The sequence below is a fragment of the Desulfosporosinus nitroreducens genome (assembly GCF_023897015.1).
Taxonomy (GTDB): Bacteria; Bacillota; Desulfitobacteriia; order Desulfitobacteriales; family Desulfitobacteriaceae; genus Desulfosporosinus; species Desulfosporosinus nitroreducens.
This window is the reverse complement of record NZ_JAMHFY010000020.1, coordinates 1-97,748: the sequence shown is the minus strand read 5'-3', so window position 1 is coordinate 97,748 and position 97,748 is coordinate 1. Positions and strand designations below refer to the sequence as shown.

77 protein-coding genes, 2 pseudogenes and 1 riboswitch are annotated in these 97,748 nt (G+C 40.7%); of the genes and pseudogenes, 21 read left to right on the top strand and 58 right to left on the bottom strand.

The window, feature by feature from the left end; all coding sequences use genetic code 11:
* Positions 1–115 precede the first annotated feature (115 nt).
* The 6 genes from M8E35_RS19035 to nifJ all read right to left on the bottom strand — a co-directional run bounded on the left by M8E35_RS19035 (position 116) and on the right by nifJ (position 9,836).
* Complete coding sequence (locus M8E35_RS19035; RefSeq protein WP_252471288.1) at positions 116–262, bottom strand: hypothetical protein; 147 nt, start codon at positions 260–262, stop codon at positions 116–118.
* A gap of 340 nt (positions 263–602) precedes the next feature.
* Positions 603–1,031 carry an acyl-CoA thioesterase gene (locus M8E35_RS19030; RefSeq protein ID WP_252471286.1) on the bottom strand — a complete coding sequence of 143 codons (429 nt, stop codon included), beginning with the start codon at positions 1,029–1,031 and terminating at the stop codon, positions 603–605.
* A gap of 56 nt (positions 1,032–1,087) precedes the next feature.
* A complete protein-coding gene (locus M8E35_RS19025; protein ID WP_252471284.1) occupies positions 1,088–2,782 on the bottom strand; it encodes a helicase-associated domain-containing protein in 1,695 nt (564 codons plus the stop codon).
* 14 nt (positions 2,783–2,796) lie between these two features.
* A complete protein-coding gene (locus M8E35_RS19020) occupies positions 2,797–4,494 on the bottom strand; it encodes a DNA repair helicase XPB (protein WP_252471282.1) in 1,698 nt (565 codons plus the stop codon).
* Positions 4,495–4,904: 410 nt separating this feature from the next.
* Entirely contained in the window at positions 4,905–5,837 is a 933-nt protein-coding gene (locus M8E35_RS19015; RefSeq protein WP_252471280.1) for a (Fe-S)-binding protein, read from the bottom strand.
* A 471-nt stretch (positions 5,838–6,308) separates the two neighbouring features.
* Complete coding sequence (gene nifJ, locus M8E35_RS19010; protein WP_252471277.1) at positions 6,309–9,836, bottom strand: pyruvate:ferredoxin (flavodoxin) oxidoreductase; 3,528 nt, start codon at positions 9,834–9,836, stop codon at positions 6,309–6,311.
* A gap of 185 nt (positions 9,837–10,021) precedes the next feature.
* Here nifJ and M8E35_RS19005 point away from each other — a divergent pair, with 185 nt between their 5' ends.
* From M8E35_RS19005 to M8E35_RS18990, 4 genes are all read left to right on the top strand, one after another.
* The gene (locus M8E35_RS19005; protein WP_252471275.1) at positions 10,022–11,254 is read left to right on the top strand and encodes a M48 family metallopeptidase; all 1,233 of its coding nucleotides are present in this window, start codon (positions 10,022–10,024) and stop codon (positions 11,252–11,254) included.
* Between the two features lie 295 nt (positions 11,255–11,549).
* The gene (locus tag M8E35_RS19000; RefSeq protein ID WP_252471273.1) at positions 11,550–12,290 is read left to right on the top strand and encodes a polyphosphate polymerase domain-containing protein; all 741 of its coding nucleotides are present in this window, start codon (positions 11,550–11,552) and stop codon (positions 12,288–12,290) included.
* A gap of 24 nt (positions 12,291–12,314) precedes the next feature.
* Positions 12,315–13,004: a DUF4956 domain-containing protein gene (locus M8E35_RS18995; protein ID WP_252471271.1), complete on the top strand. Its 690-nt coding sequence runs from the start codon at positions 12,315–12,317 to the stop codon at positions 13,002–13,004.
* 13 nt (positions 13,005–13,017) lie between these two features.
* Entirely contained in the window at positions 13,018–14,802 is a 1,785-nt protein-coding gene (locus tag M8E35_RS18990; protein WP_252471269.1) for a carbohydrate-binding domain-containing protein, read from the top strand.
* Positions 14,803–14,986: 184 nt separating this feature from the next.
* On the opposite strand, the gene M8E35_RS18985 is transcribed toward M8E35_RS18990, so the two are convergent.
* The 5 genes from M8E35_RS18985 to M8E35_RS18965 all read right to left on the bottom strand — a co-directional run bounded on the left by M8E35_RS18985 (position 14,987) and on the right by M8E35_RS18965 (position 23,816).
* On the bottom strand, positions 14,987–16,903 hold the full coding sequence (locus tag M8E35_RS18985) for a cell wall-binding repeat-containing protein (RefSeq protein ID WP_252471266.1): 1,917 nt from the start codon (positions 16,901–16,903) through the stop codon (positions 14,987–14,989).
* Between the two features lie 288 nt (positions 16,904–17,191).
* Positions 17,192–19,609 carry a cyclic nucleotide-binding domain-containing protein gene (locus tag M8E35_RS18980; protein WP_252471263.1) on the bottom strand — a complete coding sequence of 806 codons (2,418 nt, stop codon included), beginning with the start codon at positions 19,607–19,609 and terminating at the stop codon, positions 17,192–17,194.
* 500 nt (positions 19,610–20,109) lie between these two features.
* Complete coding sequence (gene hcrA / locus M8E35_RS18975; RefSeq protein ID WP_252471261.1) at positions 20,110–22,413, bottom strand: 4-hydroxybenzoyl-CoA reductase subunit alpha; 2,304 nt, start codon at positions 22,411–22,413, stop codon at positions 20,110–20,112.
* Positions 22,406–22,930, bottom strand: a complete 525-nt coding sequence (locus M8E35_RS18970) for a (2Fe-2S)-binding protein (RefSeq protein ID WP_252471259.1) — start codon at positions 22,928–22,930, stop codon at positions 22,406–22,408. Before M8E35_RS18970 ends, hcrA begins: the two co-directional genes overlap by 8 nt.
* 16 nt (positions 22,931–22,946) lie before the next feature.
* Positions 22,947–23,816 (bottom strand): FAD binding domain-containing protein, encoded by an 870-nt coding sequence (locus tag M8E35_RS18965; protein WP_252471257.1) that lies wholly within the window; start codon positions 23,814–23,816, stop codon positions 22,947–22,949.
* A gap of 464 nt (positions 23,817–24,280) precedes the next feature.
* Between M8E35_RS18965 and M8E35_RS18960 the strand changes: the two genes are divergently transcribed.
* Positions 24,281–25,051 carry an IclR family transcriptional regulator gene (locus M8E35_RS18960; protein WP_252471255.1) on the top strand — a complete coding sequence of 257 codons (771 nt, stop codon included), beginning with the start codon at positions 24,281–24,283 and terminating at the stop codon, positions 25,049–25,051.
* 597 nt (positions 25,052–25,648) lie between these two features.
* Complete coding sequence (locus tag M8E35_RS18955; RefSeq protein WP_252471294.1) at positions 25,649–26,491, top strand: patatin-like phospholipase family protein; 843 nt, start codon at positions 25,649–25,651, stop codon at positions 26,489–26,491.
* A gap of 187 nt (positions 26,492–26,678) precedes the next feature.
* On the opposite strand, the gene M8E35_RS18950 is transcribed toward M8E35_RS18955, so the two are convergent.
* The 4 genes from M8E35_RS18950 to M8E35_RS18935 all read right to left on the bottom strand — a co-directional run bounded on the left by M8E35_RS18950 (position 26,679) and on the right by M8E35_RS18935 (position 28,942).
* A complete protein-coding gene (locus M8E35_RS18950; RefSeq protein ID WP_373887464.1) occupies positions 26,679–27,209 on the bottom strand; it encodes an efflux RND transporter permease subunit in 531 nt (176 codons plus the stop codon).
* Complete coding sequence (locus M8E35_RS18945; RefSeq protein WP_252471254.1) at positions 27,209–27,784, bottom strand: efflux RND transporter periplasmic adaptor subunit; 576 nt, start codon at positions 27,782–27,784, stop codon at positions 27,209–27,211. Before M8E35_RS18945 ends, M8E35_RS18950 begins: the two co-directional genes overlap by 1 nt.
* Positions 27,777–27,995: a TetR/AcrR family transcriptional regulator gene (locus M8E35_RS18940; protein ID WP_252471252.1), complete on the bottom strand. Its 219-nt coding sequence runs from the start codon at positions 27,993–27,995 to the stop codon at positions 27,777–27,779. The genes M8E35_RS18945 and M8E35_RS18940 overlap by 8 nt, the downstream gene beginning before the upstream one ends.
* 374 nt (positions 27,996–28,369) lie before the next feature.
* On the bottom strand, positions 28,370–28,942 hold the full coding sequence (locus M8E35_RS18935; RefSeq protein WP_252471250.1) for a class I SAM-dependent methyltransferase: 573 nt from the start codon (positions 28,940–28,942) through the stop codon (positions 28,370–28,372).
* A gap of 224 nt (positions 28,943–29,166) precedes the next feature.
* On the opposite strand from M8E35_RS18935, the gene M8E35_RS18930 reads away from it, so the two are divergent.
* Complete coding sequence (locus tag M8E35_RS18930; protein WP_252471248.1) at positions 29,167–29,418, top strand: hypothetical protein; 252 nt, start codon at positions 29,167–29,169, stop codon at positions 29,416–29,418.
* 25 nt (positions 29,419–29,443) lie between these two features.
* Here M8E35_RS18930 and M8E35_RS18925 read toward each other — a convergent pair whose 3' ends face one another.
* Positions 29,444–29,812 (bottom strand): VOC family protein, encoded by a 369-nt coding sequence (locus M8E35_RS18925; protein WP_252471246.1) that lies wholly within the window; start codon positions 29,810–29,812, stop codon positions 29,444–29,446.
* Positions 29,813–29,938: 126 nt separating this feature from the next.
* On the opposite strand from M8E35_RS18925, the gene M8E35_RS18920 reads away from it, so the two are divergent.
* On the top strand, positions 29,939–30,634 hold the full coding sequence (locus M8E35_RS18920) for an MBL fold metallo-hydrolase (protein WP_252471292.1): 696 nt from the start codon (positions 29,939–29,941) through the stop codon (positions 30,632–30,634).
* Positions 30,635–30,783: 149 nt separating this feature from the next.
* Here the strand turns inward: M8E35_RS18920 and M8E35_RS18915 are convergent, their stop codons facing one another.
* From M8E35_RS18915 to M8E35_RS18900, 4 genes and pseudogenes are all read right to left on the bottom strand, one after another.
* On the bottom strand, positions 30,784–31,635 hold the full coding sequence (locus M8E35_RS18915; RefSeq protein WP_252471244.1) for a DMT family transporter: 852 nt from the start codon (positions 31,633–31,635) through the stop codon (positions 30,784–30,786).
* A gap of 484 nt (positions 31,636–32,119) precedes the next feature.
* Positions 32,120–32,254, bottom strand: a complete 135-nt coding sequence (locus tag M8E35_RS18910) for a sporulation protein (RefSeq protein ID WP_252471242.1) — start codon at positions 32,252–32,254, stop codon at positions 32,120–32,122.
* A 217-nt stretch (positions 32,255–32,471) separates the two neighbouring features.
* Positions 32,472–33,329 (bottom strand): damage-control phosphatase ARMT1 family protein, encoded by an 858-nt coding sequence (locus tag M8E35_RS18905; RefSeq protein ID WP_252471240.1) that lies wholly within the window; start codon positions 33,327–33,329, stop codon positions 32,472–32,474.
* 179 nt (positions 33,330–33,508) lie between these two features.
* Positions 33,509–33,835, bottom strand: a pseudogene (locus M8E35_RS18900) (4Fe-4S ferredoxin); the annotation flags it as partial.
* A 299-nt stretch (positions 33,836–34,134) separates the two neighbouring features.
* Here M8E35_RS18900 and M8E35_RS18895 point away from each other — a divergent pair.
* Complete coding sequence (locus M8E35_RS18895) at positions 34,135–34,659, top strand: hypothetical protein (protein ID WP_252471236.1); 525 nt, start codon at positions 34,135–34,137, stop codon at positions 34,657–34,659.
* 56 nt (positions 34,660–34,715) lie between these two features.
* A complete protein-coding gene (locus M8E35_RS18890; RefSeq protein ID WP_252471234.1) occupies positions 34,716–35,888 on the top strand; it encodes an iron-containing alcohol dehydrogenase in 1,173 nt (390 codons plus the stop codon).
* A 143-nt stretch (positions 35,889–36,031) separates the two neighbouring features.
* Here the strand turns inward: M8E35_RS18890 and M8E35_RS18885 are convergent, their stop codons facing one another.
* The 8 genes from M8E35_RS18885 to M8E35_RS18850 all read right to left on the bottom strand — a co-directional run bounded on the left by M8E35_RS18885 (position 36,032) and on the right by M8E35_RS18850 (position 46,707).
* The gene (locus M8E35_RS18885; RefSeq protein WP_252471232.1) at positions 36,032–38,545 is read right to left on the bottom strand and encodes a coiled-coil domain-containing protein; all 2,514 of its coding nucleotides are present in this window, start codon (positions 38,543–38,545) and stop codon (positions 36,032–36,034) included.
* A gap of 304 nt (positions 38,546–38,849) precedes the next feature.
* The gene (locus M8E35_RS18880) at positions 38,850–39,218 is read right to left on the bottom strand and encodes a hypothetical protein (protein WP_252471230.1); all 369 of its coding nucleotides are present in this window, start codon (positions 39,216–39,218) and stop codon (positions 38,850–38,852) included.
* Between the two features lie 104 nt (positions 39,219–39,322).
* Positions 39,323–40,675 (bottom strand): YeiH family protein, encoded by a 1,353-nt coding sequence (locus M8E35_RS18875; RefSeq protein WP_252471228.1) that lies wholly within the window; start codon positions 40,673–40,675, stop codon positions 39,323–39,325.
* Positions 40,675–42,066, bottom strand: a complete 1,392-nt coding sequence (locus tag M8E35_RS18870) for a sigma-54-dependent transcriptional regulator (RefSeq protein ID WP_252471225.1) — start codon at positions 42,064–42,066, stop codon at positions 40,675–40,677. The genes M8E35_RS18875 and M8E35_RS18870 overlap by 1 nt, the downstream gene beginning before the upstream one ends.
* Positions 42,067–44,205, bottom strand: a complete 2,139-nt coding sequence (locus M8E35_RS18865; protein ID WP_252471223.1) for a PAS domain-containing sensor histidine kinase — start codon at positions 44,203–44,205, stop codon at positions 42,067–42,069.
* Positions 44,206–44,495: 290 nt separating this feature from the next.
* A complete protein-coding gene (locus M8E35_RS18860; protein ID WP_252471221.1) occupies positions 44,496–44,780 on the bottom strand; it encodes a YbaN family protein in 285 nt (94 codons plus the stop codon).
* A gap of 275 nt (positions 44,781–45,055) precedes the next feature.
* Positions 45,056–45,868 (bottom strand): RMD1 family protein, encoded by an 813-nt coding sequence (locus M8E35_RS18855; protein WP_252471219.1) that lies wholly within the window; start codon positions 45,866–45,868, stop codon positions 45,056–45,058.
* Between the two features lie 14 nt (positions 45,869–45,882).
* Positions 45,883–46,707 carry an RMD1 family protein gene (locus tag M8E35_RS18850; protein ID WP_252471217.1) on the bottom strand — a complete coding sequence of 275 codons (825 nt, stop codon included), beginning with the start codon at positions 46,705–46,707 and terminating at the stop codon, positions 45,883–45,885.
* Between the two features lie 374 nt (positions 46,708–47,081).
* Here M8E35_RS18850 and M8E35_RS18845 point away from each other — a divergent pair, with 374 nt between their 5' ends.
* Both M8E35_RS18845 and M8E35_RS18840 read left to right on the top strand, forming a co-directional pair.
* Entirely contained in the window at positions 47,082–48,404 is a 1,323-nt protein-coding gene (locus M8E35_RS18845) for an ABC transporter substrate-binding protein (RefSeq protein ID WP_252471215.1), read from the top strand.
* A gap of 52 nt (positions 48,405–48,456) precedes the next feature.
* Entirely contained in the window at positions 48,457–49,410 is a 954-nt protein-coding gene (locus M8E35_RS18840; protein ID WP_252471213.1) for an alpha/beta hydrolase, read from the top strand.
* 29 nt (positions 49,411–49,439) lie between these two features.
* Here M8E35_RS18840 and M8E35_RS18835 read toward each other — a convergent pair whose 3' ends face one another.
* Positions 49,440–50,438 carry an ABC transporter ATP-binding protein gene (locus tag M8E35_RS18835; protein WP_252471211.1) on the bottom strand — a complete coding sequence of 333 codons (999 nt, stop codon included), beginning with the start codon at positions 50,436–50,438 and terminating at the stop codon, positions 49,440–49,442.
* Positions 50,439–51,249: 811 nt separating this feature from the next.
* On the opposite strand from M8E35_RS18835, the pseudogene M8E35_RS18830 reads away from it, so the two are divergent.
* Positions 51,250–51,750: pseudogene (locus M8E35_RS18830) on the top strand (zinc-binding metallopeptidase family protein); the annotation flags it as partial.
* 135 nt (positions 51,751–51,885) lie between these two features.
* On the opposite strand, the gene M8E35_RS18825 reads toward M8E35_RS18830, so the two are convergent.
* The 3 genes from M8E35_RS18825 to M8E35_RS18815 all read right to left on the bottom strand — a co-directional run bounded on the left by M8E35_RS18825 (position 51,886) and on the right by M8E35_RS18815 (position 54,240).
* Positions 51,886–52,476: a class I SAM-dependent methyltransferase gene (locus M8E35_RS18825; protein ID WP_252471209.1), complete on the bottom strand. Its 591-nt coding sequence runs from the start codon at positions 52,474–52,476 to the stop codon at positions 51,886–51,888.
* A complete protein-coding gene (locus M8E35_RS18820) occupies positions 52,473–53,396 on the bottom strand; it encodes an EamA family transporter (RefSeq protein WP_252471207.1) in 924 nt (307 codons plus the stop codon). Before M8E35_RS18820 ends, M8E35_RS18825 begins: the two co-directional genes overlap by 4 nt.
* A 316-nt stretch (positions 53,397–53,712) precedes the next feature.
* Positions 53,713–54,240 carry a YehS family protein gene (locus M8E35_RS18815; RefSeq protein ID WP_252471205.1) on the bottom strand — a complete coding sequence of 176 codons (528 nt, stop codon included), beginning with the start codon at positions 54,238–54,240 and terminating at the stop codon, positions 53,713–53,715.
* Positions 54,241–54,629: 389 nt separating this feature from the next.
* On the opposite strand from M8E35_RS18815, the gene M8E35_RS18810 reads away from it, so the two are divergent.
* Entirely contained in the window at positions 54,630–54,902 is a 273-nt protein-coding gene (locus tag M8E35_RS18810; RefSeq protein WP_252471203.1) for a hypothetical protein, read from the top strand.
* A gap of 265 nt (positions 54,903–55,167) precedes the next feature.
* A complete protein-coding gene (locus tag M8E35_RS18805; protein ID WP_252471201.1) occupies positions 55,168–56,529 on the top strand; it encodes a radical SAM/SPASM domain-containing protein in 1,362 nt (453 codons plus the stop codon).
* Between the two features lie 155 nt (positions 56,530–56,684).
* On the opposite strand, the gene M8E35_RS18800 is transcribed toward M8E35_RS18805, so the two are convergent.
* From M8E35_RS18800 to M8E35_RS18785, 4 genes are all read right to left on the bottom strand, one after another.
* Entirely contained in the window at positions 56,685–57,473 is a 789-nt protein-coding gene (locus M8E35_RS18800) for an ATP-binding protein (protein ID WP_252471199.1), read from the bottom strand.
* Between the two features lie 133 nt (positions 57,474–57,606).
* On the bottom strand, positions 57,607–59,571 hold the full coding sequence (gene cooS, locus M8E35_RS18795) for an anaerobic carbon-monoxide dehydrogenase catalytic subunit (RefSeq protein ID WP_252471197.1): 1,965 nt from the start codon (positions 59,569–59,571) through the stop codon (positions 57,607–57,609).
* A gap of 192 nt (positions 59,572–59,763) precedes the next feature.
* A complete protein-coding gene (locus tag M8E35_RS18790; protein ID WP_252471195.1) occupies positions 59,764–60,429 on the bottom strand; it encodes a Crp/Fnr family transcriptional regulator in 666 nt (221 codons plus the stop codon).
* Positions 60,430–60,655: 226 nt separating this feature from the next.
* Positions 60,656–60,979 (bottom strand): GNAT family N-acetyltransferase, encoded by a 324-nt coding sequence (locus M8E35_RS18785; protein WP_252471193.1) that lies wholly within the window; start codon positions 60,977–60,979, stop codon positions 60,656–60,658.
* A gap of 283 nt (positions 60,980–61,262) precedes the next feature.
* On the opposite strand from M8E35_RS18785, the gene M8E35_RS18780 reads away from it, so the two are divergent.
* Both M8E35_RS18780 and M8E35_RS18775 read left to right on the top strand, forming a co-directional pair.
* Positions 61,263–61,586 (top strand): MGMT family protein, encoded by a 324-nt coding sequence (locus M8E35_RS18780; RefSeq protein ID WP_252471191.1) that lies wholly within the window; start codon positions 61,263–61,265, stop codon positions 61,584–61,586.
* 390 nt (positions 61,587–61,976) lie between these two features.
* On the top strand, positions 61,977–62,531 hold the full coding sequence (locus M8E35_RS18775; protein WP_252471189.1) for a DoxX family protein: 555 nt from the start codon (positions 61,977–61,979) through the stop codon (positions 62,529–62,531).
* 342 nt (positions 62,532–62,873) lie between these two features.
* Here the strand turns inward: M8E35_RS18775 and rsgA are convergent, their stop codons facing one another.
* From rsgA to M8E35_RS18735, 8 genes are all read right to left on the bottom strand, one after another.
* The gene (rsgA, locus tag M8E35_RS18770; RefSeq protein ID WP_252471187.1) at positions 62,874–63,938 is read right to left on the bottom strand and encodes a ribosome small subunit-dependent GTPase A; all 1,065 of its coding nucleotides are present in this window, start codon (positions 63,936–63,938) and stop codon (positions 62,874–62,876) included.
* A complete protein-coding gene (locus M8E35_RS18765) occupies positions 63,931–65,880 on the bottom strand; it encodes an endonuclease MutS2 (RefSeq protein WP_252471185.1) in 1,950 nt (649 codons plus the stop codon). The genes rsgA and M8E35_RS18765 overlap by 8 nt, the downstream gene beginning before the upstream one ends.
* A 614-nt stretch (positions 65,881–66,494) precedes the next feature.
* Positions 66,495–67,028: a hypothetical protein gene (locus M8E35_RS18760; RefSeq protein ID WP_252471183.1), complete on the bottom strand. Its 534-nt coding sequence runs from the start codon at positions 67,026–67,028 to the stop codon at positions 66,495–66,497.
* A gap of 27 nt (positions 67,029–67,055) precedes the next feature.
* The gene (locus M8E35_RS18755; protein ID WP_252471180.1) at positions 67,056–67,793 is read right to left on the bottom strand and encodes an energy-coupling factor transporter transmembrane component T family protein; all 738 of its coding nucleotides are present in this window, start codon (positions 67,791–67,793) and stop codon (positions 67,056–67,058) included.
* Positions 67,774–69,324 carry an ABC transporter ATP-binding protein gene (locus M8E35_RS18750; protein ID WP_252471177.1) on the bottom strand — a complete coding sequence of 517 codons (1,551 nt, stop codon included), beginning with the start codon at positions 69,322–69,324 and terminating at the stop codon, positions 67,774–67,776. The genes M8E35_RS18755 and M8E35_RS18750 overlap by 20 nt, the downstream gene beginning before the upstream one ends.
* A gap of 67 nt (positions 69,325–69,391) precedes the next feature.
* A riboswitch (cobalamin riboswitch) is annotated at positions 69,392–69,564 on the bottom strand.
* Positions 69,565–70,145: 581 nt separating this feature from the next.
* Positions 70,146–73,226 carry a cell wall-binding repeat-containing protein gene (locus M8E35_RS18745; protein WP_252471175.1) on the bottom strand — a complete coding sequence of 1,027 codons (3,081 nt, stop codon included), beginning with the start codon at positions 73,224–73,226 and terminating at the stop codon, positions 70,146–70,148.
* A 136-nt stretch (positions 73,227–73,362) separates the two neighbouring features.
* A complete protein-coding gene (locus M8E35_RS18740) occupies positions 73,363–76,035 on the bottom strand; it encodes a PEP/pyruvate-binding domain-containing protein (protein ID WP_252471172.1) in 2,673 nt (890 codons plus the stop codon).
* Between the two features lie 38 nt (positions 76,036–76,073).
* Entirely contained in the window at positions 76,074–76,697 is a 624-nt protein-coding gene (locus M8E35_RS18735; RefSeq protein ID WP_252471170.1) for a TetR/AcrR family transcriptional regulator, read from the bottom strand.
* Between the two features lie 657 nt (positions 76,698–77,354).
* Between M8E35_RS18735 and M8E35_RS18730 the strand changes: the two genes are divergently transcribed.
* Both M8E35_RS18730 and M8E35_RS18725 read left to right on the top strand, forming a co-directional pair.
* Positions 77,355–77,870: a UBA domain-containing protein gene (locus M8E35_RS18730; protein WP_252471168.1), complete on the top strand. Its 516-nt coding sequence runs from the start codon at positions 77,355–77,357 to the stop codon at positions 77,868–77,870.
* A gap of 283 nt (positions 77,871–78,153) precedes the next feature.
* On the top strand, positions 78,154–80,730 hold the full coding sequence (locus M8E35_RS18725; RefSeq protein WP_252471166.1) for an HD domain-containing phosphohydrolase: 2,577 nt from the start codon (positions 78,154–78,156) through the stop codon (positions 80,728–80,730).
* Between the two features lie 210 nt (positions 80,731–80,940).
* Here the strand turns inward: M8E35_RS18725 and M8E35_RS18720 are convergent, their stop codons facing one another.
* Together M8E35_RS18720 and M8E35_RS18715 are read right to left on the bottom strand one after the other, a co-directional pair.
* Positions 80,941–82,314 (bottom strand): DUF6179 domain-containing protein, encoded by a 1,374-nt coding sequence (locus M8E35_RS18720; RefSeq protein WP_252471165.1) that lies wholly within the window; start codon positions 82,312–82,314, stop codon positions 80,941–80,943.
* A complete protein-coding gene (locus tag M8E35_RS18715) occupies positions 82,295–82,792 on the bottom strand; it encodes a DUF6323 family protein (protein WP_252471162.1) in 498 nt (165 codons plus the stop codon). The genes M8E35_RS18720 and M8E35_RS18715 overlap by 20 nt, the downstream gene beginning before the upstream one ends.
* Before the next feature lie 286 nt (positions 82,793–83,078).
* Here M8E35_RS18715 and M8E35_RS18710 point away from each other — a divergent pair, with 286 nt between their 5' ends.
* Entirely contained in the window at positions 83,079–83,264 is a 186-nt protein-coding gene (locus M8E35_RS18710; protein WP_252471160.1) for a hypothetical protein, read from the top strand.
* 76 nt (positions 83,265–83,340) lie between these two features.
* Here the strand turns inward: M8E35_RS18710 and M8E35_RS18705 are convergent, their stop codons facing one another.
* From M8E35_RS18705 to M8E35_RS18685, 5 genes are all read right to left on the bottom strand, one after another.
* Positions 83,341–84,399, bottom strand: coding sequence for a sulfite oxidase (locus tag M8E35_RS18705; protein WP_252471290.1), 1,059 nt, complete (start codon positions 84,397–84,399; stop codon positions 83,341–83,343).
* Positions 84,400–84,802: 403 nt separating this feature from the next.
* On the bottom strand, positions 84,803–85,108 hold the full coding sequence (locus tag M8E35_RS18700) for a YmaF family protein (protein ID WP_252471159.1): 306 nt from the start codon (positions 85,106–85,108) through the stop codon (positions 84,803–84,805).
* Between the two features lie 205 nt (positions 85,109–85,313).
* Positions 85,314–87,149 carry a sensor domain-containing diguanylate cyclase gene (locus M8E35_RS18695; protein WP_252471157.1) on the bottom strand — a complete coding sequence of 612 codons (1,836 nt, stop codon included), beginning with the start codon at positions 87,147–87,149 and terminating at the stop codon, positions 85,314–85,316.
* A gap of 10 nt (positions 87,150–87,159) precedes the next feature.
* Positions 87,160–87,795, bottom strand: coding sequence for a hypothetical protein (locus M8E35_RS18690; protein WP_252471156.1), 636 nt, complete (start codon positions 87,793–87,795; stop codon positions 87,160–87,162).
* 347 nt (positions 87,796–88,142) lie between these two features.
* Positions 88,143–89,099 (bottom strand): alpha/beta hydrolase, encoded by a 957-nt coding sequence (locus tag M8E35_RS18685; RefSeq protein WP_252471154.1) that lies wholly within the window; start codon positions 89,097–89,099, stop codon positions 88,143–88,145.
* A gap of 128 nt (positions 89,100–89,227) precedes the next feature.
* Here M8E35_RS18685 and M8E35_RS18680 point away from each other — a divergent pair, with 128 nt between their 5' ends.
* On the top strand, positions 89,228–89,647 hold the full coding sequence (locus M8E35_RS18680) for an Rrf2 family transcriptional regulator (protein WP_252471152.1): 420 nt from the start codon (positions 89,228–89,230) through the stop codon (positions 89,645–89,647).
* A 304-nt stretch (positions 89,648–89,951) separates the two neighbouring features.
* Here M8E35_RS18680 and M8E35_RS18675 read toward each other — a convergent pair whose 3' ends face one another.
* From M8E35_RS18675 to M8E35_RS18645, 7 genes are all read right to left on the bottom strand, one after another.
* Complete coding sequence (locus tag M8E35_RS18675) at positions 89,952–90,149, bottom strand: DUF1858 domain-containing protein (protein ID WP_252471150.1); 198 nt, start codon at positions 90,147–90,149, stop codon at positions 89,952–89,954.
* A 32-nt stretch (positions 90,150–90,181) separates the two neighbouring features.
* Positions 90,182–92,530: an endopeptidase La gene (lon, locus tag M8E35_RS18670; RefSeq protein ID WP_252471148.1), complete on the bottom strand. Its 2,349-nt coding sequence runs from the start codon at positions 92,528–92,530 to the stop codon at positions 90,182–90,184.
* A 131-nt stretch (positions 92,531–92,661) separates the two neighbouring features.
* Positions 92,662–93,231 (bottom strand): TetR/AcrR family transcriptional regulator, encoded by a 570-nt coding sequence (locus tag M8E35_RS18665; protein ID WP_252471145.1) that lies wholly within the window; start codon positions 93,229–93,231, stop codon positions 92,662–92,664.
* Between the two features lie 386 nt (positions 93,232–93,617).
* Positions 93,618–94,097, bottom strand: coding sequence for a GNAT family N-acetyltransferase (locus M8E35_RS18660; protein ID WP_252471142.1), 480 nt, complete (start codon positions 94,095–94,097; stop codon positions 93,618–93,620).
* 83 nt (positions 94,098–94,180) lie between these two features.
* Positions 94,181–94,588, bottom strand: a complete 408-nt coding sequence (locus M8E35_RS18655; RefSeq protein WP_252471139.1) for a molybdenum cofactor biosynthesis protein MoaE — start codon at positions 94,586–94,588, stop codon at positions 94,181–94,183.
* A gap of 66 nt (positions 94,589–94,654) precedes the next feature.
* Positions 94,655–94,921, bottom strand: a complete 267-nt coding sequence (locus M8E35_RS18650; RefSeq protein ID WP_289710915.1) for an ATP-binding domain-containing protein — start codon at positions 94,919–94,921, stop codon at positions 94,655–94,657.
* A gap of 83 nt (positions 94,922–95,004) precedes the next feature.
* Positions 95,005–97,455, bottom strand: a complete 2,451-nt coding sequence (locus M8E35_RS18645; RefSeq protein ID WP_252471135.1) for a DsrE/DsrF/DrsH-like family protein — start codon at positions 97,453–97,455, stop codon at positions 95,005–95,007.
* Positions 97,456–97,748: the final 293 nt, after the last annotated feature.

Here is a 97,748-nt window from a genome sequence, read left to right as displayed (position 1 = left end):
ATCAGGAGTGTATATGAAATATCTTGATTTTATAATGCCCCTTTTTCAAAATGTCCTTGACATGGGGACCAGTTTATAGTTTAAGCACCCTCTTTTATTTCGTATTAACCAGTTTCTAACTCTTTCGTTGTTCCTTTTTAGTTTGCCCTAATCGTTCTATTTTTGGTTCATAAGATTGTTTCTTTAATTCTTGAAAATGCTGATCCATCTCAGGAAATTTTTCTGCTAAAACTTCTCTTCCAGATTCATCTTTATTGCTCATTAATTTAAAACCTCCTTAAAATTCAACTTGCAACCTTAACAGTATTTCCTTAATTGAAGGAAAGATGTTTGGGATTTTTTATAAATTAAGTAAATCCTCTTTTAGACTTAACACGTAGATTTAACACAAAAACTTCCGTAATCCCTTGTGATTTCTGTTTAAGAAAAGATTCATCTTCTGCATCTCTTTGAATATAGTTTAAACTATCAAGCTAACGCTCTTACCAAATTACACCTTTTATAACAAGAAGCTCTCCTCTAGTTTTAAAGCCTATTTCGGGAACAGATATTAAAGGATCTAAAGGCAGTTATCCATAAGATGATAACTGCCTTTAGATCCTTTATAGATCCGGATTATCCTCGATTCTTTTTATTGCCTCCCGAATTACTAAGGGTATTAGTTCTGTTTCAGATTTCTTATTATTGTACATGACGAGAACGCCTTCCCCAAAAGCCACTTCTCCGAGTTTTTCACTCACTATTAGATACTCCATGACAAAGCTTGATTGACTCATCGATTTTACTCTTGCGCCAACGACTATCTGATCCGGATATCTCAACGATTTTAGATATTTACAAGTAGTCTCAGCCAATACAGTCCCTGTACCCGTTATATTTCTCATTTGCATTAGCCCAATTTCTTGGAAATACTGAATTCGTGCATTTTCAAAGTATCTAAAGTAGTTAATGTTATTTATATGACCTTGGGCGTCCATTTCACCCCATGCAATGGACATTTTTAAATGAACGGGAAAATCATGCAAATCCATCTTACCAAAGAGGCCACCTTTCTTCTGAAAACTGCTTCTGCGTTTGAAACAAACTCTCAAACTTCGTCAGAAGACCTTAAACGTTCAGCAACACCTTTTCCATCCAGAACACCTGGCAGAGGAAAGATGCCCTGTTTCTCCAAGAGCTTGCGCAGTTTTTCTGTTTCACGAACAATCACGACAGTAGGACTGTATAATCCGAGCACATACTCCCGGTATTTACGAGCCGAAGCGATAGATGCCGCTTGTTCCGGTGTGGTGCATTCCAGGAGGCTAAGTTGAACGAAGGTGACTTGACCAAAGGACTCAACCCATTGTTGGAGAGTGAGGACAAGGTTTTCGGGCAAAGGATATGCGCTTAGTTTTGCAAGCAAGGTCAGCACTTTAGAGGCAGGCACTCCTCGTTTCAGAGCGTTCATGAGATAATTCTTGTCTAAGCGGTATTTAAGCATCTGGTCCTGCTGTACTAGCAGGGCGAATTGACTTAGTTGCCAACGAATCGACCAAGATACAGAGTGGGGAAGTAATATTTCAAAGTTCGGTTGGACATATGCCGTATCAGGACCACTCGTTGGATAGACCTGATCAATGAGACACTTGATCTCAGAAACATAGTCTTCTACCTTTTGCCTTTTTAATAATTTAGGGATAATAAACTGTCCCAATGGAGTAAGCCTCACTAAAATATCTTCCTGATATTCGCCCCAATCCAGTAAACCAAGGAAACGCATTGGGTCCAACAAGCTAATTACTCTATCCCTTGGAAACAAGGCACGTGAAAAGTTGGCTGGAATCAACTTACTCGCCTTTTGAGTCCAGCTTGTCCATTCAGTACAGTTCACCAATAACGGCAACATCAGAAAAAATCCTTTATTAGGAATAGTATTCAAGTGGGACGGAAAGATCTGGCAAAGCAAATCTTCCACTGTAATGTGCTCTGTTAATTCTCTTCCCAATGCAGTCAGCGCTAACCGATCTCCTTTTGGCGAAATCAATTTAAAAAAATTCACTACTCCTAAAAGCCAGAAGAAATAACTCTCCATAGTAAAAAGTTTATCAGGCCGGGCAGGCTCAGTCAAAGCAGTCAGCACACGCTTTAAAGAGTTTTTGTTGACCTCACGAGCACGTGTGATCGAAACTTCGCCTTGCTCAACCATCACTAGGAAATTAAAAATGTTATCTAAAGTACCTGACAGGTCGGCAGTATAGGATCGCACCGGCACGAGCTTAGATAACTCCGGGTAAACTTGATCATCGATAAACTGCCAAAATGCTTCAGTTACCCCTTTTTCAAGAGAAAGCAAATTCGAATAACGTCCTTCAACCATGAGACCGACTTTCTTCCATTTGCTGATTATCCTAATCGCTTCAGGATAATCAGGACCCAAAAGATCCCTGTCTAAATAACGAAAGCTATCATAGTTATAACTATAGAACTGGTCAATACTCACGTCCTTAGGTTGTCTATAGACCGTGAAGGCAAGTAGAATTCGCTCCAGCGGGTCCATCTTGGCAAGATAGTCGGGCCAAGACTCTGGCTTAAGCTTCTTTTGAGGAACTGCATTAGGTTTAGGCACTGATTTGATGCTTGTTTTAGGGTTCTGTTTATTGCTCGGCTCCAAGGGCCTGCTCGAAACCGCGTTCTTAGAAGAATTGTTTACTGAAGGCTGACCCGCTTCATGAGTAGGCGGCTTAAAACCAGGAGGCAATTTTTCCCCAAAAACTGGCCGCCATTTGGGAGTTTTAGACATGGTTCAAATCCTCCTCATTCAAGATCTTCTTCAATCATGATCTTGTATGCATACCCTTGTTCGGTGAGAAAAAGCTGACGGTGCATAGCAAATTCCTGTTCTTTGGTATCCTTTGAAACCAAGCTGTAGAAATAAGCTTTGCTCTCTCCTTGCTTAGGCCGCAATATTCGGCCTAACCTTTGCGCCTCTTCCTGCCGGGATCCAAAGGTACCAGAGACCTGAATGGCTACATTGGCATCCGGTAAATCGATGGCAAAATTGGCCACTTTAGATACCACTAAATGACGCAAGCGGCCGCTTCGAAATTCTTCATAGAGACGGTCACGTTCTCGTTGCGGAGTTTTACCCGTAATTAAGGGTGCATCCAGCTCACGGGCCAGCATTTCCAACTGCCGGACATACTGTCCAATCACCAACACTAAATCATCACGATGTCGCTCTATCAACTCAGACACCTTGTCCGACTTGAGAGGATTCTCCGCCGCCAACCGGAATTTCTCTTTTTCCTCTGCTAAAGCATAGTCCATCCGGCGAGCTTTACTCATTGGGATTCTCCACTCCATGCACTCAGCCGTTGCAATCCACCCTTGTGATTCCAAGATCTTCCAGGGGACATCCATTTTCTTCGGACCTATCAAAGTAAAAACTTCATCCTCCTTGCCATCTTCCCGCACTAAGGTTGCTGTCAAACCTAGGCGTCGCTTGGCCTGCAGATCGGCTGTGGCACGAAAGACTGGTGCAGGTAACAGATGCACCTCATCATAGATAATCAGTCCCCAGTTCTTTTTATTAAATACATGAAAGTGACGAAAGTTCCCGTCAACACGAGAGCGATGGGTAAGAATTTGGTATGTAGCTACAGTGACCGGGCAGATCTCTTTTTTCCCACCTGTATATTCCCCTATTTGCGAAATATCCAGGGTGGTTTTATCCGTCAATTCGCGCAGCCATTGCTTGACTGCACTCGTATTTGTCGTCAAGATTAGAGTCTCACACTGCAATTCCATCATCACACCCATGCCGATCACAGTCTTACCCGCACCGCATGGCAACACTAAAACTCCACTTCCACCATGAACCGAACCTTGCTGATGAAAGGTTGCGACGGCTTCTTGCTGGTATGACCGCAGGGCAAACGGTTCACTCTCAGAATTGTCGGTACGCCAGGCGATCGGCAAAGGGGTACCTGCCATATAACCCGCTAAGTCTTCGACTGGATAAAACAGCTTCATCAGGAGTTGTTTCAATTGCCCACGTGCTTCTGGGTTGATCTCTGCACGGGTAGAGGAACTTAGGGAATCGTCATTCCTGTCATCGTCCCCAAGCAAGGGCTTGACCTCTTTATGACGGACGATTTCCAAGATGATCAAAGGGTCCTCCGCAGTCAGAAATAGCTTATTATCCTCTCGAACAAGTTTTACTAAGCCGTAGCGACCCATAAGCTGCTGAATTTCTGTACGTACCGAGTCAGGCAGAGGGAATTTACTGTAGCGCTCCAGACCATTTAATACATCAGCAACAGAAACCCCGCTAGAGGCTGCGTTCCATAACGATAACGGAGTAATCCGGTAAGTATGGATATATTCCGGGCTTTTTTCCAATTCTGCAAAGATGGCTAATGTATCGCGAGCTTCCTCATATAGAGGATTATGTACTTCCAACAGAACCGATCGATCGCTTTGGATGATCACAGGGTTGGTTGCAGATGGCATCAGGGTCTCCTTCTTCCGATTAAATTCGTCATAATTATAGCATAAAAAAGAGCACTTCGAAGAGTGTTCTTTTACAAATGCCAGTTCATCACAGTCCTTCTTTTACTGCGCACTATCATCCTAGGCAGTGCCTCCTTATCTTGAAGTCTAAACGTGTCTAAAAATACTCTCTGACTCGTTGGCATCGCTCATATACACATCGACACTTGTAATGTTTCTCACGCCCAGTGTTTTTATCGCCGAGGTGTAGGGCATGATGACCATATTGTTGGTTGAACCCAAGATCTAACCGCTTGTTTCATTTAAAACTCTATCCAGGGTAACCGTGTTACGTTACCATTGATCAATAGTTGTTGACCAACAAGCTCAGCACCGAACAACAATAAGAACCTCCTCAATAGATTAGTATTTTATTTACCTCCAATCAAGTAAGCCTGACTTAGCAGCTCAATCGGGTGCATTACTTTTTGCGTCAGTTGATTTTTGCGAACTCCATGCCCAATCTGCATCTCACAGGCCGGACAAGCAGTCGCCACCACTTCAGCCCCCGTATCTCTGATATTATTAAGTTTCTTATCAAGGATCTGCATAGAGAGCTGATAATAAGATAAATTGAAGGAACCTGCAGAACCACAACATTGGGTCGTTCCGTTCATTTCTTTAAGTGAAAGACCCGGGATCTTTTTAAGAAGTTCACGCGGTTCTTTTTGGATCTTTAGTCCCCTAATGGCATGGCAGGGATCATGATAAGTTACTGTAACCGGGACATTATTTTTGGGGATTTTGAGTTCAATATCTTGTATGAGGAATTGAGTAATATCTTTAACTTTAGAACTAAATGCTTTGGCTTCTTCAGTCCCTAATTTTTCCCCATACTCTTGGAGCGCCACCCCGCAACTTGGACAATCCCGTAATAATCGAGTCAACCTGTAATTTTGTGAATTTTTAACATTTTCTGCAGCCAGATGCAACATTGTCTCTTCATCCCCACTGGCCTCCGCGGGCACCCCACAACACACCTGCTCCGGAATAAAGACTTCCACTTTGTTTTCTTTAAGCACGTTGAGTACAGATCTTCCTGTGTTTTGAAAAACGTAATTTGTCATACACCCTGTAAAATAAGCAACACGTCTTTGCGGATTCTCCACGGGAATTCTCTGGGAAACCTCTTGACGAAAAGGGCGTCCTCCTTGAATATCCGGCAGAAGCTTCTCTTTAGCTTCTAAGTTGGATGGGAAAGGTTTTAAGATACGGGACTTTCGCACCAGCCACCGCAGTCCTGTACGCTGGTAGATCGCTAAAAACCGGGCGACTAGGTTCAAGCGGCCATTGGACTTGAGCAAATGATGAAATACTGTCTATTTAATGAGAGGTAATCCATTCTTACCAACAAGCTCTTTGCGAGCGGCCAAAACGAGTTGATCTGTGGCTACACCATTCACTTTTGAAGAGCATTAACAGATAGAATGATGGCACTGTTATAATTAGAAACTTATTAGATAAGCTTACTTATTTAGCAAAGAATGTTTTCATAACACAGGACAACTAATCAAAATCCTTACATATTGTTTGAATAGTTTTAATTTTATAATAAGATGACTAGTAAGTAAAACAAAAAACCGTTTTAACCACGCACGACTTACCCCAAGGAGGCGGCATGCAAATTTTTCAATAGTTTTAGTCCCATATACACTAAAAAGGCACTCCCGCATAGCCGGAGTGCGCGTTTGAAGGTATAAAGGTATGAAAGCATGCCAACTTTAGATTGACATGCCTTCATACATGCTATCAGGTAAACTCCTAAGAGCGGTTTATCAATATTGCATTTCCGCAAAACGCTTTAAGGTCTGATATTTTTCTCGAGCGTGCCCTTCAGCCGCATCGAACATCTCTTGAGCGACATCTGGGAATACGTTCATGAGAGAAGAGTAACGGATTTCGCCTTTTAAGAAATCTTGGAAAGAAGCAGTGGGTTCTTTCGAGTCAAGAACAAAAGGATTCTTGCCTTGATCTTTAAGACGAGGGTCATGTCTCCAAAGATGCCAGTATCCTGCTTCAACTGCCTTTTTCTGTTCAAAGATACTCGTGCCCATACCGGATTTGACCCCATGGTTGACACAAGTAGCATAGGCAATTATGATAGACGGTCCGCGATAACTTTCTGCTTCTGCAATCGCTTTAATCGTTTGATTCATATTGGCTCCCATAGCAATTTGAGCAACATAGACATACCCATAGGTCGTAGCCATTAGTCCAAGATCCTTTTTACGAACCTTTTTCCCTGAAGCTGCAAATTTTGCGATGGCTGCCGTCTGAGTTGCCTTTGAGGCTTGTCCCCCCGTGTTGGAGTAAACCTCAGTATCCATTATTAGGATATTAACATCATCCCCGCTCGCTATGACATGGTCTATTCCATTGTAACCAATATCATAAGCAAAGCCATCCCCGCCAAAAATCCAAACAGAAGGTTTGATGAGATAATCCTTCTTCTCCTTGATTTCGCGAAGAAGAGGATTGCCAGCGACATCTTCGTTTTTCATCGCTTCAAGTACTCGGCTCGATGCTCTCTTTGAACCTTCTCCATCCTCCATATTTTCCAGCCATTCTCGGAAGGTTTCTTTAATGTTTTCGTTAAGAGGACTCTCTAAGCCTTGTTGCATCAGCTGAGCTATTTTTGCTCGAATTTGCTTCGAGCCAAGATATATTCCATAGCCGAACTCGGCATTATCCTCAAAGAGCGGACTCATCCAAGCGGGTCCTTTCCCTTCAGCATTAACCGTATACGGAATAGAGGGTGCGCTTCCGCCCCAGATGGAGGAACAACCCGTGGCGTTGGCAATTACCATACGGTCACCATACAACTGAGTAATAAGCCGGGCATAAGGTGTCTCACCACACCCTGGACAAGCACCATTGAACTCAAGCAACGGCTGGGCAAATTGACTTCCTTTTAAGGTCTTAACATCCATGAGATGGCGTTTTTCAGTGACGTTTTTAATCGCATATTCCCAGTTTTCTGATTCCATTTCAATCTCATGATCAGCAGGTTTCATAATAATCGCTTTCCCTGGTGCAGGACAAACGTCGGCACAGTTTGAACACCCTGTACAATCAAGGGGTGTGACCTGAATTCGATAGTGGTAACCTTCCAGCCCTTTGCCAATTGGCTTCTTTGTTTTGAAGGTATCAGGTGCTTTTTCAAGCTCCCTGTCATCCAAGAGGAAGGGCCGAATGGTGGCATGGGGACAGACATAGGAACACTGATTACACTGAATACATTTATCGATTTGCCATTCGGGTATATAAACTGCGATCCCCCGTTTTTCATATCGAGTTGTGCTTAGCGGGAAAGTACCATCTTCAACACCAACAAAAGCACTGGTCGGCAGGTCTTCTCCCTCATGACGGGCCATAGGCCGTTGAATGTTTTTAATAAAGTCTGGCTCTACCTTAATTGGCATATCCTCATCAGGAACCTCAGCCCATGAAGCTGGGACCTCTACTTTATGTAAGGCATTAATTCCACGGTCGACAGCCTTATGATTCATCTCTACAATATTTGACCCCTTTTTGCCGTAGACTTTCTGAATAGAGTCTTTAAGGTATCGAATTGCATCCTCGACAGGAATCACCTTCGCTAACTTAAAAAAAGCAGCCTGCATGACCATGTTGATGCGTCCACCGAGTCCGATTTCTCCTGCAATGGAAATGGCATCAATGATATAGAAACTGATATTATTTTTTGCAATATGACGTTTTAGTGAAGCTGGCAGATGATCTTCCAGTTCATCAGCTCGCCAAGGACAGTTTAGAACAAAGGTTCCGCCTTTTTTTAGGCCTCTCAGAAGGTCATAGTGATAAATAAATGACTTATTATGGCAAGCAATATAATCCGCATCAAAGACTAGATAAGAGGATTTGATGGGTTGCCTGCCAAAACGCAGGTGTGATATTGTAGTCCCGCCGGATTTCTTACTGTCATATTCAAAGTAACCTTGAACATTAAGGTCGGTATTATCTCCGATAATTTTTATCGCGCTTTTATTCGCACCAACCGTACCATCAGAGCCAAGTCCCCAGAACTTACATCGAATTGTCCCTTCTGGCGAAGCATCAATGGTCTCCTCTATTGGTAAGGAAGTGTGGCTTACGTCATCAACAATGCCGACAGTAAAGTGATCTTTGGGCTGAGCCTTCTTCAGATTTTGGTAAGTGGCCAGAATTTGGGAGGGAGTAGTATCTCTAGAACCTAAGCCATACCGTCCCCCTACGATGATTGGCCTTGTAGTCTCATGGTTAAACATTTGTAAAACATCGAGATATAAAGGTTCACCTGTCGAGCCTGGTTCCTTCGTTCGGTCAAGGACCGAGATCTTCTTAACAGATTTAGGCAGGACATCAAAGAAGTATTTTTTAGAAAAAGGCCGATATAGATGAACTTTAATCAGGCCAACCTTTTCTCCCCTTTGCGCCATGAAGTCAATCGTTTCTTCGATAGTATTACAAACAGAGCCCATAGCTACAATGATGTTTTCGGCCTCAGGGTCACCATAGTACTGGAAGGGATGATACTCGCGTCCAGTAATTTTCTTAATCTCTTTGAAGTAGTCTTCGACGATATCTGGTACAGCGTCAAAGAAGGGATTTGAAACTTCTCGCCCTTGAAAATAAATGTCTGGATTTTGGGCAGTACCTCTGAGTACTGGATGGTTTGGATTTAAAGCCCTGTCCCTAAATTCCTGAATTTTTTCATAGTCCACCAGCTTAGCAATTTCATCATAACTTGTCGTCTCGATTTTTTGTACTTCATGTGAGGTTCTGAACCCATCAAAAAAGTGTAAAACTGGAACCCGTGACTTAATAGCAGAAAGGTGCGAAACAAAACCTAAGTCCATCGCTTCTTGAACATTATTGGCGCAAATCATTGTAAAACCAGTTTGCCGAGCAGCATTGATATCTTGATGATCCCCAAAAATTGACAAGGCATGTGTTGATAAAGCTCTGGCTGTGACATGGAATACTGCCGGCACTAAATTTCCAACTAATTTATACATTTCAGGAATCATAAGCAGTAAGCCTTGGGAAGCCGTATAGGTTGTGGTTAAGGCTCCAGCTTGGAGTGAGCCGTGCAGTGCGGCTGAAGCTCCAGACTCGGATTGCATCTCTACAACTCTTACCGGTTGGTCAAATAAATTCATTTTACCATGTGCTGCCCATTCGTCGACTCCCTCAGCCATCGGAGAAGAAGGCGTAATCGGGAAGATGGTTGCAACCTCAGTCAGAGCATAAGATGCTTCTGCTGCGGCCTGGTTCCCATCCATTGTTTTCATTTTCTTGGCCACACTAAGAACCTCCTCAAATAAACTTTAAATCGTAAGCTTGAATTAGTATTCGTAACTGGATGACTCTCATACATTTTTTTCAATAAAAAAAAGATTTTAGTAATAAACATGCTGATTACCGCATGCACTAAAAAGGATTATAATAAGAAAAAGAAGTTTTACATTCAAAGGTGGAGAATTCTAGAATGATTGATCTTAAGAGCAGCGCACGACAAGCCAAAATCGGCTGGTTTCTCCTTATAGGATTGGCAGCGACTTTTGCCTCTTTATATCTTTGGTCAGCCATCTTTCCAGGACCTATAGATCCTTCTGTGAGTGAGTTTTTTTCACTAGAAATAGCTAAAAAGGCTAGAATATACAATTCAACACCGCGTATCCTCTATATAATAAAGTTCTTCTTCCAGACCATCCTTTTATTTTATCTGCTCTTTAGTTCAGTGGGACAGACTTTCTTTGAGCGCCTTCGGAAGATTAGCAGGAATTATTTGTTAGTCTCTGGATTATCCATCCTGAGTATTTGGACTCTGTTCAAAATTTCATCCCTGCCTTTTTCATATTATGCCGGGTACCACTGGCAAAAAGTCTGGGGTTTCAGTACTCAAAATCAGAGTGCTTGGTGGATTGACTATTTTAAAAATGCCGGAATCGAGCTCCTTATTTCTCTTGCGGGAGGGCTCATATTTTTCTGGTTGGTCAACAGGTTAACACGCTATTGGTGGCTGGTCTGTGCTTTTCTATTTAGTCTCTGGCTCGTTATAGCGCATCTTTGTTGGCCAATAGTTATATCTCCGCTCTTCAACCATTTTGAACCCTTACCCGATTCCGCTGTCGTTACCATGGTAGATGATCTAGCCCAACAGGCCGGACTGGACATTAGTGAAGTTCTGGTGATGGACGCCAGCAAGCAGACAACCTTAGCTAATGCTTATTTTGCCGGAGTGGGAACTACTAAACGAATTGTCATATACGATACCCTCTTAGATAATTATTCTTTACCTGAGGTCAAAGCCGTTATTGCTCACGAGATGGGACATTGGCGACATAACGATATCATCTCTGGGCTTTTCTACGGTATCATTGGCGGTTTCATTGTCTTCGGTTTATTGGCTGTCCTGTTAAAACCATGGTTGCCTAAAACCAGCAAAAAACCGCCTCAACTCTGGGCAGCGTTACAACTGGCTCTTCTCCTTCTTCTCTTTGTAAGCAATCCTCTCCAAAATGCAATATCCAGAGAAATTGAAGAAAGTGCGGATCGTTTTTCTCTCGAACTCACCGGAGACCTCAATGCAGAAATCCAGTTGCAACAAAACCTGGCCCGCACGAGTTTATCCGACTTATCTCCTCCCCGCTTTATCGTCTGGTTCAGCTACAGCCATCCACCAGCGCTAGCCAGAATAAACACCTTAGAAGAGGAATAAGGATTAACACTGCCTAACAACCATGACGATGGGGAGATCCAAAAGAAATGGGAGTGTCGCTGACTACTTTTAAAAATGTAGTCAGCGACACTCCCTGCTTCTTTCCCTGCAGAAATCAATTAACCGCTTGACGGGTTGCTTCTTGGATTATTGCCCTTTTCCTAATAAAAAATATTAAGCATTTATTCAGTTAGCCTTCAGCCATATTTCAGCAAGGCTTTATATACTTACTACAGATCAAAAAATTGTTTCCTTGGAAACGCCAAGAGATTCAAAAAAGGAGAACGTGAGCAAAATGGCGATAACCGCTTTTAAACGCTACGAAATGAAATTTATGCTTACACAAGCACAGTTAGATACTCTGATTCCCAAACTGTTAGAGTACATGAACCCTGATGATCATTGCCAAAACGGAAAGGAGTACAGCATTTACAATCTTTATTACGATACTAGTGACCACAATTTAATTCGGCACTCTCTTTCTAAACCCTATTACAAAGAAAAACTTCGTTTGAGAAGCTACTTCGTCCCAACATCATCCAATGACAAGGTGTTCTTAGAACTAAAAAAGAAAATCGGTGGCATCGTCAATAAGAGACGTGCTGTCCTAACGTTAAAAGAAGCCGATGATTTTATAAACTTCGGGAAACGTCCTGTTACGATGAACACTATGACCCAACAGGTCGTCAATGAAATAGAGTATTTTTTAAGTCACAACGACGTTGCTCCAGCGGTTTACATTAGCTATAAACGACTGGCGTTTTTCGGAAAAGCGGATAAGGATTTTCGAGTAACCTTTGATTACGACATTACGACCCGCAGAACTGAGTTGAGTTTGGAAAAAGCTAGTTATGGGGAACAGCTCTTAGACAAAGGGAAGTATTTAATGGAAGTTAAAATCTCCAATGCTGTACCAATGTGGTTATCTAAAATTTTATCGGATCTATTCATCTACCGCACCGGCTTTTCAAAATATGGCCAAGAATACCAAAACGCCTGCCCCCACCTTTATCCAAGCCAATGTGTCAATTATTAAATGTGTTTGAAAGGAGCCAACCTAATGTTAGAAACAATACTAGCCTCCACCAGTGGAGATTCCCTTACGTTAATGAGTTCTCTGGCAGTTTTATGTTCAGCCTTAGCAATAGGTCTGTTCATCAGCCTCGTTTATCTCCAGACCCATAAAAAAGAGGGTTATTCTGCAGGTTTCACTATCACCTTGATCATGTTACCGGCCATCATTTCCGTCATCATTTTGTTGATTGGGGATAACGTGGCCAGAGCCTTTAGTCTGGCCGGTGCCTTTAGCCTGATTCGTTTCAGAAGTGCTCCCGGTGAACCGAAGGATATTGCCTATGTCTTCTTCACTTTGGCAGTAGGGTTAGCGTGCGGAATGGGTTATATCCTCTATGCAGCCCTGTTTGCCGTAATCTTATGTTCAGTCATGGTCCTGCTTTATTACACAAACTTTCCCAACCCAAGGTCGAATGCTATGAACTTGAAAATTACCGTTCCAGAAAATCTAAACTTTCAAGGACTATTTGATGATATCCTCAACACCTATGCTAATTCTTGGAATGTAAAACGTGTTAAAACCAGTAATTTCGGGACCCTTTTTGAAGTGGTCTTTAACCTTAATTTAAAGCAGTCGATCAATCAAAAAGAATTCCTGGACGAACTAAGATGTCGCAACGGCAATCTCAACATTGCCTTAACCTCAAAAGAATATGAAGATAAAATTTACGCTTAAAAGGAGAAATATCATGAAAAAAACACTTGGGATTATTTTATCCCTTACTCTTTTAATAACAGGCACAATAGGGTGTGCAGCCGCGAAAGAAAGCTCCAATGTGGAAAGCACAAGCACTGCCGCCTCTATCAATGCGGTTTCAGTAAACTATGACAGTGACGATTATTATTTTGATTGGAGAAACGGCAGTTATAAGACTATCGGGTTAAACGGAAGCTCAGCCTCCGTAAAAGGTGACGGCTTAGCCGTGCAAGACTCGGTTGTGACGATCTCCGCATCAGGTGTATATGAAATTATCGGCACTTTAACAGACGGGAGTATTATTGTCGATGTGAATAAGGACACCGATAACGGAACGGTATTTCTTGTGTTAAATGGAGCAACTATTGAAAGTCAAACAAGTGCGCCTATCAATATTAAAGGCGCTAAAAAGTCGGTAATACTCCTTGAAAATGGCACTAAAAATTCAGTTGCTGACGGGAGTGACTACATTGTAAATGCCGATGGTGAGCCATCCGCTGCTATTTTCAGCAAGGCCGACCTTACAATAACCGGTGGCGGTACATTAGCGGTTACAGCAGATTATAATGACGGAATTACAAGCAAGGATGACTTAAAAATAACGGACGGTACGTTGATTGTAAACGCAAAGGCTGACGGAATGGTTGGCAAGGACAGTCTAAATGTTAAAAACGGAAACATTGCCATAACCGCCGGTAAAGACGGTATGCGCTCTACTAATGAAACAGATGAGGGCAAGGGAAATGTAGTTGTACAAAATGGACAGTTTACTATTACTGCTGCAAACGATGCTATACAAGCATCGAAACTAGTACAAATTGACGATGGAAACTTTAATCTTAACTCCGGCGGAGGTTATCCCGGCAAAAGTATCAGTAGCGGGAACAATGATTTTGGTGGTCGCCCCGATCAAAATGCCACCTCCACTACAGAGAGTACTGATGAAGAAGAGAGCAAAAAAGGCTTAAAGGCGGGGCAAGGTATTCTTATAAATGGCGGTAATATCAATGTTTCATCCTATGAGGATTCAATACACAGCAACAATGATGTTGCCATAAAGGGTGGAATTCTGACCTTGCAAAGCGGGGATGATGGGTTGCACGCCGACAATAATATATTCATAGACAATGGAGAAATTACCATAAAGAACTCGTATGAGAGTTTAGAGGGTACAAATATAACTGTAAACGGTGGGAAAATTAGCGCCTCCTCTACCGATGACGGAATTAATGTTAATAACAACCAAGGCGTATTGAATATAACCGGTGGCGAAGTTACTTTGAACGCAAATGGTGACGGGCTGGACTCCAATGGGAGCATAAACATGACAGGCGGTACTGTCTATGTTGATGGTCCAGCATCTAACAATAATGCTTCTCTTGATTATGACGGCAGCTTTACCATAAGCGGGGGAACACTAGCAGCATCTGGCAGCTCTGGAATGGCTCAAGCTCCAAGCACCAATACCCAACCGTCAATCCTTATGTATTACAGCTCTGCGCAAGCGGCAGGAAGTACAATAGCGCTTAAAGATCAAGATGGAACAAGTATTGTAACCTATACGCCATCAAAACAATATAACTCGGTTGCAATTTCTTCTCCCAAATTATCAGTAGGCTCTACCTATACGCTTTATAGCGGAAATACCAAGCTAGTTGATGTTACACTTTCGGAGTCTCTAACCTATCTTTCTGAATCGGGTGTCACCACTAAACCGCAAAACGCCGGACCCGGTGTTGGCGGAGGCAAAGGCCCTGGTGGCAACCGCCCACAATAATCAAGATTACCGTTCCTGAAGGAACACCTGGATGGAAAACTTACTAAGAGAAACATTTTGCTCATACTTTGGTCAAAAAAGGCCTCCGTGTCTCGGAGGCCTTTTTCCACTTCCTTTTACTTCAGAACTTGCAATTTACTAATTAACTCCACCTTCGGAAGGCGCAGTTAGGGCGGCTTTTCTGCTATTGCTTAGCTAACGCACTCTGATAGCCAGTATTAGCTCTGTCTTTGATCTCGGGATCTAAGTTCGGCCCTTGCAGAACGGTCCAGTAGTATTTTGCCGCAATCGCATATGAAGTATCTTTATCCTCAAGGACCAAAGCATCTGCTTCATCTAATAGTTTGTCATAGGAACTAAGGATTTTCTGCGAAACGATCGCCTTATCTGCAACCGTCACCAACGGATTATTATAAGCGGTAATATAAAATCCTAAGCCTTGTACGTAAAAATCACCTCTAGGTTGTTGATCGATCTCATATTCATACCAGTAATCACCGTTAAAAATCAAAGATTCCAGATCAAACGCCAGATCTCCAACATGCACGGGAACAGGAGTACTCCAGCAACTAGAGAGGCTGGGAGGATTTTCAGAAGGCAAAAGGGATTTCGCAAAGTTTGTTGCACCCGGGGCAAACGTAATTGTGCTGTTGTATTTCCTCCCCATAAGGCCAAACACTTTATCCTGATAGGCATCCTCGCCAGTATAATAATTGGGGTTATTCTCTTTGGTCCAAGCATTGTACCCCCAAACCGCAAAATACCAATTTTCTAAAACGTTGCGGTTCCCATCTCCGATCTTGGGGTAAGCTCGCCATTTATTATTGAGGATACGGCAACCCACTTCAAGGTTATAATCAAGATCACTTTTCAGTTTCTCTACGTCATATTCGGGGTAATTGGCTGGAGAGATTTGCATAATTCCTATGCCACCATCTTTGGATATAAACGGTTTATCTGTTAAAGGCAAACCAGTCGTTGGATCCAGTTCATATTGTTTCCACCCGCTCTCCAAATGAGCAATGGCTTTGAGTAATACGGGAGGAATATCAAATCTATTGGCCATATCCTCGATTTTTTTACCAACAATTGCGGTTTGTACACTTGCATCAACTGCACCAACGCCCAAATTACGTTGGCTCTCAGAAACTACCGCTTCACCGCCAAGTGCTGTTACAACACTGGCTGCCGACATGTTGCCTTTCACGAAGGCGCCTGCAACAGGAGACGTAACACCGTCTGTGAGAACAATCGCAGACTTAGTTTGTGCTGCAAGCGGTGCACCGGAGAGCGCATCGATACCCGTTACGCCATTAGCCAAGTAGACTTGGTTAAATTCGAGGGAAGCAGCGAAGTCTTTAATAACTTTATCATTCGTATCATAAGCTGTAATTCCAAAATGGCGAGTTGGGGTTGGAAGTTGAGCTAATACTGCATCGTATATGACCCCTGTACCACCAATAACATCCGAAGCTTTGATACCAGGATTTGCTTGCAAAAATGATTGCGCACTTGAAGAAAGTCCTGTGCTGTCGGTTAAGAGAATCGGTTCACTCGCCTGGGAAGCAATGGAGGCAATAGAGAGAGCATCTTGGATCAGCCAGCCATAGGCAACTGCGACTTTGCTGACTGACACTCCAAGCGTAACCATTTGTTTGGCAATATTAACCGATGTTTCAAAGCGATCAACTCCACCAAGGGATACAACAGTTATCTTCATAGCGGCTAATTCATCGAGAACTCCTTGACTAATAACCGCAGTTCCGCTGGTGACATAAACCTTAGCAACTGCTAGTTTAACAAGTTCCTCTTTGGTGTCAGGGTCAAGGACTTTTCCCGGACCGGTCAGAAGGATGGGAGCTCTCAGATAGGAAGCGAGCGGACCGGATGTCAGTGCATCAACCATACCATATGAAGCTGAGGAAGCAAGAATTGCGGTTCCGGTCCAGCCTGTTTGATCGGCAATTTTTATTGCGGTTTGTTCAGCGGTTATACCTGCTAAACGAGTTGGGACAGTCCCTGCAGCAAATACATTTAAGGGGACCATAGTCAATGCCATCCCAGCTATAGTTAATGAAGCAAATAATTTTTTGGTTCTCATGTTCAGTATTTTCCCCTCTCTTGGCTCTCTTCTGGATCATTGTTATTCATTGTCTATCTAGACTAATCGATAGACCTTCTTGCGAGTTGTATTGGGCGTCCTATATAAAATTCGTTAGCATTATTCATTTTCCTTTTATTTTTTACGAAAAAGCCCTCACCTGAGAAGACATGAAGTCTGGTGAGGGCTTTTCGTATCATGCTGATAGACTTACTAATTTTCATCCTCATACTTTTGCCAAAATGAACGCTATTATCTGTTTCAGTTTCAGCGTAATTACCTATCAGGTTAGTTTTTTGAACGAGCAGTACGTTTTTCTTTAGTACGCAATAAGACAAGAGCGATCGTTATCCCTGTTAACACTAAACCAAACGTGAGCGCAATACCATTAGCTATAGCTGTGGCGGAAATATAAAAGGATTGCAGGCCCGAATGCGCATTATAGCCTATCCCCAAAAAAAGCGAACGAATGCCAGGGATATAAGCCGCTTGATACATAATATGCCCTGCCAGGACTAAGGGGGTAAATGCAAAAATCAGTTTGACACGCAGGGAAGCTGCTTTAGTTTTAAAGGGTTTGACGATCATCCAAGCGAGCATCCCCCCTGTTAAACCTGCGCCCCAATAGAACAGACTAAACCAGACTTTCCATGAGGTGGAAACCTCTATTCTCTGGAACGATGCAAGGTAGTAAAGAGGAACTAAAATACCCAACATTACCCCAATAAACACAGCAAATCCCTGGTTAACTCGAACCAAATGCCACACTTCTCGGCCTGCAAGTCTTAAATTAACCTGTACAGAACCATTCGGACAATTTCTTACACAGTTGAAGCACAGTTTACAATCCAAATTATTATCCAAGAAAGGGAGATGTTGTGACATTGGACAGCCTGGAACGTTTTCCGTTCCGACATAGCATTCAAACGTAGTGCACTTATTCAGGCAAAGTGAGGGATCGGCGCGAACCTCAAGCATCGAACCTACGGAAGCAGTTCCAATAAATCCTCCCAAAGGGCAAAAGTGCCGACACCAGGTATGGCGTGGATAGAGGACCGCGATAATAATCGCACAAACTTGGATAGATATTAACAGGACAGCCGTGTAACTTGGGTTAAAGCGCATGTCAGTAATCACTTCGACCCAGAAGATTGTCAGAAATAGAAAACTGACAAGAATGTAATCATATTTTATGACAAACTCGGGAATTGCCCGGTTCATATGGACTCTTTTTTGCACAAAGTCCATGATTGTTGAAAACGGACAGACCGTACACCATAGTCTGCCTAAGAAAGGAGAAATCAGAGCCAGTAACGGCCACCATAACCCCCAAACTAATGCGAAAATCTTGGTGGAAACTGCAACTTGAGGATTAAAAAGCAACAATAAGACCAAACCAATAAACAGAGCTGCAGCTGCTCGCCTTATCCAGCCAATCAACACTCCCTTCTTCAGCAACCCTTTCAACGTTGGTGACGCCAAAAGGTTAATCGTATGCCCGTTTTGTTCCGCCGTAGGACCAAAAAAGATCTGTTCTAAGCCAATAACATCCTGTTCCGCAATATAAAAGGCTCTTTCGATGACTTGGATTAATTCCGAGACATTTCCCTGTTGGTAATGATGGGAGAGCAACAATTGAGTCGCTTCCTGATTTAGAACAGGGACATTTCGCTGGTTCTTTTGGGCCAGTTTCTCCAGAAAACCTTGAGCCAATATAGGAATATCTCGTTTACGCTCGCGTAAAGGAGTTATTTCATACGTATGAGCAAAACATTTCCGCAGTTCTGGAATAATAATTCTTTCTAAATCATCCGGTTCCGAGTCCAAACTCCCAATAATAAAACATTTGTTCCTTTGGTAATTTATGGAGCGAGCAAGTTTAAGCTGAGTATGGGGAGAGATTAGGTTTATCTCTCGTATGAACAAGGTTCCGCCCTCAGCAATATCGAAAAGATTGGAATTATAAACGACTGAGGACTCCTCTTGACTGGCAGGCTCCATGATTAGGTCCTTCCATTGTTGATCGAAACGTCGTCCATCCACAACCACAAAAGGGGCTTCTGTACCGGATTGGCGTTGATGAACATACCACGCCATCATCTGACGACCAGTACCTCGTTCCCCGGTTAAAAGCAAGTGCCCTTTGGGTTGAGCAAGTTCTTCCAGTTTGCGTTCGACCTCAGCAGTCGTTCGGTGACCTCCCCAAAGCCCATAAAATTTATCCTTATATTGGTTAAGTTGCAAAGCAGAACGTAGAATCTCCTTATAATTTGCTTCGGATAAGGTGAGGTTTGCTTCATTCAGATTTTGAGTTAAGCGGCCGATAAACATTTGGTAAAGCTTCGGCCATCGCAAAAGCATGCGTGCAAAGCCTTCTGAATCCAGCGTTAGAACCTGGCATTCTTCTAAGCAAAGAATTGTCGATGCGGAGGCCTTGCCGTTAAGCAACGAGAATTCACCAAAGGTATCTCCTGGACTCAATGATCTGACACGCCTCATGCGATGTCCTTCTTTTCTGATCATAATATCCGCTTTTCCCTTGATCAGTATATAAAAGGCATGTTCTTCTTGACCCTGTTTAATAATCTCAGTGCCCAAAGCATAGTTCTCCCATTGAAACTCGCTAGCCAGCTCTGCTAATTCGGCGGATGATAAATCTGAAAGCAACTCAACATTTGATAGACTATAAGCTTTATCGTCAATCATACGTCCTCCATCATGTTTAAATTGAGTGACCTTAAATAGTTTTAGTCCATAAACTATAACTTATCTGAATCTTTCTGACAATACAAAATTCTTTCCATCTTCAGAAATTAAAACGTTTGTGTGCAAAGGTTAGATCGTTAAATCCTTTAATTCACCACACTTCATTAACTTCAGTGAAGCTACTTTTGGTTCAGCTCAGAGAACCCTAACTTATAGCAAGTTAGGGCCTTGAAAGTTGACATTTATTATTTAAATGCACCTGCTATTCTATCAAGATCCAATTCATCTTAAGTTGAACGAGTTCACTTCTGCGAAAAATGATGGCCCGTCCATTCAAGAAAAAGCTATACCAAAATAACATTCACTGCATAACATAGTTATCTTTCCATTTTTTTAAGAAAAATCGCCTAAGCAAATGATTCTAGGGAATATCCAGAAAATAGCAAAGACCTCTGCTGCGATTTCAACAGAGGTCTTATTTTTTCTGGGTGAGTTCTAGCTTAGACTTCCTTTTTTCCCTCACGTTTTTCTTTCATTGCACGCCAAACTTTTTCATACGTGAGTGGTAAACTATCGATCCTTACCCCCATAGCGTCATAAATCGCGTTGTTGAAGCACCCCATCGTCGGATTGGTTGCTCCCTCACCGACCTCTTTTACTCCCCATGGACCAGCTGGTTCATAGCTTTCAACTAGCTCAGAGTGAACTATCGGCATGTCGAGGGCGGTCGGTAACATGTATCCACCTAGATTTGGATTTTGGATCTTTCCTTGATCATCAAACAGAACTTCTTCCCAAATGGCTTCTCCCACACCCATATACAGAGCTCCGTGTACTTGACCGTGAAGCTGCATGGGGTTAATCACCTGCCCGCAATCGTGGACATCCCAAACTTCGCAAACATCGACTTCACCTGTTTCCTCGTCGATTTGAACCTCGCTAATCTGAGCACAGAAGCTATAAGCCGGCGAAGTAGCAACAGCTGCTCCTTTAAAAGTTCCACCTAGGCGGGGAACATGGTAAACTCCACGTCCCAAAAGCGGGCCACGCAGGACAAAGAAACGACGGGCCGCTTCCTCAAAGGTAATCGTTTTGGCTGTAGGACGGGATTTAGAGAAAATAATTCCCAAACGGCAATCTAAATCATCAGGGGGCAAGCTCATAATAGTGGAAGCGATATCAAGAATCTGTTTTTTGATTTCCTCACCAGCCTGCTTACATGCTGAACCAGACATTAAGGTCTGACGACTGGAATACGCACCAAAATCATGGGGAGTTGTTTCAGTGTCGGCAGCGATTATTTTCATGTTTTCATATCGGTAACCCATAGCTTCTGCCGCCATTTGACAAAGAGCAGTATCTGAGCCTTGTCCGATATCAACTGCACCTGTATAAAGAGTAGCAGCCGTCCCATCCTCATGCACTTTAATCATAGCAGCGGATTGAGGCAGGTCATTTCGATAAATGGGGTAGCCTGCCCCCGAGACAAAACTTCCAGTGGCAATTCCAATACCCCTACCTTTAGGGAGATTACCTTTTTTCTCACGCCAACCTGATATATCGGCCGCTTTTTCCAAACACGCTGTTAACTCACAAGAATTTATGCCAAAATCGTTAATAGTAACTGTATTAGGCTGACGGGCGTTACGAAGTCGTATCTCCAAAGGATCTATTCCCAGATCTTTGGCAATGTTATCTAAATGACTTTCAAAGGCGTACTTGGGTTGGGGAGCTCCATGACCGCGCTGGGCTCCGCAGGCTGGTAAGTTAGTATAAACTCTAATCATATCAAACTTATAATTTTCAAATTCATAAGTCAGGGTAAGGAGTCCACCGGCATAGTAAGAGGTAGCTACCCCTAAGCTGGTGTAAGCCCCGCCGTCTGAAACGAAGTTGGCATGAACGCCAAGAATTTTACCTTCTTTGTCAACCCCAGTAGTCAGTTCCATGTACACCTTATGGCGGCCACGATTATGGGCAAACATTTCATGCCTGTCATAGAAGGTTCTGACTGGACGACCAGTTAGTTTAGCGAGCACAGACCCCGCAAATTCCAGTCCAGTAGGTTCTAGCTTACCTCCAAAACCGCCGCCTACGAAAGGTTTAATAATCCGGACGTCACCCATTTTCAGCCCAAACTCCCGAGCAATGTAATATTGGAAATAATGGGGAGACTGGGTGCTCGAATAAATTGTCAGCTTATTATCTTTCCAGATAGAAACAGCTGAATGAGGTTCAATGGGCGACTGGTAAGTGCGCTGTCCCACAAAGTAATCCTTTCGGATATAGTGTGCCTCAGCCATAGCTTTATCCAAATCACCGAAGTTTTGATGAATCTCAGTGTTAATATTGCGAGGATATTCATCGTGAACTTGAGGAGCCCCTTCGTCCATGGCATGAAGTGCATCAAGCACCGCAGGAAGAACCTCGTACTCGACTTTAATCAATTTTAAGGCCTTATAACAAGTTTCTTCATCGATACATGCTACGGCAGCCACTTTGTCGCCGACAAAACGAACCTTATCAATGCAAAAGATATTTTCATCCCATCGGGCTGGACTAATGCCATATTTAAGAGCAGGTACGTCCTTATGGGTAATTACGGCTTTTACACCAGGAAGCTTTTCCGCCTCCGACGTGTCGATACTCAAGATCTTAGCATGAGCATGGGGACTAGTTAAAATTTTACCAAAAAGCATATTGGGAAATTTTAAGTCACCCGCATATTTTGCAGCACCTGTTGCTTTTTCTCGACCATCAATTTTCGGGACATTTTTGCCAATTACTGCATAATCTTTACTCATTGCTTATCACCTCTTTATCGTTAGTCTCTTCTGACACTTTGAGGACGGCCTTGACTATGTTCACAAATCCAGTACACCTACATAGATTACCGGCAATGGCTTCACGAACCTCCTTCTCATTAGGATGGGGATTTCTGGTTAACAAAGCCTTGGCTGAAATAATCATCCCTGGTGTACAATATCCGCATTGTATAGCACCATTATTAATAAACGCTTCCTGGACTTTATCCAACTCAGAACTCTCGGCAATTCCTTCAATGGTCGTAATTTCTTTTCCATCAGCTTCAATGGCTAAAATCATGCATGAATCTACCGGTTTATTCTCTAACAAAATAGTACATGAGCCGCAATCACCAAGTTCGCACCCTTTTTTTGTCCCAGTAAGATCTAACTCATCTCGTAAAACATTAACAAGCAAAGTGTTCGCTTTAACGACCCGTGTATAATCATCCCCATTGACGTTAATTGTAATCATATAGTGTTGAATACCATGTTTATCGGTTATTACCTGTGACATTTTTCTCCCCCCTTCCTTATACATGCCCCTCGTTAATAGCCTTGTACAATGCCCGCCTGGTAAGCACTCGAATCAAGTCACGTCGATATTCGGCTGAACCCCTGATATCGGAAATAGGTTTGCTTTCGCCGGAAGCAATCACCCCTGCCTCGGCCAACAGATCATCACTAATAGTTTTTCCCTGCAAGAATTTTTCTGCTTCACGGGCCCGAATGGGTGTTGGAGCTGCAGCGCCAATTGCAATCTTAGCTTCCGTAATTGTTCCTCCGTTTACGGTTACTGCCACTGCAATGCCAACTACCGCCAGTGCTCCCGACCGACGCAGTCCGAACTTGATGTAGTTACTCCCAGTTGACGATTGATCAGGTATAACGATTTCTGTTAAAATTTCATTTTCGGCTATTACAGTCTTCATAGGACCAGTAAACAAATCCTCTAATAACATCACTCTTTCGCCTTTGGTTCCAACGAGCTTAATTGTAGCTCCCAAAGCTATAAGAATCGGGGGAAGATCTGCTGAAGGAACTGCATTGCAAAGATTACCTCCTACAGTCCCTATATTTCGAATCTGGTTAGAGGCCATATTATGTGCAGCTTCGGAAACAGACAGATATCTATCATTTAATATTTTAGAATTAACTAAATCATTGTGCGTTGATAGAGCTCCGATAACAACACCTTTCTTACTAACGTAGTCGATCTTTTTAAGATCCTCTAATTTCTTTAGGGAAATTAGAACTTCAGGGCTTAGAAGTCCACTTTTCATTTTTATAATTATGTCGGTACCCCCGGATAGGACCTTGGCTTTGGCACCAAAACGTTCAAGCGCTTCACATGTCTCCGCTAAACTATCTGGCGCATAATAGTCAAAATCAGGTAGATACATATTAATCCCCTCCTCAAATAAAGATTAGTATTAGGCCTTTGATGACTAAAAAATCATTTTGTTTCCTATAGGAAACACCATTTCCTATAGTAGTTTAATTTTATCATGCAGTATGATTTTAAAAAAGCAGACCGCGCCGAACGGTAGAAATTTATCGGTGATCAGCTTAAAGTTACCTTCCAAAATGAAAATATCATACTTTTCTGACAATACGTCTTATTTGAATACCGTTCAATTCACTTCAATCTACCCTGACTCCGCTAAAAATTTTGCTATAGCCTGTTTATATGAAATAGTTAAGCCAAATTGGATTAATTTATATGTAATCCTATTTTTTGTTATTAGTCATTGCTTAATTGTAATTTATGTGATTATAATATATATCTATTGTATAGAATTTCAACTGACTGCCAGAGTATCGAATATTCGAAAATATTTTAACGAAAGGTCAACCGGTGATAAATATGGCTCCAAAAGAGAGTAACAATTACAGCGCACCCATGGTATATAAATCATTTGCTATTTTAAAGGAAATTGCTAAAGCCCAGGGAACATTGGGTGTAAGCGATATTTCACGGCAATTAAATTTTAATAAAAGTACCGTATATGGAGTTACTCAAGCATTTCTTGATTTAGGTGTTTTACGCCAAGATGAATCAAACAAAAAATTCAGGCTGGGGCCTGCTTTGATCCAACTAAGTAATCAATCGTTAGCTTCAGTTAGTTTAAGGAGCATAGCGCGTCCGTATATGATCCAATTGGCGCACGATTTTGCTGAGACGGTCTTCTTAGGCCGTTTTGATGAGGACGGTCTAACAATCATCGAAAAGGCTGAAAGCTCCTCAGAATTAAAAATATCTGCTCCTATTGGGACTAGACTCCCTTTCTTTGCCGGATCATCTGCCAAGACCTTTTTAGCAAATTTAGAGGACGATGCCCAAAAAAGGATAATTATGGAGAGAGGCTTGCCTAAATTTACAGAAAAAACCATTACTAATGTTGATGAATATTTGATTGAGCTTCAAAAGGTGCGCAAACAAGGGTATGCCACTGATTTTCAGGAATATCTCCATGGGGTTAACGCTGTGAGTGTAGCTCTGCTTGACAAAAGCGGTCTATTTTTAGCATCAATATATATTGTAGGATTTAGTAATTCTTTCACTGGTGATAAGATGCAACTTGCCGCAGAGGTTGCCAAAAATTTCTCTAAGGAAATAACCGAATTTGTGGGTTAGTCAAAATATGAAAACTGGTTGAACGGCTCCATTTGTTATGCCTATCATAATTTCTATATTTCAGCCAACAAACCATTCAATATTCACATTTTTCCAAATTTTCGTTCCAAGTTTTAGAACTTCCTAAGTGTTCACATTGGTAAATTGTTAACCCTCAAACTCCCCCCTATACCCGTAATGCAACGGGAGTTTATGTTCTAGATGGCCTCAACCGCTGTTTGATTAGGTAATTGGTATAAGTTCATGGGGTTTTTGTATTTTTTCTGTTAAAGAGAAACCAATAACCTAAAAAGCAAGAAGCACGTTTTAGTAGACACAACGTGCTCCTTGCTTTTTTAGGTTAAGTCACTTATTTTCAAATGGCGTTTAGTATTGCTTTTTGTCTCCTACAGACCTTTAGTTGAATGTTAAAAGTTGCCATGCTATAGTTATTCTAGGTTTCGGGGCCTAAATATTTTTGGTCGAAGCTTCTGCTTAGCTTGAGGCAATAGCACAATTTAATGTTATCTTTCAAAGAGGATGACTGTAATATGTGTTATATTTCACTGCCCTGCTCCTTTGGCTTAAGGAGAGGATAAAATGATGGGGTGTTTCAATATGGAAAATGTAGGACTTGTACTTGAAGGCGGAGGTATGCGTGGACTATATACCTGTGGTGTCTTGGAGTATTTTATGGAAAACGATTTATATTTCAATTATGTAATAGGAGTCTCAGCTGGAGCATGCAATGCTGTTTCCTATATTTCCAGGCAACAGAGAAGAAATGAAAAGGTTATTATTGGGTTCGTTAAGGATTGGAGATACATGAGTCTAAGAAATCTAATCTTAAGCAAATCATACTTCGGTATGGATTTTATTTTTGATGAGATTCCCAATAAACATGTTTTGTTTGATTTTGAGACCTTTTATAAGTCTCCTGGTGTTTTTTTGGTCGGAGCAACCGACTGCCGATCTGGTCAACCGATGTATCTGAATAAGAACGATTTAGGTGAGCAATTCCAGGCTTTAAGGGCGTCCGCTTCCCTGCCAATGTTATCCCCTATTGTAAGTTATAAGGGTTATGAACTATTAGATGGCGGTATTTCCGATTCCATACCCATTAAAAAATCGATTAAAGATGGTAACACCAAGAATATAATTGTTTTAACCAGAAACAAAGGCTATAAAAAGCGTCCTGGCAAATTCAACACTCTGCTAAAACTGAAATATCGAAATTACCCCCAATTAATTGAAACCATGCTAAACCGTTATAAGAACTATAATGAAACTCTGGATTATATTGACCACCTTGAAAAGGAAGGCAAGGCAGTTGTCATAAGACCTTCAAAGGAATTAGAGGTCGGTCGATTGGAAAAAGATCCCCAAAAGCTCCACAGACTGCTTCAGCAAGGATATGAGGATACTAAACGTTCCTATGAAAGAATTAGGGAATTTGTCTAACATTTTTGATTCTTTAAGTCAGGTACTCTAGAAACCAAAAGGGCACTTACCTCCAGAAGAGCAACTGCCAACAAAAACTTTACTCAATTAACATTTTCAGAATCTTTCTCTAATATTATTAGTTAAAGACAAAAGAGACCTTTATGACGTTTAAAATTCATAAGGTCTCTTTTGTCGTGATTTCTCGCTAAACTGTCAAATTATTTTTCTCAGTCGTAAGTGTTCCATCTGAAAACCAAAGACTATAGATTACCGGAATAATCACTAAAGTCAGTAATGTTGAGACTGTTAACCCGCACATAATCGCCACAGACAACGGTTCGAACAGGTCACTGCCTGAGAGAGCTAAGGGAACCAGGCCGATAACCGTGGTCATGGCGCTTAGAAAAATTGGCCTGTAGCGTTTGCCGACAGCATCGAAGCAGGCATCCGTGACCGTCATGCCCTCTTGGCGGGCGCTGTTGATAAATTCAATGAGAAGGATCGCATTTTTAATCACTACTCCCATTAGGCTGACAACCCCTACCATAGCAGTAAAGGATAGGGGCTGGCCGAAAGCAAGCAGACCGATAATGATTGCAAACGGCGCATTCACATTTGGGCTTTCCTGTTTGGGTATAACATAGTAACTGTAAAGTCCGAGCAAGATTGCGATGAAAGTGAAGAAAAGGGTAAAACGGCGATTATGGATGACTTGATAAATTAGACCCTTTTTCATCATTGTCCTCCTGCTGTCGGAGCGATAGTCACTTTCATGCCCTCACTTAATTCTTTCATACCGGAGGTTACCATGATGTCTCCCGAATTAAGCCCTTCGACCCGGACATTAAAGCCCTGAGTGTTTTTAAGGCTAATATTCTTTTTGACAGCTCGGTCGGTTTGGACAAGGAAAACATAATCTTCTCCATCATTCATCACAGCAGAGATAGGGATCCAGATGCCTTTCTCTGCGCCGGAAGCCAGGGAAACACTCGCAGTGGCACCAATAAAATAGGCTTCAAGCGGAATTTCTTTCGTCAATTTAATCTCAGTATTATAAGTGCGGGTTTCAGTATCCGGTACTTGATCGATGCGGGTTACTTCTCCCTCTCCGGTAAAGTTACCGACTTTGACCACAGCTTTTGTCCCTGGCTTAACTTTCGCGGCATCGGTCTGACCGAGTCCGACATCAATCACCTGTTCTTGGTTACGGACAACAATGACGGGATATCCGGCGGCTAAGTTTTCCCCTTCCTTATAGAGGATATCTGTCACATAACCGGCCATATCAGAATAAAGTTCGGTATCAGCCAAAGCATTTTGTATGGCTTCTAGATCCACTTGAGCTTTCGATTTCAGCTGCCCTTTGTACGATTTCTGAGATCAGTTCGTTTTTGGAGGCAAAATACTTATAGAGAGTTTTTTTACTCATGCTCAGTTCACCGGTGATGTCATCCAAGGTGAACCCTCTTAATCCATATTGTTTAATAAACTCAGTAGCAACCTCAATAATTCTCTCGCGCATGGTGAACCTCCTGAATTTCCCATATTTATACTTTGATTCTTCGTAAATGTCAAAATTTGAAAACCTTTTACATTCTTCTCATTTAGTCCCCTCTGGGGACTTCTTAGACAGTTGGAATAACACCTGTAGGTCTGGGATAGTTAACGGCTTCACAGGAAACTATATCAGTATCCAGAGTTTACTACTGATTGTTTCTGAGATCAAGAGGCTGGGCCAAGTTTATTTAAATGGCACTACTTTATAATTCACATGCATGATACATCAATAAAAGGCACCGGACTAATATCCGGTACCTTTTATTGATGTATCTTCATAGTACTAAGGGCTTAGAATGAATGCTAACTATCAATTGCCCCCGTAAAAAGTCCAGTCCCTCAACGTTCTTTGCAATACTCAATCCCAATGAAATTTTCCGACCACTCCCAAGACTTTACTTTTATAAAACCTGTTTCAAGTGCCCAATCATCCAACTGTTGAATGGACAATCGGTGGTCAAGGGGTGGCCCCATTTTCGTAGAAGCTTTGGCCCACTCGATCACCACCAATCTACCTCCCATTTGAAGAATTCTATTTAATTCACGAAAAAAATCAATGGGTTGATCCACTTCGTGTAAAACAAGCGAAGTTAAAACTCCGTCTATCAAATGATTGGGTAAGGGAAAGCGGCTTTCTTCGGATTGAAGGACCTCTACATTATGAATTTCGAGTTGATTAAGACTTTCACTGAGATCACTAAGCATTTCAGAACGAATATCGAGTGCGTACACTTGCTTCACCTCATTAGCAAACGGTATCGTGAAAAAACCTGTGCCACAACCAATGTCTGCCCATGCATCGTGAGATCCAAGTCCAATCTCCTTTAAAACCTGAATAGGCGGCAATATAGCCTGACGTTGCTTGCTATTAAGCTTTTTACGATTTTCAGGATCAAATTTGTGTACTGTCACAGTGCCCTCCTCAAAAACTATATACTTTGATCAATAATTGATATAAGTACCTTTTCAATATCACAATGCTTTAAAGCCCACTTCCTTTATATTTGTACCATAACTTTTATTACTTCCCTATAACTTAAAGTATAGAACTTTATTCCAGTAGTAGGTATAGTAGTAGTAGTAACTTGTTAACCTTACTAAGAAAAAGCTTTTTCTAATGAATGGGAGATGAAAGCATGAAACCCTATTGGGATTTAGATGAATTAACCATAAAACGTATTTTGGGGATCATTGAAAAATGTGAAGAATTGGAGTTGGAAAACGCCTGTTTTATATATAATCCCAAACTTAAAAACGAAGTAAAATTCTATATGGTTAAGTATGATCATCATTGGAATTTAACTGTTATCCAGAACTTGGAGAAAAAAAGTGACATTTATAAATTTAAAGATAGATCATTAACCTTTGAGTATTCGCAACACAATTAATCAAGAAAGGTCAACCAAGTTTTTGCTACCTGCCAGGGATAATTTCTACCCAATAACTATCTGGATCATTGATGAAATATATGCCCATTTCCTTATTTTCGTAACAGATACAACCCATTTTCTTGTGATGTTGGTATGCTGCCTCAAAATCGTCGACCATAAAAGCAACGTGAAATTCATTTTCTCCTAAGTTATAGGTTTCAGTTCTGTCTCTTAACCAAGTCAGCTCCAGGCTATGTTGAGTATCACCGTCTCCAAGATAAACAAGAATAAATTCCCCATCCGCCTGCACATGCCTTTTAACCTCGATTAACCCTAAAGCTTCCTTGTAGAACTTCAGGCTCTTTTCAAGGTTAAAAACATTGATGTTGTTGTGATCAAATCGAAATTTCATAGTTTTAATTCTTCCTCTCATTTTTGGCTTATATGATTATTTTCTCTAGAAAAGCCTATCCCATAACTTGATTGGTTAGCTCATAGGTATTAGTATTTATTCTATAATCATTACGAGGTGATAACAATAGGAACTTCAAGCATTAAAATTAAATATCTTTATCACAGCGGCTTTTTAGTGGAAACGGATAATAATTTGCTTATCTTTGATTACTATCAGGGCCCAGTTGAAAGTTTAGTCAGAGAAAGCCCAAAAAATATCTTTATCTTTTCCTCTCATAGTCATCCTGACCATTTTAACCCAGTGATCTTAGAATGGCAAAAAAACAAACCCGATATTCAATACATCTTCAGCTATGATATTAATTTTCCGCAAAAAAACAAAAACATTAATTTCCTATCCCCCTACGAGAAGCTAGAAATTGGCAACTTAAAAATAAAGGCCTATAATTCAACAGACTTGGGCATATCCTTTCTCGTCCAAGATGAAGAAATCCGACTCTTTCATGCAGGGGATTTAAACTGGTGGTACTGGATTGACACCCCGGCGGAAATGATGAAAGCAGAAAAGGACTTTAAGGAAGAAGTTCAAAAAATCAAGGGAGAAGCTATTGATATTGCTTTCTTCCCGGTCGACCCGAGGCTCGAGGAAAACTATAGTGCAGGAGCAGAGTACTTTATACAGGAGCTTGCCCCCCGAATTTTTATTCCTATGCACTTTGCTGACAGCCCTGAAATAACCAACAAATTCGAAGATAAAATGAAGAATTGCCCAAGTCAGATCCTAAAATTTTCCCAAGTCGGACAGGAATTAATACTTTAATTCTTTGCTGTAGCGGCCCCCATCATAGTAATAAGCTAAGCAGAATTTATTCTTCTTAGCTTATTTCATTTGGTACGTACAACTCTGTGCACTCTATTGATATTCATACAAGCCACAGGACCATTCATTATTAGAAATGAATGGTCCTGTTATTCACTAAAGAAAGTAGAACCTAGGATGAGAACCCCTCCGATCATTTGAACAAAGCTCATGCTCTCTCCCAAAAACACCGCCGCAATGATCACAGCTGAAATAGGGTCAATATAACTTAAAACAGCTATAGTCTGTCCCTTAAGTTCTTTGATCGAAGTAAAATATAAATAGTAAGCAACACCAGTATGAATAATACCTAGTATAAGAATAAAGATTATAGCTTTTGTGTTCATACCCGAAAAATCCAGCTGATCTTTAATTAGAACATAAGGTGAAAGTACCAAAACAGCTACCACTAACTGAACTAAGGTGGTTTCAAACCCTGCCAGATTCTTAATGAATTTATTCATCAGAATGACGCTGGCATAGAGCACAGCCGCTGATAGACCATATAGAATACCGACTGTGTGATTGTACGTGCCACTAGTATTGTTGCCGCTAAGGCTAACGATTAGAAATAATCCAAGCATCGCAGAAATAATACACCCTGCCTTGGCAAAGGTTAGTCTTTCTTTAAGAACAAAGGGGGCTAAGATTATAACCACTATCGGTGCGAAGTAATAACTTAAGGTTGCGTTCGAGATCGTTGTATATTTATACGACTGAAATAAAAGGATCCAGTTAAAACCAACCGCGGAACCTGATAAAATTAAGATGACAATATTTTCTCTAATAGACTTAAACGAGAGCCTTTGATTTAGAAAAAAACTGGCACATATCAAAAATAAACTTCCGAGGACTCCTCTTAGTAAGGCAATTTCACTTGAAGACAGATTAATATTCTTTACAAAAACTCCAATACTTCCAAAGATAAGCATGGCTGTTATAATCCTAAATTTTCCGTTCACTTTTTGAGTCACCTTTCTTCATAATATCTTGCTATTTTAAGGCACAAAAAAGTGCGTACTTGTATATGAGTTTCATAACAGTATAATGTTATGGAGTTAAAGTATATTTGAAATAACCCAATATAGGAGACGATAAGATGCTATGAAAGTAATTTCTGGTACATTATTGCAAAAGGCGCTTGATGAGCTAAATCTGCGAGTGCTCAAACGGAAGCCATAAATAAACAAAGCCAATCTGGTCTCTGATGAGAATCAGATTGGCCTAATTATAAATATAATCACAAAGAGAAATAAGAGAAAAAATCAAATTTTTTCATTATTCCTGTAGAATAATTTCCGCCAGAATTTCAGAGGTTCGTTCAGGAGAACGCAGCTGGTCTTTGAAAGACTAAAGGTAACATGCCTTTCATCAAGGTCCAAATCATCAATTGTACTAGCAAAAAATCCTTTAACCTTTTTATCTATCTGAATCATAATATTAATCCTATTGATCTACTGCCCCACCGCTCACATAGACTTTTCCACTTACTGTACCACCAAGTTCTACAACATCATTATTAATTTCAAAGTTTACCTTTACACTGTCAATGCCTAACCCAGCCAGGATTTTTTTAATCATTTACGATACCTCCCTTATTTACGCAAATAATAATGTCTAAATCTGGTACCCGGACCCCTATACTCCCGTTTTCCATTCCCTTTACACCTGAAAATTTGCCTTTTTACAAAGACATGTGACATTTTGGACAATCGGAAAAATATCACCCGTATAATTGACTTATTGATTTCTCATTAGTATGGCTAAGTATTTCCACACTGTGTCTTGAAAAACCTTCTTAGCTGCAACAAAACACCATTTCACCAAGTTGAACGCCTAAATCTTTTGCTACAATCTCACACTTGGCTCGCAACAAGAAATACAGCCTTCTATCCTCCCTGCCAAGCGCCTCTAATGATTCATAATTAGCCTGTCCTTTACTAATCACTAAGTCCGCCTTCTGATATACTTGTTTGAATTCTTCCGAACAGTCTTTGAGAATTGTCCCTAAAAAACCGCTGCCATTAGAAATTACGCGGAATTGATCTGTCATACCTACATAAGCCGCATCTTCCATCGTGGCATCATTTAAAATTGGTTGATCCTTAACTGCATATGTAACCTCCATCCCAAGTTTGGACAGTTGCTCAGCTAACAGCCTGTCGAAAGCAATTTCCCCGCTGTTATCTCCGAGAATTAATATTTTCCGAGCTTCTTTTAGTCTTTGCTGGAAAACCTCGTAATCATCCCGGGCAAAGCTCTTCTCAATGGCCTCCCGAATACTCCCCTCAACATCAAAATCTTTTAGGATGCCCATATCGATAATATTCCCGGCAACAGCGATTTGCAAAGACATAAAGAGCGGATCTAAACTTTGGTGAATCCTCTCTTTTAACTGGGGCAGGAGTTTAAGAGCCAAGTCATTGGACTCCTGTTTAGCACTGTGAAAGGGGTCCTCGATTCCCATCAGCTCATTGACCTTTCTGAGAATAATAGTCGAGTTCTCTGCGGGAATTCCTTGCGGGTCTAATTGAGGAAGGAGGGATAGAGTCTGATAGATTATTTCTCGCGCTTGTTCCTCATAGATTTCAGTTTGTGCTAAAGTATTAATCGTTTGCTTTATATAGCAAGGAATACAATCCAAGGCAACGTTCACAAGCAGGGTCCTCCTCGTTAGTTATTCTTCAACATTTATTGAATCAAATGATTGAACTTCTTCGTCTTCAAGTTTAGCCGACCTTAGGTCCTGACTAAAGCTAGTAAGTTCTTGATTTCTTTAGAGAGATTGGAGTCTCCGTATAACGAATGTTACTGAAGTGGTAGTGGAGATGAAGAATCATCAGGCATAATTACCTTTTGAGCACAGGCTTCTGCTACAGCTTTAAATTTATTACTGATATGCATTTTAACAGAACTACACGTCACATGTACAGCTACCGTCTCTGGACCCTGTCTGAACTTTAAGCGATCCAGCAAGAAGTCGTGAGTGAACTCAACCGAATCATGAAGCTTAATATCCGACTTAAAAGCACGCTTCATTCGATAGAGACACGGGCTGGTATCGCAAAGTATGGGATATTTTCCGTTATCACTTGCTTTGAGCAACACTCTTTCTAATTCCTCACTTTTCTCGTCAGCAATCTTAAATAATCCTTTGCTTTCTAGTCTTTGCAGAGTTAACAAGTACGATTCCTTATCGACTTTTATAAGGGAATATTAAAATAGATAGCAATCTGAAAAATCCAGACTGCTATCTATTTTTTATTCATTGCAATCCCCTAATCTGGAGGCCTGGCTCCATTGATTGGGGGTAGTTTCTTTGGAATCATCCTATTGGGTAAACATTCCAACCCTCTATATAAACGTCTAAAGTATAAATACAGCTCTCGCCAGAATATTAAGCTTAGATGTGGATATTATAACTAAAATTCTCAATGCAATGCAAAAAGGGGTTAACATTCATGCCCGATTACTTTATCTATCCTATCTTTACAGTAATTTTTGCAATAATCTTAATGGCAAATGTACCGCGACAAGAAATTCAACGTTTGTCTATTTATGGAATCATTTTCGGTGGAGTAATTGATGTTCTGGTTCATAGTTTTGGATATGTTACTGGACTATTTTCTTGGATAAATTACGGCCCATTTGGATTCATAGGCGTACATCTTTTTCCCAGTTTATCATGGTCAATATTTTTTATTTTATATTTTTATTTTTTGCCAAAACAGAAGCCCTTAAATTATATATTTGCTGTTGTTGGAATATTTTTTTCCGCATTGTACCATACAATGCTCCTTGATTTGGGTATTTTAAAATCCGTTAGTAGGTTTATATTGCCTTTACTTGGTTTTTCTGCTTGGTTTTCCATAGCCACATGGGGCTTTTATAAATTAAATAGTTTCATAGAACGTAAAACAAGAAGAGTAGTTTCAATTAAATTAAAGCGATACGTGCAAAAGTCACGGAATACTACTAAAGAATAACTTAAAATACCCAACATCATATTGATTTTAATCAACAATAACGGAGGATATGCTAGTTGGAAAACACACATAATTTCATTTTGCCGAAAAAAAATCTTATCGGTACTGGGTCCATCAAAGACCTTCCAAACGAATTATTGTCATGGAAGCTTAGCAAGGTCCTGATTGTTACAGATAAAAACATGATAAGTCTCGGATATGTCGAAAATGTAGAAAAAATCCTAAAAAGTCTATTTATTTCATACGATATTTTTGACGGAATATTACATCCAAACCCTACTGTTTCTTTTGTCGAGGACGGCTTAACTTATCTAAATAAAGGGCTCAATGTCTTCAAACGAAATTACAACTTGTTAATTTCCATCGGAGGTGGAACAAATCATGACTGTGCTAAAGCAATCGCTACAGTGGCTACAAATGGTGGTTCGATTATTGATTATGAAGGATATAATAAAATAACCAAACTAGGAATACCTCAAATTGCCATCAATACAACCGCCGGATCCGGAGCCGAATTAACTATGTATAGCATAATAGTCGATGAATCAAGAAAGGTAAAAATGGTGATCTCTTCGCCATTTTTGACACCATTTATTTCAGTCAACGACCCAATATTTATGACAACAATGCCCAAAGAAGTTACCGCCAGCTCAGGTATTGATGTTGTTTCCCATGCCATAGAAGCTTATGTATCCACCGAAGCTTCTCCAATAACAGACTCTTTAGCCCTTGAAGCATTAAAACTGGTTTTTGAGTATCTTCCGAGGTCCTATGATAATGGCAATGATTTGGAGGCCAGGGAAAAGATGATGTTCGCAAATATAATGGCTGGCATGGCTTTTAATAATGCCGGATTGGGCTATGTGCATTGTATGGCCCATCAATTGGGTGGATTTTATCAGCAAAGCCATGGCGACTATAACGCTGTCTTGCTGCCTTATGTGTTTGAGTTTAATTCCGTCTCTATACCTGAACAAAGAATTTTGAAATTATGTGAAGCCATGGGGACCATTACCCATAACAGATCACAAGCTGTCGATTTAATTATTGACTCGGTTGATAAATTACGTTCCAAACTTGAAATCCCCAGCAAATTAAGTGAGATGGGGCTAAAGGAAAGTGATATTGAAACACTCTCTCAGAATGCCTTAAAAGATATCTGTTTCTTTACAAATCCAAGACAAGGCTTGCTAGAAGACATTATTAGCCTCTATAAAGCAGCATTCTAGTGCTATATCAGTTTTTCCGGGCTAAAGTTCTATAACATGTTAACATCGGCGATGCTCGCCGATGTTAACACCTCAACCGTTCCATTATTCAAGTGTAAGAATGATTCTTCAACAATCTTTCTATATAGTAGATTTCACATCTCTCACAGAGATGTCCCCCCTGTTGCGGACACCTTTCCTGAACGCTGAATTTGTCTAATTTGTCTTTCCAATCTGCGAGGAAACGTTAGATCTTCATTACTGCAAACTAAGACCTTCCAGCCAACCCTATTAAACTTTTTCAGATCACACGGATGCTCGGGATCATAAAGGTAAATTAAGATATCTTCAATTTGGGCCAGGAACTTCTGACCCATTAAAGTTTTGTTCCAATAGACAGTCCCTTTTGGGAAAATATTAGTTAGAACCTGTCCTAGAAGATCCGCCTGCGGAGGAACTAGAGAAGTGCTGAATAATTGAGAAATTTTGGAGTCTATAGATGTAAATAAATCTGAGACTTTAATAAGTTCAACCGTTTGATGCTCATTTCCAGTGAACGAACTATTTGCCTTACGCAAGTGTTCTATGAAATAATCATTCGTGCTAGACTTAGCTCTAGCTAATTCATCGCGTTCTAGCTTGGTTATAGCTTCTAGCTTCGTTTCAACCTGGGCAAGTGCATCAGCAAATGCCAAGGCGTCCGCTTTTGCTTGCATCTCTGCTTGAGCTAGAGCCTCTTCTAGGGACTGTACTTCTCCCTTGGCTTGTTCTGCTTGGGTTAAAGCCTCTTCGAGTGCCTGGATATCTGCTTTCGCCTGGGCCTCTGCATGGGCCAGAGCCTCTTCAAGTGCCTGGGTATCTGCTTTCGCTTGGGCTTCTGCCTGGGCCAGAGCCTCTTCGAGTGCCTGGACATCTGCCTTCGCTTGGGCTTCTGCTTGCGCTAGAGCCTCTTCGAGTGCCTGGACATCTGCCTTCGCTTGGGCTTCTGCTTGGACTAGAGACTCTTTATGTGCCTGGGTATCTGCTTTCGCTTCGGCTTCTGCCTGGGCCAGAGCCTCTTCGAGTGCCTGGGTATCTGCTTTCGCTTGGGCTTCTGCCTGGGCCAGAGCCTCTTTAAGCGCCTGGGTATCTGCTTTCGCTTGGGCTTCTGCTTGGACTAGAGACTCTTTATGTGCCTGGGTATCTGCTTTCGCTTGGGCTTCTGCCTGGGCCAGAGCCTCTTCGAGTGCCTGGACATCTGCCTTCGCTTGGGCTTCTGCTTGCGCTAGAGCCTCTTCGAGTGCCTGGACATCTGCCTTCGCTTGGGCTTCTGCTTGGACTAGAGACTCTTTATGTGCCTGGGTATCTGCTTTCGCTTCGGCTTCTGCCTGGGCCAGAGCCTCTTCGAGTGCCTGGACATCTGCTTTCGCCTGCATCTCTGCCTGTGCTAGAGCCTCTTCGAGTGCCTGGGTATCTGCTTTCGCTTGGGCTTCTGCCTGGGCCAGAGCCTCTTCGAGTGCCTGGACATCTGCTTTCGCCTGCATCTCTGCTTGGGCTAGAGCCTCTTCGAGTGCCTGGGTATCTGCTTTCGCTTGGGCTTCTGCCTGGGCTAGAGCCTCTTTGAGCGCCTGGGTATCTGCTTTCGCTTGGGCTTCTGCTTGGACTAGAGACTCTTTATGTGCCTGAGCATCTGTTTTGGTTTGAGCTTCTGCCTGTGCTAGAGCCTCTTCGAGTGCCTGGGTATCTGCTTTCGCTTGGGCTTCTGCTTGGGCTAGAGCCTCTTCGAGTGCCTGGGTATCTGCTTTCGCTTGGGCTTCTGCGTGGGCCAGAGCCTCTTCGAGTGCTTGGACATCTGCTTTCGCCTGGGCTTCTGCTTGGGCTAGAGCCTCTTCGAGTGCCTGGATATCTGCTTTCGCTTGGGCTTCTGCCTGGGCTAGAGCCTCTTCAAGTGCCTGGGTATCTGCTTTCGCTTGGGCTTCTGCTTGGGCCAGAGCCTCTTCGAGTGCCTGGGTATCTGCTTTCGCTTCGGCTTCTGCCTGGGCCAGAGCCTCTTCGAGTGCCTGGATATCTTGTTTCGCTTGGGCTTCTGCTTGGGGTAGAGCCTCTTCGAGTGCCTGGGTATCTGCTTTCGCTTCGGCTTCTGCCTGCGCTAGATCCTCTTTGAGTGCCTGGACATCTGCTTTCGCCTGGGCTTGGGTTTCTGCTTTTGTATGCTGTATGTCTGAGTACGATATAGGAAGCTTGGCAGGGTAAGGAAGTACAGAATTGGTCACGCCCTCTATGCAAGATGCTTCCACAAGACCCTCGGTATAGCTATCATGAGGTTTTATGTTATTATCTTTAGTATTTACAGTAGTCAAAATGCTATTGAAAGCCTCTTTCTTTTGGGAATCAGTGACTTTCAATATTCCCTCATGTAACATTCTATCCATGGTAACTTGGAATTTAGGAAAATTATTAATAACACGGGAATCAGGAAGCTGTTGTTCTATCAGTTGTTTAACTCCATCAGTTAAGAATTCCGACGGAAAACTTGGGATATCCTGTAATAACATTGTAAGTTTCATGACGATTTGACAACCCTTTTGAAATTCTTCATCCGAACCAACCCCCGTTAATATGCAAACGGTGAAGATTCTTTCAATGATCTGATTAATCCATTTTCTAATTCTAGGATCATCGTAAAAATAAGTCTCCAAGATTATCCACCTCCAGTTAATAGCTTGTAAATACCCTATGCTTGTCACTTCAGAATAAGTACCCAACCGACAAGAGACAGATCTCATCTTGGTTTTTTCTCAACTTCACATGAATTTTCACTATAAGATTAAAAATATCTTTTACGAATGACAATTGCATAATGTCTAAATAACACTATGAAAAGTTAAACAAGGTGCTCCGCATATTTTCATACGAATCACCTTGTCTTTTTACCCACCTCCGAGGTCTAACCCCAAACAATCAACTTGCAGCGTACAAATCAAATTTCATTAAACGCGACATCTAAAGCACACCCCATTTGCGCTTATATTCCACCTTCAAAACAAACTCATCATCATGGTAACCATGTTCCTTCAAGGCCTTAAGGGAGTCATTAAAATCAAAAGACTCCGTCTCCATAAGAATGTGGTCTTTCCAACCTGTGATTGCCCAATCATCATGTACCTTTAAAAGAATGTCCATCATTTCGGCTATACGATTTAATCGAGTATGCATAAACTCAGCGAAATATCTTAAATTTTCCGGCTGAACATCCTTTACCTTAATTATGTCAACCAGGGGTGGTTTTTCTCCAGCCAACCACTCTTTTTTTTCGTAATAATTAAAGACAAAACGCGTTCTCTGAACACAGGTTTCATTATTCGGATTCATCGATAGGTCTCCTTTGCAAGATAATTCAATGTCTCTCTTGGTCCAAAACAACCTAAAGGCCACCTGCAAAGGTGGCTTTTCTTGAGGAATAGAGTGCCCAGATCTTACTTAACTGTTATCCAATAGTTCCCCATAATTACAACTGCTAACAGATATCCAAGTGGAATATTTACCAATACACCGGCAGTAAAAGCTGCAAACGGCTTCCAACCGACTGAAGCAAGGTCCTTCAAGCGACTGGTTAGGCCAATGGAGAGAAAAGTAAAGATGAAGGCCCAATTTCTCAATTCTATAATCGGATTAATGATTCTATTATCAAGCGCTTTGGAAGTCACTACATGCGGAGAAGCAGCTAAGAAGGTTATGATAATTGAGGCTACAAAGAACCCTATAACGAATTTCGGAAAGCGTATCCAGACATCAAGAGCATCCGGTTTGGTACCGACATACCTTTTCTCCCATCTTGTGACCGAAGTAAAAGCCATGATAAAACACCAGATCCCAATGAACATGTCACGACCTACGACTTTCATCAGGGTAAACGTTTTGATTGCTTGTTCATTGATAGCAGCCGCAGCTGCCATACCCGGAGCATCAGCAAATTCTGCTGTTCCAATCCAAGCACCTGCGGGGCCGGGTGGAATATGTAATGCTTTAATCGCTAAGGGGAGGATAAAAATCATAATGATGGACCAAAGAATAACCAGAGAAATTGCAATTGACACGTGCTGCTTTTCTGCTTTAACGGCACCACCAATAGCAATCGAAGCAGAAACTCCGCAGATTGAACCACCAGCTGCCAGAGTCGCAGCAAAGCGCTTATCAAGTGAGAAAACTCTTGTTCCTGTCCAGTAAATGGTGAGGAAAGTAGCGAGTGCAATAATAGTTGCTTGAGCAAAAGCAGTCGTACCAGCTTTGACGATTAAAGTAAAGGGTAAGGAAGCACCCATTAACACAATTCCCAGCTTAATGTAAAATTGGGTCTGGAGTGCGGTGCTTAGCCAATTCGGAATCTTAAATAGGTTACTAATTATGAGTCCTACTACGAGTGCGAGAAGCGGGGTTTCAATGTTATACCGTTTCATGACATCCCAAGAACCCCATACCGAAACAAGAGCACTTAGTAAAAAAAGAAACGTGAATCCCACTAAAAACCGTTTAACTTCTCCAGTCAGGGCTTTAACCGCGATTGAAAACAAAATAAGAAAAAACAAATAGAGTGTTAAGAGAGTAATCTTATGGCTGCTAACATAACTTATGGCCGTATTGTAGTTGCTATAGCTTGGGATCTTCAGTACAATCCAATTCATAAAGTTAATCCCATTACTCCAGAACACGATTGCTAACACTATGATCGTCAGGCCAAGCCACACAGCCCAATAATCTTCCTGTCTCCACAGGTCGGACCAGCCCCCGGAAGGAGTCGTTGATTTCTTTGCAGAGGATACATAGCCCATTACTCAACCACCCCATAACTCTGTAACTTTCGATACAGATTCCTTACACTGATTCCTAATAAACTTGCTGCTTGTGACTTATTGCCCTTAACTCTTTTAAGAGTAGCTAAAATGTAGCGCTTTTCTACATCTTCTAAGGATGGACATTGATTGTCATGAAATATATCTAAGAATCCTTCTTCCGAATCGGAAGAGTGAAATGTCTTAACGACTTGCTCTGAGTTTCCCCAAATATCTTTAGGTGTGATCTTTCCACCGATAGACAAGATTTGTCCGCGTTCAATGAGATGGAAGAGTTCACGAACATTACCCGGAAAATCATAATTCAGCAATTGCTCCCTAGTTTCTGGTAATAAACTATAATCCTGATGAGGCAATTTTCTTTTGTTCTGGGTTTCAAGGAATTGTTCTACAAGAGGAAGAATATCATCTCGCCGCTCGCGTAGAGGGGGGACGATTAAGGTTAAGCCGTTCAAGCGATAAAACAGATCTTCTCGAAATCTTCCGTGATTAATTTCCTGTTGTAGATCTCTATTGGTTGCTGCGACAATCCGAACATCTACCTGACGGAGTCGGGTATCTCCGACGCGCCGGAATTCTCCGCTTTCTAAAAACCGGAGAAGCTTTACTTGAATAGACAAGGGCATTTCACCGATTTCATCGAGAAAGAGCGTGCCATTATCGGCCATTTCTACTAATCCGATTTTCTGAGACCCAGCTCCAGTAAAGGCTCCTTTTTCGTGTCCAAAAAGCTCACTCTCTATTAAAGTTTCTGGAATCGCGCCAGCGTTTACAGGAACACAAGGGCGATTAAACCGTGAGCTGCAGTGATGGATTGCTTGGGCAATCAACTCCTTACCCACGCCGCTCTCTCCCTGTATGAGGACCGATGCATCTGTTTGAGCTACTTTACGGGTCATCTCTAGAAGCGCGACCATGGGTGCACTTACGGCTATAATTTTAAGTTCTGGAGTTTGTCGGTTCACTACCTGCCTAAGCCCTGTATTTTCCAACAATAGTTTCTGTTTCTCAAGAGCTTTTTGCAGCGTGATTTCAAGCTCAGACAAGTTACACGGTTTGGTCAGATAATCATACGCGCCAAGTTTCATGGCTTCAATGGCTGACTCGATCGTACCATTTCCAGTTAACATGACGACTTGGAGATCCGGTTGTAATTTTTTAATCTCTGGTAAAAGGATAAGCCCATCACCGTCCGGCAACTTGATATCCAACAAGAGAGCATCGATTAAAGTATCTTTGAGAAGGGATAAACCTTCTTCCGCTGTGCCTGCTTCTAGTATTTCATAACCTTTACGCTTTAAACGCTGCGCAATAATCGCGCGCAAGGCTTCCTCATCGTCTAAGATTAGAATCTTTTGACAGTGTTTCATTTACTTTAACCCTCCTTTATGGAGAGGCAAGGTTATCTTCACACAGGTTCCCTGTCCTTCCGTACTTTCTAAGGCCATCTCGCCTTGCATCTTCTGAACAATTCCGTAACTTACGTATAACCCTAAACCTGTTCCTTGCCCTACGGACTTCGTTGTGAAAAACGGGTCGAATACCTTTTTCTGGTTGATTTGAGGAATGCCTTCCCCGTAATCCTTAACCATAAAATGAGTATTTTCCCCTTCGCGGTATCCTTTAACTTCGATCACTTTTCCTTCAGAGGAGGCATCTAAGGCATTGTTGATCAGATTGAGAACCACTTGCTGCCACTCATTTTCATTACCCAGGATAAAGAGACTATTTTCCATTTGGAGCTCGATTTTAATCTGCTTTTGTTTTATCTTGTGTTCTAACAGTCCAAGTGTATGTAAACTGACTGCACCAATTTCGATAAGGTCACTCCCATTGATGCGCTGACGGGCAAAACCAAGTAAACGATCCGTAATCTGTTTACATCTGACGATTTGCCCCAAAACGGTCTTAAAACCAGTCTTAATTTCCTCTCGAGTCGGCCCCGGTTCTTCCTCATTCAGACGGTCCAGTAAGTCCTCACTATGTGCCGCAACGATGGCCAATGGATTGTTAATTTCATGAGCCACTCCTGAGGCCAAAAGTCCAATAGCCGCCATTTTATCCGTCTCAATCATACGGGCTTCCATTTCTACCTCTTGGGTAACATCATCCAGCAGTAACAGGTAAGCCGCACTCTCAGGATTATCAGGTGATAACTCATAAAACATCTGACGGAAATGTCGGCGTTCTTCGTTCACAAAAACAGAACACATATTACGGCAATTTTCGTGGTTAACGCCCTCCATTCCCTGTCCTTTAACAACTTGATCACAGGGGAGATTCTCTAAATGATGTCCAAACCATTCTGCAAACTTCGTATTCCACCAAATGATCTTCTTATCAGGATTGAGGAGAACCATTCCAGCGCCAACCCCGTCAACGACGGTGGTCAACAGCTCCTTTTCATCTTTTAGGTTTTCATTCTTTTGATCCAATGAATTTAACAACTGATTAAAGGATTTAACTAATCTCCCGATTTCATCCCAGCTCTCAATCGGAATATGGGATTCTAGGTCTCCCGTTGAAATAATTCGTCTGACTTGACCTTCAAGATTTTCAATTGGATGAACTACTTTCAAACCAAAAGCAATACTTAAAATCATGACTAGAACCATGATTAAGATGGCAATCATGATGAGTCGAAAAGCAAAATCCAAAATCGGTTTATTCGCTTCTCGGGCAGGCTGTTCAATAAATACTGCCCAATTCGGAGTACCGATGGAAGTAAACGCCCCTATGACGGAAACACCGTCCAGATTTTTATACTCACTTCCCTGGGAAAAGTCCTCTCCCTCCAGAAAACTTTGAACTGCAGAATCTTGACGGATTTCCTCATCCTGCAAAACAAGATTGGAATCAGTATGCCCAATTAAATTTCCGGCTTGGTCAACGATAAATACATACTCTTCCTCACCTAACAGCATATTAACATAGCGACTGATAATCCCTTGTAAGTCAACTTTAGCTTGCAAATATCCGATTCGGGCTTTAGTCAAGGGGTCTTGAACCGCCACAGTCAAATAGATCTTTGGGCGTCTATCACTCGAAAAGAACACTTCACTTATAGCTGAGGACTTTACCGTGGATACGGGATTTTCAATTATGGTTGCAGACGTATGAGGGGAAATTCCCTCTTGACGAGTGATCTGATCGATAACGACAAAATTTTCATCAGTTATCTTAATTTCTTCTATAAAAGACTCTTGGTGCAAAAGTATTTCTAAAATAATCTGACGTGATGTTTCATCTTTCCCCACGAGAGCGTAGGCACTCGTGGCCTTCGTAGGGGTTAAACTGATCTCTACATTTGTGACAAAGTTTCGTATTTCATTGGCGATTACTGTTACCTGCGCAAAGTCTTGTTCATGAATATTTTTTTGTAGATTTTGTCGGACAGATGTAAACCCTAAATTCCCAAGCAGGAACAGAGGAAGAATGGACATGGTAATTCCAAATAAAAGAAAATGAACTTTAAGGCGCATCCACCAGGGAATTGAGCTTTTTTTCAACATTTGGCCCCCATCCGATGTTACTTGATCCTCATATTCTTCAATAACTATATGTATAGTAGTATTTCCTCTTAGTGTAGCATGATTATAATTTGTCTGGAAGAAGATTAAATATGAATCTTCTATTTTCCAGTACATAATTCGCCAATTTTCTTATCCTATGGAAATAAGTCCCTCCCTAATCAAAACGAATGCCTCAGTTTTGAGACATTCGCATTCGTTAAAGAAGTCAAGGACTTTGGGATCATCTTGAAACTTAGAATCAGTGTCATACCATAATAGGTATTCTTTCATCTACTCAAGTAAACTATAGAAATTGTAATGGAAATAACCATTGCCATTACACCGAAAATCTTAGCTCTAATAGGGATCTTCCTGTTGTGTTGCCAATCTTTAATGATAACACCGAAAAATTTATGATTAACTAACCAATCATGAAGGAACTGTGAGCTTTTCGCAAAAGCTATTGCTGAAAACAAAACCAAAGGTACTGTTGGAATTAAAGGAAGAAAAATGCCAATAAAGCCTATCATTAACGATAAAAGTCCACAGGTTAGCCAGAAAAATCTAATCAAATGATTTCCCCCTTGCGCAAGCCCGTAGTGCAAATGACAAAAAGAAGTTCTGTTAACTTAATAGCCCCAATTATAACTTGCAAATCTTTATATAAGTAGTGGAATATATTTGCAACTCCTGCGATGGCAGTCCCTGTAGAGGCGGATCGCGGAAGATAACAGCTCGATTACATGTTCAGTTAAATAAATATAAGAATCTATTCAAGAAGGCTATAGTTCATAGTGGACATCAACTAGATTTTTAGTTATGAAAAGGGAAAAATGCGAGCGAATTATCAAGACAGGATGTGCAAAAGCGGAAAGCTAGCAAGAAGCAATATTTCAAATAACAGAAGTCTCCTTTCAGATTGTTTGCTTCCAAAGCTTAAATAATCTCCCGTTATTGAGTCTAGAATATCCATCTGATTTGATAAAGCTGCATATCTTTCATTGAGCTCAAAATACTCGCTCAGTTTATCAAATATTTGTCGTGATTCAATGGTTTTTTTAAACTCTGAGGGTCTGTCAAGAAGCCTTACACTTTCAATGCTTCTGTATTTAAACCGGATGCTTTTGGCAAGAGTTGAAGCTACCTTTTTGCTATTTGCGCTTAGATGCCCCTTATTTAGTTGCATTATGAAAGTACCCGCCTCATCTAAAACCTCTGAAAGCTCGGTTTCAATCTTGTAAAGTTCGGTGGATTTTGCTAAAACCGTCGCAGCTATATCATCCACGTCCTGCTGATAAGGGAATTTTACCTCATCGCCTTCCCACAGGTTTACATACGCTTCTCTTGAAAGGACCATCTCATGGTTCTCATTAAATTTAGACATCAATTCATAATCTAAATCAACGAACAGCGTCCTCAAATATTCAAGAAAAATAGAGATCTCATCTTGATTGAAGTTTAAAAAGGTAATACACCCGTATTTATATAAGTACACTGCCTTATTTTCCGAAGCATATTTTAGGATCTTTTCAATATCTGCACAGTCGAATTTAATATACTCCTTCCACCCTACGTCCTGCCTTAATTTAATAAATAACGCTATCTGTGCAAGCGGAAGTCTTGTTGCAACTTTATAAGTATTAAGGATTACTTTTTCCATATTTACACCTGTCTTCACCTGATTAAATCAAACACCATAAGCACCACTTCAATAACAATCAGCAGAACAATCACCCACTCAACAAACAATCCTCGTATTGAATGGCTTATGGATGCCAACCCGTCAATGATACTTTTTAGGATTTCAGTCTTGCTTTTTATCACCTCATACCGGTCATTTAGCTCGAAAAACTCTGACATCTTTTCGTAAAAATCTGCTGCATCACTATTAATCCAGGTAATGTCGGGTTTATCAAGAATCATGATATACGCAATGGTATTGTATTCATGCCGGACAACCCTCGAAGTTGTCTTGGCAAGTTCTTTGTTTCCAATATTTAATTTGCCCTTTTCCAAATTATCAATTTTGCTTTCAAGATCATCAAGAATTTTGCCCAGCTGTTCTTCTATCCTCTCAAGCGCCACAGATTTGGCAATCACCATTGAAATTAGCTGTGGGTGAAACAACGCCATATTTGGAATCTGAACATAGCGGTCTGTAAACTCAATTTCTTCGCCCTCAACGGGATGAAGTATATAGTCTTCCTGAAACCTGTCATAACGTGCGATATCAATATCTGACTTTATACCTTTTAGATAGCGCATCAATATTTCTGTATGCTGTTTGGTCGAATTAATAAAAACAATACTCCCAAAAGAAAAAACTAGGATCTTCTCTTCTTCCTCAGGTTCCTCTCCAATAATGATTCCAAGAACTTCGTCCTGAAGAAGCAGAGGCTCCTCCCATGTATATTTTTTCCTGATGTTGCATTCTACAGCAATCTTATTAAGATCGATTTCATTTGTCACTGCAAAGGCTTTAAACTTTAAGTCATTCATAGGATTCCCTTAACTTTCTGTGTAATATCTAGCAACAGGAAATAGATACTTGTAGTATATACAGTAAAAATATTTTTCTACTACTTTTATACACCTACACCACTATTATTTTCTTCCCTTGCGGTGTCGACTTCAAGGTTATAGAAACTGCTAAAAAAATTATAGTCAATTATTCTCACAATCAGCACAAAGCGCCCGCAAATCATGAATAACATACCTCCAAAAGCATTATCCTAGATATAGGATATTTTAACCCCTTGTTCTTTACGAACGAGGGGTAACTTGATTCCATTAAGGAGCAATAAGGGACAAGGAATTTGCGTCCCTCTTAATATAGTTGCCAAAATGTAGGTTAGTTGGGAGTTGCCTTATTAATGCTCAATAAAATTAAAAGAATTTATATTGTAAGTTCGATAATGGCTTTGCCAATCCTAATATCCTGTAGCATTGAACATAAAGAGGCAATGCCAGCTGTAAAAAACCATAATGAAAAGGTAGCTTTAGAATGTGTAGTTCCTCTTGACGATGAGAAAAAGAATGAAGCATTCAAAAATTTCGAAACTGATATAAAACCTCTATTCCCCGATTGTGATATTCATTTAACCTATGTCAAGGGAAATGCAAATGCATATAATACAAAAATAAAAGTCATGATGTATTCTGATACCCCTCCAGATATATTCTATTCTGGGGATGGAAATTTTACTGAAGAACTATACTCCTCAAAGAAAATCCAACTCTTGGGAAAAAAGCTAAATGATATAAACTATTGGAATATGGTTATTCCAACCGCTAAGGTAATTGGAGATACTGAGCATATATATGCGATACCTATTGATGAAGTTAATTATAACGTTATGCTGATAAATACAAAAATTTTTTCTGAAAACAATGTGAAAATTCCAGAAAGTTTTGAAGAACTTAAGACTGCTTCTAAACAGTTTAAAAAAAGGAGCATAATTCCCATCGTCATTGGCGGCAAAGATGGGAGGTCTGTATATAACATGATCGAGGGCTTCGCATGTACTTTGGATAATAAAATTTCAAGTAAACTAATAAGCAATGACGTTGCATTTTCCGGGAAAACTTTTAGCCGAGCTGCAACATCGATCAAGCAACTAATTGAATTAGGTGCATTTCAGGAGAAAACGGAAGCTATTACCGATGAGGAAGCAGAAAATCTTTTTTATTCCTCCAAAGCAGCTATTTATTATACTTCTTCTGAAAAATTAAACATGGCTAGCAATCAATTGAATGGGAAAGTTGCAGTATTATATTATCCTCATCTAAGCCAAACTAATGGATCAATTCCAAAATGTATAGTTTCTGGTGGAACTAAGAAAGACTGTGGTTTATTAATTTCATCTGCAACAAAGTATCCCACGGAAGCCGTAAAACTTGCAGTAGAAATGTCTAAATACTATAACAAGTATCTGTACGAAAAGCTTGGCAATAATGCAATCATATACAATTTGGACAACATGGGATGGACACCTAGTTTAGACTCAGACCTGGGTATTAGTAAATTAATGATGAATGTAAAGCAAAAAGGGAATATAAATACAGGACTTTTTGGATACCATCTATCACCTGATAAGGAAAAGTCTATTGAAGAAGCTTCTACAGCATTCATAACAGGCCTTTTATCTGTAAGTGATTATTTGGAGGAAATGGATATCAACATGAACTTGAAATAGTATTATTGGAGCTGTATAAAATGAAAGCACCAGAAACAGTGAGAAGATTTCTATGAGAAAAATGGGGAAAATGCCTAAAATACTAATTGTGATTTTTATTCTTTTTGCAATTAGCACAAATATATTTGGCTTATACATAGGAAATATATATTATCAGAATGTTAGCAAGCTAACTATAGATCCCGCAACAACAGGGCTTGAGTATTATAAACCCAGCTTCAATTATGAGAGATTTACACGACTGGAATCCTATAGTGTGTCGATAAAATCAAGTTTTGGTTATCAGCTTTCAGGCACATATATATTTAATCCCACTCCTACTAACAATACCGTAATTCTAGTTCACGGCATAGCTGGTGACAGATGGCAATCTATGAAATTTTCAGATATGTATCTTGATATGGGCTTTAATGTATTGGCCTATGATTCAAGAAAACATGGCAGCAGTGGAGGGAAAGACATAACTCTTGGCTATTTTGAAAAGACAGACCTTGATAACATAGTAAAATGGGTTAAATGGGTTAATCCAAATGCTGTTATAGGAGTACATGGAGAATCTTTGGGGGCAATTACTGCTCTGCTCCAAGCAGAATTGGATCAGCAAAATAAGGATGTTAATTTTTATGTAGCAGATTGCCCATATTCAGATTTAAGGGAATTACTGAATATCAAACTAGCAGGTGATTTAAGACCAACTTTTCAACCTGCCGGAGCATTTATATTGTTTTATGCAAATATTGTTGCACTGAAGAAGTCGAATTTTTCACTAAATGCGGTATCGCCAATCACTGTAATTGCTGATATAAAAACCCCCATAATGTTTATCCATGGCAGTAATGATACCTTTATACCAGCTTTCATGTCATTAGAACTATACTTAAGAAACAAAGGACCCAAGGGGATCTATATATCGCCTGGTGCAGAACATGCTATGTCTTATCTTACAAATAAGGAAGAATATACAGCTAAAGTCAAGCAATTTCTTACTGATAATAAGATGCTTTAAGCGGCTAAATTCAGCCAACATTTTAGCCCTTACATTAAAGCAACTTCATTGAGTCCACTTTCATAAATATTTCGAATCATAACCTCGATCTCTGGGTCTTGGATGGATAAATCTTTGATTTCGCAGTGCTCTGAGATCTGGCTAATTAATTGGGATGCACTCATCACGTCACGGTTAAACTGCAACCATTTACGCTTTCCTTCTTGTTTAATCACTTCTGCCCCATTAATAGAAAAACCGTTTGTCTCCTCTTCTAGATCAATGATCAAAACGCGCTCCTTACCAAACCTCTCTTTGATCTTTGCTAATTCTCCATCATACATTACTTGGCCATGGTCAATTAAGATCATTCGCTGACAAAGCTTTTCGATATCCAACATGTCATGGGTCGTGAGAATGACAGTAACCCCTCTCTCCTGGTTAATTTCCCGGATAAAACTCCGCATTCGTTCCTTGTCCACCACATCTAAGCCAATCGTCGGCTCATCGAGAAATAGGATCGCTGGATCATGGAGTAAGGAAGCGGCAATGTCTGCCCGCATTCTTTGACCCAGTGACAATTGTCGGACAGGTGTTTGAAGAAACTCCTCCAGGCCTAAGATGTCCGAAAACCGGGCCATATTTTTCCGGTACTGCTCATTAGGAATTTGAAATACCTGCCGTAAGAGTTCAAAGGATTCAATAGTCGGTAAATCCCACCAAAGTTGCGTTCTCTGCCCAAAGACCACCCCGATTTGCCGCGCGTTTTTTTGACGTTCTTTAAAGGGTATTAATCCATTGACTCGGATATCGCCGGAAGTCGGCACGAGAATCCCTGTCAGCATCTTAATGGTTGTGGACTTGCCAGCTCCGTTTGGACCGATGTACCCGACAATCTCCCCTTTGCTCACTGCAAAGGAAATATCCTGAACAGCCAGTTTAGTCGTGTATTCTCTGTGAAACAGACTCCGTAGAGCTCCTCTTATTCCCTCTTGGCGTTTAGCAATTTGAAATTCCTTCGAGAGATGTTTAACTTCAATTAAACTCATGAAATGTGATGTCCTCCCTAACTCTATAAATCTAGCCTTGGGAAGGTAATTGAATAAGTGGTCAAAAAAACAGGACAGCCAAAGCTGTCCTGTTTCATCTCTGTTTTTTTTGCGATTCATCATCTTTCTCCCCGACGTATAAAGGTTCCAACCCAACATCGGCAAGTATAGTTTCAATTATACACTTTTCCTGTGCAGTCATACTATTACCCCTTTCGATATCTAAATTTTCTGAATTTTCTATATAGAGTGTTACTACATTATTGTAACCTAAGATGGATTACAAATAAAGCAAAATGTTTGTCACAGTTTGTAATATAATTGTTATTTTATAGGCGCATTATATCTGTATCCAGACCATTGGCAAGCCTGCATATAACTCCAAGTATTTTTGAAAGTAAGGGTTTCGCGCTCTATCGGGTATGTAAAGTACGATAGTTGCAACGTTCATATCTTATTATATAGTTCATATCTCGTATTGTTACTATTAAAACGTGTTAAAATTTTTACTCCAATAGGCACTTTTAGATGTGATGTTCAAAACGCCCCCCACCGCAAAGGACTTGCTGCCCTTAACGCTAATTAAATAATACAATAACAAAATCATTTCTTTTTATATTAGTTTTGAATATGATGCTATTAAAGATGTTGATAGAGGGGGGTTTACTAATGATTGACCTTGATATTCTTAACAAAAAATGTCCAAAGTGCAGTGGCCTTGGCAGAACCGTGAACCCAGCATGGTATCCTCTCTGGACTATGTGCGTTGATCTTAAGGTTTCATTTCAAATTTTAAAGTCTAATGAGGAGCTATATCTCTCTTCTTCCGCTTCTTGAAACACCGGCAAATACTGAAGGATATGAAGGTTTCTACCATTTAAACGATATCCTTGGGGATGTTGAGCTAACGACCCTTAATTATATTATCCGAGACTTTGATCAAGCTTCTTTTGAGAAACGCAAGAAGAAGATGCACTTATTCGTCGAGGAGCTCAACAAAGAGTATGGTGCTGGTACATTTGAGATTGAAATTACTGATCAATACCAAAACATGAAGGAAAAAATAGAACCGGTTATACACATTGTCGATAAGGCGCGAACAGCCATGGAAGCGGTCGGGGTACCTCCACAAATTCGTCCGATTCGTGGGGGCACAGACGGAGCCCGCCTCTCCTTTATGGGACTCCCAACCCCGAACCTATTTACGGGCGGTCATAATTTCCATGGACGGTATGAATTTATTCCGACCTTCGCTATGGAGAAGTCAGTTGAAGTCATTCTTAAGATCATAGAATTGTACGCCATTGATTAGCAACCGCGCGTCAAATCCTCCCACGCTAAGACGATTCCTTTCATGCACGGAACACATAAGGAACAAAGGGACGGTTCTCAATTCCATTAATGGAACTAAGAACCGTCCCTCATGCCGTACTCGTGCCTTTAGTACTTAACCTTTCTTAACAATAGCACTAAGCCAATATTCATTGATTCTTTCTTCTCTTACATCAGCTGTTTTATATAATTCAAAAATTGTCAGCATTGGAATGGCAGAAAACAATTTACTGAAGGAGCTCTCATCATAGCAATTAAATACTCTGTCGTCCTTCTCATAAACTTTGTCACCATATTTAAAGGACATAAAAAGCACACCATCCTCGCTAAGCGTAGCGGCTAGCTTTTGTAGTGTGTCTATGATTGATCCTCTGTCAACATGCAAGAGGGATGCTGAAGCCCATATGCCATTAAACATAACGTCGAACTTGACATCCTCAAATTTAGCCTGCTGGACAGGCAATCCAGTTAGTTCAGAGCTCAATTTTACCATTTCCACCGACGCATCAAAGGCATGTACATTGTATCCTTTACTGAGAAAATATAGACTGTCTCTGCCCGAGCCACAGCCCGCATCTAGAATACGGCTCTCAGGAAGCAGGTATTCCTCAAATCTTCTGTAGTGTTCGCTCATATCCACATTTACTGTATTTTTATAAAATTCTTGGGCGTTCTTGTTATAGAAATCGACCGTCGAATTTATCATTTTGCTAAACTCCTTAAAGATGATTCCTGTTCACCATTCCTGTTTGTTTTCGAAAACTGAACTAATGCAACCCCGCCTAAAATAACGACCGCTGAAATGAACACCTTCGGTGAGACTGGCTCGCCAAGAATCGCAGCGCCTAAGATAACTCCGACAACTGGATTCACGTAAGCATAAGTACCGGCTTTTGAGGCCGGCCATTTTTGTAAGATATAGATATAGGAACTGTAACCAAGGAGAGAACCGAACACGATCAAATAGGCCAGTGCTCCAAGACCTTTGCTGGTTAGATGGATATTATTTGCCTCTCCCATAAAGAGCCCTGCAATGGTCAAACCAATCCCGCCAGCGAACATTTGTAAACCAATATTGGCAATCATGGTTCCTGATGCTTTAAAGGTCTTCGAATAAACAGAGCCTACTGACCATGAAAAAGCTCCCAGCAATAGTATTATTCCGCCTGAAACATCAATTATTTTCGTATCAGAACTCGTCAAGACCAAAAGACCAACCCCGAAAAACCCTAAGAGTAAACCGAGCCACCCCTTCAAACCAATCCTTGGGCCATTGGGCAGGAATCGTTCTAGAATCGCATTGAACATTGGGACAACCGCAAAAAGAAGTGCTGCGACTCCTGAATAAACCCATTGTTCCGCCCAAACGACAAGCCCGTTGCCACCCAGCAGAAATAAACCAACAATTGCCTGTCTCCGTACGTCTGTAAAATCTCCAGGAAACTTGTGCCCTTTATAATAAGCATAGAATAACACCAAAGACCCTGCAATCAAGAACCTTATACCTGCGAATAACGCTGGTGGAAAGTCACTTACTCCAATTCTAATCGCCAGAAACGTTGACCCCCATAGGATGCAAACCGCTATGTATGCCAGAATTACTGTAGTCTCTTCTCTTTTTGCCATAAACTCATCTCTCTCCATAAAATTGCTAAAAAATCATCGCCACCGATTCTTGCAATAATATCCGTTTCTCTAAAGCTATTTTTAAAATATTTACTACCCTACATATTAGTCTATCCCCTTCAAAATGTCCAAAGATGTTGACTTATGCACGATTAAATCATAAAAGCAGATGTCCTTTAGGTCAAGCCGAAACATGCTTTGACCTTAAATGGGTTATCAGGAAAATAGGATCAGAATAAAGAGTGGTCGAGGATGATGAATCCTTGACCACTCTTTATTCTGATCCCCGCTCACTCTACGGGCTCGTTTTTTATGCCTATCCCCTGTTTTTTATAGCTAATCCTTTTATGAAATTTCTAGCGTATTTATCGCCACACTCTTTATAATGCTTATGGCCCTCTTTTCTAAATAGTGCGCTTAATTCCCCTTTTGTTAGAATAACTCCTGTCTCTTTTAATATATCAAGCATATCATCACTTGTTAGTGACAGCGCTATTTTCAATTTCTTAAGCATCATATTATTAGGATTTTCACTATTTTTTAGTACTGGTATTTCTGGTTGCCCTGGTTTTGGATCTTGTTTCCCTCTTTTAAATATTATAAGGCCATTTAAAAATGACTCTAGCATTCTGTTATTGCATTTAATATTCTCTTCTTTTTCTTCTATTTCGTCATAATCGTCAACTGCATTATTGTAACGGTAAGTGTCTTTCGATTTAATGAGCAATTTCCTCACTTCTTCTACTGTTAGTTCAACGTCACCAAGTTTAAATATCTTTACCATATCTATATCCCTTATATTTAATGCGTATCTTAATCTAATTAATATATCATTATTATCCATTATAATCCCCCTAAAAACTCTTTCCTATGGTTGTTATATAAAAAGCACAACCTCATAACCGAAGTTACCACTGGATTGCTAATACAAGAAAACTGCACTATTGAAGAAATGGCCTTAAAGCGTTAAGTAGATTTTACCTTAGATGGGATAATACCACAAAAAAAAATAAAAAACAATCGGTTCAACCTGGCTGTTGCTTGTCCATCCCGGATCCCTTATTAGTATTTCTTAGGGGTCATGATCCAGGACATATTTCACAAAAGAATATTCCTGCATATAATAACATCGTGTGTGCTTATTATTTACAAACACTTTACAAGTAGATAATTGGAATTAACACTTTTCGATAAAAGAGTTCACTAAATCATTAACCGATCAAGGAGGTTCTTATGTATTTGAATTTCCGTACAGAGCTATTAAGGTTATCCTATGAAATTGAGCAACTTTGGGTACCTGAACCGCGTGGTGCTAATGATAAGGCAAAATTCATCGCCACAAAGGAAAAAGTCCTAGATATCTTAAAAATATTATTCGGAGATACTTCTAGAGAATTTCGAGTTGTAAAACTAACCTGTTCACCAGCCACCATTGTCAAAGTAGTAAACCATGTTATTCACAGGTCTGATATGAACTCACCCAACACCATGGCCGTTAATATGTAATTATTATCACCTACTATAATCTAAAACACGGATAACAAGATGAGAGGAAGAAATCACTTCTCATCTTGTGTTCTAATTTGGGATAATACATATTCAAGAAAATGTTCTATAAAGAATATGTCATACTTGAAACCTCTTATAACCTCATCAAGAGACCCAATCACTCCTTCAGAATAATTGCATATTATGTACTCTCCTATAAGTTCCTATTCTAACCTAGGTGGCATTTCATTTAATTCGAACTATTTATGGAGGAGAGTAAGATATGGGAAGAATCAAGGAGTTTGTTTATACTTTTGCTTTTAAAAGAGCATTACGTTACGCAGAAAAAAATAGACTAAAAGATATGAATCTGATTTTAAATTTGTTTAGTAGAATTGCCCGTGATCAGGATCATAAAACTGCCATAAGATATTTACAGAACTATTCAGTGGATTCTTCGAGTAGTTTTAATAAGCTATTTGACGCTGTATTTACACAGCTTGCTCCTAATGTTCGCAAAAAGTTCCTGACAAACTTTTTTATCAAAGCGACTTTATTTGGACGAGAAAAAGCACTGAAAACTGCTAAATTACATGATTGTAATATCCCCTGGGCAATTTTGATGGATCCAACTTCGTCATGTAATCTGAAATGCATTGGATGTTGGGCGAGTGAATATGATCAGCATCATTCATTATCCTTTGATGAACTTAACAATGTCATTGAGCAAGGGAAAAAATTAGGTATATTTATGTATATTTACTCTGGCGGAGAACCCCTCTTAAGAAAAACTGATTTGATTGCTTTAGCGGAAAAACATCAAGACTGTGCTTTTTTAGCCTTTACTAATGGTACATTGGTGGATGAGAATTTTGCTCATGAATTAGTACGAGTTGGTAATTTTGTACTGGCTTTCAGTATTGAAGGGATCGGAGAAGCAACGGATCAGCGTCGGGGTATTGGAACCTATGACAAAGTTATTAAGTCCATGGATTTATTGAAGGAGGTAGGGGCAGGCTTTGGTTATTCCTCCTGCTACCATCGCCAAAACACGGATACCGTTGCTTCTGATGAATTTGTAGACTTAATGATTGAAAAAGGGTGCCTTTTTGCTTGGTACTTCACCTATGTTCCCGTTGGAAAAAATGCTGCTCTAGATTTAATTGCCCTGCCAGAGCAACGAAAGTATATGTATCATAGAATCCGAGAAATCAGAAATACTAAGCCCATATTTGCCTTGGATTTTTGGAATGACGGAGAATACGTTGAAGGCTGTATCGCAGGCGGACGCAACTATTTTCATATTAATGCCCATGGAGATATTGAACCTTGTGCTTTCATTCATTATTCTGATACCAACATTAGAGACAGCACCCTATTAGATGCCTTAAAATCCCCCCTATTTGCCCAATATCGTGAAAATCAACCTTTCAATCAGAACCATTTGCGCCCTTGTCCTCTCATGGATAATCCGGATAAATTAAGAATGATGGTCACTAAATCCGGTGCTCATTCCACTCAAGTTCTGGATCTGGAAAGTGTGGAGGAATTGACGGAAAAACTTCAGAATGTTTCATCCGCTTGGGGAGAAGTAGCCGATAGTATTTGGGAGCAAGCTCAAACCTCTAAGAAAGCAGACGACTGATCCATTTTACACTATTATCCTCGGTTAACCCTGAAATTGGAATTTAAAACCATTGACGATTTTAGTGGTTTTCGTCTTCCATTAAAATAGCAAAACCTCCTCCTGCAGATGTTTGAAATTCTACAGAAGGAGGCTTATTCTTTTAACGTTGGTTTCTACCTTAGCAAGGAATCAATTTTCTCTTTAATCTTTTCAGCTTCTTGAACAAAGCTTTCACTTAGATCAAAAAGATTTTTGCCATGAAAATCAGCATCTACAACAACCGGATCATAGGGGAAATGTCCTAAAATCGTCAGAAAGTTAATCTCTTGTTCAAGCTCAGCGAATTGCCCTTCATGCACTTTATTAACGACTGCATAGACATTCTGAACCCCTAGATCATTGGCAAGTTTTACTACGGCATGGGCTGTTTCAATACTGCGTCGTCCAGGTTCTACCACTACAATAAAGGCATCCACACCCCTGGCTGTCCCCCGTCCAAAATGCTCAAGTCCTGCTTCCATATCCAGAATAGCAATTTCATTTCTTTCGAGGACAATATGATCCAAGAGACTTTTTAAGAGGGTATTTTCCGGGCAGGCACAGCCGGTTCCTCCTTGGGTAATCGACCCCATCCGTAAAAGTTTAATTCCCCGATATTCAGCAACATAGGTATCCGGAATGTCATCCACCTGGGGATTAAGGCTGTAAATGGCTCCAATCGTTCCCGGTTCTGCTCCGGTACGTTCTTTGATAAGTTTTCGCTCTTCAGAAATAGCGGTTAGCTTTGTCAACAATTCTGGAGGAAAGCCTAGAGCCGTTCCTAAATTGGCATCAGGGTCAGCATCTACCGCCAGAACTCTCTGTCCATCTCGTGCGTACAGATAGCATAGTAGTGATGACAACGTCGTTTTACCCACGCCACCTTTACCCGAGATTGCAATTTTGATGCTTTTTTCCCTCATATACTCACCCCCTCCTTTATCAATAGCAGGCTCCCACTTCTACATTGTGGGAGTGAGAGCCCCGTTGTCTGTTTCGTCAATTGTTAATGAGTTCATCAATCCTGAAACTCCCTCTTTTATAAGTGGGTGTTCCTTATTTTTTAGCACTTTCCGTGGTTTCCGGGCAAACAAGTCCCAAAGCCTTACGTTTCTGAATAATACGACCAATCATTGTTTGGGCAGCCTGAATGGGGTCTGCTTCGTAAATTAGTTTTCCCCCGAAAAGCTCATCAGTAGTCACGGGGAACTCGCCTTTATTAGCTGTAAGGGCTTGTTCAACAAGAGGAGAACCTGTAATTGGTGCATTAACCCCAATGTGAACATCCACTCCCTGAGCAATAAAGAAGGTTCCAATGGATAAGGCTTTAGGACTATGATTTTCAGGACTGGAGCCTGCCACGGGTAATTCTCTCACAGCCACACCCATTCTATCCCCTAGGGCAACCAGTAAATCATCAATTCTGGAATTATCAACACAACTTCCCATATGAAGAGCAGGAGGTAAGGCCGGTAAACCGTTTGCTTGCCCAATGGCTGTCAGAACATTGGCCAGTTTTTCGCCGCAATATTGCAAGCCATTGGGTGACAATAAGCCATTTTTCCCTAAGGAGTGAGCTGAACATCCGGAAGCAACGATTAAAACATTATTCCTCATAAGTTCTTTGGCCACTTCCGTATTAGCCCAGTCTTGTTTTACTTTGGGATTTGTGCATCCCACAATAGCAACGACACCTAAGATGTCGCCTGTAGCGATGGCTTCTATCAGGGGGAGTAAGGGATCTTGCCCATTTAACGTAGCCAAAAGCTCAACAATCTGCTCAACAGAAAAACCTGCATAGGCTTCTACTGTACCCGCTGGAATCTGGACTTTAGATTGGTCTCTCTCCGGATAGTGGGCAAGAGCACGACGGACAATCTCCTCTCCCATTTTATCCGCATCTTCCGGTGTCCAATCTACATGGCTTGCTCCTTCGATCTTAATATTTGGCAATGCCGAAATAAGTTCTGTGTGATAGCATTCCGCCACTTGAGCCAGGCCAGGCATGATACATTGAGCATCTACGACCATTGCCTCTAAGGCACCGGTAATAATCGCTAATTCTTGACTTGCATAGTTTGTCGCCACGGAAACTCCTTGACGCATTAAAAGTTCATTGGCACTGCAACAAATTCCTACAATGTTAATTCCTTTAGCCCCTAATGCTTTGGCCTCATTATTTAATTTTCGGCTCCACTCTAGAACTTTTTCAGAGACCATGGGAATATGACCGTGAACGGCAATATTGACATACTCCTCTTTAATAACGCCCATTCTGTATTGGGTTTTGACAAGCCGTGGAGTACCAAACAAAATATCCTGGAGATCTGTAGAAAGATGCAGGCCATCATAGCCTTCAACTAATCCCATTTTCATAATCCCCAGCAAAAGACTAACAGGATCGCTCTCACAGCCCATAGCTGTTTTATTGATGGCATTGGCTATTTCTAAGTGAGCGTTGGAGGGCAATATATTCAGTTTTTTCCAGGTTTCAATCGATTGATCTTGTGCCCGAAGGCGTAACCAGTTAGATACTCCGGATTGTTGTTGAAAATCTTGTAAAGCAATTAAAGCAACTTCTTTGGCTAATTTATCTAACTCTACCCCATCAACCGTCAATCCTAGTTTTTTGCCAATACTGATAAGTTTTTCTTTCCCCTTAATTTCATATGGAGCTTTCCCTTCGGCGGTTTCCAAAAGGGTGTGGAGTATTTCCCGAGCATGTTCTACGTGGGGAGTCGTGCCTTCCACAATCAGGGACAGTAAATTACGAGCCACAATCTGGTCTGCTGTAGCCCCACAAACTCCACGTTTTACCCCTTTATTCCCATTAAAAGTCACTCGGCAGGGTCCTTGAAGACAACGGCGGCAGCAAACACCCGTTAATCCAAATTTACAATGGGGTTCTTGCTCCTTCGCCCTTTGAAAAGCTGTCTCTATATTTTCCAGTTCTGCTTTCACTAATAATTCCTGTACCCCAGTATCCATTGTAAGATCAGTAACTAATACTTGTCTTGACATCTTATCCTCTCCTTGTCGAAAAAGTTTCTCTTCTCTGACAATCATCTTAGGTCATCACAAATAAAAAAACCATCAAATATCTGACGGTTTTCATACTCTTTCGACAACAATATATATTTATCAATTCCGAGACTCCCACTTCAAGTGGGTGTTCCTTATTCTACTTCGATGTTCAGTTTTAGCTGAACGAGTTCACTCAGTTCTTCCTCCCAATTCTTGCAACTTAAGCATATCCAGCAAGAACACTGTTTTGCGATTACGTCTGATAACCCCATCCCTTTCCCACCGATTCAAGAGCATCGAAGCGGTCTGCCGCGAACTCCCAACGGCTAGGGCAATATCCTCTACTGATAAACCTAGATTTATAAACGTGCCCTCTTGTCCAATAACTCCTTTTTCCTTGGCTGCATCCAGTAAAAAGCGAGCAAGTCGTTTATCGATATCAAGGAACGCCAGATTTTCAATGATCCGAAGTGTATTCCCTAAGCTATCTCCTAAAGCTTTAACCATACTAATGAGTATGGTAGGGTTATTAAGCATAAATAAGTGAAAAGCCTTAGCGTTTATTGCTAGAATCTTAGTAGCTTCTCTTGCTTCGGCAAAGGTCTTTGAATGACTGCTATAAATATCACCTGGTTCCAAAAAAGAGATGGTGAACTCTTTTCCATCCGGATAGGCGAGATAAATCCGGACTTTACCTTCCAGCACGATCATGATGAAATTATCTTTGCTGTCTGGTTCAAAGATACGTTTATTCTTTTTATAATCTCTTTTCTGAGCATTGCCTTCAAGAATTTCCAATTGTTCATCGCTTAAAGCTCTTAAAAGCGGGATTTCCCTCAGTTCATTTAACTTCATGATTGACAGAACTCCTAGCATGTTTAATTACCCAAGTAGTACATGAAATAAGTATATCACACAGGATATATGCTTCACCAACCTCACAAGTCTTGGTGTATCATAAGCATCATTCAACCTAAAAAGCCACTAGTTGATGTAGTTAAAGGATTAGATCGAGATAAACAAAAGAGTGAACACAGGTGGTCACTCTTTTACTTTGTTACCCTTATAAGAACTTCTTAATTTAATGCTTTCCGTCAATCCTGCATGCCACGGCTTGATCATAGGTATCCTTAGATAGGATATCCGGATATTGCTTCTTATGTCGTCTTAGCCAGATATTGGCATACGAACAGGTCGCAGTAGCCTTAAATCCTTCTTTCCTAAAATACTCAGCCACTACTTCCATCATCTGCCCAGCAACCCCATGACCTCTCAAAACAGGATTAACATAGGTATGATCAATATTAACCTCTCCATTTTCTTTACGAATAAAAGTAGTCTCACACATCAATTCGCCTTTTTCATCGGTGCTATAAATACGTCCCTTTTCATAGTTCCAATTCATGTCTTTCCTCCAATTTGTGACTTGATTGATACTTATCACTCAAACAAGCTTATCAAAATTCTGTACATGTCAATATTCTTACTTATATATGTTTAACTATCTTTACCAAAGTAAAGTAAATAAAGCCCTTGGGTAGGGTTGCATATAGTACGTCTAATGTATGATGGATACGAAACAACCAATTATTCAGGGTAGGACAGCATGAGTAATTAAAATTGACTATTGCCTGATTAATTTAGTGTGGCAAAGATACCTATATTTAAAGATTGGCTAGGTGAAATGAATGGACAGAAAAGAATTCTCGAATAAAGTTTATGAAATTGTCAAAGATATCCCCTTCGGCAAGGTTGCCACATATGGAATGATTGCCATGTTATCGGGTTACCCACGACGTTCAAGAATGGTTGGGCAAGCACTGCATCATGCCCCAGATTCCCTCAACATCCCTTGCCATCGGGTTGTAAACCACCAAGGTCGTTTAACTCCCGGATGGACAGATCAAAAACAACTCCTGTCCAATGAAGGTATTCACTTAAAGGAAAACGAGTGCGTGGATTTGAAGAAATATTTGTGGGACGTTGATTTTAACATTTTTTTAGCACTTTAATATTATCATGTCTTAAGGACGAAACCCATGCATTGTTTATAAGAAAAGAGTTTCTTTATACACCAACGCCTGAGCCATTGTGTCTCAGCGTTTTTTTATATTCTAAAACCTATTATCTATACTATTTGTTAATATTTCTCTTTACTTATATTTCATCCTAGTTTATAATTATTATAATATAAATATTATTCTTTACCAATTACTATTCCCCTTCTCCTGGACTGCCAGAACATTTTACTTTCGAATCCGGTAGAGTTATTTAATAATTTAGAGCACATTCAGAAAGTCAACAAGTGTACTAGTCAACACTTGTTTATATAAACTGGTATTCTCTTTAGATTTAACCTTGTGAGAGAAAAAATCCATTATTATATTAGAGGAGGGGATTTTATGTCGTCTTATTTTGAAGCTGTAAAAACACAATTTAAGGATCGGAAAGTGGCCTTTTTAGTGATCGTCTTCACTGTAGCAAGACTAATTTATGGATGGGCATGGGTAGAATCCGCATCTCACAAGTTAGTTTGGTTTTCTGATGGTAAACTTAATTCGGCTGGGAAAATTGAAAGTCTCGTTACTAACATAGCAGGCCCAAAGGTTTCTAGTTTCGATCCACTTTATATTAACAAAGGATTTTCTTGGGTTGCACAAAATATCTTTCTTGGTATGCCAGGAGTCACTGATACCTTAGTAGTAATTTTTGAAATTTTAGTGGGCCTATCAATGCTACTAGGATTTCGGATATTCTGGTTTGCTCTTATAGCAATGTTTATGAATGTACAGTTCCTAGCTGGTGGATCATTTAATAATTTCGGCTATATTTGGACTAACTTAGGATTTTTGAAATTTGCTCAATATGCTGAGCTTCTAGGAGTAGGTGGATTCCTCAAATATAAAAAAAATAAGGAATTATTAAGCGAGTGTAAGCGAGAATTATCAACTACTTAGGGAACTGAAATGATCAATCTCGCTGTCTTGTACCCTCTACATTTACCAACGGGAAGAGATAGTTCCTGAACAAATCTAATTTACATCGCTTGAGCTTGGAAAAGGTTAGACAATTTGACGCCCTGCATATGGGCGTCAAATTGTCTATATTGAGTTACCAGCTTGGGGATTTTAACACTCGAGATTTAAAATCGACTATTTTTAATTGCTTACCCTATCTCATTGCCGGTTTACTTGATTCAAGTGGGATAAAAGCATACCCTCTAAGTCTTGCATCCGATCGCTTCTTTGGCTTATCCGTTTCCGAGGAAGATGTGGGCCCTGCAAACCAATCTTCCTTAATTATCTTCCCATTCTGCCCATGGATTCTCCATTTTTCTTGCGTTGTTTGCTATATCTAGCAATAGATTTATGCCACTCGTTTTTTTCTTGGATGTAGCCGGCTTTATCATCGGAAAACTTAGCTTCCTTTTTAAGCTTCAGGTAGCTATCCCAGCGTTCCTGTGGAAGCTCACTATTTACAATCGCTGATTTTATTGCACAGCCAGGTTCATTATTGTGCTTGCAATCATAAAACTTACATCTACCAAGATATCTTTCGACATCACCAAACGCTTCTCCCAAGCCAACACTGACGTCCCACATACCCAGCTCACGCATACCTGGGGTATCTATAATCATAACACCGCTGTTTAGCCTGATTAGTTGACGGTGGGTAGTGGTGTGGCGTCCTTTGGAGTCATCCTCACGAATAGAATTCACAGTCATGATTTCCTTTCTCGCAAGTGCATTAACAAGGCTTGATTTTCCAACACCGGATGAGCCTAACAAAACGATGGTTTTGCGTGGTTTGAGATAAGCACTTAATTCGGAGAGTCCATAGCCTGTTTTTGTACTGATGGCATAAACTGCTGTGCCAGTAGCAATTTTTTTAATTGCTCGAACCTGTTCGGAATAATCTTCCCCTAAATCAGCTTTAGTTAGAATTATTATAGGAATCCCTCCGCTTTGCCATGAAAGTGTAAGATATCGTTCAATTCGTTTAACATTTAAATCCATATTGAGGGAAGCCATGATGAACACATAATCAAAGTTAGCAGAGACAGCCTGCTCACCCCGTCCGGGAGTTGGATCTCTTCTGGAAAAGAAAGATTTTCGCTCTAAGGTTTTCGTTATTAAACTATCACCGCTGTTGTTATATTGAATCAGAACAAAATCACCTGTTGTGGGAAAAGTCTCATTTCCTCGACCGTAATAAATGCTTGTCTTGGGCTTTGCATAGGTTATCCCATATTCACAGGCTATTTCATACCGTTCTTTGTGCACAGCTGTTATTCTAGCCGGAATACAGCTAGTATCTTCTATGGTCATTGTTGGTATAAAACCATAATCCATTAAATTAATCATTAAAATTCAAATCCTCCTCATATTCTATCACTACATCGTGCCCTTTTTCTAATTGGTGTCTTGCCTTGCGGTTTTCCACCGTATCAAAAATAATCGAAAAATCATAATCCTCAGGGTAAAGTTCGCTTGCAGGGATAAAAAGCTTAATCCGCTTGTGATTGATAATCTGCTTCTTATCTTTTATCTGCACTCCAAGCTCGCCTTTTTCATTGGTCCTCTTGTAAATAATACCCAGCAATTTTTGGGGGTAAACCCTTACACTGTCACCTATATTAAAGCTTTCGCTCCGTGTGGGTGATTTTTCCTTTGGAATTTCTTTTTGAATTTTGCTCTTGGAAACAGTCTCTATCTTAGGGTTATCCTCCTCAAACAGAATCGTTGGTCTATCTCTTGACCCAGAGGATCTACCGCCATAGGCTTCCATTTGGGCACGCTTCAGCATATGGCCCGGAAATCCTAATCTTTGGGCAATGTATAAGGCACAGCTTTCTCCAGCCTCACCAATTTGCAGCTTGTATAAAGGCTGTAAGTTTTCGCGATCAAACTCCATTCGTGCATTCATAAGTCCTTTTGTGTTCTTGGCAAAATCCTTTATTTCCGGGTAATGGGTGGTCGCAACAAAAAGACAGCCTCTCTGATTTAATTCAGCTAAAATTGCAATTGCCAGTCCCATTCCCTCAGCAGGGTCTGTACCGGAGCCTAACTCATCAAGCAAAACAAGACTTTCCCCCGATACCTCTTTTAGAATAGCTACAATATTTTGGATATGGGATGAAAAAGTGGATAGATTTTCTGAAATACTTTGCCCATCACCGATATCGCAAAAAATGCTATTGTGCATACAAAATACGCTGCCAACCGACACAGGAACATGAAGTCCACTTTGTGCCATAATTGATAGTAAGCCAATGGTTTTTAAGGCAACGGTTTTTCCGCCTGTATTCGGCCCAGTAATCACAACTCCGTTAATGGCGTCATCACCCAGACCCCCTCGGATTTCAAAATCAAGAGGAACGCATAGGTCTGGCTTCAATAAAGGGTGTCTTCCCTGCTTTATGATGATTTTTCGTTCCGTTGTAATGGACACAGGCACTGCTTTCATCTCTATAGACAGCTTTGCCTTGGCAAATATAAAGTCCAATGTTTCCATGCAGTCCTTGTTTATTCTCAACTCATTAATATGCTCATCAACAAGTACCGTAAGGGTATATAATATTTTTCTAATCTCATTATCTTCATCAATTTGTAAAATGGCCAGTTCCTCCTGCAGCTTTCTAACTGCAGTAGGCTCAATAAAACAGGTACTGCCAGTGCTTGAAGTATCAATGACTGTTCCGCTTAACTGATTTTTATAGCCCTTTTTAACCGGCAATACAAACCGACCATTACGGATGGTGACATATCCATCTGTGAACCATTCTTTTTTACTGCGCAGGATACCATCAAGCTTCATTTTAACGGCAGATTTTGTGTTCTCTATTTTTCTGCGTATATCACGAAGGACAGGAGAAGCACCATCGTCAACCGCTTCATTTCTGATACAGCGCTCAATTTCCTCAAAAAGCATATCCAGCGGACTGAAAGAAAGACCATAAAACGCTATGTCCGCATTGAAAGACTCAGCCTTTTTAAGATATTTCTTCATTCTTTTGCCTGAAGAAATAAAACTACAGATACTTGTGAGCTGTTCAGGGGTCAGCATAGAGCCTTTCACAGTTAAATCCAAAATTTTATCAAGCTCTTTCATTGATGCCAGTGGCGGCGTGCCTATACCCTCTAAAATTTTGCGCGCCTCTGTTGTTTCCTGCATTTTGGATTTGCACTCTCGCTCACTTAAAAATGGCTTTAGTGAGAGCAATTTTTCCATTGCCTTTTGGGAAAGTGCGTGTTCGGCTAAAGTTTCAAGTATAACATTAAATTCCAGTGTATTGTTTGCGTTCATCAAAAATCCTCCTTATAACAATGAAAATGCCCACAAGAGAGATTACCTTATTTTCAGGATCATTTAATTCCCAAAAACACGCAGAATACTCCTGTGGGCAATGATTTTAACTGACGATAAAATCACCATAACTATATTGAGAAAAATAAATAGAGTGTAACAGGACATGCCCGTTACACTCTACAAAACTATACGATAATAATCGCAATAGTTTCAATGTCAGCTTTGTTGTCTTATCGACAAAGGTTGACACTGATATAACTCAAATGGTTATTGTAGGAAGTAATCTGTAAGGCGTTATCCAAAAGCGCAAACGTTGCGCTTTCAGAAAGGTACACTTAAAAAAGCAGGTTTAAAACCCACGTTTTATAAAGTAACCTCTCTCAACTGTTTAGTTGAAAATCACCATTACAGACACATTTAACAAAAAAACCATCCTCTCATTTTTAGGTATAACCTAGTTTATTACATTTCTGTGGCATATGTCAATTATAGTTGCGCCCACCACTTATGTGAAAAAGTGATGGGCGATACTCCTTTGCAATGTTTATCCGTTGAAAGTATTTACTGAACCAGAAGTGTACGAGAACGACGAAACAACAAAAGCCAACTTTTTATTGAAGCAATGCTGATTTTTGTAAGGAGCCGTAGATACTCTTTGTCAGGATTCCTGCAACAATTGTTCCAACGAAGGCGGTTATGCTTGAAGATAATAGTGCGATCTTCCAGTCAAGGTGAAAGACATAAATCAATCCTACCATAACGCAAAGGTTGCCTGTCACTGCAGTCCCCAGCATTGCTATTATATGGTGGCTTAATTTCTCCATAGAAAATCTACTGGAAATTAGTGAGTAGACAATCGATCCGATGACATTGGCGAATAAGAAGAAAAAACCCAGTGGTGAATAGCCCGTAGCCATGGCTACTACGGCTTCTACTACTCCAGCGATAATACCCGCGGGTTGTCTGTACATTAAGACAATCAGACCTGTAAAGAATGCCCAGCATGTACCATTAAGAAGTAAGAGGGTTGGATCCAATATTGCATCGATACGACCTGTAACCTGCATCATAATTAGCATTACAATCCCGATGATGACAGAGCCTACTAGTGCTTTTGTGTCAGTTCTGAAGATTTTTTCGTTCATTTAAATTCTCCTCCTAAATTGATCTAATTATATTAATGGTAATACCTTGCTAGTAAGGCTAATGATTATCACCACTAACATCGCAGAAATTAAAACAGTATCGTAAGGCTTAAGCGCTATATTTGAAGTAAAGGTACGGGTTTTAGTTCGTCCGTAACCTCTTAACTCCATGGCCAGTGCAGTTTCCGTGGCACGTCGAACGGAACGATATAAAAAAGGTAGAAAGGTTGGGAAAATACCTTTGAGATTGTCCCAGGCGCTTTCCATTCTAAGGCCCCGAGTACGTTGGCTATCGATTATGGATATATATTCTGCTTTCATGAGCGGGAGGAAACGGACGCTTAGTCCTACTAACATGGCAAAACGGTAAGGTATTTTGAATTTCATGAGCATCAAGGTAAACTCTTGAGGTGAGGCCGAGGTGAAAAATTGCATACTTGCAAAAACAATAATGCTAGCCTTAAGGAGGCCAGTGATCGCTAGTGGTAAAGCTTCACTGTATATTTTAAGAATTCCCCATTGGTAGATTAGAACGCCTTCCCGGCAGAAGATCAGCTGCACGACCAATATCTGAAGTCCCAAAAACAATAAGATTAAAATGACAACCTTATACTGTTTCAACGAACCTGTTAAGATTAGCGAGGCCATAATGCCTGCCAATAAAACCAGACACAACTGAACAACAGTCCCACTAATCAGTGAAAAATAGATCATCAGAACATACCAGGCGAGTTTAGTCCTGGGATCAAGCTTCGAAAGTCCCATCTTGAACCTCCCTGAATGAAATAAGATTATGGAAATTCAGACCAATCTCTTTAAGCGTATCTAGATGTTGATCGAGATCTCTTGTCGGAATATCTAGTTGAATGCGGTGATTATGCAGGGCAACTAACCTATTAGAATAGTCTTTTGCCATGGTCAGATCGTGGGTGATAAGTAGGATTGTTTTGCCATTTTTCGATAAATGAAAGAGTTTATCCATGATCATATACCCTTGGTTCTCGTCAAGTCCTGAAGTCGGTTCGTCGGCGATAATGAATTCTGGATCACTGACGAGGATGGAGGCTAATGCCAAAAGCTGGCGCTGGCCACGGCTTAAGCGATGAGGGTGCATTTTCTTGTATTCCAGCAATCCCACAAATTCCAATGACTCCTCAATCTTCTGTTCTATTTTTTCATTAACATCACCCCTTAGCTTCAGTGAAAATCCAACTTCTTCTTCTACTGTGCTTGCAAAGATCTGATAATCAGGGTTTTGAAATAGAAAGCCCACCCGTGACCGGATCTCTGCCAGTTTTTCCTTACTCAGAGGCTGGTTAAACACTTTAATCTCGCCTTTAGAGGGCTTTAAGAGACCGATAAGCAGCTTAGCTAAGGTTGATTTTCCAGAGCCGTTTAAACCTATGATCGCTAAAAAGTCCCCCTTAAAAATATCTAAATTAATGTCTTCACAACCCAGCAAATCATTTTTGTACTGATAGAAGACATCGGTAATCTTCGCAATCATTTCACTAGACTTAACATGATTCAAATTGAAAGAAGTGAGGTATTTTATCTTTTCTTTGCGATGTTCGATTTGCTCCATGTAATATTCCTCTGGCGAATACTGTTTAACAATTTCACCTGATTGAATATAGAAGACTCTGTTGGCATAGTTGAGGACTTCTTCAATTCGATCCATAACCAAAACAATGGTTAGATTCTGAGTTTTATTCAATTGACCTAACCGCTTATAAAGCTCATTTCGGCCCTGGGGATCAAGCTCAGCGGTTGGCTGGTCAAGAATTAAAATCGGGGCGTTGAGGGCTAAAACACTGGCCAAAACGACTCGTTGAGCTTGACCGCCTGAAAGAGAAGCGGTTTGCCTACTTTCATAGCCCGATAGACCCACAAATTCCAAGGTGTCTTTAACCCTCTGATCAATTTCTTTTAAGGGAATTTCCAGATTACCGAGGCCGAATGCAACATCCTCGTAAACATCCAAACCAATAATTTGATTTTGGGGTTCTTGCATCATATATCCCACATAATCAGACATTTTATTGAGGCGCATATCTTTAATGTTTTGCCCCATGATTGTGACTCTTCCCGTTAATTCCGCGTTATGGTAGTGAGGGATAGCGCCTGTGATGGAATGCAGTAAAATCGATTTTCCAGAGGCTACCCCCCCGGTAATGACAATAAAATCCCCCTGATTGATTTCAAAATCAATATTTTTAAGCGCAGGTTTCTCTTCATGCGGAAAGACGAGTTTTTCAATTGTAACTTTCGCAATTTTATTCCCAATCTTTTTCATAGCAACTCCTAAAGTATAGAATTAAAAAAAGTTCCAGCTTTAATAAGCTAGAACTTTACCTTTGTCCTTATGCAATATTTCATAGGCAGGTTTCCTGACTTATAGACTAGAATGTACGCCTTCCCAGTTTCCCAGTGGCAAATGTACATTTTCAACATCTACTTACAGTGGTGGGTCCGTCCAGGATTACAACCTGGTTCCCTATTATCCCTTGCGGGCACCTATTAAATAAGGTATTCAATTGCCCTTATGATAGAATAATTCATAAATTTTGTCAACAGTAGTTTAGAAAAGATTCTCTACCATTTTTAGCCATTATTCTCTATAATATAATCCTCCTGAGCTTGGGAATAGCAACAGTGGCAAGGCGGTCAGTATAACACACAAAACGAGTATCCCCAGATTAGGAACGAATTTGATAATCGAAAATATTAAAGCATTTTTGTAGATCTGCGCCACGGATAGTCTGAAGGTGACTAACATGGGGTAAATATACATATGCATCATTAGGTCGACTAAGGAATAATAAAGCCCACCGACAAAGGGTATAAAGCGTTGGTACGGGGGGCAGGAGTTGGTTTTGGGCTGGTTGCACCTTATCCGTATCAGTCTGTTCCACAGGCTTTACTTCTATTTCAGATTCAGTTTCGATTAACCATTATCGAGAGATTCTTCTTTCTTTTACATGGCTGGGAAATTATACAACACAGTACTTAGATGTTTTGAACGTCAGATTCTTAGAAAAAAAGCACCTGCCTTATTCCGCAGATGCGATTAAAAGGAGAATATAAACGGATTTAAAAATCCTAAAATCATGTTAACTACGGTATATATATTATATGAACAGTTCCTTGATACTGAGTAAGGTTGCCTCGTTCGCTAAGTGTCACTGTAATGTGATTTACACCTGGAACGAAGGCTCTATAACCTTTCTGCCTTTCCTGATTCAGGTTTTCCCCGTAATGCCCACTTCCTACGAGTAAACTAGTCGGAGAAGTTATTTTTACATTGACGTTCGAGTACTTTCCATAGATGGGTTCATTCCATCGAAGAATAACCGGTTCATTCCCAGTAACTATTAAATTATTGCTTGGGGAAACAATCTGTAAGGGCATAATGTTTACAGGTGGTTCCGGTACAATATTCGGATCTGCCTTTGGGGCGTTGACAGTAATTCGCTGACCATCTCTCAGGAAGTTATCAACTACTGCTCGAATATTTATTTCATACTTTCCATCAGATAGAGGTGTGAGTTGGTAGCTTGTTAAAGTACCGGCATGAAAAGTACTTATCAGTTCAGAAATTTCCCCGCTTTTTTTAAAAACATTAACTGTATAGTTGGTCGCACCCAGAACAGGTCTCCAAGTTATCTTTAGATTTTGGTTCGGATCTATTGTTGAACCGTTGGCTGGAGTCAGAATATCTGGGGTAGAGCTCGGAGAGGAACTTGGAGTCATCATTATATCAATAGTACCTTGATATAATACATCTTCCCCTCTTTTAAGGGAAACGGTAACCTGGTTTTTACCAGGATATAAATGTTGCGAAATGTCTTGTCCATTCTGAACAGAAAAATCTTTGACAACTGAGCCTTGGACGAGGGCTTCGGCATTTAGATTGTTGGCATCTGACGGATTGATCCACTTGAGAGGAATTTGGGTGCCGAAGGAAAAAGTTGCATTAGTGCTTGGGGACGTAATAACCAACGGAAGAACGACGGGTGTCTTGCCGATCTGAACCTGAATTGGGGGCAATGATCCACTTGCACCATAGCCAACCTCGGGATCGATTGGCATAGTATAGTAAACTGTGATTTTATAATGATGACCTGACGCAATTTGGTTTTTCAATAAAGTAAAGGTTAGACTTCCAGCAGGAATATTTGCAACCTTATTACTAAGGTAGGGATAGGGATTGTCCAAATCCTTGACTTCTACCATATATTCTGTTGCACCGGGAACTTCAACCCAGGTGATAGTTGTATCTTCATAGTCCAATACTGCCCCATCCTGAGGTGCAGAAATCTTCAAGACCGGATTTTTAGTCTGATACCCTTCCGGGTTTAGAATAGAAAAATGATCGTTAAAATCTACTGCCGGAAGGTCCTGAGCACCGTCACCAGTAAGCGTGCTGAAATCCCCGTTATATAAGTGTCCAACTGTTGCCCCTTTATCAACATTTAATGATGTTTGAGCGTGAGTGACCAGATCATTAACTTTTGTTGTAGCTAGCAAAGAAACCTGGGCAGGACGTTCGATCTGTAACACATTAAATGTACCGTCAAGTGTAATCAGTCCCTTAGCCTGCGGCATAACGATTACTTTGTTAACGGCAGCATTCTGATCAGCCTTGAGGATACCAGAGCTTAATACAGATACATTATGATTAAATGTCCCAATGAGTTCGACCACATTATCAGGCGAGGTCATTCCGGCCAGACGGATATTACCCCAAGTTCCCTGGGAAGCATCGATAACCGCATCAGAAGAAGCAGTGGTGTTTGAAATAAAGGAGTTCCCAGTTGGCGCAATTACGATTTTAGTACTGCTTGCTACTCTTAGATCATCTATCTGGACATCTTTAAACCGAATACCATCTTCGGCGCCTGATAAAACCACTGTATGAGCAGCGGTAACATTGTCCAGGTTAAACGTTCCGTTCACTCCCGGATCAATAAATAAGGTTCCTTTGATCTTAACATTTTTCAGAGTACCGTTATTCCCATTAATATATATACTGAAATTTTCAGTGGCATTTTGTACGGTCACGTCATCTCCCGATATAACCAGGGTTTTCTGTAACGTCTCCGGCAAATCAGAGTTGTCTGAACCAATCGTTTGGTCATTTTCGGTTTCTATATCATAAGAAGACAACTGATTTAGTGTCTCTTGATTAACAACTACTTCTCCACCTAAGGCTATTACGACAGGTGAAAGATTGGTTTTTGCATAGTTTAAAAGAGTTGGATCCATTGATTTATCGGTTAGAATGATTGGCGAGGCATCTTGAGCAGCAAGTGGAACACCGGCTAGCGCATCGACCAAAGTTTCTCCGTTTGCTACATAAACGGCCTTGTAATTTAGGTTATCGGTAAATTTTTTGAGGACATCCAAATTAGTATCGTATTTGCTATTACCAAAAAACCGTTGCTGATTACCGGGAAGACTTTCTTTGACTGCATCTGAAACCACAGCCGTCCCGCCAATAACATAGCTATCATTAATTGAGCCTTCTAGTGTGAGAAGATATTCTTTAACTATAGGCGGAAGTTCGCTTTTCGTTGTAGCTAAGACCGGTATTTGCTCGGAGGCGGCTATAGAACTGATGGAAAGAGCATCGGCAGGACTAACCCAACCGGCGACCACGGCTAGTTTTGTAAACGTTTTGCCCAACACTTGCATCTCTTTGGCAATGTTTACGGCTGTCTCATACTGGTCATAGCCTCCTAATTCAACCGGTGTTACTCCCATAGATATCAGCTCTGCAAGAACAGTAGGTTTGATTACGGCCTGTCCGCTGGTTATATAGGCTTTGTTCGGTTTCAGGCGGGCTATTTCTTGCTTTGCAAAAGGGTTCAATGAGTTCCCATTATCTGTTAAAACGATCGGCGCCTTGAGCACAGCTGCAAGCGGACCTGCCGACATGGCATCAATTAAGTTCGGTTGTGTTCCGGCAGCAAGAATCACAGCATCACAAGTTTCTTTCCAACCGGCTTCAGCAATCTTAGCAGCTGTTTCATACTGGTCGATTCCACCAAAACGTAAAATAGAGTTTTCCAAATCAGAAGCTTGTTCCGCGCTTGAGTTCGTTCCGGCTAATACAAGGGCCGGTGAAAAAAACATAATTAACAGTAGGCTTAGAACTATTGATATGCCTAATTGTCTTCTGTTTGATCCTTTCACTACCTTCCTCCTCGTTGTGAATCATATTATTACTTACAACGAGTCAATTCGTTTTTTGAGACCTTAATCCTTTAATAAACGAAAGGTATATTTTTTATAATGAAAATGTCAGTGAACAAACAAAGATTAAAGTTACTCAACCTTTTAAGAATACCTTCCCTTCATCTCCATCGACATCAACTTCCCAGCCCTCTTTAATGACTCTCATGACACCGGGTATATTCACCACGGCGGGAATTCCATATTCTCTGGCCACGATGGCCCCGTGGGACAAGAAGCCTCCGGTTTCCATAATCACGGCACTGGCTTTTAAAAACAACGGCGTCCAACCCGGATCGGTAGATGGCGCTACCATAACATCTCCCGGCTGCAGCCTGTTTCCTTCAGCCGGATGACTGATCAATCGAGCTTTACCGGACGCTTTTCCGGCGGCAACAGGCACACCCGTCAGGTAATTACCAGAAGACCGGGGAGCAGGTTCAGTATACTTAGGAGTATCCCCCATAATAATGTCCGGTGGTGCAATGGACTCCATTTCTTTCATAAAGACTTTTCTTTTAGTAATCAATGCCTTGATCCCGACACCATCCCATTGACCGTTTAATATCGAAACCAGTTCAGGCCAGGTACAGAAGTAAATATCGGCCTGTTCCTCGATGATAGCCCGTTGGCAAAAACGGGAACCTAACTCTTGAGCTATTTTCCGGTATGCCTCCATCATCACGGCCAGTACTGATTTAGTCTTTTCCCGCACTGCTGCCCCTTCCTGGGCCTTACTGATCAGTTTTTTGATCGTTGAATGCTTCTTTGAAGGGACTTTATTCTTAACTTCCTGCCAAGCTTGCTCAAATTTTCCTTTTTGCTTTGCCTTCAATTGACTAAGATCTGCAGTATTGATAGTGCTGTGTATGATGTTTAGCAAGTAGGAAGGGTCTTCATTCCACCTGGGGTTAATGATATCCAGCTCGTAGACAGCCCGATGCCCGTATTCTTTGATAAACTCACGGAAAGCTTGTTTAAAGGTTGACCGTTCAGGTAATTGATCTTCCCAATCAATGGGGTCGAAAGCTGTGTCGTCAAAATATTGCGCTGCGTCATTGTCCCGACGGGCAATTTCGGCCAGTTCTACAAGTCTGTATCCGTGATCCGCACTAGTTATACCCGCCGATCCCCCCACCATTAAGGCATTTAAAACCATAGGGGCCCTCTCGCCAAAATATTTGGGTAGAATTTTAATTAATCCCCCGATGGGTATGGAAGCAGCTCCACTTAAAAACGAGAATTCCCCTGTAAATTCTATGGAAATCTTGCTAAGTTGATTATACCGTTGAATTAAATCCTTATCTTGTAAATGGCTAAACCCCTTTTGAGTTAAGCTCTCAATGGAATGCAAGACCCTGGCATGGGTTTCCGGAGCTTTTTTCGTCGCCCGGTTAATCAAAGTGACACCCCTTATTCCGCGCCATAACCGTTTCAAACCGCTAAGCCCTTTAAAGGGTTTGGGATCCTTTAACTCAATTTCGGGCTGATGGCCTCCCCAACCAATATTGAAGGCACTGGGCAATGAACCCAGCGCATCATACATAGCCCATTGCAGGGCTGATAGATTACAATACAGCCGTCCGTTGAAAAACCTGGAGAACTGTAACCCTTCCGGCAGAGTGTAACCAGTCTCTGTATAATTCGATTTGAGAATTTCATCGATTGTATTAATCGTTAAACGTCGGATGAGTGGTGACAGGACCATTGGCACTGCATCCCTGTAGTTTCCGTTGGACCAAATATCAGGTTGGTTCTTTAAGGAAGCAAAGGTTCTCCTGGGCAAGGCAGTTACCGGTCTGGACTGGACTAGAATAAAATCTCGACCGTCAAAAACCCATTCTACATCCTGGTGCTGATCACAATCCCCCAGAGCTTCGAAAACCCTTGACAGAAGTAAGCCCAGCTTTTCAATGTTCTCGTCTGACAACACCTGCTTGCTAGAAGAGTCAGGGGTCATCAGAAATTGAGTTCCCCCATTCTGATTGAGACAGGTCACTCCCTCCTTCCTCCCGGTTTTCCGCTCAACTAGGCGAGGTACTGAGTTCCATGGACTGGCATCCAGATAATAGGTGTCAGGCTCTACTGTGCCTGTGACAATCGTTTCGCCCAGGCCAAAGTTAGCGTTAATAACTAAAGTGTCTTGGCGCCCTGTCTGGGGGTCGCAGGTAAAACCTACTCCTGCGGCTTGAGCATCCACCATCTCCATCACAACTACACCAGTCATTACCTCGTCATCCTTGATATGTAGTTTCCGGCGGTAGGCTATAGCTCGATTAGACCAGAGGGAGGCATAACACCCTGTCACAGACTCCAGAATATTGTCTATACCACAGACATTTAGAAATGATTCATGGATACCCGCAAAGGATGCCTTTGCCGAATCTTCCGCTGAAGCGGACGATCTTACGGCCAATGGTCTTTCAAGTATGCCCATGCTGTCAAGCTTAGTTTTTAGTTCTTCCACGATTAGAGGGGGTATAGAGCCCGCTTTGATTTTTTGTCTTAGTTGATTTAAACTGTCCTGATTATTAATTTCATCAATATTTTCCCCAGTTACTGACTGGGGAATGTTATTAACCATGTCCTGTAAGCTGTTGTGCTTGATAAACTCCTCGTAGGCGCAGGTAGTAAGGATTCCTCCAATGGGAATTTTAAAACCATACTGAGCCAGTCGCCCCAAATTCCAGCCCTTGCCTCCAGCCACTTGTACTCCGGATTGAACAGCTTCATCCCATGTCAAAAAGTACTTTGCTGTAGATACTAGCACATAAACCACCCCTTGCTTAAATACTCCTCACGCCGTTTCTATTTTTTTACATCCTTACCGGTGGCTCCATTCAGAAATAGGTCTACCAGCAAAGCCATTTCTTTGCGAAGTTCTAACCTAGACGGATCATTTAACCAATCCACGACAACGGCACCTCGTAGAATATCTAATTGTTTCACCAGAAGTTTAGCCTGAATATCCTGTCGAATTTCACCCGCCTGCTGGCCAAGCCTAATAATCTCGGCAATAAGGCTTTGAGTACCGCCACTGCTGTAACCTTCCCCTTGAAACATATTTTTCAGTCGATAACCCATTGAAATTCCTATAATCTCCGGGTTAATTTCCACCTGTTCATATACTTTGTCGAGTGTCTCCAGTAAGCGCGACCTTGTATCGGGCAGGTTTTGCAATTTATCGAAGGCCTCTTGAGTGAACTCCCTGGAAAGGCTTCTGACATATTCGTCAACAATAGCTTCTTTGACAGGAAAGTGATTATATAAAGTTTTTCTTGCAACATCAGCTTCTTCGGCTATTTGCTCCATAGTGGTATTGTCAAACCTCTGGCGCTGAATCAAATCCATGGCAGCTTTAATGATTTTCTGCCGTGTTTCCTTTTTCTTGCGCTCTATCCTGCCTTCCACCAGTACATCCCTTGGTTCCATTGTTACGCCTCCTATGTATTTGTTTCATTACAACCAATTATGTTAAATTTAACATTACACTAATGGTAATGTTACACAATGTGTATTTTATTCATTATCTCCTATTAGCTATTTGTGTGTCAATACTTTTTATTGCTTCTTAAAAATATTGATCTAATGAACTACAAAAACACCAAGGATAGTTGCCCTATCCTCGGTGTTTACAACTTATTACCCCTGGTTATCGTGTCAAATCACTCTTGTCCCATAACCAATATACTCCATAAATATTAATACTATAACGTCCTGTTAACTCGGCAATTCAAGGCCCCTTTAGCCAGAGAGTTAATACAGTCGTTACAACCTATACAGCGCACAACGTTTCTACTGGCAGCTATTTTATTAGGCCACTGGGGATCGACTAAGATTGCTCTGCCAACTGCTACCAGATCGCACTTACCCTCCCGAAGACTTAGTTCGGCGTCCAATGGGTCAGCTTATTTTACCGACTGCAATGATCGGAAGATTAACAAATTGTTTTTAATAGAATTTTAATTTTAGGCAAATTTTCCTTGAAGTTTTTTTGGTTAGAATTTAGACATACTCAATTGTAGAAAACAACGAACATCAAGCTTTACGCAAAGCAGTATTTAAACAAAAACCAAGGGGGAACTTATCATGACAACTTTAGAACAAGTGGAAAAACTATGTGCAATAGCTAAAATTAGCTACGAAGAGGCCAAGGTTGCTCTAGACGCAACAAACGGAGATTTACTTGAAGCCATTATCTATCTGGAGAAACAAGGAAAGGTAACAGCGCCAACTGGAGACGGTTATTACAGTGGTGAAAAAACTCATCATCATCATGGGCACCATCACTGTCACAATGGGAATCACTTTTTTTCTGGCCTGAAGAAAATTGGTCAGTTTTGCCTGAAAATGATTCGCAAAGGCAACACAAATTCCTTTGAAGTACTCAAGGGTGAGGAAATCAAAGCCTCATTTCCCGTGATTGTCCTTGGATTGCTGCTGATCTTCGCATTCTGGGTTGCCATTCCACTGATCATTATCGGATTATTCTTTGGTTTGCGTTATCGGTTCGTCGGACCTGAGTTTAATAATAACACAGTCAATGACGCGATGAATAGTGCGGCTAACGTTGCTGAAAACCTAAAAAAATCCATAAACATCTAAGGAAATCTGGATGATTGAATCCAAAAGGATGCGGACGATTAAAGTCGTCAGTATCCTTTTTTACTTGGTGGGAATTGTCACCATATTGCATTTGCATTTAGTACCGCTCCATACCTCAAAGAAAGAATGATTTACAAAAATAACAAGCCCTTTCTTTTTGGATCTAGAAAGGGCTTGAGCCTCCACAGTTATTTGTAAAATAAACTGCAGGATTTCTCGATATTACGAAGAATACTTCTGATAAGAATGATTCGAGTCGTTTTTTGGAAGGCAGGGATAAATAATGAGGCCGTTTTTGAATCGGCAAAACTATTTTCTTTTTTGGATTCTTAGTTTGGCATTTTTGCTAATTCAAGCGACCCATGTCAATGCAACCCTCCCTGAAATAAAAACGATCAGCGTAGTTATGGATGACAGCTATCCCCCTTATGCTTTTCGCGACAGTCAGGGTAATTTACAAGGAATCACGCTTGACCAGTGGAAACTATTTGAGCAAAAGACTGGAATAAAAGTGACTATCACCGGGATGAACTGGAATAAAGCCTATGAGAGTATGATAAATGGTGAATTCGATGTCATTGATACGATCTCTTATAATGCTGACAGAGCCAAGATCTTTGATTATTCAAATCCTTATGCAACAATTGATGTCCCCATATTTTTTCACAAAAGTATATCCGGGATTACTGATGTTAAATCTTTGAAGGGATTTACTGTGGCAGTGAAAAAAGGGGATAACAGTATCCATTTTCTTAAAGAAAATGGCATCACCAATATTGAAGAATATGATACGGCTGAGGCGATCGTCCAAGCAGCTAAAGATCAGAAGGCCGTAATATTTACGATAGGAAAATCCCCTGCCCTCTACTATCTGTATAAATTGGGAATACAAGATAACTTCAATTATTCAAGTTCGTCATTATACACCAGCCAATTTTTCAGAGCCATTTACAAGGGGCATTCGGGGTTTATGCCTGCCATTAATAATGGATTTGCCCAGATTTCCGAGAGTGAATATGAAGCCATTGATAAAAAGTGGTTTGGTTTAACGAATATACCTTTCTATGAACATCCCTTATTCAGAGTTTCTGTCATCGTCGTAGGCGCAGTTTTTCTGGTGGCATTGCTATTATTTATCTGGAATAGGACGCTTCGGCGCATGGTACAACAAAAAACCAATGAGCTAAGGAGTGCCCTTAGAACAAAAGAACAAGTTGAAGCTGAAATCAGAGAGTTAAATGCTGAACTTGAAAACAGAGTCATTGAAAGAACCTCACAGCTGGAGGACCTTAATAGTGAGCTTGAAGAAAGTAATGCGCTGCTTGAGGAAGAGATTGTCAAGCGTGAGAACGTAGAAGAAGAGATCAGAGCCTTGAATGAGGAGCTTGAAGATAAGATAAGAATGCGTACAAGTCAGTTAGATCAGCTCAATAAAATATTGGCGCAACACAATGCTTTGTTAAGCGAATCACAAAGAGTGGCCCGTCTGGGGAGCTATGTTACAGATCTCATAACGAGAGAATGGCAGTGTTCACCAGCGCTTGAAGAAATTTTGGGGATTGATCCAATCTATCCACACACGAAGGAAGGATGGATGAGAATTGTTCATCCAGATTGGAGGGCCCCCCTTTCTAATTATTTTTTGCAGATTAAAAATGCACAGCAGCGCTTCGATTTTGAATACAAAATCATACGTATGAATGATGGAGAGGAACGCTGGGTGCATGAGCTTGGAAAAGTTGAATTTGATCAACAAGTCAACAGGGTTCGATTGATTGGCATGATTCAGGATGTGACCGATCGCAAGCGTACCGAAGAGGAAATCATATATTTAAGCTTCCATGATCAATTGACTGGTCTCTATAACCGGCGCTTTTTTGAAGAGGAATTAAAACGACTCGATGTTGTAAGGAATTATCCCTTCACTCTAGTAATGGCTGATGTTAATGGGCTTAAACTAATTAATGATTCCTTCGGTCATGCCGTCGGAGATGAACTCCTAAAAAACGTTGCCCTAGTGCTTCGCAAAGGCTGCCGAGGAGATGATATTATTGCCCGACTCGGTGGAGATGAATTTGTCATCCTTTTGCCCAATACAAATGCTGCTCAAACTGAACAAATTCTCAAACGAATCAATACCTTAGCTTCACAGGAAAGAGTTGGTTCAATCGAATTATCTATTTCGTTTGGCTATGAAACAAAGCGTTACGAGAAAGAGGATATCCGTGAACTTTTAAAAAAAGCCGAAGATTATATGTACAAGAGAAAACTCTTTGAAGGCCCAAGTATACGTGGAAAAACCATCGAGACGATTATCCGAACCCTTCACGAAAAGAATAAACGAGAAGAACAGCACTCATACCGAGTTTCCGCTCTCTGCCAAAGTATGGGGGAAGCCCTTGGTCTGCTGGAAGGAGAAGTTCAGGAACTAAAAAACGTTGGCTTACTTCATGATATTGGCAAGATAGCAATCGACGAAGAAATACTCAACAAACCCGGAAAATTAACCCATGAAGAATGGGAAGAAATCAAACGGCATCCAGAAATCGGTTATCGCATTCTGAGTACGGTCAATGGTATGGTAGAAATAGCGGAATATGTGCTGGCTCACCATGAACGATGGGATGGTTTAGGCTATCCGAGGGGTTTAAAGGGTGAGGAGTTACCCCTTCAACCTAGGATTATTGCCATTGCAGATGCCTATGATGCCATGACGAGTGCCAGAAGCTATCGAGCCGCTTTACCTAATAAAGCAGCTATCGTAGAACTTCAAAAGAATGCAGGAATTCAATTCGACCCTGATTTAGTGACCCTCTTCATTGACAAAGTTATCAACGCATCTTCAGACGGTATTTTGTGATATAAGGGAAGCCATCTCTGGCTTCCCTTATATCATGATAATATCAACACAATTATTAAACATAGCCAATATTAAGATCCCTTTGCCCGTCATATTCCTCCCTGGAAATGTTCATTTCAGTTGAAGAAGCAAAATGAATTCCTTTTTTGAATTCGTATAAGGATATCTAGAATAATGCGATACATTTATTCACTTGAGAGTCTTTAGTCTTTATCTCTCATCCACCATAAGATGATTCACGAGCCCAAAAATCCGTTCTTGTCGCTCAGTCGTAAGTTGATCAACATAGCTTTTTACATATAACCTTAATGTCTGTTCCGTTTCTGATAAATCCACAGCTTGAATACTCGATTTGAATGGGTGCCTTCTAATCAATTCGGCGATTTCAACGTCTCGAAAGATGTCTAGAACTGAGGTGATTTCCTCTTCGCTCAACCGTGCATCAAACAGTAGATCTTCGATATCACCAAAAGATTTTACTTTTTCTTTGATAAGCGCAAGCTTATCCGAAGAATATCGGCATATTAACAATTCATTAATGAATTCTCTATAGTCTTTATCATCCATTTTCGCACTGGATAAAAACTGGATTTTGGGTTTCAAGTCTGGATTAGTGGGAGATACAAACGTTTTGCCCAGGGTATTTGTTCTGACTGCATTGACGATACTCGATGTGATTCTCGGCAAACTGTTTTCAATGTATCTACGAAGGGAAAGAGTTGTAATCCTCAACTCTCGGAGTACTTTTTCAGTGGCCTTGTGAATCTTCAAAGCAATTAAATAATCATCATCTTCCGCCAGTTCATCCTGCAGACGTTCAATTTCCTCCTTCAAACTATCTAATTTTAAAACGCTGCGGTTTGCAAGCGTGCACCTCAATGTTGCTGTCACTAACTGTTCAAAGATATTAATCAATAAATCTTTGTACCCCTCATCATACCCGCTAAGCAAATGATGTATATCCTCGGCATCGAAATAACTGCAAAATTCATTTTCGATAAATAAGTTCTCTAGGTATTTTAGAACAAACTCTACTCCCGTCAAATCGGTAACGGGATTGCAGAGCTGATAATCTATTGATGCCATTACTTCATGCGCTGCATAATCAGGGTTGTAAGCTTTGAAGAAAATTCCAATGCCCTCGTCGAGCGTTGCGTTATAGGTGTAGTTTAAAGTCGTTATTTTATTGGCTTTAGCCATTATATAGAAATGTTTTGCAGAGTGTACTTTGCCATTGATTAATACTCTTCCTTTTTGATACATTTCGGGAATCTTACCTATTTTAAGTTCACTGACCGCACAATCGGCATCTGGCAAGGATTTTAAGTAGAGCCCAATTGTATAGAGATTGGATTTCATGATGCTTTCGGCGGCTTCGACTCTTATTGAGCTACTTTCACCGTCGTTGTATCGTTCACTTTTATAGGCTAAAAACTTAATACATTGTAGTTGAATATTTTCGATTTCGGAATCATTTAAGAGACCGTAGGCATATGCCTCGTGTAGAATTGAAGTAAAATAGGATTCACCGCTCAAATTTTTGCTGTCAATGAGATGTCGCTTTTCAAGATTCGCCATCGTCATCTTCACCCTCCTCATTACAAGCTAAATCTTCCGAGTATTCAGAAGTATATCCGAATCGTATATTGCGTGCCATATTAGCAAGTTCTCGCCCCGAAAGCAACTCGAGTGATCCCTGACATATGCCGTCAAATCTTTGTTTCATGAATTTGATCAAATCGTCATCGCTCATTAGATCGAGGGTTTCGTTTTTGTAATAATAAAACATATCCGTTAAGTCATGAAGTGATTCAGCATAGTTGTGCATAGAAAGATAAGGAGAGTTACAAAACTCTCGGATGATTTTCTCGATCACTCCTCCTCCGAACTCGATTCGCCCGTTGTCTTTTAAGGCCAAGTTACGCGTTTTAACCAAGTCAACCGCATCACATTGAGACAATCTTAAACCGAATTGCGCAGTTAGGTCGTTACATTTTTCAAGTTCTGCTACCGATTGTTTTTGAATTAGTGCTGAGGATATACCCATTATTTCGAAAGACAATAGCAACCACCTCCATCAAAAAAGTATTTTCCCGAAAAATTTGTTGACATATACCCTTAAGTGTGATATGATTAATTTGTATTGTATTTTGTTATTTAAAATTATTGATTAGTATCTATAATAGCATTTTTCCAAGTAAAAAGAAATACCACAGCGAGAATTTTTTCGCTGTGGTATTTCTTTTGAACTATAAAATTCATTACTTTTTCACAACTTATTCATCAGTTCTTCAATTCAATTCGTTATAGTACAAATATAACTTGTCCCAAGAAAATGGAGGGTAATAATGAAAAAGATCGCAACAGTAATTACAACAGGACTTATGGTTTTAGCTTTCTCTAGCACTGCTTTTGCATCTACAGCTGTATCCGAAATGGCTAGAAACAAAGGAGTCCAAACAGTAGCACAATGTGCTCAGACAATGGATAAAGGCGTATCTGAGTGTACTCAAAACCCGACTTGTAACGAATAGAACCTATCAATTTGGGGTCCATCGGCTGAAAGTCGATGGACCCTTTCTTCACCTTCTTGTTTCAGAGCGTTGAATACTATTCCACCTTGACTTTTACAGTATATACTGCATTATACCCATAACCTTTTCTATTCCACTTTGCTTTAAAGGGTTGGATATTTCCAAAAGAATCCCTGGCTCTCGACATAATTAGATACTCGCCTTTACTAGACACTTTCCAGTCGTATTTCCAGAATGTCCATGAATAAAGGTGTGATTGCTCTTGACCAAGAATAGCCTTATGCCAGCTTTCACCTCCATCTGTGCTCACTTCAACTTCTATAATTACACCCGTCCCTGTCCATGCGATACCTTCAACAACATGTTTCCCGTTATCCAGAATTGAATAGCTTTGTGGCTGCTGAATAATTGAACTAACGTTAATCTGAGCTACCGGTGTTTTTCCTTTATCACTATCTTTATATGGGTAATAGTTATAATCAATTTCCTGAAATGGCCCTTTGAAGAGATGATCAATAACAACAATTCTTTTAACCCATTTTATTGAAGCCATGGCATACCATTGGGGTACAATCAGCCTTAAAGGGTAGCCATGCTTAAAGGGAATAGGCTTCCCATTTAGTTCATAGGCAATAAGTGTATCGGGATGGAGTGCCTTCTGAATAGGTAAGCTTCTGGCGAAATGGAAATCACCTTCCAAATCCATTCTTTTGCCGTAATCATATGCCTCAAAGACTACCTCTAAAGCAGTTCTTTTCAATCCTATCAAAGCCAAGAGATCCTTCAGAGGTACCCCCTTCCATAATCCTTGACTGATAGCCCCATCTTCCCATTGTTCTCCATAGACCTTCGGATGAAAAAACGCCCTATTATTACCTGAGCATTCAAGTGGTAGCATCAGGTGTTTTGAGGGCATTCGCATTATATCTTCTAATTTAAAAATAATAGGTCTGATTACTTCTCCCACTATAGGAAGGAAATAAGCCTCTTGTGTTTGGGTAGGGTATTCAAAGTGATTTCTTATGAAGAAATACTCCTTAGGCGTAATCGTTTGAGGGAGAAAATGAATAGGAGTTTCCTGGTTTTCAGGGTTCAATTTTCTGGTAGTTAAAAAAGGAGTTATTGTAGGTTTCACGACATCCAAAGTATCCCCCCTATTTATCTGGCAATAACATAAAGCGAAGATTAATACCTTAAACTTATTAATCAGTGTTACAAAGTAATATCAAATAGTTAATGTAATATTTTCCATACGCGCTCCCCGGGGCTACTCTATTTCATCTTTGCAAAATGAAGCCTGATATTAATAATACTTATATTGCAGGTAAAAAAAGGATAAGGAAATATCCTTATCTTTGTGGCCAATGAAAATATTAAAACTATGAATTATTAGTAAGATGCTAATTAAGCAGGTGCCATATCTTTCTTTATTCTGAAGGTACCAGTGACAATGCTGGAAATGGGGGTTTTAAATGAGTAGGACGAGAGAAATTCATTTTTCATAAGACGGGAAATTTAATCCTGCCAGTTATCTTTGACTAGGAACAAGAAGGAAAATCTGTTCCTTCATAAGCATGCCTATGGCCATCTTCAAAGGTTGTTATTCCCCTGTAGCAGTGAATATGCCCACCACCAGGAAGGTGTAAAGCAGGTCCAGTTTCACCTCCGTAGTTATGAACATGACCATTGTCTAGGGTGGTGACCCCACGATAGCAGTGGACATGGGTATTCCCTCTTCTAATTCCTAGACTGGATACACCGATAATTCTGTGGGAGTGACCGTGATCAAACGATGTGGGAAAGCAATACTTATGAACGTGAAATAAATCCGCATTATAATTCACCAACAATTACCTCCTATTCCATTTTATATAGGTTATGTAATTGGAACTAGAAGGTGCTCAGTTGTTTGTACCAGTCTGCCGGATATACTGTTTATGGGCGGCCTTAAGCCCTCCTCCTCGAGCAGAAATTTAAGCCCCTTTCAGACATTTCCTAAACCAAACGGCAATGTCTATATTCCAACCATTTGATATTGTGATAATAGCCTTACGCGGAAATCATACACTGGTTTCTTCCAGCTAATTTGCCCCGATAAAGAGCCTCATCTGCGCTGGCTATTAGTATGTCCAAGGAGGTGTTTTCCCGGTATTGACATAATCCAAGGGTAATCGTAACGCTCTTGCCGATGTCTGCGTGGCAGTATTCAGCTACTGCCCTGCGTATCTCATCGGCCTTGCCATGAATCGTATCCAATTGCTCCGTCTCCAGTACTATTAAGAATTCCTCGCCGCCCCACCGACCAACAAAACCACCGTTGCCAATAGCTGCCCTTAATATTGCTGATAAAAGCACAAGGATTTCGTCGCCTTTAACATGCCCGAACTGATCATTAATCTCTTTAAAATGATCAATATCAGCTAAGCCAATGTAAAAGTCCTTTTTCTGCTCAATAAGTTCCTTAATTTTTGCAAGCACCAACCGTCTGTTGGGTAATTTAGTCAGATAATCTGTTTTAGACATGACTTCCATTTCCTCCAGAGCCTTCTGTAAATCGGAAGTCCGTTCCTTAACCAGGGATTCAAGATTACTGTTCATAAGCTTAAGCTCTGACAAAATAGCTTTATTCTCTAAAGAGAGCTGCTCAGCTCTTGTAAAAGCATTGGAAAATCTGGCAGACAAGGTATAGGCCTGCGTAAAGGTAAATACTGAAACACCGAAGGGAATGAGTGAAGGTGTATTGGCAAGTGTGATTTGATAAATAAAATCATTGATGAATGTTATCCCTAAAAAAGCGAAACCCAGAAATACGATATTTGCAAAAGGAATACTTTTAAATACGCCAATAACCAAGCGTATCATTGCATAGCCTAATAATCCAAATGCAAATACAGCATAAATCATCAATAACCTATCCGCTGAACTATAGGGAATCCAGAGGATGAGAAAACCAAACAATGATCCCAGAGCGATACTGAACTTGACAAACCATTTAGCGAATAGGCCATCCAAAGCATAGTATAAGAATCCACACAAAGCTGCAAAACCGATAAACACAGATAGATAAGCCATTCGTCCGTAAACAAAAAAACCGAGATTCAAATGACTTGGTAAAAAGCGTTCTCCTACCAATAACATACGGAGTGCAAACAAGAGGCAAAAAACCCCGAAATAAAGCGGTGCACGATCCTTTGTCCTCATAATATACAGACCAAAATGATAGATTCCCATAATTAGCAGCATACCAAAAAGGAACAAATCCCTCCCTAAACCCAACTGTACTGCTTGGGAAATCTGGGAGGCTAATCCGATTCTGGGCGCTACGATGGTACAATCTTCCGCTGTAAAATCTGATGTATGATAAAATAGCTCCACTTCATTACTTTCCGGGTTAAAGTAGGTGGTAAGTATATTGTAGTAAGGTACGCTATTCTCCCGGCTCGTTCCGACTTTTCCCACTTCACCGTGTAGATTGCCGTCAATGTAAAGTTTAAAGGATGTCAGTATGATATCTGTCCTTAGTCCATATGTCGACCTACCCTCAGGCAGTTTTATAACGAGCCTCATCGTACCGTAGAATTTGTTTTCCGCAAAGGGCTTGAAGGGCGTCATGCTCTCTTTGGTGCTGGGTATTTCAATAGGTGTTGGAATAACGTCAACGCCCTTCACAAAGTCTTCATGAGTCAGAAACCGATTGAAGTAGAATGACCACGCGCCTTCTAAGCTAATAATTCCATTTTTCTCAAATGACCAGTTGCTTAAATCCAGGACACCGTTGATGGGTTTTGGTGGTTGCGCGGCAGTTGGTTTATTTAAAAATAATGTAGCTGATAAAAGGATGATTAGCGCTATAATTACAAATATCGCAGCGATTTTCTTTCTCATAATATCATCTCTACTTATTCAGTCTGGCCCCATCAATAAAGTGAAAAGGCTGCAAGGAGGGCATATTGTCGCCTTTGTTAAAGTCATCCGGACAATACCCGTTTGGTACGTATTCTGTAGAGATAAATCCCATCGCCATGAAAGTCTCTGCCGATAATTCACTGCAAAACACTTCCGTATTGGGCGCTGGTTTATTAAAAGACCTGCCTTCTATATAGTATTTCAAGGCATTTTCAGCCGTTGGAAATCCACGATCATGAACTTTGTATATGAAAGCCTTAAGCTGTTCCAGCTCCGGTTGCTTCAACGAACGATTTAAATATTTCACCAGAAAATGCGTATCGTAATGTTGATTTACATCCACCTGGATACGATCATACAGTGATACGAGCATGGGGCCGTTTTCTTTGGGTTTGCCTGTCAGGTAATCCGTAAGGCCGTCACCGGAGGCTGTCGACTCCCAAAAAAGAGGGTCTTCAACCGTCATGCCGATGTCCTTGGGTAAAACAACCATACCCACGTGTGACCAGTAGGACCATTCAGTCAATTCGATCAACTTACTTGTCGTTTGAACACCATGGAATAAAATCAGATCCCCGGTTTTGAGGCTGTCTTTTACATCATTGTAAGCTATCTCTCTAATCATAATCTTAATCATCCTTTTAATTTTTTCGAAATACCCTTGCCCGCTCCAACATTACCACCGTCTCTACATGCTTTGTCACATTTCTCTTTGTTTTTGATCCTTGGTATGATGTCAAATAAACCCATTTCAGACACTAATCTTTTCTTTTCGAGTTATCCTTTAATATTTCCGCGTGATTTGTTCATTCCCTTCCAAGACATTGAAAAAAAGCAAAAAAAATCAAAGCCCTAGCTTCTTATTGCTAATTGATGAAACAGCAAATCTGCCACCGCAACGCCTTGAGGGGACAAAAAAATGCCGCTTGAAGCTGATAAGCTCTTGGCGGCGGGGTATATTTCTTTATCCAGCTAATTATTTTGCAATGCAAGTTTTAAAGCTGTAATATATTCTTTTCGAGCTCGTTGGCTGATTTCAGCAGTAGGAACAATTCCATCAAAGCCATGAAAGCACCCGGGATATAAATGAAATTCCGTAGGTACACCAGCCTGCCTTAGTCTTGCTGCATAATCCATGGTTTCATCGCGAAATGGATCTAAATCACCTACACAAGTATATGTGGGCGGAAGCCCTGATAAATCAGCGGCACGGGCTGGAGCAGCATAGGGAGATACATCTCCTTTATTACTTCCTAAATACATTTTCCAGGCCTTTTGACAAGATCTTTTATTCCATACTCTTCCATCAATTATTTCGTTACTGGATGGTGTCATGATTCGATCATCAATCATCGGGTAAAGAGGCATTTGAAATGCTATAGAAGGGCCCTTTCGATCTCTTGCTAATAAAGATACTGCTGCTGTTAAGCCCCCACCAGAACTACCGCCAACAACTGCAATTCTGGCTGAATCAACGCCCAACTCTTCAGCATTCTCAGAAAACCACTTTAAGGCAGCGTAGCAATCTTCTAGTGGAGCTGGAAAAGGATGTTCTGGTGCCAGCCGATAATCCACTGATATTATTACACATTCCATTTCCGATATGATTCCTAGACATTGATTCTCATAAATCTCCGGAGAGCCCATAATATATCCGCCACCATGAAGATAGAGTACGCCCGGAAGGAGTTTATCCTTCTTTTTCGGTTCATATAGTCTCACTTTGACTTCTGGATTACCTTCTGGTCCCAGAATTAATCTTTCATTAATTAATAATAAATCATTCTTTGGTATTGATTTATTCATTTCGATTATCATTGCATCTAGGTTTTTTCTAAGCTCATATATATTCTCTTCATTAAAGCTGTCCGATTGTGCTGGCATAACAGAGAACATTTTTCTAAGATCTGGATGGACTCTTTTTTCCATGCTAATTCCTTCTTTGCATAGTTACTATAGTTTAATTGTGAATAAATAATCACAATTAAACTATAGTAACTTATTGTATAATAGTCAATAGGGATTTACTAACATAAGTTTTAAAGGGAGATTTGATCATGCAACTAATGGTCCAGTCAGGAGATCTTGGCCCCAAATGGTTTCATGTCGCTTTAAGAGCAATGGTAATGATGGGCGAATCTAAAACTTTGTTAAAAAGTAATTATATGGCAGAAGCGATTGGTGAAGACCCTACTTTTCTTCGCAAGATATTGGCGGGACTGGCCAAAGCAAATCTCATCCAAACTCATGGAGGACGCTATGGAGGATATTGTTTAGCCAAAGAGCCTAATGAAATTACAGTGAAAAATGTCTATACTGCTCTTGGATTATACCCCCCAACACCTGTTTCTTCTGTACCTGCAACAGGAGCAGAATTATTTATATCATTAATAATTTCAAAAGCGGAAGATAAGTTTCAGTCTGTTCTTGATAGCTTTACTATAGAAGATATTTTAAAACATAAAATAGAGGCTTGAATTATCTTTTATTCATAGATATAGTGCCAGACACTCGATGTGATAAACCGTATATAAACAGCCTACCCCAATACGAACGCCCACATTTCTAACTATTGAGAGAAATGTGGGCTGTTGTAATATTTAGTACTTCATCTACGTCAAGGTGTGCGTCATTTTACACTTACAAAAAAACAATCCACCATACTATAATTGTACAGTGGATAGAAGATATGAACCGAATCCAAGAAGGATCTTTAATACTTCTTAAGGAAACCGGAATAATCCTCCAGTCTATGGAAACCCTATATATCTTCTCTCCGTCTTATTTTGAAATATGCTTGTTTAGTTTATCAATCAATTCCTGTACCGAAACACCATGCACCATGCAAGCCTGCTCCAGACTTTCGCTAGTGGAAGAAGGACAACCCAGACAATGCATTCCCATCTCTAAAAAATAAGGTGCCGTAGTTTGATCTGCCTTTAGAATTTCCCCAATTAAAGTACTCTTTGTTACGGTCATTTTCATTTCCTCTTTTCTTTATATTTAGTTAATTAATCTTGTTGATCTATTAGCTTTGTGAAAAATCCAGGTCCTGTCAAGACTTGTTCAATTTTAGGCAATGCGATCCCTAACGCCTCTTTCAATACATCTTCTATGGTTTCCACTGCTACAATTTGAACCTTATTCTTAACTTCTTCTGGGACATCCTTTAGATCGGCAACATTATCTTTGGGAATCAAGACTTTGGTGATCCCAGCACGTTCCGCAGCTATCAATTTTTCTTTTAATCCCCCGATCGGAAGAACAACACCTCTAAGCGTGATCTCCCCCGTCATGGCGAGTTTCGCATCCACCATGATACCGGTAATCAGAGATGCAAATGCTGTAAATAGAGCGATTCCTGCTGACGGCCCATCCTTGGGAACGGCTCCGGACGGTACATGAACATGCAAGTCTTTATCTTTAAACTGAATGGCATTCATAGGCAACCGAGATTTCAGAAGACTTAAAGCGATCCTTGCCGATTCCTTCATAACATCTCCTAACTGACCTGTTAAGAGGATGTGATCGTTTCCAGGCATTTCTGTTGCTTCGATAAACAAAATCTCGCCCCCCACCGGCGTCCACGCTAATCCAGTGACAACGCCCGGCGGATTAATTTCCTGAGCCATGTCATGCCTGGACATTTTTCTGCCCAGAATCTCCTCCAAGGCATCCACTTCTACAACATAAGGTTTTTCAATAGTTCCCAGTACAATCTTTTCCACGACACTTCTGGCAATGGCGGCCAATTGTTTTTTCAGTCCCCTGACCCCTGCCTCCATGGTGTAGTCTGAAATAATGTTCTTTAAGGTTTCATCACTGACTTGGACATCAGCCTCCGTTAAACCATGTTCTTCTAGTGCTTCCTTAATTAAATGATTTTTACCAATGTTAAACTTTTCATTTGTAGTATAGCTTGAAAGCTGGATGACTTCCATGCGGTCCAGCAAGGGGCCAGGAATGCTTTCCAGGGAGTTTGCTGTTGCAATAAAAAATACGTTGGACAAATCGTAAGGCAAATCCAAATAATGGTCTGTAAAGGTATTGTTTTGTTCAGGATCCAACACCTCGAGTAACGCACTTGCTGGGTCCCCGTTATAACCCGTAATCAATTTATCCACTTCGTCTAAAACCATAACAGGATTCATTACACCAGCCTTTTTGATGCTTTGCAGGATGCGTCCGGGCATTGCACCTACATAAGTTCTGCGGTGCCCACGGATTTCAGCCTCGTCGCGGATACCCCCCAGACTGAGTCTCGTATATTTTCGGCCCAATGCTCCCGCGATACTCTTGCCCAGGCTTGTTTTCCCGGTTCCAGGAGGACCCACGAGCAGAAGGATAGAACCATGTTTATCTTTCTTTAATTGCATGACCGCAAGATGCTGTATGATACGGTCCTTTACTTTTTCCAAGCCATAATGCTGCTCATCTAGGACACGCCGGGCTTCTCCAATATCGACGGGTTTCTCCGCTTGCATTTCCCAAGGTAATTGTACAAGAATATCTAAATAATTTTGAATAACATGATAATCCGAGCTCGCAGGATTCTGACTTTCCAGTTTGCTTAACTCTTCTAGTGAAGCTGTTAGAATCTCTTCAGGCATGTGTGCCTCTTCAATACGCGTTTTATAATCTTTCTTCTTTTTGCCGGCTGGTTCGTCTTCATTCAGTTCTTTCTGAATCTCTCTCAGCTGTTCCCTCAAGACCGTTTCACGATAATTTTTATTCGCTTTTTCAGAAAACCGTGCCGACATTTCAATCTGGAGCTGAATCGCTTCTTTATAATGTAAGAAATAATCAATAAACGTCAAACTGCGCTCCTTTAATGACGCTGTTTCCATCAAGGTATATTTCTCTTCCTTTGAAAATGGAAGAAACCGTGAGATATATCCTATTAGCACATTAAGATCCTTTATCTCATCAATTGCTTTTACAATGCCCTCTGACTCTCTGAATTTGGCTCCAATTTGATGAGATATATTTTGAATATAGGTCATCATTTCTTTCTGACCGGTTTCGTTAAGGTCGATGACCTCCTGCGCTGATACCGTTTTTCCAGTGATCATGTTTTCGGCAATGTTGATGTCCGAAACTTCCACACGGTCTAAGACCTTAACTTGAACATGGTATCCTTTTTCGCTGGGGTTCACCTCTAGTATCTTAAGGGCAACGCCTGTTGAGTAGAAATCCTCCTCATTGATTTCGTGTCGGTCCCTATGCCGTTTTAACGGCAACGCCACAATCTCTTGATTTTTGTCTCGAATACAGGCTAGCTCATCCTCGCTGAAGCGGTCTATTCTTAATGGATAAGTCATTCCAGGTAATAAAACAAGATTTTCTATGGCTAATATCATATAAATTGTCTCCTCTTTCATAAATGAATGCTCATTTAATAATTTTTAAATAGGGAAGCGAGCTATTACCCTCGCTTAAGAACTAGAAATCTAATCGTTTGGGACCGAATGAACCTAGCTCAGACTAGATTTTAAGAATTTTTAAGAAGTGCCTTTTGAATGATATAAATCAATTCGTCCAAACGTTCCATGGCCATGCTTTCAGACTCACAACTTTTCACTGCAATCATTTTTACAGGGGCAAACAGAATAGCGTACAAATTATCATTGTTAAAGTTATTTAATATCTGCTGTTTCTTTAAATCCGTCAGCAACTGATTTAAATCCGCCGGTCCCTTCATCGAACCACAACTGCTCTGAAGAACAGGGCAGGTACTAAATTGTTCAATAAAATGAAAAACTTCTTTGTTTTCAATAATGAAGAAATAATACCGTCGGATCAGTTCCGCAATGATTTCTTCTCCAACCATATTGGGGCTTAAACATTGAAGCAAATATTGAATCGCATCTTCAGAATATTCCAGATAAATTTCTCTAAGCATGGTCTCCTTATTTTCATAATAGATGTATACTGTCGCCGGAGATACGCCAGCGGCCTTGGCTATTTTTGAAATAGATGTGCCCTGAAACCCCTCCTCCAGAATCAACTGCACTACTGCAATTTTAATGCATCTTTGCTTTTCGTCATCTTTTTTTCTCATGCGCGCCGCCTAACTTTTAGATAAAATTGATGATAAATCTATAATAAACGATCATTCGTTTATTGTCAAATAGCCCAAATCAACCTCTGCTTGGTACAGATATCTTTCATAACGAACACATCTCATTATCTCCTTTGAGTATCTCTACAAAAGAGTTCAGAGCAATAGTTAACGGTTTAATTTGACTTTAGCCGACTCCTCTATATTTCGCTGAATTCCAGCAAAAACCTACTTTATGCCAAAAAAACATCAACCTGCCGGCTTCCTCTAGCAAGTTGATGTTACCTCGTCTGGAGAATCAAACGGTTATGACTCTCGTATTTTGGTCTTTCAAAAACTCGGTCAATACTTGACCTGTACTCTCTCCATCAGCTAACAAAAACTCATTAGAGCTTTAGTTTATAAAGCCCGGTATAATCATCGAAGAAATAACTGTTATACTCAAGTACTTTGCTTGATGCAATATTGTCTTTAACCGGATCTGCGATTATTTGGGCAGGATTTTCCTTATAAATAATCATTTGAGTTAGTTTCTTAACTATTTGATTCCCAATTCCCTTGCCTAAAAAATGTTCATTTCCAATGAGATAATCAATACCAAATGTACTTTCCGGCTCATTGTCCCAGGCATACCCTTCATCAGTTTTGCCGCAATCATAGTACTGGCAAAATCCGATAGGTCTATCCTCATATTCGATAATATAATGGTTTATCCAATAATATTGGCCTTCGCGATTATATATTTCATTGAGCCATTCACTTAGATCACCAAACCATTTTCGGATATGTTCTTTATTCAACCATTCTTCAAACAGCGGTATATCAACGTTTTTCACTTTTCTGATATTCAAATCTCCGCTATCCATACTGCTGTTTATCCACTCCCCATACACAGAGATAAATCAAATGCTTTATACTCTTCTAGCCGGACGGGATGCATTGATTGATACTATTTTTGTTCGATTTCGCTAACACATTCGCTTTTAATCTTTTCAACCAGAAATTGCAGTGCATCAATAACATGTGGTCGGATGTCACCGCCTATCAGCACATACATGATGTCGTCGCCAAGTTCAAGCTGGCCTTCATTAAGCCAAACCCTGACATAGAAGATACCCTCCATCTTATAGGTTTCACCAATCGCCCAATCAACCTTTGCTGCATCATAAGCAAATTCCATTCCCGTTACCAGCGAACCATCATCAATTCCTTGGCGCACCTTGGCTTTAGGCGTTTGACGCACAACACCATTATGAACTAAAAACATCCCTTCCTGTAAAGCCGACGGATCAGTTTTTGCTTCTTTAAGCCATTCATCCATTGATGGCGATAGTTTTTTCATTTTTTCATTAATCATAAACTAATACACTCCCATTCTGCATACTCTTCAACTTGCTTCATGATTTCAGGAAAACATACTAATCTATCCACCAGTATTATCTTTCACTGCCCCTATTTTAACATTGGTGCAAAGATTTTGATACCAATTATAATGAATGGTCAAGTTACGTTTTGCCCTTGTCATGGCAACATACAACGGTCGTATTACTTCCTCCGTTCTAAGGTTAAATTGATCAAGCATGAGAAAAACATTGTCAAACTTTCGTCCCTTCGCCTTATAGATAAAGGCGGAAACTTCTTCATGTGAGTACACTTTGCCTTCTTCGGCTCTTTTTAGAGACAGCTCCATTTTCTTCTTTACTTAAGCTGGTAGATTATATTATTCCCAAAGAATGTCATTGACGGGATGGTGACTGTTGGGCTTTGTCAGGTTTAAATAAATAAATTCACGTTGGAATCCTCTGCTTCTCCTAAATAATAACCGACTCCACCAATTTTAACGCCGTCGAGCAACTCTTCTTGTTTTAGACCCATGACATCCATGGACATTTGGCAAGCTACTACCTCTACTCCATTGCTCATTGCGGCCTGGATGAGCTCTTCCAGGGAAGAAACATTTTTGTCCTTCATAACTTTTCTGATCATTTTTCCGCCCATGCCCAGCATATTCATGTTCGATAACTTAAGCCGTTTGCTCCCCCTCGGCATCATCATGCTGAACATCTTATCCATAAAGCCCTTTTCAGTGTTGACTTTCTCGTGTTTACGGAGAATATTTAGTCCCCAAAAAGTAAAAAACATCGTAACTTTCTTGCCCATGGACGCAGCTCCATTGGCAATGATGAAGGCGGCTATAGCCTTGTCCAAATCTCCGCTAAAGACAACCATTGTCTTATTATCCTTTAAAGATGTTGCTCCCGACTCTTGCTTAACAGAGTCATTTAGAGCACCCTTTTTGATGAAAGCTGTAATAACACCCCCGACCTTGGCTACGTCGATTAGTTGATTATTGGTTCTCTTACTCCAAGCTTTAATATCTTCATAAAAGCCCGGGTCAGACGCCACAATCTTGAGAATTTGGCCCTGCTTTAAAGGGTCCATTGCAGCTTTGACCTGCATCAGCGGTCCAGGACAACACAACCCGCAGGCATCAATGCTTTTATCAAAATGGCCCTTAGGGGTATCCACTCCAACTGGTTCTTGACTAGACTGTTGGTTCTCAGAGCATATCGTTTGCGGATGGAATTCCTGTATCATGGCAGTTTTATACCCTCCTGTAACATTTAATACGTTATAGCCACTTTGACTTAGAATCCTGTCTGCTACATATCCCCTTAAACCCACTTGGCAATACTCTATGATCTGTTTATTCCTATCTAACTCGTCCATTCTGTCTCTTAAACTATCCAAGGGAATGTTGATGGAACCAGGTAAGTGCCCATTGTTATATTCCTCTTCCGTTCGCACATCCAGAAGTATGGAATCCTTGAGTGTAGACAACTCAAGGTCCTTCCAAGCTACAACATGAGTTCTTCCTGCTAGGACGTTTTGTGCTAAAAATCCGGCCATATTAACAGGGTCTTTTGCCGATGAAAAGGGAGGAGCGTAGGCTAATTCTAATTCAGCTAAGTCGTCTACTGTGCCTTTTAAGCGAATGACAGCAGCAATAACATCAATTCGTTTGTCAACGCCATCATAACCAATTCCCTGTGCACCTAATACTTGGCCTTCATCACTAAAAATCAGTTTCAAGGTCAGCTGTAAAGCAGCCGGGTAATAGGATGCATGAGCTACAGGATGAACGTATACCACCCGATAAGGCAGATTGGCTTTTTTCAGGCTTCGCTCATTGGCCCCTGTGCTTGCCGCCGTTAAGCTGAAAACTTTAAGGATCGAGGTTCCTTGAGTGCCCTTATAAATCGAATTCAAACCCGCAATATTATCAGCAGCGATTCTTCCCTGCTTATTTGCCGGTCCCGCCAAAGGGACAGCCGTCTTTTCTCCGGTAATAAAGTCGACAACCTCTATGGCATCTCCTACTGCGTAAACATCTTTTACATTGGTTTGCATTCTTTCATCAACGACAATATGGCTTTTCGACCCTAACCCTATTCCCGAGTCTTTCAAAAAAGCAGTGTCAGGTGCTACCCCAATGGCCAGAATGACTAGATCAGCAGTCACCATTTTTTCACTGCTCAACCTTACTTCGATTTTGCTGCCAACCTCTTTAAAGGCTTTTACGCCGTCACCTAAGATAAGATCCACACCATTTTCAACTAATTCCTTTTCAGCCATTACCACCATGTCTGAATCAAAAGGAGCTAAAATATGGGGGGCGGCTTCGACTAAAGTAACTTTCAAACCTCTCTCGATAAGGTTTTCAGCCATTTCAACTCCGACGAAACCTCCGCCGATCACTATGGCGCTATTGGTACCCTTTTGATCAACGTAGGCCTTGACTCTATCCGTGTCCGGAATGTTTCTCAAGGTAAATATCTTCGAACTGTCTATCCCTGGGATATTGGGCCGGAGAGCTTGGGCTCCCGGTGATAATACGAGAGCATCATAAGATTCTTCGTAAATCCCTTGATCCTTACTTCTGACCGTCACCATTTTCTTTTCTGTGTCGATACCAACGACTTCACTATGGATCCTCACATCAATGTTAAACCTTGCTTTCATATCCGCAGGAGTTTGGACGAGAAGTTTCTCTCGTTCCTTGATAGTTTCACCGATGTAATAGGGCAGACCGCAGTTGGCGAAAGAAATATAGTCATCTCTTTCAAACAATATGATCTGGGCTTTTTCATCAAGTCTTCTAAGACGCGCAGCAGCGGAGGCTCCCCCAGCTACTCCACCGACAATGAGTACCTTTTTTGTCATAGAAATATACCTCCATAAATGCTTAGTAAATTATAGTTTGAGAATTTAAGTGCTAACTTTATTTCGATTCCGCTTCGGGCTTCGACTGCAAACTTACTTGCTTAAGTCGATTCTTATTATACCCCCCCGTGGTAATTGGGTCAATGGGAAATATATAACAAAGTATTTACCAACAAAAAAAACACCTCATTAACTGAGATAGTTTTCATTGATTCCCCCCCTGAGTTAGAATAGTTGTCATGGACCTCCGAGAGAAGTATAGTGAGTTAACAGGACTCGGAGGAGGATAAATA

Coding starts and splice junctions, on each gene's coding strand:
- M8E35_RS19035 (WP_252471288.1), bottom strand. CDS start 262: ATGAGCAATAAAGATGAATCTGGAAGAGAAGTTTTAGCAGAAAAATTT.
- M8E35_RS19030 (WP_252471286.1), bottom strand. CDS start 1,031: ATGGATTTGCATGATTTTCCCGTTCATTTAAAAATGTCCATTGCATGG.
- M8E35_RS19025 (WP_252471284.1), bottom strand. CDS start 2,782: ATGTCTAAAACTCCCAAATGGCGGCCAGTTTTTGGGGAAAAATTGCCT.
- M8E35_RS19020 (WP_252471282.1), bottom strand. CDS start 4,494: ATGCCATCTGCAACCAACCCTGTGATCATCCAAAGCGATCGATCGGTT.
- M8E35_RS19005 (WP_252471275.1), top strand. CDS start 10,022: ATGATTGATCTTAAGAGCAGCGCACGACAAGCCAAAATCGGCTGGTTT.
- M8E35_RS19000 (WP_252471273.1), top strand. CDS start 11,550: ATGGCGATAACCGCTTTTAAACGCTACGAAATGAAATTTATGCTTACA.
- M8E35_RS18995 (WP_252471271.1), top strand. CDS start 12,315: ATGTTAGAAACAATACTAGCCTCCACCAGTGGAGATTCCCTTACGTTA.
- M8E35_RS18990 (WP_252471269.1), top strand. CDS start 13,018: ATGAAAAAAACACTTGGGATTATTTTATCCCTTACTCTTTTAATAACA.
- M8E35_RS18985 (WP_252471266.1), bottom strand. CDS start 16,903: ATGAGAACCAAAAAATTATTTGCTTCATTAACTATAGCTGGGATGGCA.
- M8E35_RS18980 (WP_252471263.1), bottom strand. CDS start 19,609: ATGATTGACGATAAAGCTTATAGTCTATCAAATGTTGAGTTGCTTTCA.
- hcrA (WP_252471261.1), bottom strand. CDS start 22,413: ATGAGTAAAGATTATGCAGTAATTGGCAAAAATGTCCCGAAAATTGAT.
- M8E35_RS18970 (WP_252471259.1), bottom strand. CDS start 22,930: ATGTCACAGGTAATAACCGATAAACATGGTATTCAACACTATATGATT.
- M8E35_RS18965 (WP_252471257.1), bottom strand. CDS start 23,816: ATGTATCTACCTGATTTTGACTATTATGCGCCAGATAGTTTAGCGGAG.
- M8E35_RS18960 (WP_252471255.1), top strand. CDS start 24,281: ATGGCTCCAAAAGAGAGTAACAATTACAGCGCACCCATGGTATATAAA.
- M8E35_RS18955 (WP_252471294.1), top strand. CDS start 25,649: ATGGAAAATGTAGGACTTGTACTTGAAGGCGGAGGTATGCGTGGACTA.
- M8E35_RS18950 (WP_373887464.1), bottom strand. CDS start 27,209: ATGAAAAAGGGTCTAATTTATCAAGTCATCCATAATCGCCGTTTTACC.
- M8E35_RS18940 (WP_252471252.1), bottom strand. CDS start 27,995: ATGCGCGAGAGAATTATTGAGGTTGCTACTGAGTTTATTAAACAATAT.
- M8E35_RS18930 (WP_252471248.1), top strand. CDS start 29,167: ATGAAACCCTATTGGGATTTAGATGAATTAACCATAAAACGTATTTTG.
- M8E35_RS18925 (WP_252471246.1), bottom strand. CDS start 29,812: ATGAAATTTCGATTTGATCACAACAACATCAATGTTTTTAACCTTGAA.
- M8E35_RS18910 (WP_252471242.1), bottom strand. CDS start 32,254: ATGATTAAAAAAATCCTGGCTGGGTTAGGCATTGACAGTGTAAAGGTA.
- M8E35_RS18895 (WP_252471236.1), top strand. CDS start 34,135: ATGCCCGATTACTTTATCTATCCTATCTTTACAGTAATTTTTGCAATA.
- M8E35_RS18880 (WP_252471230.1), bottom strand. CDS start 39,218: ATGAATCCGAATAATGAAACCTGTGTTCAGAGAACGCGTTTTGTCTTT.
- M8E35_RS18875 (WP_252471228.1), bottom strand. CDS start 40,675: ATGGGCTATGTATCCTCTGCAAAGAAATCAACGACTCCTTCCGGGGGC.
- M8E35_RS18870 (WP_252471225.1), bottom strand. CDS start 42,066: ATGAAACACTGTCAAAAGATTCTAATCTTAGACGATGAGGAAGCCTTG.
- M8E35_RS18855 (WP_252471219.1), bottom strand. CDS start 45,868: ATGGAAAAAGTAATCCTTAATACTTATAAAGTTGCAACAAGACTTCCG.
- M8E35_RS18850 (WP_252471217.1), bottom strand. CDS start 46,707: ATGAATGACTTAAAGTTTAAAGCCTTTGCAGTGACAAATGAAATCGAT.
- M8E35_RS18845 (WP_252471215.1), top strand. CDS start 47,082: ATGCTCAATAAAATTAAAAGAATTTATATTGTAAGTTCGATAATGGCT.
- M8E35_RS18840 (WP_252471213.1), top strand. CDS start 48,457: ATGAGAAAAATGGGGAAAATGCCTAAAATACTAATTGTGATTTTTATT.
- M8E35_RS18835 (WP_252471211.1), bottom strand. CDS start 50,438: ATGAGTTTAATTGAAGTTAAACATCTCTCGAAGGAATTTCAAATTGCT.
- M8E35_RS18825 (WP_252471209.1), bottom strand. CDS start 52,476: ATGATAAATTCGACGGTCGATTTCTATAACAAGAACGCCCAAGAATTT.
- M8E35_RS18820 (WP_252471207.1), bottom strand. CDS start 53,396: ATGGCAAAAAGAGAAGAGACTACAGTAATTCTGGCATACATAGCGGTT.
- M8E35_RS18815 (WP_252471205.1), bottom strand. CDS start 54,240: ATGGATAATAATGATATATTAATTAGATTAAGATACGCATTAAATATA.
- M8E35_RS18810 (WP_252471203.1), top strand. CDS start 54,630: ATGTATTTGAATTTCCGTACAGAGCTATTAAGGTTATCCTATGAAATT.
- M8E35_RS18805 (WP_252471201.1), top strand. CDS start 55,168: ATGGGAAGAATCAAGGAGTTTGTTTATACTTTTGCTTTTAAAAGAGCA.
- M8E35_RS18800 (WP_252471199.1), bottom strand. CDS start 57,473: ATGAGGGAAAAAAGCATCAAAATTGCAATCTCGGGTAAAGGTGGCGTG.
- cooS (WP_252471197.1), bottom strand. CDS start 59,571: ATGTCAAGACAAGTATTAGTTACTGATCTTACAATGGATACTGGGGTA.
- M8E35_RS18790 (WP_252471195.1), bottom strand. CDS start 60,429: ATGAAGTTAAATGAACTGAGGGAAATCCCGCTTTTAAGAGCTTTAAGC.
- M8E35_RS18785 (WP_252471193.1), bottom strand. CDS start 60,979: ATGAATTGGAACTATGAAAAGGGACGTATTTATAGCACCGATGAAAAA.
- M8E35_RS18780 (WP_252471191.1), top strand. CDS start 61,263: ATGGACAGAAAAGAATTCTCGAATAAAGTTTATGAAATTGTCAAAGAT.
- M8E35_RS18775 (WP_252471189.1), top strand. CDS start 61,977: ATGTCGTCTTATTTTGAAGCTGTAAAAACACAATTTAAGGATCGGAAA.
- rsgA (WP_252471187.1), bottom strand. CDS start 63,938: ATGATTAATTTAATGGATTATGGTTTTATACCAACAATGACCATAGAA.
- M8E35_RS18765 (WP_252471185.1), bottom strand. CDS start 65,880: ATGAACGCAAACAATACACTGGAATTTAATGTTATACTTGAAACTTTA.
- M8E35_RS18760 (WP_252471183.1), bottom strand. CDS start 67,028: ATGAACGAAAAAATCTTCAGAACTGACACAAAAGCACTAGTAGGCTCT.
- M8E35_RS18755 (WP_252471180.1), bottom strand. CDS start 67,793: ATGGGACTTTCGAAGCTTGATCCCAGGACTAAACTCGCCTGGTATGTT.
- M8E35_RS18750 (WP_252471177.1), bottom strand. CDS start 69,324: ATGAAAAAGATTGGGAATAAAATTGCGAAAGTTACAATTGAAAAACTC.
- M8E35_RS18735 (WP_252471170.1), bottom strand. CDS start 76,697: ATGGAACCAAGGGATGTACTGGTGGAAGGCAGGATAGAGCGCAAGAAA.
- M8E35_RS18730 (WP_252471168.1), top strand. CDS start 77,355: ATGACAACTTTAGAACAAGTGGAAAAACTATGTGCAATAGCTAAAATT.
- M8E35_RS18725 (WP_252471166.1), top strand. CDS start 78,154: ATGAGGCCGTTTTTGAATCGGCAAAACTATTTTCTTTTTTGGATTCTT.
- M8E35_RS18720 (WP_252471165.1), bottom strand. CDS start 82,314: ATGACGATGGCGAATCTTGAAAAGCGACATCTCATTGACAGCAAAAAT.
- M8E35_RS18710 (WP_252471160.1), top strand. CDS start 83,079: ATGAAAAAGATCGCAACAGTAATTACAACAGGACTTATGGTTTTAGCT.
- M8E35_RS18695 (WP_252471157.1), bottom strand. CDS start 87,149: ATGAGAAAGAAAATCGCTGCGATATTTGTAATTATAGCGCTAATCATC.
- M8E35_RS18690 (WP_252471156.1), bottom strand. CDS start 87,795: ATGATTAGAGAGATAGCTTACAATGATGTAAAAGACAGCCTCAAAACC.
- M8E35_RS18685 (WP_252471154.1), bottom strand. CDS start 89,099: ATGGAAAAAAGAGTCCATCCAGATCTTAGAAAAATGTTCTCTGTTATG.
- M8E35_RS18680 (WP_252471152.1), top strand. CDS start 89,228: ATGCAACTAATGGTCCAGTCAGGAGATCTTGGCCCCAAATGGTTTCAT.
- M8E35_RS18675 (WP_252471150.1), bottom strand. CDS start 90,149: ATGACCGTAACAAAGAGTACTTTAATTGGGGAAATTCTAAAGGCAGAT.
- lon (WP_252471148.1), bottom strand. CDS start 92,530: ATGATATTAGCCATAGAAAATCTTGTTTTATTACCTGGAATGACTTAT.
- M8E35_RS18665 (WP_252471145.1), bottom strand. CDS start 93,231: ATGAGAAAAAAAGATGACGAAAAGCAAAGATGCATTAAAATTGCAGTA.
- M8E35_RS18660 (WP_252471142.1), bottom strand. CDS start 94,097: ATGGATAGCGGAGATTTGAATATCAGAAAAGTGAAAAACGTTGATATA.
- M8E35_RS18655 (WP_252471139.1), bottom strand. CDS start 94,588: ATGATTAATGAAAAAATGAAAAAACTATCGCCATCAATGGATGAATGG.
- M8E35_RS18650 (WP_289710915.1), bottom strand. CDS start 94,921: ATGGAGCTGTCTCTAAAAAGAGCCGAAGAAGGCAAAGTGTACTCACAT.
- M8E35_RS18645 (WP_252471135.1), bottom strand. CDS start 97,455: ATGACAAAAAAGGTACTCATTGTCGGTGGAGTAGCTGGGGGAGCCTCC.